This window comes from Cyanobacteria bacterium QS_8_64_29, assembly GCA_003022125.1.
GTDB lineage: Bacteria > Cyanobacteriota > Cyanobacteriia > Cyanobacteriales > Rubidibacteraceae > QS-8-64-29.
In genome coordinates, this window is the sequence record PXQH01000042.1 from 1 (window position 1) to 100752 (window position 100752).

A 100752-nucleotide genomic window follows, 5' to 3' on the forward strand; every position below is an offset into this window, starting at 1 on the left:
GGATGAGCGGCGTGCTGATATGCACCAAGCCTTTCTCAAGCTGGGCTGCGCGCTCATCCTGTTCAACCACCTGCAGAAGTTCTGTTAGGCGTTCTAAAGATCAGCGTTTGGCTGTCCTGGGCCGATAGCGGTTCCTCGCCCACGGGCTGGAGCTGGCCGCTGACGCGAAAGTAAACGGGCGCACCGGCCTGGATGTGCATATCGGAGCCGCCGCGCTCGACGAGCTGCGCCATCAAATCTTCAATCGCGTAATCCATGGGGGAGGTGCCTTCGATACAAGCGAGTCTACCCCGAGCATTCCCGGTGCAAGCGCAGCAGCTAACGCACCAGCCCGCTTCAGTTGTTGGGAAAGCGCGGGGTCAGGCAGTAGGGACAATCCAGCCACTCGGGTTGCAGCTCGGCCTGGCAAGTGGGGCAGCTTAGGGCGTGCCGGCGCTTGGCTTGGGCTTCTGACTCCAACCCCGCGTCGGTGAGGGTGACGCGCTCCACCTCTTCCAAGGTGGTATAGCCCTGGCGGACCAGATCCAAACTGTAAGCCAGCAGCGTGCGCATGCCCTCTTCGGCGGCCGCTTCCCGGAGGCGCTCGGCGGTAGCCCCCTCGGCAATCAGGGATTGGATCCGGCTGGAGTTAGGCATGACCTCGTAGACGCCCATGCGCCCTTTGTAACCGGCCCCCTTGCAATGCGAGCACAGGGTCCCCTGCCGCTTGGCCGTCTCGATGGCATCGGGCGGCAGGACGTTGGCGCGATAAAAGGTGACGTTGCTTTCTTCGTGGGCGCTGGAGAGGCCAAATCGGGCTAGCTCCTCAGCCGTTGGGATGTAGCACTGCGCGCATTGCGGACAAACCCGGCGCATCAGGTGTTGGGCCAGCACCCCCAGCAGCGAGCCCGAGATCATAAACGGCTCCACCCCCATCTCGTCCAGGCGCGCGATCGCGCCGGCTGCATCGTTGGTGTGGAGCGTGGTCAGCACCAAGTGGCCCGTCAGCGCCGCTTCGATGGCGGTTTTGGCTGTTTCACGATCATGAGTCTCGCCCACTAGCAGGACGTCGGGGTCTTGGCGCAGGAACGCCCGCAGCACCGAGGCAAAATCCATCCCTTTCTCGCGCAGCACCTGGACCTGGGTGATGCCGGGCAGCGAGTACTCGATGGGATCTTCCACCGTGCCGATGTTGACGCCCGGATCGTTGCGCTCGGCCAGCCCCGAATAGAGCGTGGTGGATTTGCCCGAGCCGGTGGGGCCCGTCACTAGAATGAGCCCGAACGGGCGCTTGACCATGCCCCGGACTTGCCCTAGCGTCCCCGGATCGGTAATGAGCTGATCCAAGCCCAGTTGCGTCGAGGAGTTGTCCAGAACCCGCAGGACGATTTTCTCGCCGTAGCGGCTGGGCAAGCTGCTGACGCGAAAGTCGATGTTGCAGCCGTTGAACTTGCGCCGGATTTTGCCATCTTGCGGCAAGCGCTTCTCGGCGATGTCGAGATCGGCCATGATCTTGAAGCGGGCCGCAATGGCGGGGGCGATGCGGATGGGCAGTGGCTCGAAGGCCTGATGCAGGACGCCATCCTTGCGAAAGCGAACGCGCAGGTACTCCTCTTGCGGCTCGAGGTGAATGTCGGAGGCCTCCTCTTTGAGCGCTTTGACCAGCATGCGGTTGACTAGGTTGATGATGGGGGCATCCTGCGCTTCGCCGATGGCCTCATCTAGGTTGAAATCTACCTGTTCGTCTGCATCTTCTAGCTCGTTGGCAATATTTTGCAGGTCCTGGGAGATATCGAAATTTTTCTGGGTATCCTGCTCCTGCTGGCGTTCCCGGCGCAGCGCCAGGTAGCGATCCAGCAGCTGCTGGTAGGCTTGGGCCGTAATGACACGGCGCTGCAAGCGCACGTTCTGGCCGCGCAGCCGGCGATTGAGCTCATCGCGCGCGCTCAGATCGTCCGGCTTTACCATGCCCACTACCAGCGTGGGGGGATCCCCGGATTGGAGTTGTAGGGGCAGCAGTCGGTATTGGCGGCACAGCTGGAGCGGAATGCCCAGCTCCAGCGCCTCTTCGATCGAGTGCGCGTTTGCGCCCGCTGCGTCGGGGTCGAGGGACTCGATGCCGTAGAGCACTTTGAGCTCGAACAGGCGGTAGGCCTGGTACTGCCGGACTAGCTCGGCAGGGGGCTCGCGCTCGGTCACCGAGGCCAGTGCCTGCATCAAGTCCGTATCGCGCTGCCGCGCGAGCGAGCGGGCCTGCTGCAGTTGCTCGCGCGTTGCGTAGCCGCCAGCCAGCACGTGCCGGCCGAACGGCGCAGGGTCGGGCGGCATTGGGGAAGCCCGCTTTTGGGTCGCAGAATCGGTCATGGGCAGCTGCTAGTTTCGGTCTGCCTGCAGCGGGCTAGCATGGAGTCAGCAAGTGCCGATTGGATCGAGCGCTTCACCATAGGACCGACCAGCTCTAGCCTATCGAAATGGGCAGCAATCGGCCCTGCATCCCCTGACGGGCAGAGCGCGTTCGCTGCCAGGCGGACCGGGCGAAGCCCCTGCCCCCTTGAGTGCTGCTTTGGGGACTGGCAGCCATCGCTTACGATCCATAAGGTTCTGATACCCCAACGAGCGCTATGACCAACGAGCAATCCCAACAGCCAGAGTCGCAATTTCAAGACGCCGAGCAGGAAAGCGCCGAGCCGCCACAAGCGGCAGCGAGCGAGGCGTCACAACAGCCGCCGGCGCAACCGTCAGAATCGGAGCAAGCGAGCGAACCGGGCGGCGAGTCCTCCCAAGATCCCGAGACCGCGATCGCCGAGCTGCGCCAGGAAATCGAGACGCTGCGGCAGCAGCTAGAGCAGAAAAACGAGCAGTACCAGCAACTCCAGAACCAGTCGGCCCGCGTGGCCGCCGACTTCGAAAACTTTCGCAAGCGCAGCGAGCGCGAAAAAGCGGAACTCGAGCAAAAAGTCAAGCAAGAAACGCTCGCCGAAATTTTGCCCATCGTCGATAACTTCGAGCGGGCGCGCACCCAAATTCAGCCCCAGACCGAGGGCGAGATGAGCGTGCACAAAAACTACCAGGGCCTGTACAAGCAGCTGGTCGACAGCCTCAAAAGCCTGGGCGTCTCGGCCATGCGACCGGAAGGCCAGCCCTTCGATCCCCAATATCACGAAGCGGTCCTGCGCGAGCCCAGCCAGGCGTACGAAGAAGGCCAAGTGATCGAGCAGCTCATCCGCGGCTACTGGCTCGGTGATCGCGTGCTGCGCCATGCCAGCGTCAAAGTTGCTGCCCCCTCAGAAACCGCCGAAGCCGGCGAGTCCGCTCAACCGGATGAGGCCGCCCAGCCAGGCGAAGCCACCGAGGGCGAATCGCAGCAGTCCGCTTCGGATGCAGCCTCCAACTCGGCCGAGTGCAGCGAGTAACGCTGGTTCCGGCCCCGTTGCTGCCAGGGGACGAGCGTGTTAGTAATGAGCACCGGACCCCCTTAAGGCAGAGCTGCCGCAGCAGCGCGCGGCTGGCGCTTCCCCCCTCCTCCATTGCAGCCCACCCGAGCGCAACCTCGCAACCACTCCTATGGCGGGCAACTACTACGAAATCCTGGGCGTCTCGCAGGATGCCAGCAAAGAAGACATCAAGCGGGCCTACCGGCGCTTGGCGCGCCAGTACCACCCGGATGTCAATAAAGAGGATGGCGCGGAGGAGCGCTTCAAAGAAATCAACCGCGCTTACGAAATCCTCTCCGATCCCGAGATGCGGGCCCGCTACGACCGCTTTGGCGAAGCCGGCATCTCGGCAGGCGCCGGTGGGGGCAGCGGTGCCGAGGACTTTGGCGATATGGGCGGCTTCGCCGATATCTTCGAGACCATCTTTGGCGGCATGGGCGGTATGGGGGGCGGCTCCGGCCGGCGCCGCTCGGGGCCCATGCGCGGCGACGACCTCCGCCTGGATCTCAAGCTCGAGTTCCGCGAAGCGGTCTTTGGCGGCGAGAAAGAAATCCGCATTCCCCACCTGGAAAACTGCGACACGTGCGAAGGCAGCGGTGCCAAGCCGGGCACGAGCGCCCAGACTTGCGCCACTTGCAGCGGAGCCGGCCAAATCCGGCGCACGACGCGCACGCCGTTTGGGAGCTTCGCGCAAGTGTCGGTGTGCCCGAGCTGCAACGGCGAAGGGCGCACTGTGGAGGAAAAATGCGAAGCCTGCGGTGGAGCCGGTCGCAAGCGAGAGCGCAAGCAGCTCAAAATTACCGTGCCGCCAGGGGTCGATAGCGGCACGCGCCTGCGCGTCTCGGGCGAGGGCGATGCCGGCTCGCGCGGCGGCCCACCAGGGGACCTCTACGTTTATCTGTTCGTGCAGGAGGATTCCGAGTTCTCGCGCGAGGGGATGAACGTCCGCTCCGAGATCGAGATCGACTACTTGCAAGCCATTTTGGGCTGCAAAGTCAGCGTCAAAACCATCGATGGCGAAGAAACCTTAACCGTGCCGGCCGGCACCCAGCCCGAGAGCGAGCTCAAACTCGAGAACTACGGCGTGCCCAAGCTGGGAAACCCGGTCAGCCGCGGCGACCAGCTCATTACCGTGCACGTTGGCATCCCCACCCGACTCAACTCGGAAGAGCGCGAATTGCTGGAGCAACTAGCCAAGGTCAAAGGCGAGAAGGTGGGTAAAGGCGGCCGCGAAGGGTTCCTGGGAGGCCTGTTTCGCGGATGAGCGATGCCGTCGCCGCCAGCGATGCGGTGCCCTTGCCCGACGCGCAGCTCGATCTGCGCGGGACGCCTTGCCCGCTCAACTTTGCCCGCACCAAGCTGTATCTGGAGCGCATGGCGGCCGGGTCGCTGCTAGAAGTGTGGCTCGATCCGGGCGAGCCCATCGAGCAGGTCCCCAACAGCTTGAAGGTGGAAGGCTACGAGCTGGTTGCCCTGGAGCAGCAGCAGGAGTTTTTCAAGCTGCAGGTCCGCTATCCGGCAACGGGCGATGGCCGCTAGCGATCGCTCGCCCAACGCAACGGTCGTGGCCCTGCAGGCCAATTTTTACCGCGTTCGTTTGGAGCGCCCGCAAGCCGGCGTGCCGCTCGGCGCGCGCCTGCTTTGCACCTGCCGGGGGCGCCTGCGCAAGATCGGGCAGTCAGTCGTGGTGGGCGATCGCGTGGCAGTCGCGGATCTGGATCCGCAGCAGCGGCGCGGCACCATTGCGGCCGTGGGCCCGCGCCAGACGCGACTGAGGCGCCCGCCGCTGGCCAATGCAGACCGCCTGCTGGCCGTCATGGCGCTGGCTGAGCCGCCGCCCGACCCGCTGCAGCTGAGCCGCTTTTTGGTCGCCGCCGAGGCCAGCGGCCTCACACCGTTGGTGGGCCTCAACAAAAGCGATCGCGTCTCGGCCGGCGAGCGGGAACGCTGGTGCCAGCGCCTGCGCGCCTGGGGCTACGATGCTGTCCCCATCAGCGCCACCGGGGGCTGGGGCCTGGATGCGCTCGAGCGGCGCCTGCGAGGCCATCTGACCGCGATGGCCGGTCCCTCCGGTGCGGGCAAATCCAGCACCATCGATGGGCTCATTCCGCACGCGCAGTTGCGCGTGGGCGCGATCTCGCGCAAAACGCGGCGGGGCCGCCAGACCACGCGCCATGTCGAGCTGTTTGAGCTTCCCCAGGGCGGGCTCCTGGCCGATACGCCCGGCTTCAAGCGCCCCCAGCTTGACTGCGAGCCGCAGGCACTGGCGCGGTACTTCCCCGAAGCGCGCGCGCGCCTGGCCGTTGGAGCGTGCCAGTTTGCCGATTGCCTGCACCAGGCCGAGCCCCAGTGCGCCGTGCGCGGTGACTGGGAGCGCTACCAGCACTACTTGCAGCTGCTGGAGGAAGCACGCGCGCGGGCGCAAGCGCGCCAGCAGCAGCGCGATCGCGAAGCCAGCACCAAGGTCAAAACCCGGCGGGAGGGGCGCCTGGAGCGCGAGCCCAAGCTCGATCCGCGCAAGTACCGCCGCCCCTCGCGGCGCCGGCAGAACCAGACGCTGCAGGGGCTGCTGGATGAGGCCGAGGCGGAATGACGCCTCGGATCACTGCGCTGGCGCGCTCAAATAGGCCAGGAACTGCTTGGGCACCACCTGCAACTCGCCCGAGAGGCAGTGATCGATGCTGACCCAGCGGGCCAGCTTTTGCCACTCGCCCTCGCTAAAGGCAATCTCGTCGCGCTCGTAGAACTCAGGATCGGCCAAGTTGCAGCGGTAGAGCTGGATGAGCTCGTGGCCGGGCTGGTTGTTAAACACGAAAATGCTCTCCAGGCAGCCCAGGTAGTGTCAGGTCAACCAGGCGCGCATCGAGCTCTTCTCGCAGCTCGCGCTGCAGGGCATCGGCGCTGGACTCGCCAAAGTTGATGCCGCCGCCCAGGGCGCGGTAGAACTCGGCTTGCTTGACCGGATCGTAGCCGCGCGAGAGCAAAACCCGATCCCCGTTGCGGATCAGGGCCAGCGCTAGCGTCCGGATTTGGCCGCTTTGATGCATGGGGAGAGCTTGGATGGCACTGTCAGTTACTGCTGCCTTCGATGGCGCTGGAGCGGCTGGCCTTATCGATGGGCCAGTCTTGGTTTTCGCCGCCGATCGCCAGCTGGGTGATTTTGATGTAGTCCTGGCTCAGCTGCCAGAGGGCGTTGATGAGCACATCGAGCGCCACCGGGTCGCTAGTGCCCAAATCGAACCAGCAGCGCGCCCAAACGCCGTTGTACTCAAAGTCGCCCATGTTGTGCATGGGCGCCATGAGTGCCCGACTGGCTGCCTCCGTGTCGTATTCCATGTAGCTGAGATCGACCCCGGTCTCGGTCACCTGGAAATTCTCGGCATTGAAGCCGCCCAGCTTGCCAATGTAGAACCACGAGTAGAACAGCTCCTCGACGTACTGCTTCTCCAGCTCCGAAGGGGCAGTCTCAAAGGCCAGCCAAATCCAGAGGTTGAACGGGTCGAACTCGCGGAACTGAACGTCCATGGCATCCGGGCGAACGCGCCCGGCCATTGTAGCGGCTGGTGCCGCCCGCAAGCGCTGCCCGCAGCGCCAGCCGCTAGGATGGAATGCAGTTTTTGGCCCCGCCCCCCATGCAGCTACAGCTCCAAACCTGGCAAGACGTCGAGACCTACCTGCAACGCTCCCAGGGCATCCTGGTCCCCATCGGCTCCACCGAGCAGCACGGGCCCACAGGGCCCATCGGTACGGACGCGCTGTGCGCCCAGGCCATTGCCGGTGGCGTGGGCGAGGCCACCCAGACCCTGGTGGGGCCGACCCTCCACATTGGCATGGCGCTGCACCACACCGCCTTTCCCGGCACGGTCAGCCTGCGGCCCACCACCCTAATTGGCGTGGTGCAGGATTATCTGGCCAGTTTGGCGTCAGCCGGGTTCCGGCGCTTTTTTTTCATCAACGGGCACGGCGGCAACATCGCCACCCTCAAAGCCGCCTTCGCCCAAAGTTACGAGCGCCTGGCCGAGATGGGCGTGCCGCACGCTGCCCAGGTGCGGGCGCAGCTGGGCAACTGGTTCCTCTGCCGCGGCGTGCGCGAGCTGGCCCAACAGTACTACGGCGATGCCGAAGGCTCGCACGCCACTGCCAGCGAGATCGCGCTCATGCAGTACCTCTACCCCGAAGCTGCCAAAGCCGCGCCCGCCATGGCCCAAGCGCCGGCCGGCCACCCCATCTACAGCGCTGCCGACTTCCGCCGCCACTACCCTGATGGCCGCATGGGCTCCAATCCCAGCCTGTCGCAGCCCGAGCACGGCGAGCGCTTTTACGCGACCGCAGTCGAGGAGCTCGCCCAGGACTATCGGGCTTTCGTGCAGGCCGAGTGAGGGGCGCTAGTCTTCGCCTTGCGGCTCGGTCGGCATGGCCGCAACCAGGGCATCGCGCACCCGCGCAACGGGCGCAACTTCGAGCCCCACTTCCGGAACCGTTTGCCCGCTGGGCACCAGGGCACGCTCAAAGCCCAGCTTGGCGGCTTCCTTGAGGCGCAGCTCGGTTTGGGTTACCGGGCGCACTTGCCCGCCCAAGCCCACCTCGCCAATGGCGATCACGCGCGGGTCAACGGCGCGATCGCGAAAGCTGGCCACCACGGCCAGGGCAATGCCCAGATCGGCGGCCGGTTCCACCACACCCAGGCCGCCGGCGGCCGCCACGTAGGCATCCAGCTTGGAGAGCGGAATGCCCACCCGCTTCTCTAGCACGGCCAGGATCTGTTGCAGGCGGTTGTAGTCGATGCCGGTCGCAGTGCGGCGTGGGGCCGCGTAGCTGGTTGGGCTGACCAGCGCTTGCAGCTCCACCAGCAGCGGTCGCGTTCCCTCGCAGGCCACTACGGTGGCCGTCCCCGGCACCTGCTGTTGGGCGTCGCCCAAAAACAGCGCCGAGGGGTTGGCCACCTCTTGCAGGCCCCGATCGCCCATATCGAAAATGCCCACTTCGTGGGTGGCGCCAAAGCGGTTTTTGACCGAGCGCAGCAGCCGGTGGGTGGCAAAGCGATCGCCTTCGAAGTACAGCACCGTGTCCACCAGGTGCTCCAGCACCCGCGGACCGGCCAGCGTCCCTTCCTTGGTGACGTGGCCCACGATGGCCAGGGTGATGCCGTCGCGCTTGGCCACCTGCATCAGCGCTGAGGTGCACTCGCGCACCTGGGCCACTGACCCCGGGGCCGAGCTCAGGGCGGCAAAGTAGAGCGTTTGAATGCTGTCGATGGCCGCCAAGCGCGGTTGCAGCGACTCGAGCTCCTGCAGGACTGCTTCCAGGTCGGTCTCGGCCAGGACGTAGAGCTCGCCATCGGCGCTGGCCTCGACCGCCGGATCGCTCTGCTCAGTTGGCGCAACCCCCAGGCCCAAACGGCGCGCGCGCAACTTGACCTGCTGGGCCGATTCTTCCGAGCAGACGTAGAGAGCCGGGCCATCGCGGGCAACGCGGGCGGCGACTTGCAGCAGCAAGGTAGATTTGCCAATGCCCGGATCGCCGCCAATCAGCACCAGCGAGCCCGGCACAATGCCGCTGCCCAACACCCGGTCCAGCTCGGCGTACCCGGAGGGCCAGCGCTCCTGGCGGTTGGGCTGAATTTGGGATACGAGCTGGGCCGAGCGCGGCCGGCCCGCCTGGGGGGTAGCGCGGCGCTGCCGCCCTACTTGCTGCCGGCTATCGGCGGGCGCTACAACCTCGGATTCGAGCGTCCCAAAGCTAGCGCAACTGGGACAGCGGCCGTACCACTGTAGGTGCTGCGCGCCGCAGGCCGTACAGTTGTAGACTGTTTTGGATTTGGGCATCCGGCAGGTTAGCTTGCTGGGCGTGAGTCACCGGTGGAGCCACCGGCAACCGGTACGATGCGATCGCAGCTCGGGCCGCTAGCGCAAAAGAGGCTATTGTAGTATCAGCTAGCTTTATTACCCAACAACCCGTAGCGTTGCAGCAAGAAGGAGCGTGGGGGAACTTGGAGAATCAAGAGCGCAAAGAGAAAGTCCTCGTTGTCGACGACGAAGCCAGCATCCGCCGGATTTTGGAAACCCGCCTCTCGATGATTGGCTACGAGGTGGTCACGGCAGCCGATGGCGAGGAAGCCCTACAGACCTTCGGCCAAGACGAGCCCGATCTGGTCGTGCTGGATGTCATGATGCCCAAGCTCGACGGCTACGGCGTCTGCCAGGAACTGCGCAAAGAATCCGAAATTCCCATCATCATGCTAACGGCGTTGGGCGATGTGGCTGATCGCATTACGGGCTTGGAGCTGGGGGCCGATGACTACGTGGTCAAGCCCTTCTCGCCCAAGGAACTGGAAGCGCGCATCCGCTCGGTGCTGCGGCGTGCCGACAAAGAGGCCACCCCCGGCATCCCCAGCTCGGGCATCATTCAAATCGGCTCGCTCAAAATCGACACCAACCGGCGCCAGGTCTATAAAGATGGCGAGCGCGTCCGGCTGACCGGGATGGAGTTTAGCTTGCTCGAGCTCATGGTCAGCCGCTCGGGGGAGGCGTTCTCCCGCTCCGAGATCCTGCAGGAGGTGTGGGGCTATACGCCCGAGCGCCACGTCGACACGCGCGTGGTGGACGTGCACATCTCGCGGCTGCGCGCCAAGCTGGAGGACGACCCCAGCAACCCCGAGCTCATCCTAACCGCGCGCGGCACCGGTTACATGTTCCGGCGCATTACCGACTCGGCCACCGAGGAGCAAAGCTGAGCGCGCATGGGCCGCCCCCGAGATCCCAATCGCGGGCTGCGGTGGCTGCCGCCGATCGCGGGCGGGCTGGGCGGAACGCTGCTCGCCGTCAACCGGCTGACGGCCACCTCGCTCAGTAGCGCCCAGGCGCGCTCGGATGTGGTGGGGGTATTGCTGAGCGCGCTGCTGGTGCTGGTGGGGCTGCTGTGGCAGCGCGTGCAACCCCGCCCGCCGGAGGCTGTCACCCTCACCGGCGAGGAGGGCTTTGAGCTGGCCCCGACCTTGCCCGAGCCGGTCCAAACCGAGCTGGCCTGGGCATCCCAGCTGCTGCTGACCAATACGGCCACGCGATCGCTGGTGGTCTATTACGGCGGCAACGTGCTGCTGCGCCGCGGCGTGTTGCCCCCCAAACGAACGGTGGAGCCCGGCCCCATCGTGCAGCGCGTTTTGAGCCGGCAGAAGCCGGTCTATTTGGTCAATCTCAAGGTCTATCCGGGGCGGGTGGAGTTCGACTACCTGCCGCCCAACGTGCAGGGCGCGATCTGCCAGCCCATTGGTGATCGTGGGGTGTTGATTTTGGGCGCCAACGCCCCGCGCAGCTATACGCGCCAGGATGAGACCTGGATTGCCGGCATTGCCGACAAACTAGCGGACACCCTCGAGCGCTACGCCGCTGATGGGGCGGCAGCCAGCATTTGAGCGGTGTGCTAGTCCAGCGTCCAGTTCTGGGCGCGCTCGCGGGCCTGGCACCAGCGCGCAAACGCCTGCCGGGCCGAGCTGCCCTCGCCGGGCTCAAAGGTGCGCGCGATCGCCCGCTGGCGGGCCAGCGCATCGTAGTCGTGCCAAAAGCCGCTGGCCAAACCAGCCGCAAACGCAGCCCCCTGGGCGGTGAGCTCCAGCACGGCGGGGCGCTCCACGGGTATGCCCAGCAAGTCAGCTTGGAACTGCATCAGCCAATCGTTTTGCGTCACGCCGCCGTCCGCGCGCAGCTGCGAGATGGGGGTAGCGCTATCGCGGTTCATGGCATCGATGCCCTCTTTGACCCGATAGGCGATCGCCTCCAAAACGGCGCGAACCAGGTGAGCCCGCTCGACGCCGCCCGTCAGGCCAATAAAGGCCCCGCGCGCGCGCATGTCCCAGTGCGGGGCGCCCAACCCGCTCAGGGCCGGGACGAAGTAAGCCCCCTGGGTATCGGGCACTTGCCGCGCCAGCTCCTCGGTCTCGGCGGCCGAGGCGATCAGCCCAAGCCCGTCCTGCAGCCACTGCAGGCAGGCCCCCGAGGTCAAGATCGAGCTCTCCAGCGCGTAGTGGGCGGCTTCCGCCCCCGCCTGGGTGGCATCAGTCCAGGCAACGGTCGATAGCAGCTGGTGCCGCGAGGGCACCGGGCGCGAGCCGGCGTAGGCAACCAGAAAACTCCCCGTGCCGTGGGTGCATTTGGCCTGCCCGGGCCGGTCGCAGCCGTGGGCGAATAGGGATGCTTGCTGGTCTCCTAAAACGGCCGTGATGGGGATCTCGGCACCGAACTGAGCCGGATCGGTGCGGCCGAAGTTGCCCAGGCTGGCCTGGATGGTGGGCAGGATGCGGCGCGGGATGCCGAACAGATCCAGCAGGGCATCATCCCAATCCCGCGCGCCCAGATCCATCAGCAGGGTGCGACTGGCATTGCTGGGGTCCGTGGCGTGGGTGCGCCCGCCCGTGAGCTTCCACAGCACCCAGGTATCGACCGTGCCGGCCAGCAGGCGATCGGCCCCAATATCGGGACGATGCTGCCCCACCCAAGCCAGCAGCCAGGCCAGCTTGCTAGCCGAGAAGTAGGCATCCAGCACCAGCCCAGTGCGCTCGCGCACGAGTTGGGCGTAGCCCTGCTGCGCCAGTTCGCGGCAGCGCTCGGCCGTGCGCCGGTCCTGCCAGACGATGGCCGGGTGCAGCGGCTCGCCGGTGATGCGGTCCCACAGCAGGCAGGTCTCGCGCTGCACCGTCAGCCCCAGGGTGGCGATGGCCGCCGGCGAGGCATCGAGCTGCTGCAGCAGCTGCTGGGTGAGGGCGCAGCTCGCCTGCCAAATCTCGTTGGGGTCATGTTCCATCCACCCGGGGTGTGGGTAGCTGGGGGTCAGCGCTCGGTAGGCTTGCCCGGCAATGGTGCCGTTGGCATCAAAGGCGATCGCGCGGTTGCCGGTGGTTCCCAGATCCAGCGCGAGGACGTATTGCGGTGCAGTCACGGCGGGCGAGCGGCCTCACAATGCGACGCATGCTGTTACGGTACCGCGACAGCCCGCCGCAAGCCTGCGCACCATGCCCGAAATTACCGGCCGAACCCAGCTGCTGGGCGTCATGGGCGACCCCGTCGAGCACTCGCTCTCGCCAGCCATGCACAACGCCGCGCTGGCCGAGCTGGGCCTCGATTGGGTTTACGTGCCGTTCCCAGTCCAAGCAGAGCGCCTGGAAGCCGCCCTTGCCGGCTTGGCCGCCATTGGGGTGGTGGGCTTTAATGTCACCCTGCCGCACAAGCAGCGCATCCTGCCGCAGCTGCAGGAGCTCTCCGACGCGGCGCGCCTGGTCGGGGCCGTCAACACGGTCTATCGCACTGAGGCCGGCTGGGGCGGCACCAACACCGACGTGGACGGTTTTGTGGCCCCCTTGTGGCGCCAGCGGCAAGATTGGTCGCAGGCCGCGCCGCTAATTTTGGGCAACGGCGGGGCAGCGCGCGCGGCAGTGGTGGGTTGCGCGCGCTTGGGCTGCCGCCGCATCCGCGTTGTCGGGCGCGATCGCGCCAAATTGGCGCAGTTCCAGCAAAGCTGGCAAGCGGCGCCGCTGGGGGCAACCCTCGAGACCCATCCCTGGGACGCGCTGCCGCAGCTCGTACCCCAGACCGGGCTGCTGGTCAACACAACCCCCATCGGCATGGCGCCCCATACCGATGGCGTGCCGCTCGAGCCCGCCACGCTCGCCCAGCTCCCGGCTGGGGCCATGGCCTACGACCTGATCTACACGCCGCGGCCGACGCGATTGCTAACCCTCGCCCAGCAACAGGGCGCGATCGCCCTCGACGGCGCGGAGATGCTGGTACAGCAGGGCGCCGCTGCCCTGAGCTACTGGCTGCAGCAACCCGTTCCCGATGGCACCATGCGCGAGGTTCTGTTGCAGCGCTTGGAGCGCTAGCGGCGCGCCCGAATCTGTTAGGGTTGCGCGCGAACTGCTATTGGACTGCTGGCCATGTTGCGAGCCACGATGGCGCTAGTCCTTGCCTGGGCATTGTGGGCGATTGCGCCCAGCGCTGTTGCCCTAACCCAAATTGAGCTCAGCGATCTGCGCTATGAGGCCTGCCCGCCCGAGCTGGCGCAGGGGGCGGTTACTAGCGGCGGCTACAGCCGGGAGGCCAACTGCTTCCTCGTCACCGGCACGGCCCGCAACGACACCGGGCAGCCAGTTTACGATGCCGACGTTTACGGCCGCATTTACGACGCCAATCGCAACCCGGTCATGCCCAACCGGACGCGGGTGGGAACGATCGAGCGAATCCCGCCCGGCACGAGCGAGTTCAGCATCCGCATCACCGTGCCGGCCGGGCAACCCACCCCGCTCCAGCTGGAACAGTTCAAAGCCTCTGGGTTCTCCGGCTCGGTCGAGTACCGCATCGACTAGAAGCCCGCATTTGGGGCGAGGCTCAAGCTGTTTGCAGGATGCTGGCGACGATCTGCAGCAGGATGATGCCCACAATGGGCGATAGGTCCAGCCCGCCCAGCGGCGGGATGAACGAGCGGAAAATGTTCAAGTACGGGTCGGTGACCGGGCTGAGGTAGGCCATGCCTTGCTGCGCCCAGCCGGCGGTCTGGAACCAGCTCAGCACGATGCGAACCAGGATCAGCAGCAGATAAATATTGAGGAAGTTCGCCAGGCTATCGGTTAGCAGGTTGCTTGCGCTCATGGGAAGTGCGGTTTCGCTATCGGGCAATGGGTGTAGGTTAGCAAGATTGGGTCGCCGGTGTAGGAGGCTGCCTCTGCCGATGGTTAGGCGTTAGCCCCATTGTTCTGGCCGCGATCGTCGGCGCGGTCAGTCCCATAAACCTCCAGCCGAACGGTCCCGCCAGCAGCCGCCGCCGCGGCGTGCAGCAAGGTCTCGATGGCTTGCACGTTGCGGCCGCCGCGTCCCAGGGCTCGCCCGCGATCGCTACCTTTGAGGGCCAAGCGGATCCAGGCTTGCTGGCCGCCTTTGGTCCGCTCGCAATCCAGCCGCAACGAATCGGGCGAATCCAGCAGCGGCTCCAGCAAAAACCGCAGCAACCCCGCATAGTCGGGCGCACCCGTGCCAGGCTGCGGCGCGTCGGCTCGAGCCTCAGGAGGCATGGAGCTGCTGATAGACCTGGGCCTTCTCTAGAATTTGCCGGACGGTTTGGGTGGGCTGGGCCCCGTTTTGGAGCCACTTGACAATCGCTGGCACGTTCAGCCGCGTTTCGTCGCTGCGCGGGTTGTAGTAGCCCAGCTCCTCCAGCGGACGCCCGTCGCGCGGGGCGCTGTGGTTGATGGCAATGATGCGGTAGCTGGCTTGGCGCTTTTTGCCAAAGCGCTTCAGTCGCAGTTTGACCATAGGGTCGATCTAGCTAGATAGCGCGAATGTGCCGTTCCAATTCTAAGCGATCGCCGCTGGCGGCGTTTACCACAGCTCGCCAAAGCCCTTTTTCTTTTTCTTCTTTTTCTTTTTGGGTTTGGCGCTAGGCTGCGGTGCTGCCCCTTGACCGCCGCCCAACAGGTTGCCCATATTGCCCATCCCGGGCAGGTTGGGCGCATTGCCCTGCCCCATTTGCTGCATCATCCCGCGCATTTTGGTGAAATCACCGATTAGCTTGCTGATGTCGGTTTCTTTCTGCCCCGAACCGTTGGCCACGCGGCGGCGGCGGCTGGGCGATTGCGCCAGCAGATCCGGATCCGAGCGCTCCTCGGGCGTCATGGAGTTAATGGCGGCTTCGGTGCGCTTGAGCTGTACCTTCCCCTTTTCCAGATCGTCGCCGCTGAGCTTGTTCATGCCCGGGATTAGCTTCATGATGCTGCCGAACGAGCCCATGTTTTTCAGCAGCCGCATTTGCTTGAGAAAGTCGTTGAAATCGAACCGGGCCTCGAGCATTTTGGCCTGCATCTGCTCGGCATCGGCCATGTCGATTTCTTCCTGGGCCCGCTCCACTAGCGAGACCACATCGCCCATGCCCAGGATGCGCGAGGCCATGCGGTCTGGGTGAAAGGGCTGCAAGGGCTCGACCTTCTCGCCGGTGCCGGCAAACTTGATCGGCTGCCCCGAAACGTGGCGCACCGACAGCGCCGCCCCGCCGCGGCTGTCGCCATCGAGCTTGGTCAGGATGTTGCCGGTGATGCCAACGTGCTCGTGAAACGTCCGGGCCAGATTGGCAGCTTCCTGGCCCGTCATGGCATCGACCACCAGCAGGACTTCGTGCGGCGAGACGGCCTCTTCAATGCGCGCCAGCTCGGCCATCATGTCGTCATCGATTTGCTGGCGCCCGGCCGTATCGATGATGGCGGTATCGATGCCCTGCTCGCGGGCCCGCTCGATCCCCTCGCGGGCGACCTCGACCGGATCGGCGTCCGTGCCCTTTTCAAAAACCGGAACCTCGGTCTGCTGCCCCAGCGTGACGAGCTGATCTACCGCAGCCGGCCGGTAGACGTCAGTTGCAATCATGAGGGCGCTGCGCTGCTCTTTGCGCAGGTGTAAGGCCAGCTTGGCCGAGGCCGTGGTCTTGCCGCTGCCTTGCAAGCCGGCCATCAGCACGATCATGGGCGAGGTCTCGGCCTGGGCCAGGGGGACGTGGGTCTCCCCCATAATGCGCGCCAGCTCGTCGTTGACGATTTTGATGAACTGTTGCTCGGGGCTAACGCCCGAAATTACCTCAGCGCCCTGCGCTTTCTGCTCGATGTCGCTGACGACCGCTTTGACTACCTCGTAGTTGACATCGGCTGCTAGCAGGGCGCGCCGCACCTCCCGCAGGGCATCCTGGATGTTGGAAGCAGAGATTTTGTCCTGGCCGCGAACTGTTTTCCAGGCTTGCTCCAACCGTTCGGAGAGGGCTTCAAACATAGAGCGGGCGCAGCTCCAGAACTACCGACAGGCTGTGTCTCAGTTCACGATAGCGCCTTGCCAGCTGCCCCCGCGATGGCAGCTAGCCCCCAACCGGCGATCGGCGGTTCGATTGCGGCCTTTGGGTGGCGCGCTTGCGCCAAATCGATCGTTTCGTGACAACAGATACAAAAAAATTTTGCTAATATAAGTAATACAAAGCCAGATAGGCTAGCTGGCGCAACGGTCGAATGATCGTCAAGGAGGTCGGTAACCATGGCTGCAGAACAGCAAGCACGCGCGCTCATGATGCGCCACCACCGCTGGATCAAAAACCGCCAGCAGGCCATGTTGGGACGGACGGCATCCGAAATTGGGATGGATGCAACCCGCTACTGGAACCACATCCAGGGCAAGCCCCATCCCACCTTCCGCAAGTCTTATGATCGCAGCGGCGCCGCCTCGAGCTAAGCAGCTCCCCTGTCGGTGTCGGCTAAAATCAATAGCGCTCCTGTCGCCGGGTATCCTTCAGCGAAGGATACCCGATTGTTTTGGGCGCCATGGCCGCAGCCCGCCAAGCCGCGCTTGCCGCGCTACGCCAGTTCTACCGGCAAGGGGCCTATGCCGACGTCGCCCTCGATCGCGCGCTGTCGCGGCAGGCCGAGCAGGACGGCCCCATGCCGCGCGCCGATAGTGGCTTTGCGGCCGAGCTGACCTACGGCACCATCCGCCGCAAGCGCACGCTCGATGCGCTCATCGATTGCCTGGGTCGCAAGCCAGCCCACCAGCAACCGCTGGCGCTGCGCATGGTCTTGCAGTTGGGGTTGTACCAGCTGCGCTACCTGCCCCACATCCCCGAGGCCGCTGCCGTCCATACCAGCGTCGAGCTGGCCAAGGCTAACCGCTTGCGCCGGCTGGCCTCGGTAGTCAACGGCATGCTGCGGCAGTACGCGCGCCAGGCTGCCAGCGGTACTGATCCGCTGCCGCTACCCAGCGACCCAACGCAGCGCTTGGGCATCGCTTACAGCTTGCCTGATTGGATCGTCGCCACCTGGCAGCAGCAGCTCGATGCAGCCGAAACCGAGCGCCTGTGTGCCTGGTGCAATCAGCCCCCGGTGGTTGACTTGCGGATCAACCCGCTGCAAACCAGCCGCGATCACGCGCTAGCTGCGGTTGCAGCCGGTTTGCCGGCTGGCAGCAATTGCGAGTACGTGAGTGCTCTCCCCCAGGCCCTGCGCTTGCAGGGTGGGGCCGGATCGCTGCAGGCCCTGCCCGGCTACCGCGAGGGCTGGTGGAGCGTCCAGGACAGCAGTGCCCAGTTGGTGGGTCACCTGCTGGCACCGCAACCGGGCGAGATGGTCGTTGATGCCTGCGCCGCCCCCGGCGGCAAAAGCACGCACATCGCCGAGCTCATGGGCGATTGCGGGACAGTCTGGGCCTGCGATCACGACCCCCGTCGGTTGCAGAAAGTGCGGCAGAACGCGCAGCGCCTGCGGCTGCAGGCGGTTCGCACGCAAGCAGGCGACGTGCGCGCGCTCTCGCAATTCCAAACCAGCGCCGATCGAGTGCTGCTCGATGCCCCCTGCTCGGGGCTAGGAACCCTCCACCGGCGCCCCGACCTACGCTGGCGGCAAACGCCAGCTCGGGCGGCCGAGCTAGCAGCGCTGCAGCGCGAGCTGCTCGCGCACGCGGCTGCCTGGGTCAAGCCCGGTGGCGTTTTGGTCTATGCTACCTGTACCCTTAACAGCAGCGAAAATGGGGAGGTCGTGCGCGCGTTTCTACAGGCCCATCCCGAGTGGCGGATCCAGCCGCCATCCGCGCACTCGCCGGCGGCCCCGTTTGCCGACCCCTGGGGGCCGATCGCCATTTGGCCCACGCGCCACCAGATGGACGGGTTTTTCATGGTCCGCTTGCAGCGCGCATCGCCGCCTAGCTAGGAGCAGCGCATGGCAAGACTGATTCTGCTCACGGGAGCCAGCCGGGGCCTGGGGCGGGCCATGGCCCAGGGCTTTGCCCAGGCCGGCCATACCGTGCTGGGCTGCGCGCGCGATCCCCAAGCTGTGGCGGCGCTCAACCGGCAGCTGGGGGAAGCGCACGATTTCGATGCGGTCGATGTGGCCGATGCTGCCCAGGTTGAGGCGTGGCGCGACCGGCTCCTGGCCGCCTACGGTTGCCCCGATTTGCTTGTCAACAATGCCGGGTTGGCTAACGATCTCAATCCACTGTGGGCCGTACCGCAGGCCGAGTTTGATCGCGTCATCGATGCCAATATCAAAGGCGTGGCGAACGTCATCCGGGCTTTTGTCCCCGCTGCGATCGCGCGCCAGCGCGGCATTATCGTCAACTTTAGCTCCGGCTGGGGGCGCTCCACCTCACCCCAGGTCGGCCCCTACTGCACGACCAAATGGGCCATCGAGGGCATGACGCGCTCGCTAGCGCAAGAATTGCCGGCCGGCATGGCGGCCATTCCGCTCAACCCCGGCATCATCCATACGGACATGCTGGAGACCTGCTTTGGCGAGCGCGCCGCGCAGTTCACGCCAATCGAGGATTGGGCGGCGCGCGCTGTCCCGTTTCTGCTAGGGCTTGACCCCAAGGACAACGGCAAGCCGTTGAGCGTGCCGGCTGGCTGAATGGCTCAGGCTGGATTTGAACCAGCGACACGAGGCTTATGAGTCCTCTGCTCTAACCCCTGAGCTACTGAGCCGCTCACACAGCGAGGTTAGCATACCCCGCCCTGCCGATTCCAGGCTCAAGGCGAGCCATTCCAATTGAAGTAGGCGCCGCGCACGCTCTCGGGCGCCCCGCTGCGCCAGGCCGCTCCGTCAACCGTTTGCCAGTCGCGGTTCGCCGGGATGCGCGCCGGGTTGGGGGCCCGGGCAAAACTGCCCCTAACCCCCTGGGTAGCCACCGGGATGACCTGGACTTGCCGGGGTTCTAGGGTGTCGCGATCGAGCAGAACGCGCCCGATAATGTTTTTGCGCTGGGCCGCCAGTGACGGGTGGAGAAAGTTGCCCAAACTCTCGAATAAAATGCCGCGCTCGCCCGAGCGGGACTCGATCGCGCGCACCTTGCGCCAAACGTGGGGACCGTGCCCAAAGACAATATCGCCGCCATAGCGGCGCAAAAAGGCCTCGCCTGTCTCCACCAGTTGCTGCTGCGTCGCGGCGTTCCAGCTGTGGATGGACAGGATGCGCAGGTCTGCATCTGCCGATTGCAGCGATTCCAACACCGTCGAGCGAGCGGCGGCGCAGGCTGCGTAGCGGCACTGGGGACCGCCCATGTAGAGGCCGGCAAACGCTACGCGCATCGAGCGATCGCCCACGGAGACACTCCGGACGCGAGCCGCTTTTTGCCGGCCCACGCCGTGCCACACCCAGTCGGCCGAGAGCGAGCGCTCCAACCGCACCATTTGGCGGGCCGACATCAGCGTCCCCCGAACGCCACCGGGCGCACTGGGGCAATCCTGGGTATGGTTGTTGGCCAGGCCGATGAGGTTGAAGCCGCGTTGGTGAGCAGCTTGGAGATTGGCCGGGTGGGAAACAAAGGCGTAGGAGCGGGGCCCCGGCGTGCCGCGAAAGCGATTGCAGCGCTCGCCCACCACGCTCTCCCAGTTCAGAAACGACAGATGGCCGCGATAGCTCCGCCCACTGGGATCGAGCGCATCCAGCCAGTGGCCGAAATCGGCCGGCCCGCCTTCTGGGAGGGTCTCGCCTGCGGGGAGCGTTCCCCCGAGCGAGCGCGGCTGCTTGTAAGTTAGGGCCATGCCCGAATCGCCCACGCCGCGCACGTCCACCAGTCCCCGCTCGCGGGCAGCTTGGGGATCCAGCGGCACCGGTTCTAGCGGCGAGGCGGCCTTGGCCGTCTTGGGGACCGCTCGCTCGGGGACGGCAGTCGTTTGAATGGGCGTTGCTTCGGGGGCACTGCCGGCCGCAGGCGGGGCTGTTGCAGCCGGCCGCCCAGAGACTGGGGCGGTTGTTAGATAGCCATGAGCCAATTTGAGCGTGCCGCCCGCCACGGCGAGCGCGGCTGCACTCAATCCAATGGCACCGACTTGCTGGCGTTTGCGCATGGCTAAACTCGTGAAGCTGGCAGGGCCGCTCGCTCAGCGGTTTGGGGAGCGGGAAGCGCTTCGAGTCTAGCAGCAAGCTAGTCCCGAGCGGGAGTGGCGGGACGCAGATCGAAGGGGCGAGCTCAGGCCAAGCGGCCCAACTGCCGTTGCGCTTCGAACAGGACAATGGCGACGCTCACCGAGAGGTTGAAGCTGCGCACCTGTGGCTGCTGGATGGGAATGTAGAGGGTGGTATCGCAGGCCGCCAGCACGGCATCGGGCAAGCCATCGGTTTCGCTGCCAAACAGCAGCCAGTCGTTGGGAGCAAACGCGTAGTGTGCGTAGTTTTGCGCGCCCCTAGAGGCCGATAGGCCAACGGCGCGCCCGCCTGCCTGCCGGCGGTGGGCCTGGAATTGGGCCCAATCGGGGTGGTAGTGCCAATCGACGTAGGGCCAGTAGTCCAAGCCAGCGCGCTTGAGATAGCGATCGCTAATCTCGAACCCGAGCTCGCCCACCAGGTGCAGCTCGGTGCGCGTGGCAGCACAGGTGCGCGCGACGCTGCCCGTGTTAGGCGGGATTTGCGGCTGAACCAGAACCACGTTGGGCATGGTGGTGGGGACTGCTTCCCCGCTAGGCTGCCAACAGCTGGCAGAGGCGCTCTTCCAGCTCGCGATCGCCGCGCTCGGTGCCTGCAATGGCAGCCTGCAGGATGGAGCGGATGGGGCGACCGCGTTCGTATTGCTGCAGCCACTGTTGCGCCGTATTGCCATCGCGCAACAGGGTCTGGATGGGTGAGAGAAAGCAGCTAAAGCCTTGCTGCTGCGCGATGGGCTGCACCTGCTGGTAGAGCTGCGCGATCCAGTCGCGAGCGCGAACGGGGCGGCCGTCCTGCCAGTGGCGCAGCTGGGCATCGAGGCTGCTGCGGGCGGCAGCCGTTTCGTTGGCATCGGTCAGATCCAGCAAGTCCTGGGCGCGCGTGCCTGCCGGTAGCGTACTGATCTCGAGCGGGTCCAAGCTGGGGTCGCGCAGCATCTGGGTCAGGCGGGCCTCCAGCAGCGCCGTTACCGCCAGCAGTATGACCGGATCGGCAATCAGATCGCAGATGCGCAGCTCCAGGCGGTTGAGGTTATAGGGCCGCCGGTCGCCGTTGGGTCGCACCGAGGCCCACAAGTGGCGCACGTTTTGGATCGTGCCGCTAGCGAGCTGCTCCTCCATCCAGCGAATGTGGTGCCAGTGGCTCTCAAACAGCGGCACCCGGGATGGGGTGCGCGGAAACATGCCCCAGCGCGTGGAGTGCTGGCCGCTCGCTTGCCCATCCAAAAAGGGCGAGGAGGCGCTCAAGGCCAAATAAAGCGGGGCCTCGACTTGAACCAACCGGCAGGCCTGCATGAGCGTTTCGGGATCGTCAAAGCCCACGTTGATATGCACGCTGGCGGTAACCACGCGCGTCCCGTAAGCGCGCTCGATAAAGTCGTGATAGGGATTGCCGGGATCGGTGCGGTAGAAGCGATCGCTACCACCCAATGCCAGGGCGCTGCCGGGCAGTAGCGTGTAGTCGCCCCACTGTTGCAGGTAGGAGCGCAGCTTCAGGCGCGGCCGCACTAGGGCGCAAAGCAAGCGGTCGTAGTCGTAGAGCGGGGCTGTAGTGTATTCAACGTTGCGGTTGTCCGGTTCGATAACAAACCCGTGCAGGTCGCGGACGATGCGATCGGCAAAGCCGACGACCTCGCCTTGGGGGGTGCCGGTGTAAATCTCGACCTCAAAGCCTTTCGGTAGCAGCACGGCACCTCCTCGGGCGGCAACGCTGAACCCGGAAGCTCTAGCCTAGCAAAGAGACTGACCCGCCAGAGGGGCGCAATGCGGGCTCTTGCGCTTTCTACAGGTGGTAGTAGCGAAACGCTTCGCTCGCGGCACGATGCAGCAGCGCGTGGCGCCGGGCCAGGCTGGCAAGGTCGTCGGCATAGCCGCCGCCAATGGCGCCCGCAACGGGATAGCCTGCCGCCAGGCACGCGCTCAGTACGTGCCAATCGCGCTGGTAGAGGCCAGCCTCCGAGAGGGCTAGCTTGCCCAAGCGATCATCAGCGTGCGGATCGACCCCCGCGTCGTAGAGCACCAGATCGGGGCGCACTTGGCTCAGCCAATCCGGGATGTAGCGTGCCAGGCATTGCAAGTAGCCGCGATCGTCTAGCCCTTGCGGCAGCGCGACGTCGCAGTCGCTGGCCTGCTTGCGGCTAGGAAAGTTGACCCCGCAGTGCATGGAGAAGGTGAACGTGTTGGGATCGCCGCGAAAAATGGCGGCCGTACCATCGCCTTGGTGCACGTCCAAATCCACGATCGCGATCCGGCGCGCCCATCCGCGTTGTTGCGCCACGCGCGCTGCGACGGCCAGATCGTTAAAAATGCAAAACCCCGAGCCGTAGTTGGGGTGGGCGTGGTGCGTCCCGCCCGCGGTATTGCAAGCCAAGCCGTAGCGCAGGGCCAGCCGAGCGGTGAGCACGCCACCGCCGATGGCAATTTGGGTCCGTTCGACCAGTGCCGGGCTCCAGGGCAGGCCGATCCGGCGCTGTGCCCGCTCCGAGAGCGTCCCGTTGCAGTAAGCCTCAACGTAGTCGCGATCGTGGGCTAGCTCCAGCCACGCTCGGGGCGGCTTTTGGGGCTGATGCACCCACTCGCGCCTCGCGATGCCCTGGGCCTGCAGCAGCGCGTAGAGCTGGCGGAACTTGGCCATGGGAAAGCGATGGCCCGCCGGCAGGGGGACGACGTAACTGGGATGGTAGACAATGGGCAGCGCCATGCCGGCCGCTAAGCCGCAATAGTCTCGCGCTGCAGGTAGGGCTGCAACGCAGCCGGTACCGTGACCGAGCCATCGGGCTGTTGGAAGTTCTCCAAAATGGCGGCCATGGTCCGCCCGATCGCCAGCCCCGAGCCATTGAGCGTGTGGGCGAACTGCGTGCCTTTTTGGCCGGGCACTTTGAACCGAATGCCGGCCCGGCGCGCTTGAAAGTCGCTAAAGTTAGAGCAGCTAGAAATTTCGCGGTAAGCCCGCGAGGAAGGCAGCCAGACCTCGAGGTCGTAGCACTTGGCAGCGCCAAAGCCCAAATCGCCCGTGCAAAGCTCCATGACGCGGTAGGGCAGCTCGAGCGCTTGCAGGATGGCTTCGGCATCGCGCACCAGCGACTCGTGCTCCTGCGGCGAGGTCTCGGGGTGGACGAGCTTGACCAACTCGACTTTATTGAACTGGTGCAGCCGGATCAGGCCGCGGGTGTCTTGGCCGTAGCTCCCCGCTTCGCGGCGGAAGCAGGGCGTATAAGCGCAGTGGTAGATGGGCAGCTGCGAGGCGTCTAGGACCTCCTCGCGGTACAGGTTGGTCACCGGCACTTCCGCCGTGGGGCTCAGCCACAGATCGTCGCGCTCGCAATTGAAGCTCTCCTCGCCAAATTTGGGAAGCTGGCCCGTTCCGGTCATGGTGTCGCGGTTGACCAGAACTGGGGGCATGACTTCCAAATAGCCCGCCGCAATTTGGCGGTCGAGCATGAAGGCGATCAGCGCGCGCTCCAGCGCTGCCCCGGTCCCTACCAAATTGACAAAGCGGCTCTGCGCCACCTTGACAGCGCGATCGGTTTGCAGGATGCCCAGCTGCTGGCCGATCGCCCAATGCGAGTGCAGATCGCTGCGCTGCGGGATGAGCTCGTCGCCCCAGCGCCGAATCTCGACGTTGTCTTCATCGCTTTGCCCTACAGGGGTGGACTCGCTGGGCAAATTGGGCATCCCGAGCAGCAGGTCGGTCTGCTGCTGCTTGAGCGCCCGCTCCTGGGGCTCCAGCTCGCTTAGTTGGCTTTTGAGCTGGTTGCCTTCTTGTTGCAGGGCTTCAATTTCGCCGCCATCGGCGCCGCTGCCTGCTTGCTTTTTGTGCCCGATGAGCTTGCCGATCTCGTTGCTGCGCGCCTGCAGCTGGCTTCGGGTTGCTTGGAGCTCGCGCAGCTGCTCGTCGAGCTTTAGGATGGGCTGGAGGTCCAGCTCGGGATCGCGCTGGTTGAGCCGCTGCTGGACGCGTTCGGGCTGCTCGCGGATTTGCTTGAGATCGAGCACAGATGCGCTTGGGGTGCCTGTCCGCCCTCGACTATACCGCCCGAGGGCGCGATCGCTTACTGCGTAATGCGATAGAGCAACCACAGCGAGGTTGCCAGGCCCGCTACGTGGGCCACCAGAATGTTGAGGCTCGACTGCACCACGACGATGTCGATGGCGCGGACGTACTGTGAGGCTTCTTTGACCGTTACGCCCGTCTGGGGAACATTGGTGGCCTTGGTCAGCAACACGCCTACAAACGTCTCGGTGGAGATGACGGTCAGGATGATGCCAACCAGGCTGACGAGCAACCCCAGACGGATGGTGCGTAGGGTGTTCGCCCGGCTGGGACGCTGCGCGGGCGGTTCAGTACGCAGGCGGCGGGCCAAGCGGCGACAGCGGAACGCCAGCAAAATGCTAATGCCGAGCGCCGCGAGGCCCAAAGTGGCAAACGCTAGAGCCGAATTCTCGACGCGGACGTATTCGGTTTCTTGGCGGGTAATCAAGCCAAACGTGCCGAACGCGAGCAGGCCTGCTGCGACTGCCCCTAGCACGAGTTGGACCCAAAAGCCCACGTTGCCCCACCAGCGCAAGCTTGACGACACGCGCCGGACGGCGGGCGGCAGATCAGCCTCAGTTGCGGATTGCTGGCTCATGCGCTGGCAAGCTCGAGCGCCTTGGCGGCGGCATGCTGCTCGCCGGTTAAACGTTTATCTATACTGCCCCATCCCCGGCGATTGCTGCAAACCCAACTTGAGCCTGGCTAGCATGGATTGCAGCAACGCTACCAACGCTGGCAGCGCCATCGAACAGTGGTAAACCCATCCGCCCTGGTTTTGCCGTCAACGCTACTGCTAACCCTGCTGATGGCAGTCGGGTTGATCTTTTTCATCCGCGCTGCCTCCAAAGATCGCACCCGCCAAGTGCAGCTGGTGGCGCCCGAGTCGGAAGCCGAGCTGCTGCCCAGGCTACAGGCCTACCTCGACCGCCGCGCTTACCGCATCGACAGCGTGGACGCCACGGGCAATGGGGCAACATTCTGGGGGTACGTCCGCCCGAGCTGGTTTCTGGCGGCGTTTCTAACCCTGCTGGCAGCCTGCGGTTGCCTCTGCCTGGCGCTGATTGGGACCTTACTCTGGCCCGAGCGCGGCGAGTGGTTTGCCGCTTCCCTCCTGCTCGCGCCAGCCGCGGGCGGCTACTACTGGCAAAAAGCCGGCCGCATCGAGCGCGTTTCGGTCCAGATTGAGCCGGCGCCCGAGGTCGGCAATGGCAGCCGCATCACCGTTACGGCGCACCGCGACGAGATCCGCCAGCTCCAGCAGCAGTTGGGGTGGGCGCGCGCGCCTGAGCCGCAGGCATGACCCAGTTGCAGCACTCGGGGCCTAGCTTTGGTGGCCCACTGAGGCTACATCGGCTTCGGCCCATTCCTCCTGCTCGCTATCGAACGGTTGCAAGCTAGGGAACAGAAAGTGGTTTTCTTCCACGTACTGCGCACCAAACAGCCCCTTCTCAGCCCAGAAGTAGCGATCGGTGGTGTGCTCGTTGCGCCGCACTAGCAACACGGCGGGGGGTGCGATGCCTTGCGCTGCCACATACTTGCGCGCTGCTGTGACGGGCTTATCGTCGCCGCTATCGAGGTCATATTGGGGAACAGCCTCTAAAATCTTGCGGCCTTCTTGGCGGCGATGGCTCTTGCGCTTGCGCTTTCTTGCCAAGGTGCGTACCTCCGATTCGAATCCTGCAACTGAACTGTAATAACGGCTACCAATCGCCGGCGGAATTTTATCGAGCGAGGGCAAGATGGGCAAACGTACTTAATAAACCGCAACGGCTGCTGCTTGCATGGGTCTCGCCAGCCAAGCTGCCCGCGCTCGGGGCTAAATTGAAAGTAAAGCCCTCGGCTCGTTCGCGTGGGGCGATCGCTACCTACTACCGTTTGTCGAATCTCATCTGGCCATGTCGGATCCCGCTCGCCCGGCTGTAGCGCCCAGCTCGGAATTTGTCAGCCTCTGCCAGTCGCAGCTGGGTTGGCTGCAGCAGGCGTTGGGCGCTACGCAAGGCGCCGTTTATTTAGCACAAGCGAGCGGCGAGACGCGCGAGCTGGTGCCGGTTGCCGTCCAGCACGCGCCCAGCAACACCCCCCATACCAACAGCGAGCAGCACTCGCCTACCACCGGCGCCGAGACAGAAGGCCCCAGCGAGCTGCCCTCCCATCCCGAACTGCCAGCCAGTGCCCGAGCGCTAGCGTTGCCGCAGCGCTCTAACGAAGGCCAGCTGATCGCCTGGCAGGATGAGTCGCTCTGGCAGGGCCAGCAGGTGGTGGTACCGCTAGTGCATCAAAACACCGCCATTGGCTTGTTGGTGGCGCAGCGCGGGGACCGCGAGTGGAACCAGCGCGAGTTCTTCCAGATCCAGCACTCGGCCCAAACGCTAGCGCTGGCCGGCGTTTTGGATTGGCGCCAACGGCGCTACCAGCAGCAGCTCAATCGGCAATGGCAGCGCCAGCAGCGCGATCGCGAGCGCTTGGACGAGCTACTGCACCAAATTCGCAATCCGGTCACGGCCCTGCGCACCTTTGGCAAGCTGCTAGCCCAACGCTTGCAGGGGGACGAGCGCAACCGCGGCATGGCTGACAGCGTCTTGCGCGAAGGCGAGCGCCTGCAATCGCTGCTGCAAGCCTTCGAGCGGCACGTCGATGCCATGGCTGAGTGCGAGACAGACTCGGTTGCGAGCGAGGCTGCGCCTGCCCTAGCGAGTCCTGCCGATGTGCCAAGTGCGAGTTCGCTGCTGCTGGAAGGCTCTACGCTCGAACCCCTCAGCGCTGTCGAGGTGCTGCAACCCCTGCTCGACTCAATAGCCCCCACGGCCCAGGAGAAGCACCTTACCCTCGAGACCGAGCTGCCCAAGGATCTGCCCCCCATTCGTGCCGATCGCGGCGCCCTGCGCGAGGCGATCGGCAACGTGCTCAACAATGCCGTTGCCTACACCCCCGCTGGCGGAACGGTGACGGTACGCGCCGCCCAGGCCCCGCAGCCAGGCTGGCAGGGGATAACCGTTCGCGATAGCGGGCCTGGGATTCCACCCGCCGAGCAGGCGCAGATTTTCGAGCGGCACTATCGCGGCACCCAGCACGCCAGCAGCACGCAAGGGAGCGGTCTGGGCCTACCCATTGCCCAGTCGCTGCTCGAGCGCATGGGCGGCACTATCGAGCTAACGAGCCCGCTCGATGAATCGGGCGGTACGGCATTCACCTTGTGGTTGCCCGAGGCCGAATAAGCCCCGATGCGCGGCAGCGCCACCGGATGGCGCACTACTCAAAATCGTTATGAGTATGGTATGCTCGCGGGTGGCTGCAACCCTCGACTGCGGGGGGATTGCGCGTTCGCCCACCTGTCGCATCCGTTGCTGCACTCGCCACCCCAAAGGAGGTTTCCAACCATGAACTATCCATCGGAATGCTTGCGCGTCGGGCAACAAGCACCGGACTTTAGCGCGACGGCCGTCGTCGACCAGGAATTCAAAACGATTAGCCTATCCGGCTATCGCGGCCAGTACGTCGTTCTGTTTTTCTACCCGCTCGACTTTACCTTCGTCTGCCCCACCGAGATCGCATCCTTTAGCGATCGCCACAACGAGTTCAAGGAACTGGGCGCCGAAGTGCTTGGCGTCTCGGTCGACAGCGAGTTCTCTCACCTAGCCTGGATTCAAACTGATCGCAAATCGGGCGGCATCGGCGATATCAACTACCCGCTCGTCTCCGATCTGAAAAAAGAGATTAGCACGGCCTACAACGTGCTCAAGCCCGATGAAGGCATTGCCCTACGGGGGCTGTTCATCATCGATCGGGACGGCATCATCCAGCACTCCACGGTCAACCACAAAGCCTTCGGCCGCAACGTTGACGAAGTGCTGCGCACGCTCAAGGCCATCCAGTACGTGGACAACCACCCGGACGAGGTTTGCCCCGAAGGCTGGCAGCCCGGCGAGAAAACCATGAACCCTGATCCCGAAAAATCCAAGGTCTATTTCTCCGCCGTTAACTAACGGTCCAGCCGCTCCGGGCAGTGCGGCTGCCCGGATGGCCTTGCTTGAGTCCCGCCAACCGGCGGGAGTCGCGTAGCTGGAGCGACGTTGAGCCTATCCTTGCCTGCCATGCTGACGTTGACCGAAGCGCGCAGCTTGTTCGACGCGCGCTTTCGCCGCAATTTTTGGCCCGCTCCGGCCAGGCCGCAATGGGCGCTGGGCCAGCTAACGCCGGATTTTGAGCTGCCCGATGCCACCTACGAGTGCCGGCGCCGGCTGGCCGACTACCGCGATCGCCAACCGGTCGTTCTGGCGTTCGCGCGCATTTTTACCGCCCGGACGTACTGTCCGCTCTGCTACCCTCACCTCATCGAGCTCAACCGGCACTACCCGCAGTTGCAGGCAGCTGGTGCCGAGCTGCTGCTGGTGGCCAGTACCAACGCGGAGCAGAGCCGCCAGGTCGTTCGCGATTTGGGGCTTGTCATGCCGCTGCTAAGCGATCCGCGCTGCACCAGCTTTCGCGCTTACGGCGTGGGGCAAGCGCTCGGGGCGCCCTTGCCGGCGCAATTTGTCCTCGATGCGCGCGGCCGGCTGCGCTACCGGCACTTGTTTTCGTTTCTATCCCCCAATGCGGGAGTGGAGCGACTGCGCCAGGCCCTAACGGACGGCGGCACTACAAGCTAGCTTGCTGCAGCTGGCTGCGCGGACTGTAGCTCCGCTGGGCCTGAAGCTTTTGGTAAAGCTCGCGCTCGGTGGCGCTGAGGCTCTTGGGCGCCACAATTTGGATGCGAGCGAACAGGTCGCCGCGCCGCCCTTGGGCATCGGTCCAGCCTTTGCCGCGCAACCGCAGCGACTGACCGGAGCGTACGCCAGCTGGGACTTTAACCGAGACTTGGCCGTCGGGGGTGGGCATGCTGACGGCGCTGCCAAGCGCCGCTTCATCCGGGGAAATGGGAACATCGCAGGTCAGATTGTCTCCCTCAAACCGAAAGACCGAGTGTGGCTGCAGCTCCACGTTCAAGTACAGATCGCCGCGCTGCTGGCTGAGCGGGTGGGCTTGCCCCTTGCCGGGCACGCGGATGCGGCTGCCTGGTTTGGCGCCGGGCGGGATCCGGACCGAGACTTCTTCATCTCCCACTTTGAGGCGCTTTTGGACGCCGCGGAAGGCCTCGGAGAAGGTCAGGCGGAGCGTGGCTTCGCGATCGGCAGGCGCGCTCGTAGTGCCGACGCCATCGCCAAAGCCCCCAAAACCGCCAAAATCGCTAAAGCCGCTCTGGCCGCGCGGCGAGCTGCGGTAGGTGTAGCTGCGACCTGTGCCGCCAAAGCGGCCGAGCAGCTCGTCGATGAATTCGTCAAAGCTGCCGTACTGGCTGAAATCAAAGCCTCCGACATCGACGCCGTAGCCCCCGCCAAAGGGCGAGCCGCCACCTTGTCCTTGGCCGGCTTGCGAGGCTCGCTTCCAGTACTGGCCGAAGCGATCGTACTGCTTGCGCTTCTGCGGGTTGGATAGGACTTCGTAGGCTTCGTTGATTTCTTTAAAGCGCGTTTCGGCGTCCTTGTCGCCCGGGTTCATATCCGGGTGGTACTTGCGAGCCAAGCGGCGAAACGCTTTTTTGATTTCGTCTTCGCTGGCGTTGCGATCGACGCCCAGCAGGGCGTAATAGTCCTTGAAATCAGTCGCGGCCATCGCTGCCCACCTCCTTGTCCGCTCTCGGCAGCCGCAGCTTGACCGGGGCTCGCACCCCGAAACTAGCAAGGCACGCAGGCGCACCGAGTTCGGGTTTCTCGCACGGGCCGACGGGAATTCCCGTACCCGCGGATGGCTCGCTCGGATCGCTAGCGTTTAGATGACGGTCCCGCTGGGAATGAGTGCGTTTTTGAGCACCACGACGATGCCATTGCGGATGTAGAATCCTTCGCTCTCGCGGTTGGCTTCCTCGACTCGGTCTTTGTTGACGATTTGCACGCTATCGCCAATGCGCGCGTTTTTGTCGATAATGGCACCGTGGATGAGCGTGTCTTTGCCGATGCCAAGCGGGATCTTGCCCCGATCGAGCTGTTGTTGGCGATCGCTGTGGGATTCGTAATAGTCGGCACCCATCAGCAAACTGTTATCGATGACGCTGTTGGCCTCGATGCGCGAGCAGATGCCCAGCACCGAATGGCGGATTTGGCACGCTTTGAGAATGCAACCTTCCCCCACAATGGACTCGGTAATTTCGCAGTTCCACATTTTGCTGGGCGGTAGGTAGCGAGCGCGCGTGTAGATGGGCGCGTCCTTGTCGTAGAAACTGAACGCGGGTTGCGGTTGCTGGGTCAGGGCTAAGTTAGCGTTGTAGAAGGCCTCGATCGTGCCGATGTCTTCCCAGTAACCATTGAACAGGTAGGCTTGAACGCGATAATCTTGCGCAGCGGCAGGAATCACTTCCTTGCCAAAGTCAGTTTGCTCGGGGAACTGCTGCAATAACGCCTCGAGGACCGATCTGTTAAAGACATAGATCCCCATCGAGGCGATATAGGGCTGGCGCTGGGCTTGGTTGGGGGGCAGGCCCAGCGTCGTGGTATCGACCTGCATCCGCTCGAGTTCCTCGCCTTGGGGTTTCTCACTGAACGCCACAATGCGCCCGGTACTGTCAATTTGCATCAAGCCAAAACTTGAGGCTTGCTGAGCCTCAACGGGGATGACCGAGAGCGTAATGTCGGCACCACTATCGCGGTGGTGCTGCAAGAACTGACTGTAGTCCATGCGGTAGAGATGGTCGCCTGAGAGGATCAGGTACTCATCCACATCCCACTCCTGCAGCAGCCAGAGGTACTTGCGGACCGCATCGGCCGTGCCCTGAAACCAGCTGGGGTTTTCGGGGGTTTGCTGCGCGGCAAGGACCTCGACAAAGCCCTCCGAGAACCCCGAGAACCGATACGTTCGGGTGATGTGGCGATTGAGCGAGGCCGAGTTGAACTGCGTCAGGACATAGATTTTGCCAATGTCGGAGTTCAGGCAATTGCTGACCGGAATGTCAATCAGGCGATACTTGCCCGCAAGCGGGACGGCTGGCTTGGCCCGCAGCTTGGTCAGCGGATAGAGGCGCGTTCCGGCACCGCCACCCAAAATGATGGCTAACACGCGTTTCACGGCAGGAACCTCTCGCGTACCTGTCGCCTCAAGTGTATCCCGCCAGGCGACCCGGTCGCTTGCCGCCCCTGGGTTGCAGCTGGCGCGATCGGCAGCTTGGAGTGGACGCGACTGGACTCGAACCAGTGACCTCTACGATGTCAACGTAGCGCTCTAACCAACTGAGCTACGCGTCCATGCTAGCGGTACGCTAACACAAGCGCCGAGCGCACTCCAACCGGCTTTGCAGCGGGGCAGGCATGGGGTTTGGGCGGCTGGAATCTGCTATGATAGCTGCGTCAGTCGCGCGGCCCGGTTGCCTTTGACTCGATCCACGGTTACGACCAGCATCCAAGACATTGATAGCGAGACGCTAACCCAAGAGCTGGCCGCCATCCAGCAGACGGGGTCCAAGCGAATCGCGCTTTTGGGCTCGCGCCACGTTCCCATTACCCACCAACAGCTCATCGAAATGATGAGCTATGCCTTGGTGCTAGGGCAAAACCGCCTCATTACCTCCGGCGCCACGGGCACCAATGCAGCCGCCATTGACGGCGCCATGCGCGCCGACCCCAACCTACTGACGGTCATCCTGCCGCAAAGCCTGGAGCGGCAACCGGAAGAGTCCAAAGCGCAGCTCCAAAAAGTCATCCACCTAGTCGAGAACCCAGAGCAGGACCGCCTGTCGCTAAGCGAAGCGAGCGCCCTCTGCAACAGCGAAATTATCTCGCGCTGTCAGCAGCTGATCTGCTTTGCGTTTCACGACAGCCACACCTTGCTCAAGACCTGCCAGGAAGCTGAGGAGAGGCGCAAGCTGGTCACCCTGTTTTATTTCGATTGAGCTGGCTTGCCAACGCTCGCCTGGGGCAGCAGGGATTGCGACGTTCGCTCGCGATCGCGCTGCCGGCTGCGCTGATTGGCGCCACCGCCTGGCAGGGTTGGCAGCGCGCCATGGCCCCAGCAGCCGCGCCTGAAGCGGCTCAGCCCTTGCGCGTCCACATTGCCGCAGGGACGCCGGCGCAACGCATCGGTCGCAAGCTCGAGGCCCTGGGCGTCATCCGCTCGCAGTGGGGATGGCGCGCGTGGCTGCTGTGGCAGCAGCTCACGCCCGGATCCGCTAGCTTGCAAGCTGGTACCTATCGGCTCTCGCCCGCTCAGCCGCTGCCCGCCGTTGCCGAGCGCATCCAAAGCGGGGACGTGCTGACAGTATCGATCGCCATCCCGCCGGGGGAATCCATCCGGCAAATGGCCGCTCGGTTGGAGGCCCAAGGCCATTTCTCGGCTCAGGCATTTCGGCAGGCTGCCCGCCAGGTGCCGTCCGAGCGCTATCCGTGGTTGCCGCCGGATTTGCCCCACCTGGAGGGGTTTTTGTTCCCCCAAACCTACCGCTTCCGCCTCGATGAGCTCACGCCGCAGCGGCTCGTGCGGGCCATGCTGGAGCGCTTTGAGCAAGAGGCCCTGCCGCTCTACCGGCAGCAGCGCGATCGCCACGGCCTCAGCCTGCGCGAATGGGTAACGCTGGCTAGCATCGTCGAGCGGGAAGCAGCGGTCGCGCGCGAGCGTCCCCGCATTGCCGGGGTTTTTCTCAATCGCTTGCGCCAGGGCATGCCGCTCCAGGCCGATCCCACCATCGAGTACGCGCTCGGGACGCGCCAAACGCCTGACAATCCCCTCACCGAGCGCCAAATCAGCACGCGATCGCCCTACAACACCTACCGCCAAACGGGGCTTCCCCCTACCCCCATTGCCAGTCCCGGCCTCGGAAGCCTCAAGGCGGTGCTGGCACCAGCCCAAACTGAGGACCTGTACTTTGTCGCCCGCTACGATGGGACCCACATCTTTAGCGAAACCCTGGCGGCGCATCGCGCTGCCAAACGTCGCGTTCGCCGCCGCCAAGATGCCCCCTAGCCGGCCCGGCGGCAAAACCGCGTCCACCCACTTGCCTGCAACCCACCATCGTGAACTGGACGGCCCTGCTACAGCCCGATGCAGTCCTTGACGGATCGGTCACCAGCTTGACCCCTGCGTTCCTGCAGCAGCACCGCTTGCAGGGCTTGATCTTGGATGTCGATCGCACCCTAGTGCCGCTCAACAGCCGCCGGGCCTCCGAGGAGCTCCAGCAATGGGTGGCCCAAGTGCGGCCCAACGTCCAGCTGTGGCTGGTGAGCAACAACCTGGGCGAAGCGCGCATTCGCAGCATTGCCAGCTCGCTGGAGCTGCCCTACCTGTCAGGGGCGGCCAAACCGTCGCGGCGCAAGCTGCGGCAGGCACTTGCGGGGATGGCCCTGCCGGCCGAGCGCGCGGCCATGGTCGGCGATCGCCTGTTTACGGACGTGCTGGCCGGCAACCGCTTGGGCCTGTTCACAATTTTGGTCGAGCCCGTGCGCGATCCGCACGCCGGCGACGCCCATCCCGTCCGGGACGCTGAAGTGTGGCTCTCGCAGCGTTTGGGCGTCTCGCTCGCCAGGGCCCGGTTGGAGTAACGCCGCCGCTGCGGCAGCGCCATGGCAGCAACAGTGGTTGTCAAAATTGGGACTTCCAGTGTGACACAAGCGGCCGGCGGCCAGCTCGCGCTCGCCACGCTTGCGGCGCTGGCCGAGCAGCTCACGCAGCTGCGGGCGAGCGGCTACCAGCCCATCCTGGTGTCCTCGGGGGCAGTGGGGATAGGCTGCGCCCGCTTGGGGATGGCCGAGCGGCCCCAGCGCATGCCGCTGCGGCAGGCAGTGGCCGCCGTGGGGCAGGGCCGCCTGATGCGCGTCTACGACGACTTTTTTACCAACCTGCAGCAGCCCATCGCCCAAGTCCTGCTGGCGCGCGGCGATCTGATCCGGCGCAACAGCTACCTCAACACCGACAACACTCTGCGAGAGCTGCTCGAGCTCGGCGTCATTCCCATCGTCAACGAAAACGACACCACGGCGGTAGAAGAGCTTAAATTCGGCGACAACGACACCCTCTCGGCCCTAGTAGCCAGCCTGGTGGAGGCCAAGTGGCTGCTGCTGCTTACCGATGTTGATGGCCTCTACTCGGCCGATCCGCGCCAGCACCCCGACGCGCAACCGCTGGCCCAGGTCGATCCCAAGCAGCTGGCTGCCCTGCAAGTTGAGGCCGGATCGGCCGGCTCGGTTTGGGGGACCGGGGGCATGGCAACCAAGCTCGCTGCCGCTCGCATTGCCACTGATGCCGGGGTTCGCACGGTCATTACCAACGGCCGCTCCCCCCAAAAACTCGCGCGCATCCTGGCCGGGGAGGCGATCGGCACGCAGTTTGAGCCCCTGCCGCGCACCGAGGCGCGCAAGCGCTGGATCGCCCATGGCCCCATTCCCCAGGGCACGCTGCATCTGGATTGCGGGGCTGTCACGGCCATTTGCGAGCGGGGCAAATCGCTGCTAGCAGCGGGAATCGCGGCCGTTGAAGGCGAGTTCGACGCTTCGGCGGTCGTACGCGCCTGCGACCCGCAAGGCAACGACATTGCGCGCGGCATTGCCAACTACAGCAGCCGCGAAATCTGCCAGATTGCCGGCCAGCGCTCGGCCGACATCCCGGCCATTTTGGGCTACACCCGCGCCGAGACGGTCATCCACCGGGACAATTTAGTGGTCACCGCCGCCGAGATGACCTGAGCGGGCGCTAGCGGGCCATGTTGCGAAACTGGGCCAGCTCGGGGTTGAACAGCAACTTGACGGTCCCCGTCGGACCGTTGCGGTGTTTGGTGACGATGGCTTCGGCGGTGTCGCGATCGGGAGAGTCGGGGTTGTAGTACTCGTCCCGATACAGCATTAGGACCACATCCGCATCCTGCTCGATGCTGCCCGACTCGCGCAGGTCCGATAGCATGGGGCGCTTGTTGGTGCGCTGCTCCACGCCCCGACTGAGCTGGGACAGGGCAATGACGGGCACGTTGAGCTCGCGCGCCAGGGTTTTGAGGCTGCGGGTGATGCGCGAGAGTTCCTGCACGCGGTTGTCGCTGCCCTGTCCCTCCATCAGCTGCAGGTAATCGAGCAGGACCAGGCCCAAATCGCCGCGCTCGGCCTGCAGGCGGCGGGCCTGCGATCGCATCTGGGTGACCGTCATGTTGGCGGTGTCCTCGATGTAGATCGGCAGCTCCGAGAGGTAGCCGATGGCCCGGACGATGGGCTCCGTATCGGTTTGCGCCAGGCGGCCCGAGCGCAAGCGGCTGCTATCGATCTCGGCTTCGCCGGCCAGCAGGCGCTGCGAGAGCTGCTCCTTCGACATCTCCAGGCTGAAGATCGCCACCGGCAGCTGCCGGTCGCTGGCGATGTTGCGCGCGATGTTGAGCCCAAAGGCCGTTTTGCCCATGGAGGGGCGACCGGCGCAGACGATCAAATCGGAGCGCTGCAGGCCGCTGGTCATGGCGTCCAAATCGTAAAAGCCGCAGTCGATCCCCGGCAGCTTGTTGGCGACCTGGCGGTTTTCGATGTTCTCGAAGGTTTGCGCCAGCGGCTCGGCGATGGGGACCAACCCCTGCTGGGACCGCGCTTGGGTCAGGGCAAACAGCTTTTGCTCGGCGCGATCGAGCACCGATTCCAGCGCTTGCGCCGTGTCGTAGCCCAGGGCGGCAATTTCGTTGCCGGCGCTAATGAGCCGCCGGCGCAGGTACTTGTCCTGGACCAGCGCCCCGTAGCCGTCAATGTTGACCGCCGAGACGGTGCGATCGACCAGTTGCGCTAGCTTGGCCGATCCGCCCGCTTGCTCCAGCTCGCCGCGATCCTGCAGCCAATTGGTAACCGAGATCAGGTCGGTGGGCTGGTTTTGCTGGTAGAGGCGTAGCGCTGCCCGATAGATTTGCTGGTGCGCCTGCAGGTAAAACGCCTCCGGGGCCAGAATTTCGGCCACGCGCCCCATGCCCTGCGGATCGAGCAGGATGCCGCCCAGGATGGACTCCTCCGCCTCGACGTTCTGGGGCGGCAGGGTATCGCCGGGCGGTTGAACGTGGGTGGCGTTCGCCATTGCTGCGCGCGGGTGGGGGCGCTTAACTGGGAACGACTTGAATCTGCACCTGCGCGGTCACCTCGGGGTGCAGCTTGACCTCGGCCTGATAGAATCCCGTCTGGTTGATGTCCTCGGGCAGGCTAATGCCGCGCCGGTCGATGGTATGGCCGGTGGTTTCGCTAATAGTATCGGCCACTTCCTGCGCCGTGACCGTGCCGAAAATGGCCTTGCCCTCGCCCACTTGCTTTTGAATGGGAAAGCGGCCCACCGTCTCGAGCGCCGTCTTGGCGGCCTCAGCTTCGCGCTTGGCCTCGAGCTGGCGCTGCCGCTCCTTGGCCTGGCGGTGCTCGCGCTGCTTGAGAGCGCTGTCGGTGGCGATGCTGGCTAGGCCCTGCGGGACCAGGTAGTTGCGCGCGTAGCCGGGCGTCACATCCACCAGATCGTCGGTTCGGCCGAGTTTGCGAACGTCCTGGTGCAGGACGACTTGCAAGCGCTTTGCCATGAGCTCTTCTCCGCATCGTGCTGCCCGCTTAGCGATCGCGGGTAAGCTATCTAGTTTAGAGGGCAAAGCGCCATTGCCGCAACCCAGCGGGGCCTCAAAAGCGGTCCTTTATCCGCCGGATTTGTGCGAAGGTTGCTACCGCATCCGCGCTGCCTGCCGCCGATTGCAAGGCAGGCGCATCCCAGCGCAGGAAGGGATTGGTGCGCTTTTCCACCGCGAGCTGCGACGGCACGGTGGCGCTATCCTGCTGGCGCTGCGCTTGCACCTCGCGCAAGCGCGCCTGCAGCTCGGGATTGTCGCCATCGACGGTGAGGGCGAACTGGAGGTTTTTGAGGGTGTATTCGTGCCCGCACCAGACGCGGGTGCAATCGGGGAACGCGCGCAGCTTGGCCAGCGAATCCACCATCTGCTCGGCGTTGCCCTCAAACAGGCGGCCGCAGCCGCCGGCAAACAGCGTATCGCCGCAGAACAGCTCGCCCGTTCCGCCCTCAGTCTCGGGCGGAAAGTAGTAGGCAATTTGGGCTCGCGTATGGCCGGGGGTAAAGACGATCTCGGCTTGGTGATCGCCCAAGGCGACCCGGTCGCCTTGTTCCAAAAAGCCATCCTGCTGCGGGATTCGGCCGCGATCGCCAGCACCGCCATAAACCCGAGCCTGGGGATGGCGCCGCTTGAGGGCCTCGTTGCCACCCACGTGGTCGAAGTGGTGGTGGGTGTTGAAAATGGCAACGAGCTCGGCCCCCAGCTGCGCCAGCAGCCGCTCGATGGGCTCAGATTCAGCCGGATCGACGGCGGCCGCTTCCTGGCGCTGCGGATCGTGCAGCAGGTACATGTAGTTGTCCGCTAGGGCAGGCACCCGATGGATGTCCATAGCCATGTTTCCCCAGGCGATTGGCGCTCGCGCACTCGCCTCCACCCTACCGCTGGCGCGGGAAGGTGACGAGGCCGCCGTTAGGATTGGGGCTGGCGCCCGTTTGTGGAGCTCCCGTGAGCGCATTCGCCCGCGAACGCCTGCTGTTTCAACCGGCCTCGCCGGACGTCCACGCCGTTCCCACCATCCTGGCCTATCCCAATACCTACAGCGTGGGCATCACCAGCCTGGGCTATCAGCTGGTGTGGGCCCATTTGGCAACGCGCACCGACGTCCGCGTCAGCCGCTCGTTTGGCGACGCCAGCGAGTCCCTGCCGCGCGAACCGGAGCTGGTGGGCTTTTCGGTGTCTTGGGAGCTGGACTACGGCAACATCCTGGATCGCCTCGAGGCACTGGAGCTGCCCGTGCGCACCGCCGATCGCGGTGATCGCCACCCGCTGGTCTTTGGCGGCGGCCCCGTGCTAAGCGCCAACCCCGAGCCCTTTGCTGATTTCTTTGACGCCATCTTGCTAGGGGACGGCGAGAATCTGCTCGACGGGCTGCTAGACGCTTACCAGGAAGTCCGCAACGCCGAGCGCGAGACGCAGCTGCACCGCCTGGCGCAGGTGCCGGGAATCTACGTCCCTAGCCGCTACGCGGTCACCTACCAAGCCCCAGACGAGCCCATCCAAGCCATCGAGCCCACTCACCCCGAGGTTCCGGCGCAGGTGCACAAGCAGACCTTTCGCGGCAACGGCCTGTCGCACTCGATGGTGGTGACCCCCGAGGCCGCTTGGGCGAGCATCTACATGGTGGAGGTGGTGCGCAGCTGCCCCGAGATGTGCCGCTTCTGCCTGGCCAGCTACTTGACGCTGCCCTTTCGCGCGGCCTCTGTGGAGCAATCCCTCATCCCCGCCATCGACCGGGGGTTGCAAGCCACCCAACGCATTGGCTTGCTAGGGGCCTCGGTGACCCAGCACCCAGAGTTTGAGGCCCTGCTCGATCGCTTGGCGCAACCGCAGTACGACGGCGTGCGGCTCAGCGTGGCCTCGGTGCGCGCCAATACGGTGACCGAGAAGCTGGCGCGTACCCTGGCCCGGCGCGAGACCCGCTCGGTCACCATCGCCGTCGAGAGCGGCTCGCCGCGGGTGCGCCAAATCGTCAACAAAAAGCTGGAGCAGGCCCAGATCGAGCGGGCTGCCATCAACGCTCGCGCCGGCGGCCTCAAGGGGCTCAAGCTTTACGGCATGGTGGGCGTGCCCGGCGAGGAACCGGCCGATTTGGACGACACAGTGGCCATGATGGCCTCGCTCAAGCAGGCAGCGCCGGGGTTGCGCCTGACCCTGGGCTGCAGCACCTTCGTGCCCAAAGCCCACACGCCCTTGCAGTGGTGCGGCCTGGATCCGGCCGGGAAAAAGCGGCAGCAGTACTTGCAGAAGCAGCTGCGCTCGCGCGGCATCGAGTTTCGGCCCGAGAGCTACAACTGGTCGGTGGTGCAGGCGCTGCTCTCGCGCGGCGATCGGCGGCTGTCGCAGTTGCTGGAGCTCGCGCGCGAGTACGGCGAGTCAGTGGGCAGCTACAAGCGGGCTTTCAAGGCCCTGCGCGGCCACATCCCGCCGCTAGAATTCTACGTTCACCAGCACTGGCCCCGCGATCGCGTCTTGCCCTGGCAGCACCTGCAAGGGCCGCTGCCGCCCCAAACGCTGCACCAGCATTACGAGGCTGCTGCCCGGCACTTCGATCGCACCCCGCAACCCACGGCTTAGATGCAGCTCCCAGCCGAGTTCCGCTGCGCTTTCTGCGGCGAGCGCAACCCCATTACCGTGGCGCTCGATGGCGGGTTGCAGCAGTCACCCATCGAGGACTGCCAGGTCTGCTGCAACCCCAACCTGCTGTTCATCCGCATCGACGAGGCCACCCTAGCCGTCGAAGTTGATGCGGACTGCAGCTCCTAGCAGCGCCTACTGCTGCGCGATGGGTGCCGGCGAAGGCAGCCGGTAGCGATCGCAGGCAGCTCGCTGCTCGGGGGTCATGTTGGCGCGGCGCTCCGGCTCGCTGGCCTCGGCCATCTCGATTTGCGCTGATAGCGGCGTGCTGCGGTGGAAGATCAGCGCCCGCAGGCAGCTCAAAACGCAATCCCGGATGGGGTAACCCTTGCGCTCGCCAGCCGTCACGTTGAGCGCGATCGACTCCAGCGACTGCACGTCGTAATCGAGCGGGGAGGCCTCCGTTACGCGCAAGTACTCGGCGTAAGCTGCCTGAATCTCGCTATCAGCGAGGATTTCCTTAACATCCATACCGTTACCTCGATAGAAGTTAAAACAAAAATTAACAAAATGCAATGCCGAGTGACTACTGCCCGCCGCTGGCGTCTCCCCTCGGGCTACCGCTGCCAGCGCCGGGCTTGCTAGCATGCTGGCCAGAGTGAATTGGATCGCGGACGCGCAGCGCAGCTTCCCCATGGAGCGCTATCGCGGTTTCGACATCCACATTCACGCCGACGAGGCCGGCTATCGCTTCACGCTGGAGAGCGAGTGGGGCGTGACGCCCGCGCCGCGGTTTTACCCTACGGCTGAGGCCGCCGCTGAGGCGGCTCGCACTAAAATCCAGCGCATGCTGGCCAAGCTGTCGCTAGCGCACGTGGTGGACGATTTCTACCAAACCGGCAAGATCGACCGCGACGAACACCGCCGCTTGAACGGTCTAGGCTGAGTTCTGCAGCGCGAACTCGTCGAATTTGATGGCAGCGGCCTCGGGCGTGCGCGTATCGAAGCGGTAGCTACTGACCGTGCCGCGCCCCGTATCCAGCAGGCTGAAAGCCGTCAGGGCATTGCTGGCGATGTAGGGCAGCGGTTGACCGTTCTCGCCGTACAGGGGCGCAATATTGGGCACGACCGGTTCCAAGCCGTAGGGATCGCCGCGCTCGGTGTAGGTCTCTCGGTGATTGGCAGGGACCGGGCGCCGCTGGGCGCGCCAGTAAGCGCCGTAGCTGTTGCCAACGTTGGAGGACTCCAGGTAGTGGGTGCCGCTGGCGCTGACAAAGCGGTTCCAGAGGTGGGAGTGGCCGTAAAAGACCAGCTGCGTCCCGGCAGCTTCCAATAGCGGCACGACATCGCGCGCCAGGTAGTCGCGCTCTTGCGGGTACTCGTAGCGTACGGCGCTGATGCGGCCGGCGCTATCCCGCTCGATGGACTGCACGGGATCCGTATAGGCCGGAACGACGTTGGCCCCCAGCGAGTGCGGCGGATGGTGGAGCATGACGATGCGGTAGGGGGCTTGCTGGAATGCTTCGCCAGCTAGCTCGGCCGCCAGCCAGCGGTACTGGGCGCTGCCGCGGTGGATGGGCTCAAAGATGTGCTGCCCGTAGCCCCAGTTGTGCGGATGGGGCAAATCGGCGTCCCGCTCGCGGTACTTGCTGCAAGCGTCAGGATCGAGGCTGGGGGTGCGCCAGACGCAGGTGGCATAGAGCACCACCAACCGGATGTCGCCCAAGGTCACCGCGTAGTAGCTCGAGTCGCCGCTCGGCCGCTGCGGTAGCGTCAAGATCTCGCGGTAGGTCTGGGCGTTAAAGGCGTGATCGCGAAACCAGGCTTCCCGCTCGCGAGCGCTAGCGGGGGCTGGGCCATCGAGCCGCTCGGCCGCCGAGCGCGGGATGGCGGCATCCATTTGATCCTCGAGCGGCTGCTCGCGCGAGAAGCGCCCCATGACCTCGTGATTGCCGATGGCGGCAAACAGCGGCGCTGACTGCAGCAGCGGCGCACCCCGGTAGGTGGCAGTGCGCCCGCCGCGCTCGAGCGCGACCCGAGCGTTGCCCTGCAAGCAGGGAAAAAACGCACCGCCGCGGGCGTCATCGAACCAGTCGGAGGCGCGATCAGGAATATCGGTCAGATCGCCGGCGAAGAAAATGCCATCCACCCGGTCTGCCACTGCCCCCACCTGCTGCAAGTTGGCGGCCGTCATGGGCTTGAGCTGGTGGTCCGAGGTCAGCAGGATCTGCAGCCGCTGGCCCGCTGGCGGCTTGGGGGCAAGCTCGAAGGTGGCGCTGCGCGCCACCGCGCCCGCTTCGTCCCAACTCGCCACGCAGTAGGGGACACGCTCGCCCGGCGTCAGATCCCGGACCTCAGCTTCGTGGCGCCAGATGGGACGTTCCTGGGGCGCCCTCTCAAGGGCGGCGACGCCCCCCGGCTGCCAGGAATCGGCATCTTCGCGGGTGCGGCTCAGCTGCGTCGTCGTCGCCTCGGTGCGCGCTGCCAGCCCAGGACCGCTCCAGACCGCATGCGCGCTGCCGCGAAACGCGGTAAACCACACCACGCGCACGCTGCGCTCGCTCGGGCACTGCAGCAGCGGATCCGTTAGCAGTTGCGGCGGGCCGGCCATAAGGCAGTCGATTCAACTCGGGTCGTAAAACTGGATTATGCCCCACTGACCGTCGGTGAGCCATTCCGGATCGCGCTGGCGGATCCATTCGATAGTGGCGGCGTCCAAGCCGGCGGCAACCTCGGATTTGAGCGTTCGCAGCAGCAGCAGTGGGGCCGGAAAGTCACCCGCGATATGGGCCCAGTCGCTGCTAAAGGCCCAGTGGCGATCGCCCAGCAGCCGCCGGTAGTTGGCATCGCCTTTTAGAATAACCAGCTCGGCGCGCGCCAGGTCGCGCGCCAGGGCTGCGGGCATTGTCCCAAGCGCTAAGGGCGCGCTCCAGAAAAAGTCGTCCTCCAGCCACAGCTGGCCCGTTCGTCGGTAGCCCTGCAGGCGCTGGCCCCAACGCTGCAGGGCCGGATCGGCAGCGGCTTCCAAAGCGGCAAGTGTATCGCGGGCGTCGGCCGCTGTGGCATCGGAGACCAAGAAAGGATGCGGCTTGAGGTGAAAGCGCACCTCGCCTGCTAGCTTGCGGGCCAGCAGCGCGTCCGCTAGGGCCAGATCACCCAGTAGCTCCGCACCGGCATTATCGGCCACAACCTCAATGCGGCCGCCCGCTCGCTGCGCCAGATGCGCGATCGCGGCTTCCCGCTGGTCTTGCAGCAGGCCGCCGCCGGCCTCGCCGGCCGAGCGCTTGCCCGGTTGCAGGCTCAGATCGGCCTGGTTGCCCCAAAGCGTTTGCTCGAGCAAGTCTTGCAGCGGACGCCCGTTGGCGCCATTGCACCCGGGCGGCCAGCGCTCGAGGGCGGCCTGCAACGCCGCTTGCTTGGGGGCGGCAAACGGATCGAGGCCTTGCGTCGCGCCGGGCAGAAAAAAGCCTGTGGCTTCCAGAATGCGGCGGTAAAAGTAGCACTCGGCTGGGTACCAGGGCAGCACCAGCCAGGGCTGGCCCAACCAGGGGGCCAGGTAGCCGTCCCAGTCTGCCGTATCGGGTGCCGCGCGATCGCAAAGCGCGCGCACGCTGCCGTTAGGCAGCGACTGCCGCAGCGCCTCGAGCGCCTCAACCGTTGCCGGCGACCAGGTGCGTTCCTGGGCCACCTGCTGCGCGATGGCCGGCCAGCGCTGGGTCAGCGTGTAGTAGGCGAACGAGCCCGGCTCAGAGAGCTCGAGCGGCGGCGGCAGCGGCTGTTGCGGTACGGACTGGGACACCTCGACGTTCTCCCAAGTGATCGTTGGCAGTAAGGATCAGCGTGACTCCAGCGCGGCTTGCAGGGAACGTGCTGGCGTCACGACCGGCCCGTGGAACGGCGGTGGCGCCTCGGCCTCGCTAGCCGCAAACCGGATCCGTTGGCTGCCTGTGGGGCCATCAGTCCCGGTGGCAGCGGGAGTCAGCCAAATGAGGGGACCCTGGGGCCAGCTAGCTTCGGCCAGTGCTTGGGGCTGCGCGGCCGCCAGGGCCGCCAGCACGCGCTGCTTGCCTCTCACGAGGCCGGTCTCTGGCAGCCACAGCCAAACGTCGAACTGCCGGCGGTGGGCGTAGCAATAGAGCGAAGCGGCGGCGCTCGCTGCCAGCTCGAACGTGCTGGCCGGCCAGCGCGCCGTCCCATCCAGGCTGATGGTAACCTCGCGCGTCTGGGGCGGTGTCTCAAGCTCGCGCACGCGCAGCTCGCCGTAGCGGGCGCTGGTGCGCCAGTGAATCAGGCGTACGGGATCCCCGCGCCGGTAGGGGCGAATGCCTTTAAACACCCCTTCCGGGTCGGTTCTGTACGCGCGATCGCGGCGGATGCGGGAACCAGCCGCCTGCCCCAGCGAATCGAGCAATGGGCAGCGCGCCAGGGGCAAGACCGGCGGGTGGACGATGGCCCGAACAGGCAAGGCCCAGTCGCGGCAGGCCCAAAACAGCCCGAGCGGCGTGGCGCTCCTGAGCCGGACCGCGTGCCAGCGATAGATGCCGCGCTGCTGGGGAACCAAGGTGTAGCGCCAGCAGTAAGTGCCGCGCGCGGGGACGCGCTCGATGGCAGCCTGGGCGGGTGGGCCCAGCGCGACCGGTACGCCATCGCGCGCTTGCAGCAGCTGCTTGGGGTGAGCGCTGGGGTTGGCGACGGTCAGCTCGAGCGTCAGGCGCTCGCCCACAGCAACCGGCTCGATGCCGCCGCGCTGCACTTGCAGCCCAGCCAGCGCCCGCCGCGGGGCCACAGCCGCGATCGCCAGCAGGCCCAGGATGGTACCGCTCAGGGCGTACAGCCAGCCCGCCATTGTGTTGGTGGCAGCGCCAAAAAAGCACAGGGCCAGCAGCAGCAAAACGCCACCCCCGTAGGTGGGGCGGCCAGCCCGCCGTTCCAACCCCTCGCTCAGGCGAGCTGCAATTGCCACGCGCTGCCTCCGCCGCTGGCTCAGAAGCGGTATCCGCGATTGCCGACCCAGAGCCGGACCGGCACCGCATATCCGCGGCGATCGACTTTAACCTGCAGCAGCATCCGCTCGGAAGGCGCCAGCTCGCGGATGCGCTCGTTAATGGCCTCGCGCTGGCCTTCTGGCAAGTAGTAGCGATCCAAGCCGTAGTCAATGCCGTAGCGCTTTTGCCTGCCACGCAAAGCGATGCGATCGGCGGGCAAGTCGCTAGGGCGTTGCGCTCGAACGGCCACCGGCATCCAGGCCTGCTGCTCCTGCTCGGAGGCCTCCAGAATGACGTAGAACGCGGTTCCCACCGCTAGTTGGTTTGGATCTTGCTCCGAGCGGGATTGGGCCAGCAACTGCTCCCAACCGGATAGATCCTGCAACTGCGAGCGGCGCGAGATGGCCAAGTTGAGGGTTTGGCTGTAGCCGCGCAACAGCTCGTAGGGGTCAACTGGCCCCACGCGCAGGAAGGCTGTCTGACCCGTTACGTAAGTATAAGCTGAGCGAGCCGGAACAGCCAGCACCAGAGCAACTTGCAAGGCAAGCGGCAGCCAGAAGTGCCAGTGGGGCAAGCGAGGGCTCGTGTCGTCCGGCATAAGCTATCAGCGAGGGCGGATCGCGCGGCGCTCGAACCACAGGCCTGCTGCCAGGATGGCGGCACCGCATAGCAGCAGTCCCCCGGCCTTCAGCAGCAAGCTGGTGTCGTACTCCAGCATGCGCGAGGTGAGCTGCAGCACGAGCAACAGCATGCCGCCCCAAAAACCGGACCGTCGGGCGGTTGTCAGGCCCCAATTCAACAGGCTGAGGGCTAGGGCCAGCAGCAATCCGTTAAACGCGACTGTCGCTGCAATACCGATGGAATGAGTGCTGTGGATGCCCGGGATCGCAGCGGCCGCCGCAATGGCCGCTCCCGTGGCAGCGCTCGCCCGATCAGGCCACCAAACGCGGCCGCTTTCTCCTGAACGGCCCAAGCGCCACCAGCCCCATAGCGCAACGCCGCCCAAAACGGCCGCGTTGAGACCGACCGGCAGCGGATCGGCGGTGGCACCCATCATCAAAAAGTTGCGATCGGGCAAGTCCGCCCAAACCCAGCGGAACGAAAAGGTATAGAACTGCCCTGCTAGCAAGATGATGGCAAGGCGCCGCACGATCGCGCCCGCCTCTAGTGATCGCGGCTCCCAACCAGCTCCCCCATAGCCCCACAGCAGTGCCGGCGGCAGCGCGAATGCCAACGCAGTCATTCCGGCACTCGCACTGGGTAGGGCGTTGGGATCGTTAGGAACGGCCGCCAGCAGCACCACCCCTAGCGAAAACACCACCAGCGCTGCCGCAAGACCGAAGGCCCAGCGGGAGCGGCACCAATGCGCGAGCGGAACGAGTCCGCCTGCTGCCAGCAGGGGGGTATATTGGACCCACCCGCGCTCGAATGATGGTAACGGTAGACCGATTGCCTCAGTTGAATTTGCCGTTCCGTAAGCGATCCAGACCAACAACGTTGTCGTGGCGGCCAGCAGGGCCGATCGCAAACCTAGGGCCATCACGGCAACGCCTAAAGCCCAAGCCGCGTATAGCTGGTAGAGCGGACCGCTTTGATGGAACAACTGCGATCCCAGCGCCAGGTTGGCGCCCAGGGCAAGCGCCCCCAGCAGCAACAAGCCCTGTCCCAAGCGGTACCGCCAGCCGCCCGCGGCTGATCGCCACAGATAAAACCCTGCTGCCTCAGCGGCGATCGTGGCGCCCAACAGCAGCCCCACCTTGAGGGCTTTGGGCATGGCCTGCCAGTTCGCGGCGACAAAGGTAATAACAGCAAGCCCAACGAGCAGGCCACCCAGTCCGAATAGCAGGGCGGCAAAGCGGTTGCGACTGGCTTCTTCTAGCGTTTCGAAGCGGTAGCGGCGCGCTAGCTCGCCATAGAGCGCCGCATCGATGGTGCCCTCGGCATACCACTGCTGGGCTTCTTGGCGTAGCTGGCGGCGGAACCGCTCCGACGGCATGGACTCGGCTGCGCGAGCGGGCTAAACGTTGAACTTGAACGTAATGACGTCGCCTTCTTGAACAATGTAATCTTTTCCCTCAGAGCGGAGCAACCCTTGCTCGCGGGCGGCGTTCAGGGAGCCGGCGGCCACCAGCGAGTCGTAGTCGATGGTCTCGGCCCGGATGAAGCCGCGTTGCATATCGGAGTGGATGGCACCGGCTGCCTCGGGGGCTTTCATACCAGCGCGAATGGTCCAAGCACGAGTCTCCTGCTCGCCGGTGGTCAAGTAGGTGCGCAGGCCCAGGCGCTCGTAGGTGGCTCGGATGAGCGATTGCAAGCCGCCCTCGCTAACCCCCAACGAAGCCAGATAGGCTTGCCGCTCGGCCGGTTCGAGCTCGATCAGCTCGGACTCCACCTGCGCCGAGACCACCACCGTCGAGGCGCCCTCTCGCTGGGCCACCTCGCGCACGCGCTCCACCCACCCATTGCCGGTGGCAATGTCGGGCTCGGCCACATTGGCTGCGTAGATGACAGGCTTGGCACTCAACAGGCCCAGGTGCTTGATGGCAGCCAGCTCCTGCGCGCTCAGCTCGAGCTGCCGCACGGCTTTGCCCTCGCTCAGGGCCGGCTCGAGCTTTTCCAAAACGGCCAGTTCGGTTTGGACGCTGGCGTCTTTTTTGGCTTCTTTGCGCGCGCGCTGCAGGCGCCGCTCGAGCTGCTCCAGATCGGAGAGGACGAGCTCGAGGTTGATGGTCTCGATGTCGCGCTCGGGGTCCACGCCACCGGCAACGTGGGCGATTTCGTCGCTCTCAAAGCAGCGCACAACGTGGACGATGGCATCGACCTCGCGGATGTTGGCCAGGAACTGATTGCCCAGGCCTTCCCCTCGGCTGGCCCCCTCGACCAACCCGGCAATATCGACGAACTCGATGCGGGTGGGCACGATGCGTGCCGAGTTGGACAGCTCGGCCAGGACGGCCAGGCGCTCGTCCGGAACGGCCACAACGCCCACGTTAGGCTCGATCGTGCAAAAGGGGAAGTTGGCGGCATCGGCCGCAGCGTTTTCGATCAGCGCGTTGAAGAGCGTGGATTTGCCCACATTGGGCAGCCCGACAATTCCGGCTCTCAGCATGGCTCCTTCGCTTGCGGCACGGCACCAACAGGCGCGATCGCCCATCCCATTGTAGGGAACGCCCATGCGCTCAGTTGGCGCTGCGCGCCCCATTGATGGCTGCCGAGACTAACAACGCCACCGCGCAAGCGCAGGCACCGCTGCTGCAAGCCCTGCAAGCCCAAGCCCAGCGCTCCGATGCCGCTTTTTATACACCTGGTCACAAGCGCGGCCAGGGGAGCCCGGCCGCGCTCGCCCGGTTGCTCGGGACGGCCGCCCTGCGCTCGGATTTGCCCGAGCTACCCGAGCTGGACGATCTGTTTGCGCCCTCAGGGCCCATCGCCGAGGCCCAAGCCCTGGCCGCTGCCGCCTTTGGCGCCGATCGCAGCTGGTTTTTGGTCAACGGCTCGAGCTGCGGCATTGCGGCCGCCATGCTGGCGGCTTGCGACCCGGGCGACAAAATCGTGCTGCCACGCAACAGCCACCAGTCCGCCATTTCGGGCGCGATCACCTCGGGGGCGATGCCAGTGTTTGTCGAGCCTGCGTGCGAGCCGAGTTCCGGGCTGGCCGCGGGCGTTGCGCCGGCCGCGATCGACGCCGCCCTGGCCCACCATCCCGATGCCCGCGCCGTGCTGGTCGTCCGGCCCACCTACCAGGGATTCTGTAACGATCTGGCGGCGATTGCAGACCGAGTGCACCGCGACGGCATCCCGTTGTTGGTGGATGAAGCGCACGGCGCGCACTTGGCCTTCCACCCCGAGCTGCCGCAATCGGCGCTGGCGGCAGGGGCCGATCTGGTCGTGCAGTCGAGCCACAAAACGCTGGGGGCCTTAACGCAAGCGGCCATGCTGCACTGCCAGGGCGCGCGCATTGATACCGAGCGCATCGCCAGTGCCTTGCAACTGCTGCAATCGAGCAGCCCCAACTACGCGTTGCTGGCCTCGCTGGATGCCGCCCGGCAGCAAATGGCGCTTGAGGGCAACGCCCGCATGGCCCAAACGCTGGCGTTGGCGAAGCGCGCGCGCGATCGCATCCCGCATCAGGCCGGATTGCCGGTACTGGGCCTGACGCCGTCCCATCGCTCGGGGGGCGCCTCGGCGCTCGATCCCACCCGCCTGACAGTCGATGTCTCGCCCGCGGGCCTCAGCGGCTTTGCCGCCGATGGCCTCCTGCGCGATTGGCTGGGCGTAACCGCCGAGTGCCCGCTGCCGCACCACCTCACCTTTGCCCTGAGCCTAGGGAATGCGGCTAGCGATACCGATTGCTTGATAAGATCGCTAGCTATCCTCAGCGAGCAGTTTGGCTGTGCCCGAGCATCAGCTGCTTTCGCTCTGGGCGAGCGTCCCCCAAGCGACCTGAGCCGTTCCCCGCGCGAAGCATTTTTTGCGCCCAGCCAATCGCTGCCGCTCGAGCGCGCGGCTGGCGAGGTTAGCGCGGAGTCGGTCTGCCCTTACCCACCCGGCATTCCCGTCCTGGTGCCGGGAGAGGCCATTGCCCCCGCCACGGTCGCCTACCTGCAACAGCTGCGCCGGTTGGGCGTTCGCATTACCGGATGCCGGGATCCACACTTACGGGCTCTGCGCGTCGTCCGTGCCCCGTGAGCCCTCTGGACGCGAGTGACCCCACGCCCATGCCTTCTGCAAGCTGGCCCTATACCACCCCTGGCATTCCCGATAGTTGGTTCGAGCAGCTACCCGGCATCCCCATGACGGAGCGGGAAGTTCGGCTGCTGCTGTTGGCCAGCTTGCGCCTGCCTGCGCAGGGCGTGTTGTGGGATATTGGCGCCGGCACGGGAACGATTGCAGTCGAAGCGGGGTTGCTGTCCCCGCAGGGCCAGGTGATCGCCATCGAGCGCGATGAGGAAGTCGTTAGCCTGATCCGCCGCAACTGCGAGCGCTTTGGGGTCAGTAACGTTGACGTTATTGCTGCACGTGCCCCAGACTGCCTGGCGCAGCTGCAGCCGCTGCCGAACCGCATTTGCATCGAGGGCGGTCGGCCGCTCGATCGGACCCTGCGCGACGCCTGGGAATACCTACAGAGCCCGGGGCGGGCGGTCATCACGGCCCGCAACCTCGATACCCTACATGTGCTCTCGCAGGGATTGGTGCAACTGCAAGCCAGCAACATCGAGATCGTTCAATCGGCTGTCAACCGTTTGGAGGCCCGCGGTGCCGAGCAGCACCTTGCTGCCGTCGACCCCATTTTTGTCATCAGCGGCGACAAAACTTAGCAGTGCCCGCGCCCTTCGGGCTCGGACGCTGGTATCGGGCATCCGTTAAATTTAGGTTAGGCTCCAACCTGTTGCTTGTCAGGCCCTCACTTCATGTCGCTACCCCGGCTTGCCAGCGCCATCCTGGCAATTGCGGTCTCGCTCGGCGCGATCGTGGCTGGCGGCTGGTACTTCACCCTGGCAATCGCGATTGCCGTGTTCGTCGGGCAGTGGGAGTACTTTCGCCTGGTCCGAACCAAAGGCAGCGTTCCGGCTGCCAAGACCACATTGGTCGTTTCGCAGCTGTTGCTGGTTGCGGCCGCCGTCTCGCCGCTGACGGCCGATGCTTTGTTTCCCATCGCCGGGATGCTCGTCTGTTTCTACTTGCTGCTGCAGCCTCGCCCTTCCACGATTGCCGATGTCTCCACCTCCATTCTGGGCTTGTTCTATGGGGGCTACCTTCCCAGCTACTGGATCCGGCTGCGCGTGGGCATGGCCCAACCGGCAAGCGATGGTGGTCCCATTCAAGCGGGGCTTGCGGGTAGCCGCAGCTTCCCACTGGACGGCCTCTGGCCCCATACCAGCGCGCTACCGGTGGGGCTAGCCATCGTCCTGCTGGCGTTTGGCTGCATCTGGGCGGCCGACATTGGCGCCTACACCATGGGTAAAGCCATCGGGCGGACGCAGCTTTCTCAAATCAGCCCCAAAAAAACGGTTGAGGGAGCTCTGTGCGGGCTGGTTGCGAGCGCGGCCGTTGCCGAGTTGGGGGCTTGGTCGCTCGGCTGGCCCGTTTGGCCCTTGAGCGGCCTGCTCTTGGGCGTCCTCATTGGTATTGCCAGCGCGATTGGCGACCTAACCGAGTCGCTGATCAAGCGGGATGCTGGCGTCAAAGACTCCAGCCAGCTCATTCCGGGGCACGGCGGCATTTTGGATCGCACCGATAGCTACGTCTTTACGGCACCGCTGGTGTACTATTTCATAACGCTGGTTCTGCCGCTTTTCCCGGGTGGCGCCGGTAGTTAAGGCCGGACGGTAAACTGCCCGCGCAACCAGAGCGCGCCTGCCTGCAAGCGCAACTCATCCAGCTGCAAGTCCGGGCCCAGTGCAATTTGAGCGCTTTCGCTGGCAGCAGCTAATGTCCGTCCGGCGCAGGTAATTTGCAACGGTTGCAGCTGCAGCCGATTGGGGGCGGCCAGCTGCAGCCCACCCTGCAGCATTAACGGCACAGCCGTACTGGCAGGGGGCACCAGCGATCCCCACAAGGCCAGGCCATTCAACTGCAAGCGGGCATCATGCCAGTGCAGCTCGCTGCCAGGCTCGACTAACTCGGGTCCCGCGGTGCGCGCTAGCAGATCCCGCAGCGCTGCGTGTAATAACGGTGATGCCAGCGATGCCTGCAAGCCGCGCTCGCTCAGGCAAAGCTGGCCGCTAACCGGGACGGGCGCTAGCAAGCGGAATGCCTGTCCCTGCCAGAGCTGGCCCACATTGGCTTGGATTCCGCGGCCGGTAAGCTCGATCGCCTCCAAATGCAGCCCGGTGTAGCTGGCATGGCGGCATGCAAGGCGAACTGACTCAATGCAGCCGCGCAGGAGTTGCGCGTTGCGGCTGTCGATGGCAAGCTGCAACCCATCCGCACGCTCGAGCTGTGATCGCAGCCACAACCGCAAGGCCACCTCCAGCAGCGAGCCGAGCGAGTGACGGGACGCTAAGGCTGCCACGGCGGTTCTGCTCCTGGGGCAGTGTCGCTTGCGGCCAGATAGCCCTCGACTAAATAATCCGGCGCGATCGCGCGCCAGCTCACATCCGTCAGCATTTGGGCTTGCTGGAGGGTCGCAATGCCCAAATCTCCCACAGGCGAGGGCGCCCCGCCATCGCCGATCAGCTTGGGGGCAATAAAGGCCATCAGTTTTTGCACGCCCCCTTGGGCGATGGCGCGAGCGGCTAAGCGACCGCCGCACTCCCACAGCACGCGGTTCAGCTGCCGTTGGTACAGCTCGGCCATGGCTGCCGCTGGCGTTAGCGCAGGCAGCGCGATCGCCTCAACGCCGCGATCGCGCAGTTGCCGGATCCGAGCGGGATCGGCGCCGCGCTCGGTCAGCACCAGCGTTGGGGCTTGGGTCACTTGCCACAAACGGGCGTCTGCCGGCAGATCCAGCGTGCGGCTCATGACCACGCGCAGCGGCTCCCGCCTGCCAGTGCCGTGCGAGGTCAGCTGGGGATCGTCCTGCCGGACCGTATCGCCTCCAACGATAACTGCATCGCAGGCAGCGCGCTCGCGGTGGACGGCATGGCGCGCATTCGAGCCAGTTACCCACTGGCTGTGACCGGTAGCTGTGGCAATTTTGCCATCGAGGGTCATGGCGTATTTGAGCACGCCGAACGGGCGCTGGTGGCGAACCCGATGGGTGAAGGCTTCGTTCAAGCGCTGGCAGGCCGCCGCCTCGATCCCGATTGAGACCTCAATGCCCGCTGCTTGCAGGCGCTCGATCCCGCCGGTGGCCTCGGGGTTGGGATCGCGCATGCCAATGGCAACGCGCGCGATGCCGGCCGCGATTAGGGCCTCCGAACAAGGCGGGGTCCGGCTGTGGCGGTTGCAGGGCTCCAAATTGACATAGAGGGTGGCACCGCGAGCGCGCTCGCCCGCGGCTTGCAGCGCGTTGGCCTCAGCATGCGGCCGGCCGGCGCCGGCGTGGAACCCTTCGCCGACAATGGTTCCCTCGCGCACCACGACGGCTCCTACCAGTGGGTTGGGGGCCGTTTGCTCCAGCGCGCGGCGCGCCAGTTCCAAGCACCGGCGCATCATGGCGCGATCGAAGGCCGTGCCGAAGGCCTCGCTAGCAGCAGGCTCGCTCATGCCAGAATCGACAGAATCGCTGCAGCCCAAGGGGGCGATTGCAGCCAACCAGAGCCATACTAAATTGCTGCGAGTTGGGTTGCAGCTGACTCCTCAGCGCTCCCTCCCTTCGGCCCGATCGCCCTCGGGCATTGCGAGCGGGAGTAGTGCAGGAACCCGCTCGGCCAAATCGGGCAGGGCTAGCGTAGCGCTTGCCAGGCTCGGAAGCGCCCAATCGGGCGGATAGCCGTCTCCGCCATCCCAGCGGGATGCCTCGCGCGGCAGGCGCGCCGCGATCGCGCGTGCCACATCGGCGCGGGTCAGCGGCCCCACTACCTCGCCTGTTGCCAACACGACAGTGATGTCGTGATCGCTGCTTTGCTCGAGCTGCTCAACCGCCACCGCCAGCGGGGCCTCGGCCCGCACGGTGGGCACCTGGGCCAGCGGCCGCGCAATGTTGCCCACCGTGCGGCGATCCCAGGCGCTGCGTTCGATGGCGTGCAAGTCGGTGGCGTAAGCCTTGCCGATGCAGTCACTGCCTGCGAGCGCGTAATAGGGCTCGCTCGGGCCTGCATGGCGAATGCCCGCCTGGGCCAGCGCGCGCAACGGCGAGTGGGCAGCAATCCAGCGCACCTCGCGGTGGAGTGCGTCAGCCGCCTTGAGCTCGACCAGCGTCGCTTGCAGGGCCAGGCTGCGCCCGCTAGCCTGAGCGCTACGCCAAAGGATGCCGCCAATCAAGGCAAGCCAGAGCGCATGGGCAGCGTCAGCGAGCAGCGCGCCGGCAAGACCGCCGGCTGCGACCAGTACGCCCATCCCCTGCCCGGCGCGAGCTGCCCAGTGTCCGGCTGCCAGTCGGTCGCTGCTGCGTTGCCACAGGGCAGCTTGGAGCAGGTGGCCGCCATCCAGCGGCAAGCCGGGGAGCAGGTTGAATCCGGCTAGGGTGAGGTTGAGTGCGGCAGCCGCCCAGGCGCCGTCGCGTCCTGGGGGCGGCAACGCTAGCGCAAGCACGCCCAGGCTAGTGCCCAACGCCAGGCTGGCTGCCGGTCCGGCAGCCGCCACCCAAGCCATTTGCGCCGGGTGCCAGGGGGCTCGCTCAAGGCTGGCAACACCGCCAAAGCAAAACAGCACGATGCGACCGACTGGCAACCCCTGCGCGCGGGCAGCCAGGGCATGACCGAGTTCGTGCAGCCAAGCTGAGGCCAGCAGCGTTAGCGCGATGGCTGCCCTGGCCATCCAACCTGGGGACTCAAACGTGGCACCGGCTGCCACCCATATCGCAACGGCCAGCCAGGTGGCATCCAGATAAAGCGGTATCCCCAGGGGCGCCCCCAGGCGCCGGCTGGCTTGCATGGCTCCACAGGCGCGCGGCCCTTCCAACCTAGACCAGGGCGCTTATGGGTCGCTGCCGCGCCCAGTCAACGGCGCTCGGCTTCCAGGGCGGCCCCTGCTGCGCCATCCAGCAACCACCAAAGCTCGCCGCTGGGCTGAATGGCGCGCGCCGGATAAGCCATCTCGTCGCCGTCGGGGGCAAAAACGTGCTGCAGGGCCTCGGTTTTGGCCTCGCCTGCCACCAAAAACACCACGCAGCGCGCCTGGTTGAGCGCTGGCACTGTCAGCGTCAGGCGCGGGTTGCCATCCTTGCGACCGACGGTGACCCAGCGATCGCGGACCTGCACCGCCTCGCTTTGGGGGGATAGCGAGGCGGTGTGCCCGTCATCACCCATCCCCAGCAACACGAGGTCAAAGCGTGGGCCCTCGCCAGGTGCGGGTTGGAAACATTCCTGCAGCGTGGCTTCGTAGGCTCGGGCATCGGCTTCGGGGTCGTTGGCCTCGGTGGGCATGGGATGGATGTTGCCTGGCGGAACCCCAACGCGATCGAGCCATGCCTCGCGGGCCATGCGCTGGTTGCTGTCGGGGCTGTCGGCTGGGACGTAGCGCTCGTCCCCCCAAAAGGCATGGATTTGGTGCCAAGGGAGCGATTCTTGCGCCAGTGCTTGGTAGAGCGGTTGGGGCGTTCCGCCGCCCGCCAGCGTGATCGCGCACCAGTCCCGCTGCCGGATCGCGGCCATTATTTTGTCGCGCACCAGGGCAAGCGCGCGCGCGATCAGCGCGTCCCGATCCGCTAAGACCTCAATATTTTGAGCCATGCCGGTTTCTCCAATCCTCCCCTTGATCGAGCGGCATCATGCCGGCAGTGTCAATCCCGCAGGCGCAACCGAGCCGCCCCAACCCCCGACGCGCCGCGATGCTAGAATCAGCCAGAGCATCTCGGGCGGGCGAACTTCGATCCAGCGCCCGATGGCGCAATGACCCTAGATTGCGCCAGGTCGACTGTGCTCGTACCGCTGCCCGCTTGCCGTTGGAAATTGTAATGCCTATGCGCCGACAGCCTCGCCGCATTGCGCGGGAACTCGCGCTCTTGAGCCAGAGCCAACTCAGCCGCAACCCGGACAAGCTGGCCCAACAACAGCTCAACGATCTGGTGGTTGCGGCCATCCGTGCGCTCACCGGCGAAGCCAACGACAGCCTAGAAACCGCAGCTGCCGAGCTTCAGCGCGGCAACGAGCGCCTGTTGAACAGCGAAACCAACGCCACCACGCTCCAGGGCGCGCGTACCATGGCCGGCGAGGCAATCGAGCTAACGCAAACGGCCATCAATCGGGTGGGGACATCGCTCGAGCTGCCCGAGTTCGTCTGCGTTGCTGACCAGCAGGCCGTGCGGGACTACGCGGTAACGCTATTGCAGACCATCGGCGAGCATCGCGCTGCCATCGATCGCGACCTAAGCGCGGTCATGCGGGATTGGCAGCTGCATCGGCTGCCCCAAATCGAGCGCGATCTACTGCGCTTGGCTGCTGCCGAGATGCAGTTTCTGCAGCTACCAGCCCAGGTAGCGATCGACGAAGCCATCGAGCTAGCCAAGCGCTATGCTGATGAGGAAGGAGCGCGGTTTCTCAACGGCGTCTTGCGGCGCGTCAGCGATCGGGCCCAGGCCCCTTCAAGCGGGTAATTTAACCTTGCCGCCATCCAGCGACTGAGGTGCCTGCCGTGTTCAACTGGTTTCGCCGCCAATTCCAAAAACGCGAACCAGCGCCGGAAGCAACGGAAGCGCAATCCCAAACGTCCCCGCCAGCCCAGGCCGAAGCGGCCGAAACCGAGACCGCAGCCAGCGAGAGTGCGCCGGCAAGCAGCGCCAGTTCGCAAGATTATTTGGCTTGGGCCAAAGCGGCCTATCAAAACATCCAAAGCGCGCAAGCCGCCGCCAGCGAGACGGCCGAAAGCGGCGAAACTGCCGCAGCGGCCGAGACCAGTGACGATACTGATGCGGCCGGGGCCGATGCTGGCACCACCGCAACGGAAGCGCCTGCTGGCGACGGCCAGGCCGCTGCGGATGCCGCCAGCGGACCGGCGTGGCTGCAGCAATCGGACGGGTTGGAACGGCTGAGGGCCACCGCCATGGAGGCCCCGCCAGTTGAAGGAAGCACCGAGACGGCAGCACCGAGCACCGCCGATCGCGAGGCCGGCGGGGTCGCCTTCGACGACGAATTCATTTGGGCGGCCCAGGTCCTGGCCGATCGCGGGCAATCGCCCGACCAAATTTCGGCCGAAGAGATCGACTGGCTCAAAAAGCTGCGGCGCGGGCTGGGCAAGACCCAGCGCGGTTTTGTCAATCAGCTCAAGGCCATTGTCGGTCAGGGACCGCTCAACCGCGAGGCTATCGACGAAATCGAAGCCTTGCTGCTGCAGGCCGACGTCGGCATTGAGGCAACCGATGCCATCATCGAAACCCTCCAGGAGCAGGTGCGCCAAGCGTCGCTGCCCCCCGAGCAAGCGCTCGAGACCCTCAAGCAGATCCTGTGCGAGGTGCTGGATCGCCCCCTCAACGAACAGCCCCGCAGCACCCTCGTCCCGGACTCCAGCAGCCTGGATATCTGGCTCATCGCCGGCGTTAACGGTTCGGGCAAAACGACCACCATCGGCAAGCTCGCCCACATGGCGCGCCAGTCGGGCTATCGCTGCACCATCGCCGCCGCCGATACCTTCCGTGCCGCCGCCGTCGAGCAGGTGCGGGCTTGGGGCGAGCGCAGCGGCGCTCATGTTGTAGCCAACCCCAGCCAGAATGCCGATCCGGGGGCCGTGGTCTTTGATGCCATCAGTGCAGCCCAGTCCCGCCAGAGCGACCTGCTGCTGGTGGATACGGCCGGGCGCCTGCAAAACAAGAAAAACCTCATGGACGAGCTGGGCAAAATTCGCGGCGTCATCGACAAGCAGGCGCCTGAGGCCAACGTCGAATCCTTGCTGGTCATCGATGCCACCCTGGGTCAAAACGGGTTGCGCCAGGCTGAGGTGTTTGCCGAGGTGGCCCGCTTGAGTGGTGTCGCGCTGACCAAGCTCGACGGCAGCGCCAAAGGCGGCGTGGCGCTGGCGATTGCCCAACAGCTGAATCTGCCCATCCGGTTTGTGGGCGCTGGGGAGGGCATTGAAGATCTGCGGCCGTTCTCTAGCTACGAGTTCGTCGAAGCCCTGTTGAGCGATTAGCGCCGGTCCTGGGCGCGCGCTCGGATTGGCATGCTGGGCAATGAGCGCTATGATTGGCTGGCATTCGCGCCGCGGTGCTGCCCCGGTCCCGTCTGAGTCGTACTGATGCCATGACAGCCGTACCCAGATCCCAAGCATCGGGGTCCCAGAATGGCACCCAAGCAGGCCGGGACGCCCGCACCACACCCGTCAAAACGCTCAAAGCGCTGGTTGCCGAGCTCTATACCGAGCAGCACAAAACCCAGAACTTATTGAGTTCGCTGAGCTTTGCGCTGCGCAGCTTCAATAACCTCAACCAGTTTCTGGAGCTCATCCCGCTAATGGCAGCGCGAGTGGCGGATGCCGAGGGCAGCGCGCTGCTGCTCTACCACCAAGATGGGCAGCTGCACCTGGAGCAGATGCACTGCCAGGGCAAGGGCAATCGCAGCTGCCAGGACGTCCGGCAAGCCCTAGTGAGTGCCACCCGCCAGATCGCCATGCCCGTGCTGCAGGACGGGACGGCGGCAACACTGGAGGCGGATGGCAATACCGCTGCTGCTGGCAGTGAGACAAACGCAGCGCCGTTCGAGACTCAGGTGCGGCACTACTTGGGCACTGATGTGGCCCTATTTAGTACGCCGGTGCTGGTTCAGGGCGTCGAGCGCGGGCGCTTGTACGTTTTTAGCCGCGATGCTGATTACCAGTGGACGGCAGCCCGGCAGCAGCTCGTCCAGCTCGTGGCCGATCAAGCAGCCGTGGCGATCACCAACAACGATCTCACCGCCGAGGTCAGCCGCAAGGAGCGCCTGGATCGCGAGCTAGAGCTAGCTTCCGACATTCAATCCCACCTACTGCCGCGCGAACATCCGCCCATTGCGGGCGCGGACATCGCAGCCACTTGCGAAACGGCCGATCGCGTGGGGGGAGACTACTACGATTTTATTCCGGCTCACTACGACGGGCAGCACGCCTGTAGCCGCAACGAGCAGGGCGCCTCAGCCAGCACGCAACCGTGGGGCATCGTCATTGGCGATGTCATGGGCAAGGGCGTCCCAGCCGGGCTGATTGCCACCATGATGCGCGGCATGCTGCGGGTTGAGATTCCCAACCGCCACTCCCCGGCGCAAATTCTCGAGCATCTCAATTGCGCCATGTACGAGGACTTGGATAGCTCTTCCCGCTTTGTGACGCTGTTTTACTCCGAATACGACCCGCAGACCCAGACCCTGTCCTACAGCAATGCCGCTCACAATCCGCCGCTGCTGTGGCGCGCCGCAACCGGCGAGATTCAGACGCTCGATAGCGAGGGCGCCCTCATTGGCTTGGATGCCAGCTCACGCTACGAAGACGGCCAGGTCCAGCTTGCCCAGGGCGATACGGTCGTCTACTACACGGATGGCCTCACCGATGCGGTCGATCCCCAGGGCGAGCGCTTTGACGATACCAACCTGCAGTCGGCCGTCCGCCTAGCCTGCCAGCAGCACGCGAGCGCCCAAGCCATTTTGGATGCGATTTTCGAGCGCGTGTGGCGCTTCATTGGCAGCGGCAACCGCAACAGCGACGATATGACGGCCGTGGTCTTTAAAGTAGGACCGACCCCTTCCTAACGGCCGCGTCCGTGCCCGATCCGCTGGCTGGTTGCAGCCCTCCCGTTTGGCAACCTGAGGTTGGAGGAGCAGCAGTGGCAGCCGATCGCCCCTGGAGCGAGCGTTTTGAAGCCGCCCTCAATCCGGCCATCGCGCGCTTCAATGCCAGCATCGGCTTTGACCTTGAGCTGCTGCCCTACGACGTTGAAGCCTCCATCGCCCACGCGCGGATGCTGGCCCGCACCGGCATCGTGACCGAGGGCGAGGGCGAGCAGCTCGTTGCCGGCTTGCAGCAAATTCGCACCGAGTACGAGCGCGGCACCTTCCAGCCCAGCCCGGAAGCCGAGGACGTGCACTTTGCCATCGAGCGGCGGCTGATCGAGATCGCCGGCGAGGTGGGCAAAAAGCTCCACACCGCGCGATCGCGCAACGATCAAATCGCCACCGACCTGCGGCTGTACCTGCGCGATCGCATCGATCGCTTGCGCGAGCGGTTGCGCGAGTTCCAACAGGTACTGCTCGATCGCGCCGAGGCGCACGTCGAGACGCTCGTTCCGGGCTACACGCACCTGCAGCGGGCGCAGCCGCTGAGCCTGGCCCACCACTTGCTGGCCTACCTCCAGATGGCCCAGCGGGATCGGGAGCGCCTAAGCGAGGTGCGCCGGCGCACCAACCGCTCGCCGCTGGGCTCGGGCGCACTGGCCGGCACGACCTTCCCCATCGACCGCCATGATGCGGCCGAGCAGCTGGGGTTCGAGGGCATCTGCACCAACAGCTTGGATGGCGTCAGCGATCGCGACTTTGCCATCGAGTTCCTGCACGCCGCCAGCCTGATTGGCCTCCACCTGAGCCGCCTGAGCGAAGAGATCGTGCTCTGGGCATCGCAGGAGTTTGGCTTTGTGACCCTGACCGGGCGCTGCGCCACAGGCTCCAGCATCATGCCCCAAAAGAAAAACCCGGACGTGCCGGAGCTAGTGCGCGGCAAGAGCGGGCGCGTCTTCGGGCACCTGCAAGGCTTGCTGACGGTGATGAAAGGGCTCCCGCTGGCCTACAACAAGGACCTGCAAGAAGACAAAGAGCCCCTGTTCGATAGCGCCCGCACCGTCGAGGCTTGCCTGGAGGCCATGACCATCCTGCTGCGCGAGGGCATCGAATTTTGTCCCCAGCACTTGAGCGAGGCCGTGGCAGCCGATTTTGCCAATGCCACCGATGTGGCCGACTACCTTGCTGCGCGGGGCGTGCCCTTTCGCGAGGCCTACGCGCTGGTGGGTCAGCTGGTGCGGCAGTGCTTGAGCGAGGGCAAGCGGCTGCCGGATCTAACCCTGGCCGAGTGGCAGGCGCTGCACCCAGCTTTTGAGGCCGACATTTACGCGGCGATCGCGCCCGAGCAAGGCGTGGCCGCGCGCAACAGCGAGGGCGGTACTGGCTTCGAGCAGGTGCGGCAAGCGCTGGCCCAAGCGCGCGCGCAGCTGCAAAGCGAGTGATCCCTACTTTTGCCCGCAAAAACGGCAGTCGCGATCGGGTCGGCAGCGCGTTCGCTCTTGAGACGCTCTACAGCAGTCTAGACAACTGCATAACGGCGGGCGGCTGCGGCTATGGCAAAAGCGAGGCAGCAATCCCGCTATAGGAGGGAATAACCATGGCACTTAACAAGCCGCTAAAAGCACTGCTACTGGGCTCGGTCGCCGTCAGCTTGGCTGGGGCAGGTGCCGCACACGCAGGTCCGAATGCGCCTGATACTCAGTTCCCGAGCGAGACCTACACGCCAGGCTCGGGGAGCAGCATCAACACTGACTCCACTCGGGGCTCTGGCGAGCAATTCCCGAGCGATACTTACACGCCGGAGTCGGGAAGCAATGGTAACGGTGAGGGCAACTTCGGTGAGGACCGCCTCACGCCGGGATCGGGGGGCAACAACAACGCCGACTTCGAGAACCCCCACGACGTGGAGCGGCAAAACCAGGGGAGTCGTTCCTCTTCTGGGCCCTCTGATACCAATTTGAGCGGCGGATGCACGCTTGCCAAACAACATGACTCCCATATTAAGGTAGTTCCGGAGATCGGAATCTAGTGCACAAGCCACGAGAATTGGTATGACAACGCGGTCAATAACGGTGCACTTCCAATCGATGCATCCAATAACGCGGATCTCGGTTACAGGTTCTAATCTGGCCTGACGGACCGACGCGCTAAAGGGGCCTCCCAATAGCTGGCGATCTGCTGCCACTCGCGCTCGGTTAGCGGCTGCGTTGCCAGTGCAATGCCAAAGCAGTCGCGGGCAGCCGCCGCGAGCGCCGCGATCGCCGCCTCGACCGATGGCAGGGTCAGTCCTGGGGGCGGCTGATCGCGCTCGCCAAACAGGCGCTCGGCCAAGGCAGGATTGGGGGCCAAGCGCATGGCGCCGTGCTGCAGTAGGGCCTGCCCCTGGCGCAACTGGGCGCTGCCGATGAGCTTGTAGCCCTCGCGCGTAACCAAATCCGCCCCGGTAGCCGTCCCGAAGCAGTGGGAATCGCGCGCGTAGCGCCGCCCGGCCGTGCCGTAATGCAGCGGGATGCCCAGCGATCGCCACCCCGCAATTAAAAACTGGCAGAGCGCGGTATAGGCCTGCTGGCGCTGCGGCGGTAGGCCTGAGGTCACCACGGCATAGGTGAGATCGCCTTGGTGCAACACAGCGCGCCCGCCCGTGGGGCGGCGGACGATTTCCAACCCTGCCGTACGGGCCAGCTGGTGCCAGTGCTGGGGCCAGCGGCGCTGGTGGTAGCCTAGCGAGATGGCTGGCGGGCGCCAGGTATAGAAACGCAAGCTGGGGGGCTGCCAGCCCTGCTGGTGCTGCGCCAGCAGCCAGCGGTCGATCGCCATCTGGGTGGCCCCATCCGAGCTCAGCGGCGGAATCCAGCGCCAGACGGCTCCCCGGGCGCGCTCGATCGCCACTCAGGCTGTCCCAAACTCGGCCTGCAAGCACTCGTCGTTGTCGTCGGCCACTGTGGCAACCAGCGTAATGGCGCGCGAGATCTCGCCCGGCGTCAGCCCCGCATTGGTGCGGTTGACGGCCACGACCGCTTGCTGGTTGAAAATGCTAAAGCACGCTTCAAAGGTATCGCTCCAGTTGAGCTCGAGCAGCTGGCGCATCAGGCGGGCTTCGTCGCGAGCCGGTAGCGACAGCACTGGCGACCAGACTGTCAGCGTGTCATCATCACTCTCGCCGGTCAGCCGCACCAAGACCTCAACGCTGCCGTAGCGAAACTTCCAAAGGTAGGCTTCGCTGCCGTGATTGACCATGGCGCTGTTGTCTTGCTCTAGCGCCGCAATCACGGTCTCGATCTGCTCGCGATGGGAGGTTTGGGCCTCGGCTGAGGCCAGCTCCGCCGAGACCGAGGCCGCAGCGGGATCGTCGTCCTGGGCGGCGGGATCCGCGTTTGAGGCTGGGGCGCTCATGGCACGCTCCTATTTGGCCGAGTCGCTAGCGCCTCAAAGCCTAACATCGGCCCGATGCCGCGGCTGGCGCGGAGGGATACAAAAAAGCGCCACAACGCATTGTGGCGCTGCGATCGCCTGCCGGCCTGCGCGCCGCTAGACGTCGTAGTAGAGGGCGAACTCGTAGGGGTGGGGGCGCAGGCGCAGGGGATTGACTTCGTTGTCGAGCTTGTACTCGATCCAGTTGTCGATGAAGTCGTCAGTGAAGACGCCCGAGCGCGTCAAAAAGCCGCGATCCTGGCTCAGGCTCTCGAGGGCTGATTCCAATGAGGCGGGGGTGGAGGGAATCTTGTTGAGTTCCTCAGGACTGAGGTCGTAGATATCCACATCGAGCGGATCGCCGGGCTCGATTTCGTTTTTGATGCCGTCAATGCCAGCACACAGCATGGCAGCAAATGCTAGGTAAGGGTTGCAGGTGGCATCGGGGCAGCGGAACTCGAGCCGCTTGGCTTTGGGCTTGTCCCCGGTAATGGGAATGCGGATGGCCGCCGAGCGGTTCCCTTGCGAGTAAGCCAAGTTGACCGGCGCCTCAAAGCCTGGGACCAGCCGCTTGTAGGAGTTGGTCGTTGGGTTGGCAAAGGCCAGCAGCGCCGGCGCATGCTGCAGGATGCCGCCAATGTAGTGGCGGGCCGTTTTGCTGAGATTGGCATAGCCCCCTTCGCCCCAGAACAGCGGTTCGCCGTTTTTCCAGATGGACTGGTGGGTGTGCATGCCAGAGCCGTTGTCATTAAAGATGGGCTTGGGCATGAAAGTGGCCGTTTTGCCGTAACGCTTGGCGACGTTTTTGATGATGTATTTGTAGGTCATCAAATTGTCGGCCGTCTCCACCAGCGGGGCAAACTTAAAGCCCAGCTCGCCCTGGCCGCCGCTGGCGACTTCGTGGTGGTGCTTTTCCACAGGCACGCCGCACTCGGCCATGGTCAGCAGCATTTCGGTGCGGATGTCGTGCAGGCTGTCGGTAGGGGAGGTGGGGAAATAGCCTTCCTTGTAGCGCGGCTTGTAGCCCAGGTTGCCGCCTGCTTCTTCGCGCCCGGAGTTCCAGCGCCCTTCAATGCTGTCGACGCTGTAGAAGCATTCGTTTTCGCGCTGATCGAAGCGAACGTCATCGAAGATGAAAAACTCTGGCTCGGGGCCAAAGAAAGCGGCATCGCCAACGCCACTGTTTTGGAGGAACTCGACGGCTTGCTGGGCGATGGCACGCGGGTCGCGATCGTAATATTGGCCGGTGCGCGGCTCTTTAATGCTGCAGATCATGCTGAGCGTTTTCTCTTGCATGAACGGATCGATCCAAGCCGTTTTGGGATCGGGCACCATGGCCATATCCGATTCGTTGATATCTTTCCAGCCCCGAATGCTGGACCCATCGAATAGGATGCCGTCGGTAAACGAATCTTCCTCGAGCTGATCGTGATAGATCGTAAAGTGCTGCCAAATACCGGGCAGATCGATGAATTTGAGATCGATAATCTTGATACCTTCGTCCCGAATCATTTTCAGGACGTCTTGCGGCGTTTCGGGCATGGGTGGCTCCTTGCAGTCAGCTCGCTTGTACTGCGCCACATCCTATGGATAGGGCAATTCCACGTTTGTATCGCTTGTTACAGAACTATACATTCGGCAACCTGCGCCGCGCGAGTGCCATCAGGCGGCGCCGCTCGGCGGCACAGGGCCTCACTTGAAGGGCAAAGTTCGCGCCCGCCCAAGCGCCACGCGCAGCGGCTTTCCCTATAGGATCGGTGGCAGCAGTCGCAATACCAACGACATCCTGTAGCGAGGACCGACCCATGCGGGACGCAGTTACGAGCCTCATTTGGGACTACGACGTCACCGGCCGTTACTTCGATCAGGCTGCCATCGAGCGCCTCCAGGCTTACTTTCAATCCGGCACGGATCGCATTACGGCGGCATCGGCCATCAACGTGAATGCAGCCGAAATTGTCAAATCGGCTGCTTCCCAGCTGTTCGATGAGGTGCCCGAGCTCATCCGCCCCGGCGGCAACGCCTATACCACCCGCCGTTACTCGGCGTGCCTGCGGGATATGGACTACTACTTGCGCTATGCCAGCTACGCGCTAGTGGCCGGCGATCCCGACGTCCTCGACGAGCGCGTCCTCGAGGGGTTGCGCGAGACCTATAACTCGCTGGGCGTTCCCATTGCGCCCACCATCCAAGGCATCGACATCATGCGGCGTTCGGTCAAAGAGCGCGCCCAACAAGCCGGCGTGGAAAACACCTCCGTGGTGGACATGCCCTTCCAGCACCTGATCCGCACCCTGAGCGAAGAAGACGTCTGAGCGGGTCAGTCTCCAACCCTGGCGCAGGCACTCGCACCAGCCGGGAGCGAGAGCATGGCGAGCGTTCGGGTCCAGGGGCTGAGCTGCCGCTTTGAAGGAGCGGCCGCCGTCGAGGACATCACCTTCGAGGTGCCCGATGGCGAGCTGTGGGTGTTAGTAGGCCCCTCCGGTTGTGGCAAATCGACGATCCTACGCGCGATCGCGGGGCTGACGCCGATCGCTGCCGGCACGCTCGCCATCGGCGGCGAAGCGGTTAACGGCGTTCCGGCGCGGGCGCGCGATGTGGCCATGGTGTTCCAGAACTACGCGCTCTACCCGCACATGACAGTTGCCCAGAACCTGGGATTCGGCCTGCGCATGCGCGGCTGCGATCGCGCCACCCGGAACCGCCAGATCGATTGGGTCGCCCAGACGCTGGGCATCGGCCACCTGCTCCGGCGCAAGCCCGGCCAACTCTCGGGCGGCCAGCAGCAGCGCGTGGCGCTAGGCCGCGCGATCGCGCGGCGGCCGCGCGCCTTTTTGCTCGACGAGCCGCTCTCCAATCTGGACGCGCAGCTGCGCGATGAAACCCGCGCGGAACTCAAAACGCTGCACCGCCAGCTCGGTATTACCACCCTCTACGTCACCCACGACCAGCTTGAGGCCATGACGCTGGCGGATCGGCTGGTGGTCCTCGAGCGCGGTCGGATCCAGCAGCTCGGCACGCCCGAGGCCGTCTACGCGCGACCGGCCAATCGCACGGTGGCTGCCTTTTTGGGCAGCCCGCCCATGAATTTGCTGGCGGCCACCTACAGTCAGGGCAGCTTGCAGATCGGTGATCGCGGCATCCCGGTGCCGCCGGCTCTACAGCGGGCGCTAGCATCCTACGCCGGCCAGCGCCTGACCGTCGGCATTCGCCCCGAGCGCTTGCGACTGGCCGACGAAGCCGATCCGGCTGGCGATGGGGGCTTGGCAGGCTGGATTGAGGTTATCGAGCCGCTGGGTCGGGAGGTGCGGCTGCGCGTCCGACTGCCAGCCGAAGCGGGCGCGCTCGATCTGTTTGCGCCGGCCGGGTGGCAAGGTTACCCCGGCGATCACGTAAACCTCAGTTTCGATCCGGGGGAGCTGTTTGCCTTTGATGGCGCCACTGGCGCCCGCTGCTACCCGCCCGATCTTGGCTAGGCGCTCGCCCCATGCCCGCTGGCGCGCTATCGTTCCAGATACCCCCCCAATGAACGAATAACCATGAGCGAAACGGACTTCCACGAGACGCTGCATTGGACCCCCCAAGCCCGGGCTAAGCTCAAAAACGTCCCCTTTTTCGCTCGCGCGCAGGCTCGCAAGCGCATCGAGCAGCTAGCTCGGGCTAGCGAAGACGGAACAGTGACGGTCGAGCTGGTCGAGCGCGCTCGGGCCGAATCCGGTCAATAGTGGGGCTGCGCGCGCCATAATGGGAGGCGTTGAGCCAGCAGACCGCTGCTGAGGCGGCCTTGGAGCGGGCAAGCCACCCGGATGCTGAGTGCGATGTCGCCATCGTCGGCGGTGGCGTTGTTGGAGCAACGCTGGCAGCCGCGCTCGCCAATGCGGGCTTTGAGGTCGCCATTATTGAGGCGCGATCGCTGGCCCAGGCCCTGGCAGGGGCCCAAGCTTACGTCCTGTCGTATCTCTCCAGCTGCATCCTGCAAAACATCGGCATTTGGGAGCGGCTGCATCCCCAGATTGCCGCCTTTCGGTGCATTCACCTCAGCGACGCCCACCGCGCCAACAGCGTTCGCTTCCGGCCGCAGGATTTAGGGCGGCCCGCCGAGGCACTGGGGTACGTGGCCGAACACCGCCCCCTATTGGGCGAGCTGCAGGCAGCCCTCAAAGCCTCGCCGCGCGTGCAGTGGTGGGCGCCGGCGCGCGCCACTGCCATCTCGCGCGGGCAAGGCTCTGTCGGGTTGGAGCTAGCATGCGAGCGTGATCGCTACCGCTTGCGGGCGCGCTTGCTGGTTGGGGCGGATGGGGCGCGCTCGCGCATCCGCCAGCAAGCTGGCATCGGGACGTGGGGCTGGGCCTACTGGCAATCCTGCGTTGCCGCCATCGTGCAGCCCGAGCGCCCCCCGCACGGGACAGCCTTTGAGAGCTTTTGGCCCAGCGGCCCCATGGGAATGCTGCCGCTGCCGGGCAACCGCTACCAAGTCATCTGGACGGCGCCGCACCCCCAGGCCCGCGCCCTGCACGCGGCCAGCGCTCGCGCGTTTGCAGCAACGCTGGAGCAGCGAGCCGGCCGGACCCTGGGCCGTGTCTCGCTGGCGGGCGAGCGCGGGCTGTTTCCGCTGCAGCTGATGCAGAGCGAGCGTTACGCCGGCGATCGCGTGGCCCTGGTGGGCGACGCCGCGCACCGCTGCCATCCGGTCGGCGGCCAGGGCCTGAATCTGGGCATCCGCGATGCAGCGGCGCTGGCACAAGTCCTGCAGGGCGCCCGCCAAGCGGGGGATGACATCGGCGATCGCTCGGTGCTGGCGCGCTACGAGCGCTGGCGCCAGCGCGAGAACCGCACCATCCTGGGCGCCACCGACCTGCTCGATCGACTGTTTTCCAACGAGTGGCTGCCGGCTGTCGCTACGCGGCAACTGGGCCTGCAGGCGCTGCACCAGCTGGCCCCGGTCCGAGCGCAGGCGCTGCAGCTCATGGCCGGGCTCAACGGCGAGCTGCCGCAATTGGCCCGCTCACCCCATCCCTAGCTGTTGGGCTTGCTGGTAGACTTTGCCTTCGGTGAGCAAGGCGTGGGCAATGGCAACCTCCACCTGCTGCATGTCGCGCAAGTCTTTGGCCCCCAGGGTGCCCATGCTCGTCGCGATCGCGCCGTGCAGGTTGTGCGTGCCGTCATCGAGCTGCGCCGGCCCCACCAGAATGTGCGCTAGCGAGCCCGTGGTGCCCACGCGCACGCGCGTCCCGCGCGGCAAGACCGGGCTGGGCGTGGCCATGCCCCAGTGAAAGCCTTGACCGGGGGCCTCGGCGGCCCGCGCCAAGGGCGAGCCGATCATGACCGCGTCCGCGCCGCAGGCAAGGCACTTGGCGATGTCGCCGCCAGTCACCAACCCGCCATCGGCCAGCACAGTGACCTGATTGCCCGTTTCGCGGTAGTGGTCTTCGCGGGCGGCCGCGCAGTCGGCGATCGCGGTTGCTTGCGGCACGCCCACCCCCAACACGCCGCGCGAAGTGCAAGCGGCACCCGGCCCGATGCCCACCGCAATGCCGGCAGCACCGGCTTGCATGAGCTCACGCGCGACCTCGTAGGTGACGCAGTTGCCCACTACCACCGGCATGGGCATTTGCTGGCAAAAGGCGGCCAGATCGAGCGGCTCCACCGCTTCCGCCGCCAAGTGGGCGGTCGAGACTACCGTTGCTTGGACGAAGGTCAGATCGGCGCCGGCCCGCGCAATGGTCTCACCGAACCGGATTGCCCCAGCGGGAGTTACGCTCACGGCAGCTAAACCGCCTGCCGCTTTAATCTCGGCAATGCGGCGCTCGATCAGCTCGGGCATCACAGGCTGCGCGTACAGCTCCTGCATGAGCCCGACGAACTCTGAGTTATCGACCGAGGCGATGCGCGCCAGGACTGCCTCAGGTTGCTCGTAGCGCGTTTGGACGCCCTCTAGGTTGAGCACGCCCAGGGCCCCATGCTGCGACAGCAGAGTCGCCATGCGCCCATCAACTACGCTATCCATTGCGCTGGCAACAATGGGAATTTGGCGCTCGAGCTCGCCAACCTGCCAGCGCGTGTCGGCCAGGCTGGCATCGAGCGTGCGCCTGCCCGGCACCAGCGCGATCTCATCGATGCCGTAGGCGCGGCGCGCCTGCTTGCCGCGACCGATTGCAATGCCCTCGCCTGCGTTCATAGCAATGCCCTGCCGCGGCCCATGTCCGTCAAACCGTGCGCTCGGCCCTCAAGCGGCTATCCCTGCCCGTCGGGCCAGCCGGCAGCTGCAGGCAGGAGACGCACGCTCGCAGCGTTCGATTAGCATACCAAACGGCCGAGGTTACTAGCCAGGCCGTTGCGCTCCTGGAACCGGGAACCTCAGGCGGGATAGATGCGCAAGCGCCGGTGGGGATCGTCGCCGTAGCTATCGGAGGAGAGCCGGTAGTGCTCGGCAAGCTCGTGCTGCATGCGGCGGATCTTGGCCGAGCGCGGCAGCAACTCCACCGGCTGTCCCTTGGGCAGGACGATCTGCTCCACTGCCAAGCGGGCTTCTTCTAGGGCTTCGATCTCATCGTCACTGCCGCTTTGCGAAAATAAGCGCAAATCGGTGGACTCGGGCACTTGGGCGTCATCGGCATGGGTCAATCGCCGCAGCGCCCGCGCAATCTGCGAGCTGGAGTTGGATTTGACCGTATAGATGGGCAAATCCCGATTTTTGGCAATTTGGCGGATCTTGGCGTGGTTTTTGACCTGCGATCGCAGCGCCAAGATGGCATCGGCACTGCCGGCATCTTTAGTTAGCACCACCGGCAGCTCCAGCACCTCCAGCACGCGCTCGATTTGATTGCGGCTGATGCTGTAGGGATAAACGCAAACCGACGTATCTTCCCCGTTGGGACCGGCAGCGGGCTCCCGCTCGCCAACGGCAGCAGGGTCCGATTGGGCCAGCAGCTGTTCGAAATCGGGGCGGCTGGGCGTGCCTGCCTGGGGCACCGGTTGCATGCGACCTGTCGCCCGCAGGCCCGTGGGCCGCTCGGGGACGGGGTCGCTTTTGGGATCGCCCCCGAACGGGGTCTGGGATTGTTGCGGCAGCTCGCGCGTAATGACGGGGTGGCCGCGCTCGTTGAGGGCTCGCACTTGCGGCTCGGGGTCCCGGCCGCGCAGCAGCCGATCAACGGTGTCAGCAACGTCTTGGTGGACGACCCAACGCTGCCGCTCTAGCATCTCGATGGCGATCTCGAAGGTCGGGGGCGCTTTGCGCTCGAGGACGGCTTTTTGCGAGCCGCGCCGCTTGGACTCCTCATCGCTGAGCGTGACGGATTCGATCCCGCCGATCAAATCCGAGAGCGTGGGGTTTTTGATCAGGTTCTCCAGGTGGTTGCCGTGGGCGGTGCCCACCAGCTGGACGCCGCGCTCGGCGATGGTTCGGGCCGCTAGCGCTTCCGGCTCGGTCCCGATCTCGTCGATGACGATGACCTCAGGCATGTGATTTTCCACCGCCTCGATCATGACCTGGTGCTGCTGCTCGGGGCGCGGGACCTGCATCCGCCGGGCGCGGCCGATGGCGGGATGGGGGATGTCGCCATCGCCGGCGATTTCGTTGGAGGTGTCGATGATGACCACGCGCTTGCCCAGATCGTCGGCCAAAACGCGCGCGATCTCGCGCAAGGCGGTGGTTTTGCCCACGCCCGGGCGCCCCAGCATCAGCAGCGAGCGGCCCGTCTCGACCAGATCGCGGATGGTGGCGATGGTGCCGAACACCGCCCGACCGATCCGGCACGTTAGCCCCACAATCTCCCCCGAACGATTGCGAATGGCGCTGATGCGGTGGAGCGTGCGCTCGATGCCGGCCCGGTTGTCGCCGGTGAACATGCCCACGCGATCGCTGCAGTACTGCAAGTCGGCCTGCGAGACGGGGGCCTCGCTCAAAGCCTCGACCTCGCCGCCCTCAAAGCGAGCCTCGGGCGGGCGCCCCAGATCCATGACCACCTCGATTAGGCGATCACGGGCACTGTGCTGCCGCAGCTGAGCTTGCAGCTGCGGCGGCAGGCTATCGAGCAAGGCATCGAGATCGTCGGTAACCTCGACCTCCCGAGCCTCCTCGCTCCCCGATGGACGCGATTCGCTAGCGGCAGCGTTGCGCTCGTTGGACTCAACCATAACTAGTAGCCAGCAGCGGGACTCGCCATGGGCCGAGCGCGCGCCCGGAGCGCTCAGCCCGCCGAAGCGGCTGCCAGCTCAGCCGGCAGGCGCTCGGGGGGCAAAACGGCTGCTTTGAGCTGCGACACCAATGCTTGGGCCTGCGCGACGGCTCGCTCGCACAGTTGCGGGCACTGCTCGAGCTGCACATAAGGGCGGTTGGCATCAAGGTTGCGCTGGTTGAGGGCCTCGAGTTCTGCCAGCACGGGCGATAGAAGCGAGCGCGCGTAACTGCCGTAGGCAATGCCAGCAGCTGGCGGTAGCGAGTTCCCCTGGGATCCGCTCAACAACCCTGCTTCGGCTAATTTGGTAACGGTGTGCTGGTTCGTTCCGCCTGCCAGCTGAACGTAGCCAGGCAGCGAGCCGGCCAGCACCTTGCGGGCTAGCTTGAGCGAGGCACGCGCCGTTCCCACCCCAATATCGCCACTCATGGGGCGCCCGTCTGTTTGCCAAATTAGCGCATGCGGCGCCGGCAGCACCATCCGGGCCAGCGATCGCAGATAGTCAAGCAGCTGCGGGCCATCGGGGCAGCTGATGGCGAGCAGCTTGAGGCAGTGGCGGTAGGGCTCGAGGGCCGACAGCAGCGCTCGAAACTCGCGCTCTCGGCCCACCTGGGTATGGATTTCGATCGCGTCGATCTCGCCGCTGGCCAGCTGCGGGCTCAGCGCTTGCGGCGTTACTTGATACGAGCGCGTTTGGATGAGCTGGCTCGGACAGACGGGCAGGCAGCGACCGCAGCCGTAGCAGCGCTGCGCGATGACGCCGGCGCTGCCATGGGCTTGTGCCTGGAAGGTGATGGCCTCGGCCGGGCAGGCCGCAATGCAGGGCTGCGGGCAGGCAGGTGGGCAAGCCGTGACATCGAACTCGGCTTTGCGAAAGTGGGGATCGTCGCCGTCGTTGAGGCTGACCATGAGCCAAGGTCGCGGCTGACCGGTTGGTGCTAGCCGCTGGGCGGCTTGCACCCCTTCGCGGGCTGCCGCAATCGCCGCCGGATCGGCGGCGACATCGATGCAGTCAGCACCGGCCAGCGCGTACGCCAGGCTCAAGCTGCGAACGGCCGGCTGGTGCTGGTAGCTGGCGCCGCAGATGAGCTTGAACCAGTGTCCTTGTTGCAGAGCCTGCAGCGGTTGGGGTCGTTCGGTCACGCCTAGAGGAGCGGAACAGCGCCGCTGGCAGGAGAGGGTTGCTTTTAGTCTGCCAAACGTCGGGGGCGGTGTCAGGGATGGGGCTAGCTCGCCGGGGCAGCGAGCTGCTCGCGCAGCGGCACCCAGCGAAAAGCGCGATCGCCGCCAATTTCGACCACAACTCGAACGCGGGGCTCCCGTTGCGGCAGCTTGCAGAGGTAGTCCCATTCCAGCCGCGACAGAATGAAACCCTCGATCAGCCACAGCAGCAGTCCTTTGCTGTTAGCGGGCAGGGCATCCAGCTGCGTTTGCACGATGGGCGGAACGTAGTAAATATCGCCCACTGCAGCCTCGCGGCCGATGTTCTTTTTGCCCAGAAAGGGCGGACGGACGCCGTGGGTGTCGGTTAAGTAGCTGGGTAAATCGCCCAAGCTCTTAGCGCTCAGGTGCAGGCTGTGGTAGCCGGCGGCGCGCAGGCGCCGCTGGTAGCGTCCCTCATAACCGCCCTCGAGGGGCGTATAAACCCCCAAGGTTCCTTCGCGCTCGAGGTCCCGCAGGAACGCTTTCCCCGCTGTCAGTAGTGGCATGGCCTTACAAACCGCTAAACCGCTTGCGGCCCGATTGTAATTGGGCGCCGGTATCGTCCAACAGCCATTGCACCGAACGGGGGCGAGCGCTATAATGGCTTCTCGCCGTTCAGAGCCGAGAGGGCTTTGAGCCCGGGTTGCGCTAGCGGCCTTCCCGTCGCAACCGGGGCAGTAGCGGCCGCCGTTGCTTGAGTGCTGCGGGCTGCCCGAGCGAAACGCAGTCTTGATGGCTGGAGCGCCGGGGACCCCAGGCATGAGGGCCCACCCCAGCCAGCTCCGGTCGGGCAATCGCATCGGCCACTGCCGCCGGCCTCGGGCCGGCAAGCGCCAGCGACGGTTGACAGCAGTCGGTAAGGCGGCTGCAGCGGCTCGGGCAGGCCGCATTAGCCAGGCCCGTTCCCTATCAGGTGATCGGGTTCGTATCGAGCGAGAGGATTGCCGCATGTCTGTGGGGCTTTTGGGCGAAAAACTCGGCATGACCCAAATTTTCGAATCAGAGCAGGGAACGGCCATCCCCGTAACCGCCATTCAGGCCGGGCCCTGTACGGTGACCCAAATCAAAACCGAGGCCAGCGATGGCTACAACGCCATTCAGCTGGGCTACGGCGAGACCAAGCCCAAGGCATTGACCCGGCCCGAGAGCGGTCACCTGCAAAAGTCGGGGGCACCGCCGCTGCGCCATCTGAAAGAGTATCGGACTGCGCAGGCCGAGGGGTTTGAGCTGGGCCAGCAGCTCACGGCCGAGCGCTTCGAGGCGGGCCAAACCGTTGATGTTAAAGGCATCAGTATCGGGCGCGGCTTTGCCGGTTACCAGAAGCGGCACAATTTCAGCCGCGGCTCCAAAACCCACGGCTCCAAAAACTACCGGCATCCGGGCGCCATCGGACCGGGGTCTACTCCCGGACGCGTTTATCCGGGCTCGCGCATGGCGGGCCGCATGGGGGGCAAACCCGTCACCGTGCGCAAGCTCAAAATCGTGCGCGTGGACCCGGAGCGCAACCTGCTGTTAGTCAAAGGCGCGGTACCGGGCAAGCTCGGGGGCGTGCTCAGCATTGCGCCCAGCAACATTGTCGGCGGCGTTAGCGCCGACGCATAGCTAAGGCAACGGTGCAGTCATGGTCGATTGTGCGGTCAAAAATTGGGAGGGAGAAGCCGTCGGGACAGCCTCGCTCGAGCTGAAGGTGGCTCCAGCCGGAACGGCTTCGCACATCGTCCACCGGGCGCTGGTCCGGCAGCGCACCAACGCTCGCCAGGGCACGGCCTCGGCCAAAACCCGCTCTGAAGTCCGGGGCGGCGGCCGCAAGCCCTGGCGGCAGAAAGGAACGGGGCGTGCGCGCGCCGGCTCGATGCGATCGCCGCTGCGCAAAGGTGGCGGGGTCATCTTTCCGCCCAAGCCGCGGAATTTTGCGCTCAAAATGAATCGCAAGGAGCTGCGGCTGGCGCTGCGGACGGCCCTGCAGAGCCGCAGCGACGAGCTGACGGTCGTCCAAGACTTTAGCGAGCAGCTGCCGCAACCCAAGACCCAAACCTTGGTTGCGGCCCTCCAGCGCTGGGGCCTGGATCCCCAGGCCAAAATCTTGATGCTGCTGCCCCAGATCCCGCAGCCGCTTTATCTATCGGCGCGCAACGTCCCCAACCTCAAACTGCTGCGGGCCGATGCCCTCAATGTCTACGACCTGCTCGATGCCGACAGCCTCGTGGCCACCCCCGAAGCGCTGGCAACGATTCAGGAGGTCTATCAATGACCGAATCCGATGCCCGCAACCTCATCGACCTGGTGCGGCAGCCCATCGTGACCGAAAAAGCGATGCTGCAGCTCGAGGACAACAAGTACGTCTTCGATGTCGCTCGCTCGGCAACCAAGCCCCAGATTCGGGCAGCGATCGAGCGCTTGTTCGCTGTCTCGGTCATTAAGGTCAATACGCAGCGCCCGCCGCGCAAAAAACGCCGGGTGGGTCGCTACGCCGGCTACAAGCCGCAGTACAAGCGCGCAATCGTCACCTTGGCTGCCGGCGACGCCATCCAGCTCTTTCCCGAGGTTTGACCCCGCTTGCCGCCGTTTGTTGGAAGCACCGTTATGGGTACTCGCTCCTATCGCCCCCACACCCCCGGCACCCGCCACGCGGTCGTCCCCGACTTTGCCGAGATCGAGCGCAAAAAGCCGGAGAAATCGCTCACCAAGTACAAGCACCGCCGCCAGGGGCGCAACAACCGCGGCGTCATCACCAGCCGCCGCCGCGGCAGCGGCCACAAGCGCCGCTACCGCTACATCGACTTTCGGCGCGACAAGCACGACATCCCCGGCACCATCCAAGCGATCGAGTACGACCCCAACCGCAACGCCCGCATTGCGCTGGTGGTGTATCGGGATGGCGACAAGCGCTACATCTTGGCGCCGGCCGGGGTCCAGGTGGGCCGCACCATCATGGCCGGCCCCCAAGCACCGCTCGAGGATGGCAACGCCCTGCCGCTGAGCCAAATCCCCATGGGGACCGACGTTCACAACGTCGAGCTCTACCCTGGTCGGGGCGGACAGATGGTGCGCGCCGCTGGGGCGGCAGCGCGCGTCGTTGCCAAAGAGGGCGACTACGTTACCCTCGATCTGCCCTCGCGCGAGATGCGCATGGTGCGCCAGGAGTGCTGCGCCACGCTCGGGCGCGTGGGCAACATCGAGCACCGCAACCTCAACCGCGGCCAAGCCGGGCGATCGCGGCATCTGGGGCGGCGTCCGGTCGTGCGCGGTAGCGTCATGAATCCGGTCGACCACCCCCACGGTGGTGGGGAAGGTCGGGCCCCCATCGGGCGCGAACATCCGGTTACCCCTTGGGGCAAGCCCACTGTGGGCTCCAAAACCCGCAAAAAGAAACCCAGCGATGCGCTCATCGTGCGCCGCCGGCGCGGGCGGCGGCGCGGCTAGCGCCCAAACGCTTGCGCCCTTGCAGTTACTGCGCGATTTGCCATGCCTCGTTCGCTCAAAAAAGGACCCTTCGTTGACGACGGCCTGCTGACCAAAATCGAGCGGCTCAACGCCAACGAACAGCAGCAAGTCATCAAGACCTGGTCGCGGGCCTCGACCGTGCTGCCGCAGATGGTGGGGCATACCATCGCGGTTCACAACGGCCGCCAGCACGTCCCCATCTTCATCACCGATCAGATGGTGGGGCACAAGCTGGGCGAGTTCGCCCCCACCCGCACGTTCCGCGGCCACGCCAAAGACGATCGCAAAGGGCGCCGCTAGGGCGACCCCACTTAGGAGACAGCCATGGCGGCAGAGACGGCAACGGAAGTCAAAGCGACCGCACGCTACATCCGCATGTCCCCCCACAAGGTCAGGCGCGTTCTGGACCAGATCCGCGGTCGCTCCTACCGCGAGTCGCTGATCGTGTTGGAGTTCATGCCCTATCGGGCCTGCGATCCGGTGCTGAAAGTGCTGCGCTCGGCAGCGGCCAATGCCGAGCACAATGCGGGCTGGGATCGGGCCCAGCTGACCGTCACCCAGGCTTACGCCAACGAAGGGCCCATCCTCAAGCGCTATCGCCCCCGGGCGCAGGGGCGCGCCTACCAAATCAAAAAGCCCACCTGCCACATCACAGTGGCACTCGCCCAACCTGAAGGCAGCACCTGAAGCGGCATCCCGGACGACGCGCAAGGGAGACTCTCGTGGGACAAAAAATCCACCCCAACGGCTTTCGCCTCGGCTACACCAAAGATCACCTCTCGCGCTGGTACGCCGATGCCCGGCGCTATCCCGAGCTGGTACGCGAGGATAACGCCATTCGCGAATACATCAACAACCAGCTCAGCAACGCTGGCATCTCGGCAACGCGGATCGAGCGCAAGGCCGAGCAGATCGATCTCGAGATCCGCACGGCCCGGCCCGGGGTGGTCGTCGGCCGCGGCGGCAGCGGCATCGAGAACTTGCGCGTTGGCCTGCAGGGGCTGCTGGGCAGCGATCGCCAGATCCGCATCAACGTCGTTGAGGTGCCGCGCGTGGATGCCGATGCCGTGCTGGTCGCCGAGTACGTGGCGCAGCAGCTGGAGCGGCGCGTATCGTTTCGGCGGGTGATCCGCCAAGCCATCCAGCGCGCTCAGCGCGCCGAGGTGCAAGGCATCAAGCTGCAGATTGCCGGCCGCCTCAATGGCTCCGAGATCGCGCGTACCGAGTGGAGCCGCGAGGGGCGCGTGCCGCTGCATACCCTGCGGGCCGATGTCGACTACGCCTACCGCGCCGCCCGAACCGCCTACGGGATCATCGGCGTCAAGGTCTGGCTGTTCAAAGGCGAGATTCTGCCCGATACCGAACCCCAAGCCCCCGAAGAAGCTGGGGCCCTCCCGCGCCGCTAGTTACCTCGTTCAGCGAACTACCATGCTCAGTCCCCGACGCGTTCGATACCGCAAAAAGCAGCGCGGCCGCCTCAAGGGCATGGCCCAGCGCGGCAACCGCGTCAACTTTGGCGACTACGGGCTCCAGGCCACCGAGCCGGCCTGGATTACGGCCCGCCAGCTCGAGGCGGCCCGCCGCGCGATGAACCGCTACTTCCGGCGCGGTGGCAAGATCTGGATCCGGGTATTTCCGGACAAGCCCGTCACCATGCGGCCGGCCGAGACGCGCATGGGGGCTGGCAAGGGCAACCCCGAGTACTGGGTGGCGGTGGTCAAACCCGGCCGCATCCTGTTCGAAATTGCCGGCATCCAGCACGATACGGCCCAAGAGGCCATGCGCTTGGCAGCCCAGAAGCTGCCCATCAAAACCAAAGCCATCTCGCGCGAGCAGGAGCAGATCTAGCCATGGCACTCCCCCGAGTTGAAGACGCCCGACAAATGGACGATGGCGAGCTAGCCGAAGCGATTGTGGCCGCCAAGCAGAAGCTGTTCGACCTGCGCCTGCAGCAGGCCACGCAAAACCTGGAAAAAACGCACGAGTTCAAGCACACCAAGCACTGGCTGGCCCAGCTGATGACTGTCGAGCGCGAACGTCAGCTGGCTGCCGGCAGTGCTGCAAGCCGCCGCTAGTCGAGGTTAAGCACGACGCACTATGGCAGCCAAACAACGGGTCGGACGGGTGGTCAGCAACAAAATGGACAAAACGGTGGTGGTCGTCACCGAGAATCGGGCGCCCAGCCGCAAGTACGGCAAAACCATGGCCTTGACCAAGCGCTTCAAAGCGCACGACGAAAGCAACCAGTGCCAGGAAGGCGATCACGTGCGCATCCGCGAGACGCGACCGCTCAGCCGGACCAAGCGCTGGGTTGTCGAGTCCGTGCTGGCTAGCAGCTCCTCCGCTTAGCACCCCCACAGAATCGAGCGAACCGTGATCCAGCAAGAATCCCAACTCAAAGTGGCCGATAACAGCGGCGCCCGCCGGTTGCAGTGCCTGCGCGTTTTGGCTGGCGGCAACTGTCCCTACGCTGGCATCGGGGACGAGGTCATCGCCGTGGTCAAGGAGGCGCTGCCCAACGCCACCATCCGCAAATCCGACATCGTGCGGGCCGTAATCGTGCGCACCCAGAACAACCTCAGGCGCCCCAGCGGCATGAGCATCCGCTTCGATGACAATGCCGCCGTTTTGGTCAACACCGATGGCAGCCCCCGCGGCACTCGCGTCTTTGGCCCCATCGCCCGCGAGCTGCGCGAGCGCAGCTTTACCCGCATCGTTTCGCTGGCACCGGAGGTGATCTGATGGCAGCTCGCAAAGCGCACAAACTGCACGTCAAGCAAGGCGACAGCGTCCAGGTAATTGCCGGCCAGGACAAGGGCAAGGTGGGCCAAGTTCAGCGCGCCCTGCCCCAAGAGCGCAAAGTGGTCGTTGAGGGCGTCAACGTTAAAACCAAGCACCGCAAGCCCCAGCAGCAGGGCGAGAGCGGGCAGATCCAAACCTTTGAGGCCCCCATCGATAGCTCCAACGTCATGCTCTACTCCAACCAGTACGCCTGCGCCAGCCGCATTGCCCACACCTACGCCGAGGACGGCCGCAAGGTGCGCATGCTCAAAAAGACAGGAGAGATCCTCGACTAGCCGCGGCCATTGCCATGACCCAACGATTGAAAGCGCAATACCAGCAAACCATCATCCCCAAGCTGCGGGACGAGTTTGGCTATCGCAACCTCCATCAGGTGCCGAAAGTGCAAAAGGTGACCGTCAACCGCGGTCTGGGCGAGGCAGCGCGCAATGCCAAAGCGCTTGAGGCCTCCATGAACGAGCTCGCCACCATTACCGGTCAAAAGCCGGTGGTGACGCGCGCCCGCAAGGCCATTGCCGGGTTCAAAATCCGCGAGGGCATGTCCATTGGATTGATGGTGACGCTGCGGCGGGAGCGCATGTACGCCTTTCTCGACCGGCTGATGAACCTGGCACTGCCGCGGATCCGAGACTTTCGCGGCGTCAGCCCCAAAAGCTTTGACGGCCGAGGCAACTACACCCTAGGCATCCGCGAGCAAATCATTTTCCCCGAGATCGAGTACGACAGTATCGATCGCATCCGCGGCATGGACGTTGCCATCGTGACCACCGCTTCCAGCGATGAAGAAGGGCGCGCGCTGCTGCGCGAGCTGGGCATGCCCTTTCGCACGAGCTAACCAGGCAAGGTCGCAGGAAATCGAGCGAGATCGCCTATGGCACCGACAGACACGATCGCGGACATGCTGACCCGCATTCGCAATGCCTGCATGGTCCGGCACGAGAGCACCGTCGTTCCCGCCACCAAAATGAACCGCCGCATCGCCGATGTGCTCAAGGCGGAAGGGTTCATTAGCGACTGCGAAGAGATTGGCGAGGGGGTGCGGCGCGAGATCGCCATCGCGCTCAAATACAAAGGGCGCAACCGCCAGCCCGCGATCGCCAACCTCCAGCGCGTCAGCCGCCCCGGGTTGCGGGTGTACTACAACCGCAAGGAGCTGCCCCGGGTACTGGGCGGCATCGGCATTGCCATCATCTCCACCTCCAGCGGGGTGATGACAGCACGCGAAGCCCGCAACCGCGGCATTGGCGGCGAAGTTCTCTGTTACGTTTGGTAGTCCCGTAAGCGCAAGGAGCTCGCGCGATGTCACGCATTGGCAAGCGTCCCATCCCCCTTCCGGAGGGCGTCAGCGTCGAAATTGAGGGGCGGCAGGTGACCGTCAAAGGCCCCAAGGGCGAGCGGACGCGCCAGCTCCCGGCCAAAGCGAGCTTGGAGCAGGCCGATGGCACGCTCCACGTCCGGCGGCAGGACGACTCGCGGACGGCGCGCGAGCGCCACGGCCTAACGCGCACGCTGGTGGCCAACATGGTGCATGGCGTCTCGCAGGGCTTTACCCAGCGCCTGCAGTTGCAGGGCGTGGGCTATCGCGCCCAAGTCCAGGGGCGGACGCTCGTGCTCAACGTGGGCTTTAGCCAACCGGTCCAGATCGAGCCCCCTGAGGGGATTGATTTGGCTGTCGAGGGCAACGCCACCATCGCCGTTAGCGGCATCGATAAAGAAACCGTCGGCAACCTAGCGGCCAAGATCCGCGACGTTCGCCCCCCAGAGCCCTACAAGGGCAAAGGCATTCGCTACCAGGACGAGCGCATCCGACGCAAAGCCGGCAAAGCAGGAAAATAAACCGCCATGAGCCTCACGCGCCGAAACGCCACTCGCAGGCAGCTGCTGGCCCGCCGCCACCAGCGGGTTCGCCAGCGCATCAGCGGCACGGCCCAGCGACCGCGCCTGTCCGTCTTTCGCTCCGGGCAGCACATTTACGCCCAAGCGATCGACGACACGCGCCACCACACCCTGGCAGCCGCCTCCACCCTGGACCGGCAGCTGCGCGAGCAGTATCCGGCCAAAGCCACCTGCGAAACCGCGGCCGTGGTGGGCCAGCTCCTTGCCGAGCGGGCCCGCCAGCAAGGAATCCAGCAGGTGGTGTTCGATCGCGGCGGCCATCGCTACCACGGCCGGGTCAAGGCCTTGGCGGATGCGGCGCGCGAGGGCGGGCTGCAGTTCTAGTCCCCAATCCGAGCGAGGAACGCCGTATGGCAAAGCGCAACAGCCGAACCAAGGAAAAAGAGACGGACTTTCAGGAGCGCGTCGTCCAGATCCGCCGCGTGAGCAAGGTCGTCCAGGGCGGCAAAAAGCTCAGCTTTCGGGCGATCGTGGTCGTGGGAGACGGCAAAGGCCAGGTGGGCGTGGGCGTTGGCAAGGCCAGCGACGTCATCGGCGCCGTCCGCAAAGGGATCGCCGAAGGCAAAAAGCAAGCCATCGAGGTACCGCTGACCCAAAGTAACTCCATTCCCCACCGCGGCTACGGCACCGCCGGGGGCGCCCAGGTCATGATGCGGCCCGCTGCGCCCGGAACCGGCGTCATTGCCGGTGGTGCCGTCCGGGCCGTGTTGGAGCTCTCAGGGGTGCAGAACATCCTGGCCAAGCAGCTGGGCTCCAACAACCCGCTCAACAACGCCCGGGCTGCCATCAACGGCCTGTCCGAGCTGCGCACCCCCAGCGAGGCCGCCCGCCAGCGCGATGTCTCGGTGGAGCACCTGTACTGGAAGGGCTAGGCCACCCCGTTGCTATCCCGCATTGTCGCTATCCCGCATTGAGGAGGATCCCGTGAGACTGCACGACCTCAACCCCCAACAAGGCGCCCGCAAGCGCGCCCAACGCCTCGGCCGCGGCGATTCCAGCAACCGCGGCGCTACCTGCGGTCGGGGCATGCGGGGGCAAAAAGCCCGCGCCGGCTCGGGGCCCATTGCCGGGTTCGAGGGCGGCCAAATGCCGCTCTACCGGCGCGTGCCCAAGCTCAAGCACTTTACGGTCATTGCGCCCACGCGCTATACCACGGTCAATGTGGGGGCGCTGAGCGCGCTCGAAGCCAATGCGGAAGTAACCCGCGATCGCTTAGTCCAGGCAGGCATCGTCACCGACAAGCGCGGGCCGCTCAAGATCTTGGGCGGTGGCGAGCTCAACGTAGCGCTGCAGGTCAAAGCAGCGGCCTTTTCCGCCAGCGCACGCCGCAAGATCGAGGCGGCTGGCGGCCGCTGCGAAACTGTTGCCTAACCAGCGCAACTCATCCGTTTTGCCGCACGCGAGGTAGCTGGCCGATGGTGGCCAATCAAAGCCGGACCCCCTCCGCTCAGGAAACGTTCATGCAGATGGCGCGAGCTGCGGGCTTGCGCAACAAGCTACTGGTAACCGTCGGGCTGATCGTGCTCGTGCGCTTTGGCAAGGTGGCGGTGCCGGTGCCCGGCATTGATCGCGAAAGCTTTGCGAACGCGCTCGAGGGCAACGCCGTCACCGGCTTTTTTAATTTCATCTCGGGGGGCGGCTTCTCGGCGCTGGGCGTACTAGCGCTAGGCATCATCCCCTTTATCAATGCCTCCATCATCATGCAGCTGCTAACCGCAGCCATCCCCTACCTGGAGAACCTGCAAAAAAACGAAGGGGAGGCTGGCCGCCGCAAGATCTCGCAGATCACGCGCTACGTTGCCCTGGGCTCGGCCGCCATCAACAGCTTGGGGCTGGCGTTTTTTGCCCGCCCCCATGCTTACCAGGGCGGCCCTATCTTCATTGCCGAGACCGTGCTGGCGCTCACCGCCGGCTCCATGTTCGTGATTTGGCTCTCGGAGCTCATCAGCGAGCGCGGTTTGGGCAATGGGGCATCGCTGCTGATTTTTGCCAACATTGCCGCCGTGTTGCCCCAAACCCTGGGCAACACCATCGAGTTCGCCCAGACAGGCGGCCGTCAGGCGGTGGCCCAGGTGGTGATGCTGTTGCTGGTGTTTTTGGCCACCATCGTGGGCATTGTCTTCGTGCAAGAGGGCAACCGCCGCATCCCCATCGTTTCGGCCCGGCGCCAGGTGGGCAAGCGCCTCTACCGCGAGCGCACCAGCTACCTGCCGCTGCGGCTCAACCAAGGTGGGGTGCTGCCCATCATCTTTGCCACCATCCTGCTGACGCTGCCAGCCCAACTCGCCCGACTAACCAGCGGCCAGCTGGGCGCGGGCGCGCAGGCCGCCCCCGAGGCCCAGGGCAGTGGCTGGGCGGCCCAGCTCAACCAAGTTCTGGTAACCGCCTCAACCTATTTGAGCCCCACCGGGCCGGCACCGTGGCTCTACTTTACGGTCTATCTGCTGTTGATCCTGTTCTTTAGCTACTTCTACGCCTCGCTCATTGTCAATCCGGACGACATGTCTAAAAACCTCAAAAAAATGGGGGCCAGCATTCCCGGCATCCGGCCCGGGCAGGCAACCAGCGAGTACCTGCAGCGGGTGATCAACCGCCTAACGTTTTTAGGGGCGCTATTTCTGGGTGCTGTCGCCATCATCCCTACGGTCATCGAGAACCTGACCGGGGTGACGACCTTTCGCGGCTTTGGGGCCACCTCGCTGCTGATTCTGGTCGGGGTGGCCATCGAGACAGCCAAGCGCATCCAGAGCAATGTCGTCTCCCAGCGCTACGAGGGCATGGTCAAATAGCGCCGGCGCCCCCATTACCGAACCATTAGGAAACGCAAGCATGAGCGCGCGATTGATTTTTTTGGGCCCACCAGGGGCCGGCAAGGGCACGCAGGCCCAGTTGCTCGCCCAGCAGCTGGGCGTCCCGCACATCGCCACCGGCGATATCCTGCGCGAGGCGATCACGGCCGGGAGCGAGCTGGGGCAAAAGGCGCAGGCCTACGTCGAGCGGGGCGAGTTGGTCCCCGACACCCTGCTCGCCGACCTCATTCGGGAGCGGCTCAACCAGCCGGATGCCCAGCAGGGCTGGATTCTGGATGGTTTCCCCCGCAACGTCAACCAGGCCCAATTCCTGGAGCAGTTGCTGGGCGAGCTCGGCCAGCAATATGACCGCGTGCTCAACTTGGATGTCCCGGACGAGGTGCTAGTCGAACGCCTGCTCGCGCGCGGGCGCAAGGACGATACGGAAGCCACCATCCAGCGGCGCCTGGATGTCTATCGCGAGCAGACCGCTGCGCTCATCGACTACTATCGCCAGCGCGATAGCTTCTGCACCATCGACGGCAACCGCGATTGCGAGCGCGTTACCGAAGCGCTCAAGCAGGCCGTTCGCGGCTAGCCCTTGCTACAATCGGGCGGCTGTCGCTGTTCCCCGCACCCCCCAATTCGCCCATGGCCAAACAGGACCTGATCGAGATGGAAGGGACGGTCACAGAGTCCCTGCCCAACGCGATGTTCCGCGTCGATCTGGAGAATGGCTTCAATATCTTGGCGCACATCTCGGGCAAGATCCGCCGCAACTACATCAAGATCCTGCCCGGCGACCGGGTCAAGGTGGAGCTAACGCCCTACGATTTGAGCAAAGGGCGCATTACCTACCGGCTGCGCAAAAAATAGGGCGGCCTTGGCATTGCTGCAGCGGCGCTAGCGCAGTATAATAGAGCGTCTACCGAATTTTTAAGCCCCATGAAAGTCCGACCGTCGGTCCGCAAAATTTGCGATCGCTGCCGCGTCATCCGGCGGCGCGGTCGCGTCATGGTGATTTGTTCCAACCCCAAACACAAGCAGCGGCAGGGCTAGCGCACGCAACCGGGCATCGATTTAGGAGGGACAAGCAAACGTGGCACGCATTGCTGGTGTTGATCTTCCGCGCGAGAAGCCCATCGAGGCAGGGCTGACCTACGTCTACGGCATTGGATTCACGCGCTCGTCGCAAATCCTAGCAGCCACCGGTATTGATCGCGCCACGCGCGTCAAGGATCTCAGCGACGACCAAGCCATGACCCTGCGCTCGCACATCGAGCAGCACTATCGCGTCGAGGGCGATCTGCGGCGCTGGGAGAACATGAACATCAAGCGCTTGATGGACATTGGGACCTACCGCGGCCGCCGCCACCGCCAGGGGCTGCCCGTGCGCGGCCAGCGCACGCGTACCAACTCCAAAACCCGCCGTGGCCGCCGCACCGGCACTCCCGGCAGCAAGAAAAAGAAATAAAGCACGCGCTCGCGACGGCGCAACCCAGCCGACATCCCGACTGCAAGCAGGTTTATGGCACGACAGACGCGCAGGAGCAGCGCCAAAAAACGCAATGTCCCCAACGGCGTGGCCCACATCCGCTCGAATTTCAACAACACCCTAGTGACCATCTCCGATACCAAAGGCGATGTCATCTCCTGGGGGTCAGCCGGCTCGAGCGGTTTTAAAGGGGCCAAAAAGGGAACGCCCTACGCCGCCCAGCGGGCTGCCGATGGGGCCGCCCGTCGGGCGATGGATCAAGGCATGCGCCAAATCGAGGTTATGGTCAGCGGCCCAGGGGGCGGCCGCGAGACCGCCATCCGGGCGCTGCAGGGCGCTGGCCTAGAGATCACCCTGATCCGCGATGTGACCCCCATTCCCCACAACGGTTGCCGCCCGCCCAAACGCCGCCGCGTCTGAGCCAGAGCCCTGTGGGGAGAGCCAGCAACAGCGAATGAGGGAGGTCACCTGTGGCGCAGTTTCAGATCGAGTGCATCGAGTCCAAAACCAACGCCGATCGCAGCCAGTACAGCCAGTTCGTGCTCGAGCCGCTCGAGCGGGGACAGGGCATTACGGTGGGCAACGCGCTGCGGCGGGTCCTGCTCGCCAACCTGTCAGGGGCAGCGGTAACGGCGGTCCGCATCGCCGGGGTCAACCACGAATTCGCCACCCTCGAGGGCGTTCGCGAGGACGTGCTCGAGATCCTGCTCAACATGAAAGAAATCGCGGTTCGGGCGCACTCGGAGGGTCCCCACCTGGGGCGCATGGTCGCGCACGGTCCCGGAACCGCGACGGCAGCGCAGTTCGAGCTTCCCTCCGAGGTTGAGGTTGTCAACCCTGATCGGCCCGTGGCGACCCTCAGCGAGGGGGCCAAGTTGGAGATGGAGTTTCAAATCGAGCGCGGGAGCGGCTACCGCACCGTCGAGCGCACCCAGGATGAAGGCAGCGCCCTCGATTTTCTGCAGATCGATGCGGCTTTTATGCCCATCCGCAAGGCCAACTACAGCGTTGAAGACACCCGCGCTCGGGATCCCAATACCGACGGCTCAGTAACCAAGGATCGCCTGCTGCTCGATATCACCACCGACGGCAGCATCTCGCCGGAAGAAGCCCTCTCGCAAGCAGCTGGCATTGCGGTGGGCTTGTTCGAGCCGCTGCGGGACCTGAGGCTCGAGTCGCTGCAGCAGGAGGCTTCGGGTAGCGCCGACTCCACCGGCCAGATCCCCATCGAGGAGCTGCAGCTATCGGTGCGCGCCTACAACTGCCTCAAGCGCGCCCAAATCAACTCGGTCGCCGACTTGCTCGACTACAGCCACGAGGACTTGCTCGAGATCAAAAACTTCGGTCAAAAATCGGCCGAGGAAGTCCTAGAGGCCCTGCAGCAACGATTGGGCATTACCCTGCCGCAGGAGAAATCGGCCAGCCAATAGCGCTGGCCGTGCCGCAAGGAGCTACCCCACCATGCGCCACAAACGCCGCGTTCCCCAACTGGGCCTGCCCGCCGATCAGCGCCGCGCGCTGCTGCGATCGCAAGCGACGCAGCTGCTGCGCCACGGCCAGATCAAAACGACCAAAGCGCGCGCGCGCGCGCTACGCCGAGAGGTCGAGCGCGTCATCTCGCTCGCCAAGGAAGGCTCGCTGGCTTCCCGGCGGCGCGCGCTGGGCTATCTCTACGACAAGCAGCTCGTCCACGCCCTATTCGAGCAGGTCAACGAGCGCTACGGCGATCGCCAAGGCGGCTATACGCGCATTGCGCGCACGGTCCGCCGCCGCGGCGATGGAGCCGAGATGGCCATCATCGAGCTGGTGTGAGCGCCGCCGGCTCGAGCGGTACCAGCGCTCGGGTGGCCCTGCTGGTCCAGTACTGGGGCACGCACTTCCACGGCTGGCAGCGGCAGCCGCAACAGCGGACGGTCCAAGCCGTGCTGGAGGAGACCATTGGCGCGGCCCTGGCCGCCCTGTTGCCCGAGCCCGAATGGCGCCAGCAGCGCGTGACAGTGGTTGGAGCTGGCCGGACGGATGCCGGCGTTCACGCTGCAGCGCAGGTTGCCCACTTCGACGTGCGAGGCCCCATTCCGGCTGCCAAGTGGGCGGCCATTCTCAACGCGCGCCTGCCCCAGGACCTGTTAGTGCGCGACTCGGCTGCCGTTCCGCCCCACTGGCACGCGCGCTTCTCGGCCATCTGGCGCCGCTATCGCTACCTGCTCTACACGGCGGCCTTGCCCGATGTGTTCCTGCGACCCCTGAGCTGGCACTACTATGCCGCGCCGCTGCGGGCCGATCGCATGCAAGCAGCCTTGAGGCCGCTGGTCGGCCGGCGCTGCCTGCGGGCCTTCCATCGCGCCGGTTCGGCCCGCCCGCACTCCTGGGTGGAGGTCCAGGCCGCCGAATGCCACCGCTACGGCGCCGTGGTGGCGCTGGAGTTGCAAGCTAGCGGGTTTCTCTACGGTATGGTACGATTGCTGGTTGGCATGCTGGTGGAGGTCGGGAGCGGCCAGCGCTCGCCCGAGAGCTTTACCGAGCTCTGGATTCACCGCCAGCGGGGGTACATCCGGTACGCTGCCCCAGCGCAGGGCCTGTGCCTGCTGCGCGTGGGCTATCCCGAGTGGCCTTTTTCCCCGCAAGCTTGGCTCGATGCCCAGCCTGCCCTGGGTTGGGCAACGGGATCGCCCAGCCTGCACTAGCCTCAATTGCAAGCAGAGACGATGAACCAAACGCCGCTACCAACGCAAGCGCAAGCAGAGCGCCAATGGTACGTGGTCGATGCGGCCAACCAGCGAGTGGGCCGGTTAGCCACTCAAGTCGCCGCGCTGCTGCGCGGCAAGCACGATCCCCACTTCACCCCCCATCTGGATGCCGGGGAGTTTGTCATTGTCGTCAATGCCAATAAGGTGGTGGTGACCGGCAAAAAGGCGCATCAAAAGCACTACTACCGGCATTCGCACCGGCCGGGGGGCATGAAAACCGAAACCTTCGCGCAGCTGCAGCGGCGCATCCCCGAGCGGATCGTCGAGCAAGCCGTTAAAGGCATGCTGCCCAAAAACAAATTGGGCCGCCAGCTGGCGCGCAAGCTGTACGTTTACCCTGGCCCCCACCACCCCCATCAGGCGCAAAAGCCGCAGCCGCTATCGCTCGAGACCGACCCGGGAGGCAACTAATGCCGGAGCCATCCAACCGCGTTGTTTATTGGGGCACCGGGCGTCGCAAGACCTCGGTCGCCCGCGTTCGCCTAGTGCCGGGAAGCGGCCGCGCGAGCATCAACGATACGACGGCCGAGCAGTACTTCGATCGCGATCCGGGCCATCTGGGTGCCATCAAAGCCCCGCTCGAGACCTTGGGCCTAGAGGGCGATTACGACATCCGTGCCCGCGCCCACGGCGGTGGCAAAACCGGCCAGGCCGAAGCCGTCAAGCTGGGGGTAGCGCGAGCGCTCTGCAAGCTCGCCCCCGAAAACCGCGATCCGCTCAAGGTGGAGGGACACTTGACCCGGGATCCGCGCTCGAAAGAGCGCAAAAAGTACGGCCTGCGCAAGGCGCGCAAGTCGCCGCAGTACTCCAAGCGCTAGGCTGTTCGTGCAAGCGAGTCGCGCAGACGTTAGCCATGGCCAAATCCGACATTCATCCCCAGTGGTATCCCGACGCCAAGGTGATCTGTAACGGCGAAGAAGTCATGCGCGTGGGCTCCACCCAGCCCGAGATCCACGTCGATATCTGGGCGGGCAACCACCCCTTCTACACCGGGCAGCAGCGCATCATCGACACCGAAGGCCGCGTGGAGCGCTTTCGGCGCAAGTACGGCATGCTGGACGACCGGGCCGAGAGCGGCGGTGGCGACGCCAGCAACGGACAGTAGGCCCCCCAGGCACCGCGCGCCTTGCCATGACCGAATCCTATTTGCTGGAGAAGCTGCAATCGGTCGAGGAAACCTACGACGACCTGACGCGCCGCTTGGGCGATCCCGATATTGCCACCGATCCCCAAGAGCTACAGCGGCTCACCAAAGCGCGCTCGGCCATTGAGGAGACCGTTACCACCTACCGGCACTGGAAGCAGCTCCAGCAGGAGCTAGAGCAGGCGCGGCAAGTGTTCCAAGAAGCCAACGGCGATGCCGAGCTGCGCGAGGAAGCGCGGCGCGAGATTGGCGAGCTGGAGCAGCGCCAGAGCGAGCTGGAGCAGCAGCTCAAAATCCTGTTGCTGCCGCGCGATCCCAACGACGATAAAAACATCATGCTCGAGATCCGGGCCGGGACGGGGGGCGACGAAGCCAGCCTGTGGGTGGGCGATTTGGTGCGCATGTATGCCAGCTACGCCGAATCGCAGGGCTGGAAGGCCGAGATGGCCAGCGAGTCGCCGGGCGAGTTCGGCGGTTACAAAGAAGCGGTCTTGCAGATTCAGGGCGAGCGAGTCTATAGCAAGCTCAAGTTCGAGGCGGGGGTACATCGGGTCCAGCGCGTTCCCGCCACCGAGACGGGCGGGCGCGTGCACACCTCCACGGCAACCGTGGCGATCATGCCGGAGGCGGACGAGATTGAGGTCAACATCGACCCCAAAGACATCGAGATGACCACCGCGCGCTCGGGCGGCGCCGGCGGCCAGAACGTCAACAAAGTCGAAACGGCAGTGGACCTGCAGCACAAGCCTACCGGCATTCGCATCTTTTGCACCCAGGAGCGCACCCAGCTGCAGAACCGCCAGCGGGCCATGCAAATCCTTCGGGCCAAGCTCTACGAGCGCAAGCTCCAAGCGCAGCAGGAAGCCATCACCTCCATGCGGCGATCGCAGGTGGGGACGGGCGAGCGCTCGGAGAAAATCCGCACCTACAACTACAAAGAAAACCGCGTTACGGACCACCGCTTGGGGAAAAACTTCAACCTCGATGCCGTGCTGAAAGGCGAGCTGGAAGGCCCTATCGAAGCGTGCATTGCCCAAGACCAGCAGGAACGCCTGGCCGAGCTGGCAACCGCCCAACCCAGCGAGGCTGGGTAACGAGCGCCGCGCCTGCCGTCGACGGCCGCCGGCGTTCGTGCTAGTGTGGCCGCCATTGGCAGCTGCAGCCGGGAACGCAGCGAGCCCGCCGGCGGTCTTGCGCTAGAGCAGGCCCCCAACCGAACCGAACGACGCGCGAGGACGGTCATGACGCAAGCGCCAGCAGCTCCAGTCGTACTGATCGTGCTGGATGGCTGGGGGAGTCGCGCCGAAACGGCGGGCAACGCCATTGCCGCTGCCCGCACCCCCATCATGGACAGCTTGCAAGCGGCCTACCCGCACACCGAGATTCAAGCAGCCGGGCAAGATGTGGGCTTACCCAAGGGGCAGATGGGCAACTCCGAGGTGGGGCACCTCAACCTGGGCGCAGGGCGGATCGTGCCTCAGGAGCTGGTCCGCATCAGCCAAGCCGTTGCCGATCGCTCGCTGGAGCGCAACGCCGAACTCGTCCAGGTCTGCCAGGAGGTGCGCCGCAGCGGCGGCAAGCTGCACCTGCTGGGCTTGTGCTCGGAAGGGGGGGTTCACGCGCACCTGCAACACCTCTACGGCCTGCTGGCGCTCGCCCGCGCCCAAGGGGTGCCGCAAACCTGCATCCACGCCTTCACCGACGGCCGCGATGCCGAGCCCACCCGGGGTATTGAAGATATTGCAGCCATTCAAGCCCAAACCGAGCGCCTGGGCGTAGGCCGTTTGGTCACGCTGAGCGGCCGCTACTACGCCATGGACCGCGACCGCCGCTGGGACCGGATCCGCCAGGCGTACGAGGTCTTAACGCAAGACGAGCCCAACGCCCACCGCTCGGCGAGCGCGACCCTACAGGCGTGCTACGAGCGCGGCATCACTGACGAGTTCATTCCGCCCACCCGCCTGGCGCCGGGCGCCATCGAGCCTGGGGAGGGCGCAATCGCCTTCAACTTTCGGCCCGATCGGGCCCGCCAATTGGTCTCGGCCCTGATCGATCCCGGTTTTGACGGGTTTGCGCGCGAGCCCATCCAGCCGCTGAGCTTTGCCACCCTGACCCAATACGACCCCGAGCTGCCCGCTCGGGTGGCGTTCAAACCTCAAACTTTGGACGATCTGCTGGGGGAGGCGATCACCCGGCAAGGATGGCGCCAGTTTCGGGCCGCCGAGACCGAAAAGTATCCCCACGTTACCTACTTTTTTAACGGCGGTACCGAACCGCCGCTAGCGGGCGAGGATCGCGAGCTCGTGGCCAGCCCGGCGGTGGCAACCTACGACGGTGCGCCTGCCATGTCGGCCCAGGCCGTCACCAATAGGGCCAACGCCGCGATCGCAAGCGGCCGCTATGCCTTTGCTGCCATCAACTACGCCAATCCCGACATGGTCGCCCATACGGGCGACATGGAAGCCACGGTTGCAGCGGTGGAGACCGTTGATCGCTGCTTGGGCCAGCTCCTGGAGGGCATCGGCCGCGTCGGCGGCACGGCCATTGTCACTGCCGATCACGGCAATGCCGAATGCCTGTGGGACGAGCGCGGGAACTCGCGGACCGCTCATACCAGCAATCCCGTACCGCTAATTGTGGTCGAGGGCGAGCGGGCCAAGGTGCCCGGGTACGGTACCGCGCTCAAGCTGCGCTCGGACGGGCGGCTGGCCGACGTTGCGCCCACCATTCTAGACATCCTACAATTGCCGCAACCGTCGGCCATGACGGGCCACTCCCTGCTGGAAGCGGCCGACTACGAAGTCCGCAGCAACCGGACGCCGGTCCGGGTTACCTGAGCGGCTGCAACGGCCGGCGAATTGCCCTAGAGAGAACCCGCGCGATGACTGTTGCCCAGATTGCCGAGATCGCTTGGGTCGCGTTGGCTGCCTTGCTAATTGCCATTGTGCTGCTGCACAGCCCTAAAGGGGACGGCCTGGGCGGCATTGGCGGCCAGGGCCAGCTGTTTACCAGCACCAAGAGCGCTGAGAAGGGCCTGAACCGCATCACTTGGGGCATTGCCATCGCGTTTTTGGGGCTAACCATTGCCCAGAGCGCCGGCTGGTTGGGCTGATGCCGGCGGCCCCACCCGGTGGGGGACAGCCACTGGCTGGCTTGTTGGGGAGTGCCCTCATCGCAGCGGCCGCGCCGCTGGCCCCTACCCTGGCAGCGCCGCCCGAGCCGCCGGCTGCCCTGCCCCAGCCCCGAGCGCATCCCGTGCCGCAGCAGCTGAAGCGGCAGTTTGCCCCCCAAGCCGCGGGGAACTATTTGGACCGCATCGAGCCCACGCGCGTGGGCTATCTCGTGTGGTCCCAGCTTCCGGTTCGCATCAGCCTTGCCCATCCCCCCGAAGCTCGAGCGAGTTCGGCCCGCCAGCGCCGCTTCCAGCGTTGGCAGGCTGCGGTGCGCCAAGCCATTGCCGACTGGGACCAGTACTTGCCGCTCTCGGTGGTAGCCTCGCCCGAGCGCGCCGACATCCGCATTGCGCGATCGCAACCGCCGCGTCAAAGCAGCGGCCAGAGGGCCCGCGCGCGGGCTGGCCGGACGCGCTACACCATTGAGGTCTGCTGCCGCGCGCAAGGCCCGCCGCGACTGCACCCCCAAGGGCAAATCGCGCTAGCGCCCGGCCAAAGCCGGCGCAATACGCTGTCATCGGCCCGCCACGAACTGGGCCACGCGCTCGGCCTCTGGGGGCACAGCCGCCAGTCCGGCGATGTCATGTACGGCGCGCACACGGGCAGCCCCACCTCCATCTCGCAACGGGATGCCAACACGCTCTACCGCCTCTACCGGCAACCGACGCGCTTGGGATGGCCGCTCCAACTCCAGCGCGCTCGGCACTAGCCCCGCCGAGGCAGAACGCCTCAAACGCGGCTCTCCAGCCGGGCTCGCTTCGCCTCCACGACTTGGGTGTAGAGCCGCTCCAGCTGGGTAATGTTTTGGCTGAGCGTGTAGCGCTCCAAAACGCGCTGCCGGCCTTTGTCGCCCAGCAAGTTGGTCAGCTCGGGATGCTCGCGGCAGGCTGGCAGCAGGGCCTTGAGCTGGGCCATGACGCGCTGGGTGCTGAGGATGATGCCGGCGCCTTCTTCCAGGACTTCGCCATCAGCCCCCGCATCGGTGGCCAGGCAGGCGACCCCGCAGGACATGGCCTCCAGCAGCGACAGCGACAGGCCCTCAACCAGCGAGGGCAAAACGAAGGCATCGGCCGCCTGCAGGATCTCGATGCGGCGCTGCTCCTCCGCGATCGAGCCCAGCCAAATCACGCCTTGCTCGGGGCCGTAAAAGGACTGCAACGAGGAGGCCAGCGGGCCGTCCCCCACTAGGGCCAGCTTGCTGCCCTCTGCAGCCATCTCGCACTGCTTCCAGGCGCGCAGCAGGGCCTCAACGTTTTTCTCGGCTGAGATGCGCCCCTGATAGACGAACAACCGCTGCGCCTGCAGCTCCGTTTTGGCCCCGGAGCGACCGGGACAGTACTTATCAACTTCAACGCCATTGGGAATGACGGCTAGTTTCCCAGCGGGCACGCCCAAGCGCTCCAGCAGGTCCCGCTGCAGGCGCGAGAACACGATCACCCCATCGTAATGGGCCAAAAACGGGGCATAGAGTTGGTAGGTCAGCAGTTGCGTGCTGGATTTGAGGTTGCGGATCTTGTTGTCAAAGGGCGAGTGGAAGGTCGCGACCAGCGGAATGTTGAGCGACTGGCAGATCTCGGGCAGGCGAAAGTCGAGCGGCGAGAGCGTTAGCGAGGCATGAACCAAGTCGGGCTGCAAGCGCTGCAGCGCTTGCGCCAGGATTTTGCTCGATCGCGGGGTGGGGATGGTAAACGCCTGCGATTTGTAAAGAAACGGCAGCGCAACTTCCGGGCAGTCGGGCCAGTGCTCCGAGCGCGAGGCTTGTTGGGCAAAGTGCAGGAAGCTGACGCGGTAGCCGCGCTCGAGCAATGCATTGGTGATCTTGCGGTTGTAGGTGACATTGCCGCAAAAGGGCGACTTTTTTCCCAGCCAAGCAACATGCATGCGACGGCGCTGACGCAACGGTCAGGGTAACGCGCTACAGCGCAGGACCAGACGCTAGCCCTGGCTGGCTAGCTGGCTGGTAGCTTATCAGTTCGCTCGGTCCCTACCGTTAGGTTCCGCGGCAGTCGCTGCTTCTGCAACAGAACTATACCAACTCAAGCCCCCGCCTGCGATGGCAATGGCTGCCAAGCTCAGCAAGACGGCCTGCAAGCCCCAGACGGCTTCCGCAACGCCGGCCACGGCCAGGGGCAAGCTGAGGGCAATGTTAACGGCGTTGTTTTGCAGGCCGAAGACTTTGCCGCGCATGGCTTCTGGCGTTTCGGCCTGAATGGTGGTTTGCATGGGAATGCCCACAAAGGCCGCAAACAAGCCCAGCAAGGTGGTTGCGGCCAGGGCGGCCTCAAGCTGCTGGGTGGCAGCCGCCAGCCCCAGTAGCGAGCCGGCAACGCCCACCGAGCCCACGGCGCTGAGCGCGTGGCGCGGGAAGCGCTGCCCCCACCGGCCGACAATGACGGCACCTCCTGCCATTCCCAGGCCGCCGGCTGCCAGCACAAAGCCAAACTGCGATGCCTTCAACTGCGGGAGCTGCTCGGCCAGACTGACGGCCAAAACTGCCAAAGCGGCAAAAATGCAAAACAGCACCACCAGCTGAATCATGGCGTTGCGCACCCGGGCATTGCTGCCCAGGTAGCGGACGCCTTCCCAGATATCGCTCAACACCTGCGAGTGCGCTCCAACCGTTGCTGCCGCGCGCTCCTCGGTTTTGAGCAACAGCAACAGCACCCCCGCCAGCGCGTAGGCGCCGCCCACGACGAGCTCTTTGACGAACTCCCAGTTCAGGCCCAACAGGGTCGCCAAGCGCTCGGTTAGGGCCAGCAACGGCTCGCCCACGGCAAAGCCCACGATCAGCGAGGCCATCATGGTGGTGGTGTAGAGCGAGTTCGCCGGTAGCAAGTGCTGGCGCTCTACCAACAGCGGGATGGCGGTCTGCTCGGCAGGCGCAAAGAATTGCGTCAGGGTCGACACGGCAAAGGTCACCGCCAGCAGCAGCCAGAACCCAGCGGGCCAACCCAACCACGGCGCCCCATCTTGCAGCAGCCACAGCCCCAGCGGAATGGCCATGACCAATCCACCGCGCAGCAGGTTGGTGGCGACCAAAACCCCCTTTTTCGACCAGCGATCGACGTAGACGCCCGCCAGCGACCCGAACAAAACCGCCGGAATGGTAAAGGCGATCATGACCGCCGAAACCCAGCTGCCAATCCTGTCTTCCGGTTGCTGAAAGTGGCTGGTAATGAGGGCGACAGCCAAAACCAAATAGACCTTGTCGGCGAGCTGGGAAAAGACTTGACCCAGCCACAGGATCAAAAAGCGCGTGTTTTTCAGTACCGGCAGGAAGCCACCGCCGGCGGTCGGCAGGGTAGGCGTTGTCTCCTCAGCCAGCGTGTTGGCCGGATCGCCAACGCCCTCGGTCTCGGCTAGCGAGTTGGCTGCCGTATTGGGATCGGTTTGCTGGGTGGGGGAAGTAGCCATGATTGAGCTGCGTCCGACGCTAAGCCTGCGGTTGGGGCGAGCGCGCTGCGGGGGTTGCCAGCAGCGTCTCCAGGAGAGTCGCCGAGCGGATGGAACGGCCCAGGTGGGTTTGGGTATAGGCGCGCAGCAATCGCTCCAACTGCGACCAGCTCGCTTCGCGATCACCAGCCGTTAGCGATGCCCCCGCCAAGCGCTGCAACCGTGCCACCTCTTCGGCCCCTAGGTAAGCATCAACCTGGGGAACAGGGGGCGCAGCCACCCCGGACTGGGGTTCGGCGGCTGTACCGGACCCGTCCGCTGCCAGGCAGACCAATCCCCCCGCATCAATGCTGAACCCGACCTGCCAATCAGCATCGCCCGGATCGACCGTAATGGGAACCTGGCGCCAACAGCATGCCTGCACCTGCGGAGCAACGCCAGCCGCAGCCAGCAAGTGAAACGTTCCTTGGACCAAATGCGGCAGCAGTGCGGTACTCAAAGCAGCCTCCGCCATCGAGAGGCGCTCGATGCGGCGCAAGTGCTCGTTGAGCAGTTCGTAGAGCTCGCTTTGGGGCTGCTCGCTCAACCCCAGCTGGAGCACGATTTCGGCTAAGTACTGACCGGCCGCCAGCTTGCCCAAACTGCCGCTCAGGCCGGGATATGTTGCCATCGTCTCGGCTTGGGCGATTTTATCCAGCGATCGCCCGCGCACGAGCAAAAGTCGGTTAACGGCAAACGCTTCGCTGCGCCCGCTCAGGCTGGCGTTGTGCTTGCGCGCTCCCGGGGCAACGGCCCGGACCAGGCCGTACTCGGGCGTCAGCACGGTCACCAAGCGATCCGCCTCAGCCAGCGGCATGCTTTTGAGGTTGATGCCGGTGGCTTTATAAGTCCGGGTCATGACAGGGGCTCAGTGCTAGCGGACCGACTCCAAGGTATCGCGCTGCTGCAGCAGCTTGGGGCCGCGCGAGGTCCCCAATCGCGTCGCGCCTGCTTCAATCAAGGCTTCCGCTTGGGCAGTGGTCCGAATGCCGCCCGCTGCTTTAATGCCCAAATGCTCCCGCGTGGCTTCGCGCAGCGCCTTGACATCGGCGACGGTAGCCCCGCCGAACCAACCCGTATTGGTTTTGACAAAGGCCGCCCCGGCATCCATGGCGATCTCGGCAGCAAGCCGCTTCTCCTCGTCGGTTAGCAAGCCGGCCTCCACGATCGCTTTGAGGGGTTGGCCGGTTTCGTGGACGAGCTGGGCAACTTCGTTATAGACAGCGTCCGTATTGCCGGCTCGAATAGCGCTGAAGTTGAGGGCAACATCCAGCTCGCTTGCGCCGTGCTCCACTGCCTGTTGTGCTTCGTACAGCTTGGTGGCAGTGGGAGTGGTCCCGGTGGGAAAGCCAATGACCGTGCAGATGCGAATGGCTTTGCCCTGCAGCAGCTCCCGAGCGCGCGCCACGGCAGCCGGATAAATGCAAACGGCAGGAAAGTGGAAGCGGTCGGCTTCGCGGCAGCACTGCGCCAGTTGCTCGTCGGTGCCGACCGGATCGAGCATGGTGTGGTCGATGTAGGGCGCTAGGTCAATGCCGGCACTGGTGGCAGCCATGGGGCGCTCTGATGGGGACTGCCCTAGTTATATCAAAATGTTAAGGGGGTGCCGGCCCTTGCTGGTGCCCGGGGCGCTTGCCCACCGCGCGATCGCGCTAGCCTGCTGGCTGGCCCCACAAGGCAACAAGCGGCCATGGCAGCACCTTCCCGGCGCCGTTGCTGGCTGGATGAATACGGCCTCGTTCCCTACCAGCAAGCGCGGGCGTGGCAGCACTCGCTGGTGGCGCACCGTGTCCGCAACCCCGAACTTGCCGATCGCTTGCTGCTGCTGGAGCACCCGCCGGTCTACACCTTGGGCAAAAATGCCAGCTTGGCCTTTTGCCGCTTTGACCCGGCAACGAGCGATGTTCCGCTCTACCGCGTCGAGCGCGGCGGCGAGATCACCTATCACTGCCCGGGGCAGATTGTGGGCTATCCCATCCTCAATTTGCGCTACCACCAGCCGGATTTGCACTGGTACCTGCGGCAGCTAGAACAAGCCCTCATCCAGACCCTGCAAGCTTGGGGCTTGCGTGGCGAGCGGCGCCCAGGCTTGACTGGCGTTTGGCTCCATGGCGTCAAGGTGGCCTCAGTAGGCATAAAAGTCCGCCACTGGATCGCCATGCACGGCTTTGCGCTCAATGTCTGCCCTCAGCTACAAGGCTTCGAGCGCATCGTGCCCTGCGGCATTGCCGACTGCCCGGTGGGGAGCCTGGCGCAATTTGTGCCCAGCATTAACTGCCGGCAGGTGCGCCGCGAGCTGGCAGCCGCCTTTGCGCAAACGTTTGTCCTGGAGCTGGTTCCGGCCGAGCGGCAGGGAGAGGCTATCCCGGCAAGCGTGCCCAGCCAATCGAGCGCGTAGCGCGGCGCGGCGGACTATCGACGGCCTAGAAGGACGCTACTGGGATCGCTTTAACACGCACTTTTGGTGCCAACCCAGCTAAGACTATGGCTCGAGCTCGCGTGCTTGCTGGAGAATGCCGACCGCCCGTTCGCGAGCGCTAGGGCGATCTTTGGGGGCGTGCGGGCTGCGCTCTAGGATGCGCATGGCTTCGTCGTGATCGCAGCCGTCCTGTAGGGCTCGTTGGGCAACGAGGCGATCGAGCCGCTCGTCGTCCTCGACGGCAGCCACTTGCTGGGCATAGTCCTGGTAAAGCTGCCGGTAGTGTGGGTCGGCGATGTGCTCCAGTGCTAACTCCAGCATCCGCTCGGCCCCTCGAAGCGACTCGCGCGCATCCTCTGCCGAGATCGAGCTAGTTGGCTCGTAGTCGCTCCTAGCTCGGCGTTGCTGTGCCTCATTGAAGGCGCGCCCCAGATCCGGGGGAGCTTCGCCGGTTTGAATCCAGTACTGGCCAAACCGAGAAACGACTCCTCCGTGCGTTGAGGTGTGAACGCCGCGAGCTTCCAAGAGTGCTGATGCGGCGTGGAACATGCTGTAGTAGGCGCGCGAGCTTGCGACCTCGTAATACCCGTGCTGTAGCAAGTGCTCGGCCGCCGCAAGCCGCTCGCTTGCTTTCAGCAGCCGCTGCTTCTGCGCCAGCTCCATCAGCTAGATCGCGATCCCCTCTTTTGAGACGACTCGCCGGAGCGCCAGCTCCCCATTCAGCCAATCGCGTTTATCGAACAGCAGGAGGCTAATCAAGTCGAACGTCCTCGCTGCGGCCTCCACCTGGAAATCGCTTGGTAGTTTCTCGTCGCGCCTTCGATTCAGGTCCTTGAGGACGGCCAGTACGTCCACATCCGAGGTGGGATGAAAGTCGCCTCGGGCTAATGACCCGAACAGCACCAGCTCGACCAACCGATCCCCATAGCAGTCCTGGCAGTGGCGCTTGAACTCGGCCAGCAGGTTCCAGACGCGCTCCTGCCGGATCGCTTTGTACCGTGCCAAGGCCTGTGCTTTGGGATGGGAGGGGGGCAGGGCCTCGGCTCGATACGCCACCTCGTCGATCGCTACATCGCTCAGGCCGCTGGCATCCATAATCTGCCCAAGGTGCCAGCCGTCAGCGAGCCGCTCCAGCACCCAGAGATCGCGATCAAAGTCGGTTGTTGTCTGCATGGCTGGCTAGGGCTGGGGCCAGAAGTCCTCGTCGAGGATCTGCTCAAGGTTGAAGGGTGCCTCGGCTGGGAACTGTCCGAGCGGCAATCCCGTTTCCTGGGCTGCCAACTTGCGCGCTTTAGTGTATTCGCTGGACAGCAGCCGCTCTAGTTCGGGTTTAAGGCTAGGACTATCCGCCAGCAGGTCCCGAACTCGCATTCGGTGCTCGGTGATGGTTGCCTGCCAACTGTTCGTGCGCCGTTCGGGCTGGTAGGCCCACTTGAGCAGATATTGCAGCAAAACTCGCAGGTTGCTAGCGAGAGCCTGCTTTTGGCTGCGGCCCATATCGGCCAGTTCCTCAATCAAGTCGGGTAGATCCAGCGCGTCGAACTCGCGCGCCTTGAGCTGCTCGATGGTCTCATCCAACCAGCGGGCGTAGTCCGTTTCGTAGAGCTGGGCCAGGTTGGAAAACTGGGCTTATTGGTCGTGCATGGGCTCGAACCAGCAGTTGCTGAGATCCTAACGCCAGGGACTCTAGGCATTAGCGCCGCGTCGCCGCAACTAGGCGCGGTTGTGGTCCAGGTCTGCCCTAGATCAAGAGCAGCTTATGTTGTCTAACTAGCTAAGAGCGGCCAAAGAGCTGTTGTCCTTTAGCCTAGCTAAGGATTGTTCTTTTGTTACTCTGGTGGCAACCACTCGAAAGCGAGTGTCTGATCAAGGTTGAATGGTGGCCGCCTTGGAAAAGTCGAGAGCTGGATCCCGGTTTCTTGAGCAGCTTTGCGACGGGCCTTGGTGTATTCCCATTCGAACCGTGCTCTGAGGGCTTCAAATAATCTTGGGCTTCTCTTGAGGGCTTGGTATAGCCGACGCCGATGCTCAGTGATCGAGTCGATCCAGCTTTTGGTACGCCTTTGAGGCTGGTACTGCCATTTTAGGAGATGAATCAGCACCTGCTTTAGACTACTGGGTGCAGCCTTAGGCTTCTGGCTGCTGTTGCCCTTCTTTTGGCCTTTACTCATGGAGACGTTGCACTAGAAACAACGTCTCTTAGGTACAATACTCACCCAATCACAAAGTGGCCAGATTATGCCGAATCCACTGCTGCTTTCTTTCAGGCCATGATCTATGCAACGGCAGCCTACCTGAAGTGCGCACCTGGTATGCCTGAGTACTGGCACATCTCTCTCCATGCTGGAGTTGGTTTTCCTAGGGGCGGGCGGTCTCAGGTCAATAAGACTCGGGTAAAAAGAGGGGGTTGTCCCGTTGACCGAGCCTGAAGTGCAACATTTGCTGCTAGCTGTCGTACTGCCCAGGTTGCAGAGTGCCGAGCAAGCATTGCCTTGGTTACCCTGGCGTCGCCATTACTAGGCTGTCGCGCGACGCTGTCACTACCGACCCAAATCCACGGCTGTAGTATTAGGTTAAACAGTGATACAGCATGGCCTTGTTTCCACCCGGATGGCGCCGCAGCTAGTTATGAGGGTGCCGTTGAGGTCATGTTCACTATCGATTTTGTTGGGCCAGTACTGGCGTAAGTAAACACGCTTCTTCTGGACAGTTTGTTGCCGTATATGTTAACCTCTTGGAGAGTATGTTAACCTCTTGGAGAGATCGTCACTGCAAGGAGATTGGAATGCCAAAAACTGGAACTACTGCTCAGACATCTGGAATTTACAGGGGAGGATGCTCTTGCAGTCAGGAGATTGCTCTAAGCCAAGGGGAAACTTTTCCGCCGTGCAGAACATGCAATCAAACAGTTAATTGGACTCTTGTTCGCCAAACGAAGTAATGGCGCACAGGGATTCGCAATTCTTCTATTCCAATACTGCTAATTGTCGAAGTCTGCTTACATTGAGACGGTACTATTGCATAACAGTAGGCTGCTAGCACTGTTGCAGTCACTGCAAGGAAGATTGCCGATCCTAGCAGTATAGCTTTTCCCCATATTTGTTTATCTAGTTGATGAGCTGCCTTGACCCACTGGCGTGCTATGTACAACTTTAGATCTTCTTCTTTCAATTTGCTATGTGGGTAATTCATGTAAAGGAGCTTTTCGGGGTCGACTGTTCTATAAGTTGGAAAAGGCAAAAGCCTGATCGTGCATGCTACTAGGGCAAGTCCTAGGAGTGAGTAGACCCACGTTCCCTGGCAAGGCAGGTTTCCTCCTAAGTTGAGCGCCACCCCACTAAAAGCAAGTATTGTTGTTAGCTTATTATTGAGGCTGTCCAAATTGAGGAACATTTGGATCCAGGAGACTATCCGGATCCTGGCGAATCGTCGACTCCTGAACGAGTGAATTTAGATGAGAATCCACATAAGGGTGATATTCACACTCATCAAGATTCCCAATCGCAGGAAGAAGACACTGATTAGTAGCCTTTTCCGATTTCCCCTAACTTACTTCCGATCAATGAGCGTAGCTTTAGAGTCAGCACAACATGTAAGAGTTGCTGCTGCTTTTACTGGTTCTATCTTTGTCCAAGCAAAGGTTCTAGCTTAGCCAGAACGTCTTCTATAGCAATCACAACTTACACGTGAACGAACCCGTACTGGCGTAGCATCGAAAATTTAAAGATGTCATGCTCGATAAGTAGCCAGAATAGCGCCTTGACGCGCTCAAAGGAAGGACATAGGCCAGCTAGCTTTCTCATGGTCTCTTTGCCTCGCAGCCAGACTTTCTCAATCGGGTTCTGTTC

The 100752-nt window shown here is 64.6% G+C and carries 117 protein-coding genes, 2 tRNA genes and 2 pseudogenes; 70 read left to right on the plus strand and 51 right to left on the minus strand.

Going from position 1 to position 100752, the window contains the following annotated elements; all coding sequences use genetic code 11:
- Positions 1 to 95 precede the first annotated feature (95 nt).
- Both BRC58_06755 and BRC58_06760 read right to left on the minus strand, forming a co-directional pair.
- Positions 96 to 257: pseudogene (locus BRC58_06755) on the minus strand (twitching motility protein PilT).
- 79 nt (positions 258 to 336) lie between these two features.
- Positions 337 to 2343 (minus strand): general secretion pathway protein GspE, encoded by a 2007-nt coding sequence (locus BRC58_06760; GenBank protein PSP17116.1) that lies wholly within the window; start codon positions 2341 to 2343, stop codon positions 337 to 339.
- Between the two features lie 257 nt (positions 2344 to 2600).
- Here BRC58_06760 and BRC58_06765 point away from each other — a divergent pair, with 257 nt between their 5' ends.
- From BRC58_06765 to rsgA, 4 genes are all read left to right on the plus strand, one after another.
- Complete coding sequence (locus BRC58_06765; protein PSP17117.1) at positions 2601 to 3392, plus strand: nucleotide exchange factor GrpE; 792 nt, start codon at positions 2601 to 2603, stop codon at positions 3390 to 3392.
- Positions 3393 to 3543: 151 nt separating this feature from the next.
- Entirely contained in the window at positions 3544 to 4677 is a 1134-nt protein-coding gene (gene dnaJ, locus BRC58_06770) for a molecular chaperone DnaJ (GenBank protein ID PSP17118.1), read from the plus strand.
- A complete protein-coding gene (locus tag BRC58_06775; GenBank protein PSP17119.1) occupies positions 4674 to 4952 on the plus strand; it encodes a sulfurtransferase TusA family protein in 279 nt (92 codons plus the stop codon). Before dnaJ ends, BRC58_06775 begins: the two co-directional genes overlap by 4 nt.
- On the plus strand, positions 4942 to 6006 hold the full coding sequence (rsgA, locus tag BRC58_06780) for a ribosome small subunit-dependent GTPase A (protein PSP17120.1): 1065 nt from the start codon (positions 4942 to 4944) through the stop codon (positions 6004 to 6006). The genes BRC58_06775 and rsgA overlap by 11 nt, the downstream gene beginning before the upstream one ends.
- Before the next feature lie 9 nt (positions 6007 to 6015).
- Here rsgA and BRC58_06785 read toward each other — a convergent pair.
- Both BRC58_06785 and BRC58_06790 read right to left on the minus strand, forming a co-directional pair.
- A pseudogene (locus BRC58_06785) lies at positions 6016 to 6460 on the minus strand (NUDIX hydrolase).
- Positions 6461 to 6482: 22 nt separating this feature from the next.
- A complete protein-coding gene (locus BRC58_06790) occupies positions 6483 to 6938 on the minus strand; it encodes a DUF3531 domain-containing protein (GenBank protein PSP17221.1) in 456 nt (151 codons plus the stop codon).
- 107 nt (positions 6939 to 7045) lie between these two features.
- Between BRC58_06790 and BRC58_06795 the strand changes: the two genes are divergently transcribed.
- Positions 7046 to 7792: an amidase gene (locus BRC58_06795; protein ID PSP17222.1), complete on the plus strand. Its 747-nt coding sequence runs from the start codon at positions 7046 to 7048 to the stop codon at positions 7790 to 7792.
- 6 nt (positions 7793 to 7798) lie between these two features.
- On the opposite strand, the gene BRC58_06800 is transcribed toward BRC58_06795, so the two are convergent.
- Complete coding sequence (locus tag BRC58_06800; protein ID PSP17121.1) at positions 7799 to 9238, minus strand: DNA repair protein RadA; 1440 nt, start codon at positions 9236 to 9238, stop codon at positions 7799 to 7801.
- Between the two features lie 164 nt (positions 9239 to 9402).
- Between BRC58_06800 and BRC58_06805 the strand changes: the two genes are divergently transcribed.
- Positions 9403 to 10146, plus strand: coding sequence for a DNA-binding response regulator (locus BRC58_06805; protein PSP17223.1), 744 nt, complete (start codon positions 9403 to 9405; stop codon positions 10144 to 10146).
- A gap of 6 nt (positions 10147 to 10152) precedes the next feature.
- Positions 10153 to 10824, plus strand: a complete 672-nt coding sequence (locus BRC58_06810) for a cofactor assembly of complex C subunit B (protein PSP17122.1) — start codon at positions 10153 to 10155, stop codon at positions 10822 to 10824.
- Positions 10825 to 10832: 8 nt separating this feature from the next.
- Here BRC58_06810 and glpK read toward each other — a convergent pair whose 3' ends face one another.
- Complete coding sequence (gene glpK / locus BRC58_06815; protein PSP17123.1) at positions 10833 to 12344, minus strand: glycerol kinase; 1512 nt, start codon at positions 12342 to 12344, stop codon at positions 10833 to 10835.
- A 73-nt stretch (positions 12345 to 12417) separates the two neighbouring features.
- On the opposite strand from glpK, the gene BRC58_06820 reads away from it, so the two are divergent.
- Entirely contained in the window at positions 12418 to 13284 is an 867-nt protein-coding gene (locus tag BRC58_06820) for a shikimate dehydrogenase (protein PSP17124.1), read from the plus strand.
- Positions 13285 to 13338: 54 nt separating this feature from the next.
- Positions 13339 to 13767 (plus strand): hypothetical protein, encoded by a 429-nt coding sequence (locus BRC58_06825; protein PSP17125.1) that lies wholly within the window; start codon positions 13339 to 13341, stop codon positions 13765 to 13767.
- 22 nt (positions 13768 to 13789) lie between these two features.
- Here the strand turns inward: BRC58_06825 and BRC58_06830 are convergent, their stop codons facing one another.
- The 4 genes from BRC58_06830 to BRC58_06845 all read right to left on the minus strand — a co-directional run bounded on the left by BRC58_06830 (position 13790) and on the right by BRC58_06845 (position 16207).
- Entirely contained in the window at positions 13790 to 14050 is a 261-nt protein-coding gene (locus BRC58_06830) for a hypothetical protein (protein PSP17126.1), read from the minus strand.
- Positions 14051 to 14133: 83 nt separating this feature from the next.
- Positions 14134 to 14469, minus strand: a complete 336-nt coding sequence (locus BRC58_06835; protein PSP17127.1) for an RNA-binding protein — start codon at positions 14467 to 14469, stop codon at positions 14134 to 14136.
- Complete coding sequence (gene rpsP / locus BRC58_06840) at positions 14459 to 14710, minus strand: 30S ribosomal protein S16 (protein PSP17128.1); 252 nt, start codon at positions 14708 to 14710, stop codon at positions 14459 to 14461. Before rpsP ends, BRC58_06835 begins: the two co-directional genes overlap by 11 nt.
- A gap of 66 nt (positions 14711 to 14776) precedes the next feature.
- The gene (locus BRC58_06845) at positions 14777 to 16207 is read right to left on the minus strand and encodes a signal recognition particle protein (GenBank protein ID PSP17129.1); all 1431 of its coding nucleotides are present in this window, start codon (positions 16205 to 16207) and stop codon (positions 14777 to 14779) included.
- A gap of 255 nt (positions 16208 to 16462) precedes the next feature.
- Between BRC58_06845 and BRC58_06850 the strand changes: the two genes are divergently transcribed.
- The 3 genes from BRC58_06850 to BRC58_06860 all read left to right on the plus strand — a co-directional run bounded on the left by BRC58_06850 (position 16463) and on the right by BRC58_06860 (position 18819).
- Positions 16463 to 16657 carry a hypothetical protein gene (locus BRC58_06850; GenBank protein PSP17130.1) on the plus strand — a complete coding sequence of 65 codons (195 nt, stop codon included), beginning with the start codon at positions 16463 to 16465 and terminating at the stop codon, positions 16655 to 16657.
- An 89-nt stretch (positions 16658 to 16746) separates the two neighbouring features.
- Entirely contained in the window at positions 16747 to 18123 is a 1377-nt protein-coding gene (locus tag BRC58_06855; GenBank protein ID PSP17131.1) for a 16S rRNA (cytosine(967)-C(5))-methyltransferase, read from the plus strand.
- A gap of 9 nt (positions 18124 to 18132) precedes the next feature.
- Positions 18133 to 18819, plus strand: coding sequence for an oxidoreductase (locus BRC58_06860; GenBank protein PSP17132.1), 687 nt, complete (start codon positions 18133 to 18135; stop codon positions 18817 to 18819).
- A 1-nt stretch (position 18820) separates the two neighbouring features.
- On the opposite strand, the gene BRC58_06865 is transcribed toward BRC58_06860, so the two are convergent.
- From BRC58_06865 to BRC58_06895, 7 genes are all read right to left on the minus strand, one after another.
- Positions 18821 to 18893 (minus strand) — tRNA-Met (locus BRC58_06865).
- Between the two features lie 45 nt (positions 18894 to 18938).
- The gene (locus BRC58_06870; GenBank protein ID PSP17133.1) at positions 18939 to 20258 is read right to left on the minus strand and encodes a hypothetical protein; all 1320 of its coding nucleotides are present in this window, start codon (positions 20256 to 20258) and stop codon (positions 18939 to 18941) included.
- 122 nt (positions 20259 to 20380) lie between these two features.
- A complete protein-coding gene (locus BRC58_06875; protein ID PSP17134.1) occupies positions 20381 to 20845 on the minus strand; it encodes a tRNA (uridine(34)/cytosine(34)/5-carboxymethylaminomethyluridine(34)-2'-O)-methyltransferase TrmL in 465 nt (154 codons plus the stop codon).
- A 22-nt stretch (positions 20846 to 20867) separates the two neighbouring features.
- A complete protein-coding gene (gene gshA, locus BRC58_06880; protein ID PSP17135.1) occupies positions 20868 to 22019 on the minus strand; it encodes a putative glutamate--cysteine ligase in 1152 nt (383 codons plus the stop codon).
- 94 nt (positions 22020 to 22113) lie between these two features.
- On the minus strand, positions 22114 to 23031 hold the full coding sequence (locus BRC58_06885) for a histone deacetylase (protein ID PSP17136.1): 918 nt from the start codon (positions 23029 to 23031) through the stop codon (positions 22114 to 22116).
- 8 nt (positions 23032 to 23039) lie between these two features.
- The gene (locus BRC58_06890) at positions 23040 to 24326 is read right to left on the minus strand and encodes a serine--tRNA ligase (protein ID PSP17137.1); all 1287 of its coding nucleotides are present in this window, start codon (positions 24324 to 24326) and stop codon (positions 23040 to 23042) included.
- A 56-nt stretch (positions 24327 to 24382) separates the two neighbouring features.
- Positions 24383 to 24961: a hypothetical protein gene (locus BRC58_06895; GenBank protein ID PSP17138.1), complete on the minus strand. Its 579-nt coding sequence runs from the start codon at positions 24959 to 24961 to the stop codon at positions 24383 to 24385.
- A 210-nt stretch (positions 24962 to 25171) separates the two neighbouring features.
- Here BRC58_06895 and BRC58_06900 point away from each other — a divergent pair, with 210 nt between their 5' ends.
- Complete coding sequence (locus BRC58_06900; GenBank protein PSP17224.1) at positions 25172 to 25666, plus strand: cofactor assembly of complex C subunit B; 495 nt, start codon at positions 25172 to 25174, stop codon at positions 25664 to 25666.
- Positions 25667 to 25687: 21 nt separating this feature from the next.
- Here BRC58_06900 and BRC58_06905 read toward each other — a convergent pair whose 3' ends face one another.
- A complete protein-coding gene (locus BRC58_06905; protein ID PSP17225.1) occupies positions 25688 to 26020 on the minus strand; it encodes a DUF3155 domain-containing protein in 333 nt (110 codons plus the stop codon).
- Positions 26021 to 26261: 241 nt separating this feature from the next.
- Between BRC58_06905 and BRC58_06910 the strand changes: the two genes are divergently transcribed.
- The 3 genes from BRC58_06910 to BRC58_06920 all read left to right on the plus strand — a co-directional run bounded on the left by BRC58_06910 (position 26262) and on the right by BRC58_06920 (position 29012).
- Complete coding sequence (locus BRC58_06910; protein ID PSP17139.1) at positions 26262 to 27581, plus strand: sensor histidine kinase; 1320 nt, start codon at positions 26262 to 26264, stop codon at positions 27579 to 27581.
- A 162-nt stretch (positions 27582 to 27743) separates the two neighbouring features.
- Positions 27744 to 28349, plus strand: a complete 606-nt coding sequence (locus BRC58_06915) for a peroxiredoxin (GenBank protein ID PSP17140.1) — start codon at positions 27744 to 27746, stop codon at positions 28347 to 28349.
- Between the two features lie 108 nt (positions 28350 to 28457).
- Entirely contained in the window at positions 28458 to 29012 is a 555-nt protein-coding gene (locus BRC58_06920; protein PSP17141.1) for an alkyl hydroperoxide reductase, read from the plus strand.
- Here BRC58_06920 and BRC58_06925 read toward each other — a convergent pair.
- From BRC58_06925 to BRC58_06935, 3 genes are all read right to left on the minus strand, one after another.
- Positions 29002 to 30015 (minus strand): molecular chaperone DnaJ, encoded by a 1014-nt coding sequence (locus tag BRC58_06925; GenBank protein ID PSP17142.1) that lies wholly within the window; start codon positions 30013 to 30015, stop codon positions 29002 to 29004. The two genes, BRC58_06920 and BRC58_06925, sit on opposite strands and share 11 nt — an antisense overlap.
- Positions 30016 to 30171: 156 nt before the next feature.
- On the minus strand, positions 30172 to 31461 hold the full coding sequence (locus tag BRC58_06930) for a glucose-1-phosphate adenylyltransferase (protein ID PSP17143.1): 1290 nt from the start codon (positions 31459 to 31461) through the stop codon (positions 30172 to 30174).
- Between the two features lie 102 nt (positions 31462 to 31563).
- Positions 31564 to 31637: transfer RNA gene (locus BRC58_06935), tRNA-Val, on the minus strand.
- 152 nt (positions 31638 to 31789) lie between these two features.
- Here BRC58_06935 and BRC58_06940 point away from each other — a divergent pair.
- From BRC58_06940 to proB, 4 genes are all read left to right on the plus strand, one after another.
- The gene (locus BRC58_06940; GenBank protein PSP17227.1) at positions 31790 to 32281 is read left to right on the plus strand and encodes a DNA recombination-mediator protein A; all 492 of its coding nucleotides are present in this window, start codon (positions 31790 to 31792) and stop codon (positions 32279 to 32281) included.
- Positions 32282 to 32391: 110 nt separating this feature from the next.
- Positions 32392 to 33348, plus strand: a complete 957-nt coding sequence (gene mltG / locus BRC58_06945) for an endolytic transglycosylase MltG (protein PSP17226.1) — start codon at positions 32392 to 32394, stop codon at positions 33346 to 33348.
- A 50-nt stretch (positions 33349 to 33398) separates the two neighbouring features.
- Complete coding sequence (locus BRC58_06950) at positions 33399 to 33923, plus strand: YqeG family HAD IIIA-type phosphatase (GenBank protein PSP17144.1); 525 nt, start codon at positions 33399 to 33401, stop codon at positions 33921 to 33923.
- A 21-nt stretch (positions 33924 to 33944) separates the two neighbouring features.
- Positions 33945 to 35063 carry a glutamate 5-kinase gene (gene proB, locus BRC58_06955; GenBank protein PSP17145.1) on the plus strand — a complete coding sequence of 373 codons (1119 nt, stop codon included), beginning with the start codon at positions 33945 to 33947 and terminating at the stop codon, positions 35061 to 35063.
- A 7-nt stretch (positions 35064 to 35070) separates the two neighbouring features.
- On the opposite strand, the gene dnaB is transcribed toward proB, so the two are convergent.
- The 3 genes from dnaB to gloB form a co-directional block, all read right to left on the minus strand.
- A complete protein-coding gene (gene dnaB / locus BRC58_06960) occupies positions 35071 to 36411 on the minus strand; it encodes a replicative DNA helicase (GenBank protein ID PSP17146.1) in 1341 nt (446 codons plus the stop codon).
- Positions 36412 to 36433: 22 nt separating this feature from the next.
- Positions 36434 to 36895: a 50S ribosomal protein L9 gene (locus BRC58_06965; protein ID PSP17147.1), complete on the minus strand. Its 462-nt coding sequence runs from the start codon at positions 36893 to 36895 to the stop codon at positions 36434 to 36436.
- A gap of 94 nt (positions 36896 to 36989) precedes the next feature.
- The gene (gloB, locus tag BRC58_06970) at positions 36990 to 37763 is read right to left on the minus strand and encodes a hydroxyacylglutathione hydrolase (GenBank protein PSP17148.1); all 774 of its coding nucleotides are present in this window, start codon (positions 37761 to 37763) and stop codon (positions 36990 to 36992) included.
- 116 nt (positions 37764 to 37879) lie between these two features.
- Between gloB and BRC58_06975 the strand changes: the two genes are divergently transcribed.
- Together BRC58_06975 and BRC58_06980 are read left to right on the plus strand one after the other, a co-directional pair.
- Positions 37880 to 39508 carry a radical SAM protein gene (locus tag BRC58_06975; protein ID PSP17149.1) on the plus strand — a complete coding sequence of 543 codons (1629 nt, stop codon included), beginning with the start codon at positions 37880 to 37882 and terminating at the stop codon, positions 39506 to 39508.
- Positions 39509 to 39697, plus strand: coding sequence for a CPXCG motif-containing cysteine-rich protein (locus BRC58_06980; protein ID PSP17150.1), 189 nt, complete (start codon positions 39509 to 39511; stop codon positions 39695 to 39697).
- Positions 39698 to 39703: 6 nt separating this feature from the next.
- On the opposite strand, the gene BRC58_06985 is transcribed toward BRC58_06980, so the two are convergent.
- Complete coding sequence (locus tag BRC58_06985) at positions 39704 to 40039, minus strand: hypothetical protein (GenBank protein PSP17151.1); 336 nt, start codon at positions 40037 to 40039, stop codon at positions 39704 to 39706.
- A gap of 115 nt (positions 40040 to 40154) precedes the next feature.
- On the opposite strand from BRC58_06985, the gene BRC58_06990 reads away from it, so the two are divergent.
- Positions 40155 to 40454, plus strand: a complete 300-nt coding sequence (locus BRC58_06990) for a hypothetical protein (protein PSP17152.1) — start codon at positions 40155 to 40157, stop codon at positions 40452 to 40454.
- Here BRC58_06990 and BRC58_06995 read toward each other — a convergent pair.
- Genes BRC58_06995 through BRC58_07020 form a run of 6 tightly spaced genes read right to left on the minus strand, consistent with a single transcriptional unit; the run spans position 40446 to position 47602 of the window.
- Entirely contained in the window at positions 40446 to 42119 is a 1674-nt protein-coding gene (locus tag BRC58_06995; GenBank protein ID PSP17153.1) for a metallophosphoesterase, read from the minus strand. The genes BRC58_06990 and BRC58_06995 overlap by 9 nt on opposite strands.
- 12 nt (positions 42120 to 42131) lie before the next feature.
- Positions 42132 to 43307, minus strand: coding sequence for a hypothetical protein (locus BRC58_07000; protein ID PSP17154.1), 1176 nt, complete (start codon positions 43305 to 43307; stop codon positions 42132 to 42134).
- 36 nt (positions 43308 to 43343) lie between these two features.
- A complete protein-coding gene (locus BRC58_07005; GenBank protein PSP17155.1) occupies positions 43344 to 44471 on the minus strand; it encodes a DUF58 domain-containing protein in 1128 nt (375 codons plus the stop codon).
- 20 nt (positions 44472 to 44491) lie between these two features.
- Positions 44492 to 45091 carry a membrane-anchored protein gene (locus BRC58_07010; protein PSP17156.1) on the minus strand — a complete coding sequence of 200 codons (600 nt, stop codon included), beginning with the start codon at positions 45089 to 45091 and terminating at the stop codon, positions 44492 to 44494.
- A 6-nt stretch (positions 45092 to 45097) separates the two neighbouring features.
- Positions 45098 to 46489, minus strand: coding sequence for a DUF2157 domain-containing protein (locus BRC58_07015; protein PSP17157.1), 1392 nt, complete (start codon positions 46487 to 46489; stop codon positions 45098 to 45100).
- Between the two features lie 21 nt (positions 46490 to 46510).
- Positions 46511 to 47602, minus strand: coding sequence for a redox-regulated ATPase YchF (locus tag BRC58_07020; GenBank protein ID PSP17228.1), 1092 nt, complete (start codon positions 47600 to 47602; stop codon positions 46511 to 46513).
- 95 nt (positions 47603 to 47697) lie between these two features.
- Here BRC58_07020 and BRC58_07025 point away from each other — a divergent pair, with 95 nt between their 5' ends.
- From BRC58_07025 to BRC58_07035, 3 genes are all read left to right on the plus strand, one after another.
- Complete coding sequence (locus BRC58_07025; protein ID PSP17158.1) at positions 47698 to 49182, plus strand: lysine decarboxylase; 1485 nt, start codon at positions 47698 to 47700, stop codon at positions 49180 to 49182.
- A 29-nt stretch (positions 49183 to 49211) separates the two neighbouring features.
- On the plus strand, positions 49212 to 49811 hold the full coding sequence (gene cbiT, locus BRC58_07030; GenBank protein PSP17159.1) for a precorrin-6Y C5,15-methyltransferase (decarboxylating) subunit CbiT: 600 nt from the start codon (positions 49212 to 49214) through the stop codon (positions 49809 to 49811).
- 93 nt (positions 49812 to 49904) lie between these two features.
- Complete coding sequence (locus BRC58_07035) at positions 49905 to 50813, plus strand: phosphatidate cytidylyltransferase (protein PSP17160.1); 909 nt, start codon at positions 49905 to 49907, stop codon at positions 50811 to 50813.
- On the opposite strand, the gene BRC58_07040 is transcribed toward BRC58_07035, so the two are convergent.
- The 4 genes from BRC58_07040 to pgl all read right to left on the minus strand — a co-directional run bounded on the left by BRC58_07040 (position 50810) and on the right by pgl (position 54770).
- Entirely contained in the window at positions 50810 to 51748 is a 939-nt protein-coding gene (locus BRC58_07040; GenBank protein ID PSP17161.1) for a DUF2993 domain-containing protein, read from the minus strand. The two genes, BRC58_07035 and BRC58_07040, sit on opposite strands and share 4 nt — an antisense overlap.
- A complete protein-coding gene (ribD, locus tag BRC58_07045; GenBank protein PSP17229.1) occupies positions 51496 to 52644 on the minus strand; it encodes a bifunctional diaminohydroxyphosphoribosylaminopyrimidine deaminase/5-amino-6-(5-phosphoribosylamino)uracil reductase RibD in 1149 nt (382 codons plus the stop codon). The genes BRC58_07040 and ribD overlap by 253 nt, the downstream gene beginning before the upstream one ends.
- Before the next feature lie 93 nt (positions 52645 to 52737).
- A complete protein-coding gene (locus tag BRC58_07050) occupies positions 52738 to 53973 on the minus strand; it encodes a hypothetical protein (protein ID PSP17162.1) in 1236 nt (411 codons plus the stop codon).
- A gap of 65 nt (positions 53974 to 54038) precedes the next feature.
- Complete coding sequence (gene pgl, locus BRC58_07055) at positions 54039 to 54770, minus strand: 6-phosphogluconolactonase (GenBank protein ID PSP17163.1); 732 nt, start codon at positions 54768 to 54770, stop codon at positions 54039 to 54041.
- Between the two features lie 224 nt (positions 54771 to 54994).
- Here pgl and nusB point away from each other — a divergent pair, with 224 nt between their 5' ends.
- The 5 genes from nusB to BRC58_07080 all read left to right on the plus strand — a co-directional run bounded on the left by nusB (position 54995) and on the right by BRC58_07080 (position 60798).
- Positions 54995 to 55633, plus strand: a complete 639-nt coding sequence (gene nusB / locus BRC58_07060) for a transcription antitermination factor NusB (protein ID PSP17164.1) — start codon at positions 54995 to 54997, stop codon at positions 55631 to 55633.
- Between the two features lie 38 nt (positions 55634 to 55671).
- The gene (locus BRC58_07065; protein PSP17165.1) at positions 55672 to 57162 is read left to right on the plus strand and encodes a signal recognition particle-docking protein FtsY; all 1491 of its coding nucleotides are present in this window, start codon (positions 55672 to 55674) and stop codon (positions 57160 to 57162) included.
- A gap of 110 nt (positions 57163 to 57272) precedes the next feature.
- Positions 57273 to 58748 carry a guanylate cyclase gene (locus BRC58_07070; GenBank protein PSP17166.1) on the plus strand — a complete coding sequence of 492 codons (1476 nt, stop codon included), beginning with the start codon at positions 57273 to 57275 and terminating at the stop codon, positions 58746 to 58748.
- A 74-nt stretch (positions 58749 to 58822) separates the two neighbouring features.
- Positions 58823 to 60211, plus strand: a complete 1389-nt coding sequence (argH, locus tag BRC58_07075) for an argininosuccinate lyase (GenBank protein PSP17167.1) — start codon at positions 58823 to 58825, stop codon at positions 60209 to 60211.
- A gap of 155 nt (positions 60212 to 60366) precedes the next feature.
- Positions 60367 to 60798 carry a hypothetical protein gene (locus BRC58_07080; protein ID PSP17168.1) on the plus strand — a complete coding sequence of 144 codons (432 nt, stop codon included), beginning with the start codon at positions 60367 to 60369 and terminating at the stop codon, positions 60796 to 60798.
- Between the two features lie 92 nt (positions 60799 to 60890).
- Here BRC58_07080 and BRC58_07085 read toward each other — a convergent pair whose 3' ends face one another.
- From BRC58_07085 to glnA, 3 genes are all read right to left on the minus strand, one after another.
- A complete protein-coding gene (locus BRC58_07085; protein PSP17230.1) occupies positions 60891 to 61586 on the minus strand; it encodes a biotin--protein ligase in 696 nt (231 codons plus the stop codon).
- A 72-nt stretch (positions 61587 to 61658) separates the two neighbouring features.
- The gene (locus BRC58_07090; protein PSP17169.1) at positions 61659 to 62162 is read right to left on the minus strand and encodes a YbjN domain-containing protein; all 504 of its coding nucleotides are present in this window, start codon (positions 62160 to 62162) and stop codon (positions 61659 to 61661) included.
- 135 nt (positions 62163 to 62297) lie between these two features.
- A complete protein-coding gene (gene glnA, locus BRC58_07095) occupies positions 62298 to 63722 on the minus strand; it encodes a type I glutamate--ammonia ligase (protein PSP17170.1) in 1425 nt (474 codons plus the stop codon).
- Positions 63723 to 63985: 263 nt separating this feature from the next.
- On the opposite strand from glnA, the gene apcB reads away from it, so the two are divergent.
- The 4 genes from apcB to BRC58_07115 all read left to right on the plus strand — a co-directional run bounded on the left by apcB (position 63986) and on the right by BRC58_07115 (position 67200).
- Complete coding sequence (apcB, locus tag BRC58_07100; protein ID PSP17171.1) at positions 63986 to 64495, plus strand: allophycocyanin subunit beta; 510 nt, start codon at positions 63986 to 63988, stop codon at positions 64493 to 64495.
- 54 nt (positions 64496 to 64549) lie between these two features.
- The gene (locus BRC58_07105; GenBank protein ID PSP17172.1) at positions 64550 to 65656 is read left to right on the plus strand and encodes a sugar ABC transporter ATP-binding protein; all 1107 of its coding nucleotides are present in this window, start codon (positions 64550 to 64552) and stop codon (positions 65654 to 65656) included.
- A 63-nt stretch (positions 65657 to 65719) separates the two neighbouring features.
- On the plus strand, positions 65720 to 65905 hold the full coding sequence (locus BRC58_07110) for a protochlorophyllide oxidoreductase (protein PSP17173.1): 186 nt from the start codon (positions 65720 to 65722) through the stop codon (positions 65903 to 65905).
- A 29-nt stretch (positions 65906 to 65934) separates the two neighbouring features.
- Complete coding sequence (locus BRC58_07115; protein ID PSP17174.1) at positions 65935 to 67200, plus strand: 2-octaprenyl-6-methoxyphenyl hydroxylase; 1266 nt, start codon at positions 65935 to 65937, stop codon at positions 67198 to 67200.
- On the opposite strand, the gene BRC58_07120 is transcribed toward BRC58_07115, so the two are convergent.
- The 4 genes from BRC58_07120 to BRC58_07135 form a co-directional block, all read right to left on the minus strand.
- Positions 67186 to 68358: a GuaB3 family IMP dehydrogenase-related protein gene (locus tag BRC58_07120; GenBank protein PSP17175.1), complete on the minus strand. Its 1173-nt coding sequence runs from the start codon at positions 68356 to 68358 to the stop codon at positions 67186 to 67188. The genes BRC58_07115 and BRC58_07120 overlap by 15 nt on opposite strands.
- Positions 68359 to 68537: 179 nt before the next feature.
- Complete coding sequence (locus tag BRC58_07125; protein ID PSP17176.1) at positions 68538 to 70319, minus strand: single-stranded DNA-binding protein; 1782 nt, start codon at positions 70317 to 70319, stop codon at positions 68538 to 68540.
- Positions 70320 to 70372: 53 nt separating this feature from the next.
- The gene (locus BRC58_07130; protein PSP17177.1) at positions 70373 to 71503 is read right to left on the minus strand and encodes a 4Fe-4S ferredoxin; all 1131 of its coding nucleotides are present in this window, start codon (positions 71501 to 71503) and stop codon (positions 70373 to 70375) included.
- Between the two features lie 83 nt (positions 71504 to 71586).
- Complete coding sequence (locus tag BRC58_07135; GenBank protein ID PSP17178.1) at positions 71587 to 72069, minus strand: NAD(P)H-quinone oxidoreductase; 483 nt, start codon at positions 72067 to 72069, stop codon at positions 71587 to 71589.
- A gap of 442 nt (positions 72070 to 72511) precedes the next feature.
- Here BRC58_07135 and BRC58_07140 point away from each other — a divergent pair, with 442 nt between their 5' ends.
- The 34 genes from BRC58_07140 (at position 72512) to BRC58_07305 (ending at position 91762) form a co-directional block, all read left to right on the plus strand.
- Complete coding sequence (locus BRC58_07140; GenBank protein PSP17179.1) at positions 72512 to 73165, plus strand: 50S ribosomal protein L3; 654 nt, start codon at positions 72512 to 72514, stop codon at positions 73163 to 73165.
- Between the two features lie 19 nt (positions 73166 to 73184).
- Positions 73185 to 73814: a 50S ribosomal protein L4 gene (locus tag BRC58_07145; GenBank protein ID PSP17180.1), complete on the plus strand. Its 630-nt coding sequence runs from the start codon at positions 73185 to 73187 to the stop codon at positions 73812 to 73814.
- The gene (locus BRC58_07150) at positions 73811 to 74113 is read left to right on the plus strand and encodes a 50S ribosomal protein L23 (protein ID PSP17181.1); all 303 of its coding nucleotides are present in this window, start codon (positions 73811 to 73813) and stop codon (positions 74111 to 74113) included. Before BRC58_07145 ends, BRC58_07150 begins: the two co-directional genes overlap by 4 nt.
- A 33-nt stretch (positions 74114 to 74146) precedes the next feature.
- Complete coding sequence (gene rplB / locus BRC58_07155; GenBank protein PSP17182.1) at positions 74147 to 74986, plus strand: 50S ribosomal protein L2; 840 nt, start codon at positions 74147 to 74149, stop codon at positions 74984 to 74986.
- Between the two features lie 42 nt (positions 74987 to 75028).
- Positions 75029 to 75307 (plus strand): 30S ribosomal protein S19, encoded by a 279-nt coding sequence (locus BRC58_07160; protein PSP17183.1) that lies wholly within the window; start codon positions 75029 to 75031, stop codon positions 75305 to 75307.
- A gap of 24 nt (positions 75308 to 75331) precedes the next feature.
- On the plus strand, positions 75332 to 75694 hold the full coding sequence (locus BRC58_07165) for a 50S ribosomal protein L22 (protein ID PSP17184.1): 363 nt from the start codon (positions 75332 to 75334) through the stop codon (positions 75692 to 75694).
- Between the two features lie 35 nt (positions 75695 to 75729).
- Complete coding sequence (locus BRC58_07170) at positions 75730 to 76413, plus strand: 30S ribosomal protein S3 (protein ID PSP17185.1); 684 nt, start codon at positions 75730 to 75732, stop codon at positions 76411 to 76413.
- Positions 76414 to 76435: 22 nt separating this feature from the next.
- The gene (locus BRC58_07175) at positions 76436 to 76855 is read left to right on the plus strand and encodes a 50S ribosomal protein L16 (GenBank protein PSP17186.1); all 420 of its coding nucleotides are present in this window, start codon (positions 76436 to 76438) and stop codon (positions 76853 to 76855) included.
- Between the two features lie 2 nt (positions 76856 to 76857).
- Positions 76858 to 77082, plus strand: a complete 225-nt coding sequence (locus BRC58_07180) for a 50S ribosomal protein L29 (protein ID PSP17187.1) — start codon at positions 76858 to 76860, stop codon at positions 77080 to 77082.
- A 22-nt stretch (positions 77083 to 77104) separates the two neighbouring features.
- Positions 77105 to 77356, plus strand: a complete 252-nt coding sequence (locus BRC58_07185; protein ID PSP17188.1) for a 30S ribosomal protein S17 — start codon at positions 77105 to 77107, stop codon at positions 77354 to 77356.
- A 24-nt stretch (positions 77357 to 77380) separates the two neighbouring features.
- A complete protein-coding gene (locus BRC58_07190) occupies positions 77381 to 77749 on the plus strand; it encodes a 50S ribosomal protein L14 (protein ID PSP17189.1) in 369 nt (122 codons plus the stop codon).
- The gene (locus BRC58_07195) at positions 77749 to 78084 is read left to right on the plus strand and encodes a 50S ribosomal protein L24 (protein ID PSP17190.1); all 336 of its coding nucleotides are present in this window, start codon (positions 77749 to 77751) and stop codon (positions 78082 to 78084) included. Before BRC58_07190 ends, BRC58_07195 begins: the two co-directional genes overlap by 1 nt.
- Positions 78085 to 78098: 14 nt before the next feature.
- Positions 78099 to 78644 carry a 50S ribosomal protein L5 gene (locus tag BRC58_07200; GenBank protein PSP17191.1) on the plus strand — a complete coding sequence of 182 codons (546 nt, stop codon included), beginning with the start codon at positions 78099 to 78101 and terminating at the stop codon, positions 78642 to 78644.
- 36 nt (positions 78645 to 78680) lie between these two features.
- Positions 78681 to 79082: a 30S ribosomal protein S8 gene (locus BRC58_07205; protein ID PSP17192.1), complete on the plus strand. Its 402-nt coding sequence runs from the start codon at positions 78681 to 78683 to the stop codon at positions 79080 to 79082.
- A 26-nt stretch (positions 79083 to 79108) separates the two neighbouring features.
- On the plus strand, positions 79109 to 79645 hold the full coding sequence (locus tag BRC58_07210; GenBank protein ID PSP17193.1) for a 50S ribosomal protein L6: 537 nt from the start codon (positions 79109 to 79111) through the stop codon (positions 79643 to 79645).
- 6 nt (positions 79646 to 79651) lie between these two features.
- A complete protein-coding gene (locus tag BRC58_07215; protein ID PSP17194.1) occupies positions 79652 to 80029 on the plus strand; it encodes a 50S ribosomal protein L18 in 378 nt (125 codons plus the stop codon).
- Positions 80030 to 80055: 26 nt separating this feature from the next.
- A complete protein-coding gene (gene rpsE / locus BRC58_07220) occupies positions 80056 to 80577 on the plus strand; it encodes a 30S ribosomal protein S5 (GenBank protein ID PSP17195.1) in 522 nt (173 codons plus the stop codon).
- Between the two features lie 52 nt (positions 80578 to 80629).
- Positions 80630 to 81076: a 50S ribosomal protein L15 gene (locus tag BRC58_07225; GenBank protein PSP17231.1), complete on the plus strand. Its 447-nt coding sequence runs from the start codon at positions 80630 to 80632 to the stop codon at positions 81074 to 81076.
- Positions 81077 to 81120: 44 nt separating this feature from the next.
- Positions 81121 to 82494 (plus strand): preprotein translocase subunit SecY, encoded by a 1374-nt coding sequence (locus tag BRC58_07230; protein ID PSP17196.1) that lies wholly within the window; start codon positions 81121 to 81123, stop codon positions 82492 to 82494.
- Positions 82495 to 82534: 40 nt separating this feature from the next.
- A complete protein-coding gene (locus BRC58_07235) occupies positions 82535 to 83092 on the plus strand; it encodes an adenylate kinase (GenBank protein PSP17197.1) in 558 nt (185 codons plus the stop codon).
- Between the two features lie 53 nt (positions 83093 to 83145).
- Complete coding sequence (infA, locus tag BRC58_07240; GenBank protein ID PSP17198.1) at positions 83146 to 83370, plus strand: translation initiation factor IF-1; 225 nt, start codon at positions 83146 to 83148, stop codon at positions 83368 to 83370.
- Positions 83371 to 83439: 69 nt separating this feature from the next.
- On the plus strand, positions 83440 to 83553 hold the full coding sequence (locus BRC58_07245) for a 50S ribosomal protein L36 (protein PSP17199.1): 114 nt from the start codon (positions 83440 to 83442) through the stop codon (positions 83551 to 83553).
- Positions 83554 to 83593: 40 nt separating this feature from the next.
- Positions 83594 to 83968, plus strand: coding sequence for a 30S ribosomal protein S13 (locus BRC58_07250; GenBank protein ID PSP17200.1), 375 nt, complete (start codon positions 83594 to 83596; stop codon positions 83966 to 83968).
- 54 nt (positions 83969 to 84022) lie between these two features.
- Positions 84023 to 84409: a 30S ribosomal protein S11 gene (locus BRC58_07255; protein PSP17201.1), complete on the plus strand. Its 387-nt coding sequence runs from the start codon at positions 84023 to 84025 to the stop codon at positions 84407 to 84409.
- A gap of 50 nt (positions 84410 to 84459) precedes the next feature.
- Positions 84460 to 85419, plus strand: coding sequence for a DNA-directed RNA polymerase subunit alpha (locus BRC58_07260; GenBank protein PSP17202.1), 960 nt, complete (start codon positions 84460 to 84462; stop codon positions 85417 to 85419).
- Positions 85420 to 85450: 31 nt separating this feature from the next.
- Positions 85451 to 85801 carry a 50S ribosomal protein L17 gene (locus tag BRC58_07265; protein ID PSP17203.1) on the plus strand — a complete coding sequence of 117 codons (351 nt, stop codon included), beginning with the start codon at positions 85451 to 85453 and terminating at the stop codon, positions 85799 to 85801.
- The gene (locus BRC58_07270) at positions 85798 to 86673 is read left to right on the plus strand and encodes a tRNA pseudouridine(38-40) synthase TruA (GenBank protein ID PSP17204.1); all 876 of its coding nucleotides are present in this window, start codon (positions 85798 to 85800) and stop codon (positions 86671 to 86673) included. Before BRC58_07265 ends, BRC58_07270 begins: the two co-directional genes overlap by 4 nt.
- 21 nt (positions 86674 to 86694) lie before the next feature.
- On the plus strand, positions 86695 to 87147 hold the full coding sequence (locus BRC58_07275; protein ID PSP17205.1) for a 50S ribosomal protein L13: 453 nt from the start codon (positions 86695 to 86697) through the stop codon (positions 87145 to 87147).
- Positions 87147 to 87554: a 30S ribosomal protein S9 gene (locus BRC58_07280; protein PSP17206.1), complete on the plus strand. Its 408-nt coding sequence runs from the start codon at positions 87147 to 87149 to the stop codon at positions 87552 to 87554. The genes BRC58_07275 and BRC58_07280 overlap by 1 nt, the downstream gene beginning before the upstream one ends.
- Positions 87555 to 87589: 35 nt before the next feature.
- On the plus strand, positions 87590 to 87841 hold the full coding sequence (locus tag BRC58_07285; protein PSP17207.1) for a 50S ribosomal protein L31: 252 nt from the start codon (positions 87590 to 87592) through the stop codon (positions 87839 to 87841).
- Between the two features lie 26 nt (positions 87842 to 87867).
- Positions 87868 to 88974 carry a peptide chain release factor 1 gene (prfA, locus tag BRC58_07290; protein PSP17208.1) on the plus strand — a complete coding sequence of 369 codons (1107 nt, stop codon included), beginning with the start codon at positions 87868 to 87870 and terminating at the stop codon, positions 88972 to 88974.
- 147 nt (positions 88975 to 89121) lie between these two features.
- On the plus strand, positions 89122 to 90717 hold the full coding sequence (locus BRC58_07295) for a 2,3-bisphosphoglycerate-independent phosphoglycerate mutase (GenBank protein ID PSP17209.1): 1596 nt from the start codon (positions 89122 to 89124) through the stop codon (positions 90715 to 90717).
- 44 nt (positions 90718 to 90761) lie between these two features.
- Positions 90762 to 90992, plus strand: a complete 231-nt coding sequence (locus BRC58_07300; GenBank protein ID PSP17210.1) for a preprotein translocase subunit SecG — start codon at positions 90762 to 90764, stop codon at positions 90990 to 90992.
- Positions 90992 to 91762: a peptidase gene (locus BRC58_07305; protein PSP17211.1), complete on the plus strand. Its 771-nt coding sequence runs from the start codon at positions 90992 to 90994 to the stop codon at positions 91760 to 91762. Before BRC58_07300 ends, BRC58_07305 begins: the two co-directional genes overlap by 1 nt.
- A gap of 20 nt (positions 91763 to 91782) precedes the next feature.
- Here BRC58_07305 and BRC58_07310 read toward each other — a convergent pair whose 3' ends face one another.
- The 4 genes from BRC58_07310 to deoC all read right to left on the minus strand — a co-directional run bounded on the left by BRC58_07310 (position 91783) and on the right by deoC (position 96040).
- A complete protein-coding gene (locus BRC58_07310) occupies positions 91783 to 92934 on the minus strand; it encodes a glycosyltransferase (protein ID PSP17212.1) in 1152 nt (383 codons plus the stop codon).
- Between the two features lie 87 nt (positions 92935 to 93021).
- A complete protein-coding gene (locus tag BRC58_07315; GenBank protein ID PSP17213.1) occupies positions 93022 to 94467 on the minus strand; it encodes an arabinose efflux permease in 1446 nt (481 codons plus the stop codon).
- 19 nt (positions 94468 to 94486) lie between these two features.
- A complete protein-coding gene (locus BRC58_07320) occupies positions 94487 to 95344 on the minus strand; it encodes a DNA repair protein RecO (GenBank protein ID PSP17214.1) in 858 nt (285 codons plus the stop codon).
- A 15-nt stretch (positions 95345 to 95359) separates the two neighbouring features.
- The gene (gene deoC, locus BRC58_07325; protein PSP17215.1) at positions 95360 to 96040 is read right to left on the minus strand and encodes a deoxyribose-phosphate aldolase; all 681 of its coding nucleotides are present in this window, start codon (positions 96038 to 96040) and stop codon (positions 95360 to 95362) included.
- 135 nt (positions 96041 to 96175) lie between these two features.
- Between deoC and BRC58_07330 the strand changes: the two genes are divergently transcribed.
- A complete protein-coding gene (locus BRC58_07330; GenBank protein PSP17216.1) occupies positions 96176 to 96883 on the plus strand; it encodes a lipoyl(octanoyl) transferase in 708 nt (235 codons plus the stop codon).
- Between the two features lie 84 nt (positions 96884 to 96967).
- Here BRC58_07330 and BRC58_07335 read toward each other — a convergent pair whose 3' ends face one another.
- The 5 genes from BRC58_07335 to BRC58_07355 form a co-directional block, all read right to left on the minus strand.
- Positions 96968 to 97567, minus strand: a complete 600-nt coding sequence (locus tag BRC58_07335) for a hypothetical protein (protein PSP17217.1) — start codon at positions 97565 to 97567, stop codon at positions 96968 to 96970.
- Positions 97568 to 97570: 3 nt separating this feature from the next.
- Positions 97571 to 97999 (minus strand): hypothetical protein, encoded by a 429-nt coding sequence (locus BRC58_07340; GenBank protein PSP17232.1) that lies wholly within the window; start codon positions 97997 to 97999, stop codon positions 97571 to 97573.
- Positions 98000 to 98083: 84 nt separating this feature from the next.
- Positions 98084 to 98518 carry a DUF29 domain-containing protein gene (locus tag BRC58_07345; GenBank protein PSP17218.1) on the minus strand — a complete coding sequence of 145 codons (435 nt, stop codon included), beginning with the start codon at positions 98516 to 98518 and terminating at the stop codon, positions 98084 to 98086.
- Positions 98519 to 98733: 215 nt separating this feature from the next.
- On the minus strand, positions 98734 to 99075 hold the full coding sequence (locus tag BRC58_07350; GenBank protein ID PSP17219.1) for a DUF29 domain-containing protein: 342 nt from the start codon (positions 99073 to 99075) through the stop codon (positions 98734 to 98736).
- 1509 nt (positions 99076 to 100584) lie between these two features.
- The coding region (locus tag BRC58_07355; GenBank protein PSP17220.1) for an IS630 family transposase at positions 100585 to 100752 on the minus strand (168 nt) is incomplete at its 5' end.

Excerpts from the sequence above, each read along its gene's own strand:
- BRC58_06760 (PSP17116.1), bottom strand. The coding sequence starts at position 2,343 with ATGACCGATTCTGCGACCCAAAAGCGGGCTTCCCCAATGCCGCCCGAC.
- BRC58_06765 (PSP17117.1), top strand. The coding sequence starts at position 2,601 with ATGACCAACGAGCAATCCCAACAGCCAGAGTCGCAATTTCAAGACGCC.
- dnaJ (PSP17118.1), top strand. The coding sequence starts at position 3,544 with ATGGCGGGCAACTACTACGAAATCCTGGGCGTCTCGCAGGATGCCAGC.
- BRC58_06775 (PSP17119.1), top strand. The coding sequence starts at position 4,674 with ATGAGCGATGCCGTCGCCGCCAGCGATGCGGTGCCCTTGCCCGACGCG.
- rsgA (PSP17120.1), top strand. The coding sequence starts at position 4,942 with ATGGCCGCTAGCGATCGCTCGCCCAACGCAACGGTCGTGGCCCTGCAG.
- BRC58_06790 (PSP17221.1), bottom strand. The coding sequence starts at position 6,938 with ATGGACGTTCAGTTCCGCGAGTTCGACCCGTTCAACCTCTGGATTTGG.
- BRC58_06795 (PSP17222.1), top strand. The coding sequence starts at position 7,046 with ATGCAGCTACAGCTCCAAACCTGGCAAGACGTCGAGACCTACCTGCAA.
- BRC58_06800 (PSP17121.1), bottom strand. The coding sequence starts at position 9,238 with ATGCCCAAATCCAAAACAGTCTACAACTGTACGGCCTGCGGCGCGCAG.
- BRC58_06810 (PSP17122.1), top strand. The coding sequence starts at position 10,153 with ATGGGCCGCCCCCGAGATCCCAATCGCGGGCTGCGGTGGCTGCCGCCG.
- BRC58_06820 (PSP17124.1), top strand. The coding sequence starts at position 12,418 with ATGCCCGAAATTACCGGCCGAACCCAGCTGCTGGGCGTCATGGGCGAC.
- BRC58_06825 (PSP17125.1), top strand. The coding sequence starts at position 13,339 with ATGTTGCGAGCCACGATGGCGCTAGTCCTTGCCTGGGCATTGTGGGCG.
- BRC58_06830 (PSP17126.1), bottom strand. The coding sequence starts at position 14,050 with ATGAGCGCAAGCAACCTGCTAACCGATAGCCTGGCGAACTTCCTCAAT.
- BRC58_06835 (PSP17127.1), bottom strand. The coding sequence starts at position 14,469 with ATGCCTCCTGAGGCTCGAGCCGACGCGCCGCAGCCTGGCACGGGTGCG.
- rpsP (PSP17128.1), bottom strand. The coding sequence starts at position 14,710 with ATGGTCAAACTGCGACTGAAGCGCTTTGGCAAAAAGCGCCAAGCCAGC.
- BRC58_06845 (PSP17129.1), bottom strand. The coding sequence starts at position 16,207 with ATGTTTGAAGCCCTCTCCGAACGGTTGGAGCAAGCCTGGAAAACAGTT.
- BRC58_06850 (PSP17130.1), top strand. The coding sequence starts at position 16,463 with ATGGCTGCAGAACAGCAAGCACGCGCGCTCATGATGCGCCACCACCGC.
- BRC58_06855 (PSP17131.1), top strand. The coding sequence starts at position 16,747 with ATGGCCGCAGCCCGCCAAGCCGCGCTTGCCGCGCTACGCCAGTTCTAC.
- BRC58_06860 (PSP17132.1), top strand. The coding sequence starts at position 18,133 with ATGGCAAGACTGATTCTGCTCACGGGAGCCAGCCGGGGCCTGGGGCGG.
- BRC58_06870 (PSP17133.1), bottom strand. The coding sequence starts at position 20,258 with ATGCGCAAACGCCAGCAAGTCGGTGCCATTGGATTGAGTGCAGCCGCG.
- BRC58_06875 (PSP17134.1), bottom strand. The coding sequence starts at position 20,845 with ATGCCCAACGTGGTTCTGGTTCAGCCGCAAATCCCGCCTAACACGGGC.
- BRC58_06885 (PSP17136.1), bottom strand. The coding sequence starts at position 23,031 with ATGGCGCTGCCCATTGTCTACCATCCCAGTTACGTCGTCCCCCTGCCG.
- BRC58_06895 (PSP17138.1), bottom strand. The coding sequence starts at position 24,961 with ATGAGCCAGCAATCCGCAACTGAGGCTGATCTGCCGCCCGCCGTCCGG.
- BRC58_06900 (PSP17224.1), top strand. The coding sequence starts at position 25,172 with ATGGCAGTCGGGTTGATCTTTTTCATCCGCGCTGCCTCCAAAGATCGC.
- BRC58_06910 (PSP17139.1), top strand. The coding sequence starts at position 26,262 with ATGTCGGATCCCGCTCGCCCGGCTGTAGCGCCCAGCTCGGAATTTGTC.
- BRC58_06915 (PSP17140.1), top strand. The coding sequence starts at position 27,744 with ATGAACTATCCATCGGAATGCTTGCGCGTCGGGCAACAAGCACCGGAC.
- BRC58_06920 (PSP17141.1), top strand. The coding sequence starts at position 28,458 with ATGCTGACGTTGACCGAAGCGCGCAGCTTGTTCGACGCGCGCTTTCGC.
- BRC58_06925 (PSP17142.1), bottom strand. The coding sequence starts at position 30,015 with ATGGCCGCGACTGATTTCAAGGACTATTACGCCCTGCTGGGCGTCGAT.
- mltG (PSP17226.1), top strand. The coding sequence starts at position 32,392 with ATGGCCCCAGCAGCCGCGCCTGAAGCGGCTCAGCCCTTGCGCGTCCAC.
- proB (PSP17145.1), top strand. The coding sequence starts at position 33,945 with ATGGCAGCAACAGTGGTTGTCAAAATTGGGACTTCCAGTGTGACACAA.
- dnaB (PSP17146.1), bottom strand. The coding sequence starts at position 36,411 with ATGGCGAACGCCACCCACGTTCAACCGCCCGGCGATACCCTGCCGCCC.
- BRC58_06965 (PSP17147.1), bottom strand. The coding sequence starts at position 36,895 with ATGGCAAAGCGCTTGCAAGTCGTCCTGCACCAGGACGTTCGCAAACTC.
- gloB (PSP17148.1), bottom strand. The coding sequence starts at position 37,763 with ATGGACATCCATCGGGTGCCTGCCCTAGCGGACAACTACATGTACCTG.
- BRC58_06980 (PSP17150.1), top strand. The coding sequence starts at position 39,509 with ATGCAGCTCCCAGCCGAGTTCCGCTGCGCTTTCTGCGGCGAGCGCAAC.
- BRC58_06985 (PSP17151.1), bottom strand. The coding sequence starts at position 40,039 with ATGGATGTTAAGGAAATCCTCGCTGATAGCGAGATTCAGGCAGCTTAC.
- BRC58_06990 (PSP17152.1), top strand. The coding sequence starts at position 40,155 with ATGCTGGCCAGAGTGAATTGGATCGCGGACGCGCAGCGCAGCTTCCCC.
- BRC58_06995 (PSP17153.1), bottom strand. The coding sequence starts at position 42,119 with ATGGCCGGCCCGCCGCAACTGCTAACGGATCCGCTGCTGCAGTGCCCG.
- BRC58_07010 (PSP17156.1), bottom strand. The coding sequence starts at position 45,091 with ATGCCGGACGACACGAGCCCTCGCTTGCCCCACTGGCACTTCTGGCTG.
- BRC58_07015 (PSP17157.1), bottom strand. The coding sequence starts at position 46,489 with ATGCCGTCGGAGCGGTTCCGCCGCCAGCTACGCCAAGAAGCCCAGCAG.
- BRC58_07020 (PSP17228.1), bottom strand. The coding sequence starts at position 47,602 with ATGCTGAGAGCCGGAATTGTCGGGCTGCCCAATGTGGGCAAATCCACG.
- BRC58_07025 (PSP17158.1), top strand. The coding sequence starts at position 47,698 with ATGGCTGCCGAGACTAACAACGCCACCGCGCAAGCGCAGGCACCGCTG.
- cbiT (PSP17159.1), top strand. The coding sequence starts at position 49,212 with ATGCCTTCTGCAAGCTGGCCCTATACCACCCCTGGCATTCCCGATAGT.
- BRC58_07035 (PSP17160.1), top strand. The coding sequence starts at position 49,905 with ATGTCGCTACCCCGGCTTGCCAGCGCCATCCTGGCAATTGCGGTCTCG.
- ribD (PSP17229.1), bottom strand. The coding sequence starts at position 52,644 with ATGAGCGAGCCTGCTGCTAGCGAGGCCTTCGGCACGGCCTTCGATCGC.
- BRC58_07050 (PSP17162.1), bottom strand. The coding sequence starts at position 53,973 with ATGCAAGCCAGCCGGCGCCTGGGGGCGCCCCTGGGGATACCGCTTTAT.
- pgl (PSP17163.1), bottom strand. The coding sequence starts at position 54,770 with ATGGCTCAAAATATTGAGGTCTTAGCGGATCGGGACGCGCTGATCGCG.
- nusB (PSP17164.1), top strand. The coding sequence starts at position 54,995 with ATGCCTATGCGCCGACAGCCTCGCCGCATTGCGCGGGAACTCGCGCTC.
- BRC58_07070 (PSP17166.1), top strand. The coding sequence starts at position 57,273 with ATGACAGCCGTACCCAGATCCCAAGCATCGGGGTCCCAGAATGGCACC.
- BRC58_07080 (PSP17168.1), top strand. The coding sequence starts at position 60,367 with ATGGCACTTAACAAGCCGCTAAAAGCACTGCTACTGGGCTCGGTCGCC.
- BRC58_07085 (PSP17230.1), bottom strand. The coding sequence starts at position 61,586 with ATGGCGATCGACCGCTGGCTGCTGGCGCAGCACCAGCAGGGCTGGCAG.
- BRC58_07090 (PSP17169.1), bottom strand. The coding sequence starts at position 62,162 with ATGAGCGCCCCAGCCTCAAACGCGGATCCCGCCGCCCAGGACGACGAT.
- glnA (PSP17170.1), bottom strand. The coding sequence starts at position 63,722 with ATGCCCGAAACGCCGCAAGACGTCCTGAAAATGATTCGGGACGAAGGT.
- apcB (PSP17171.1), top strand. The coding sequence starts at position 63,986 with ATGCGGGACGCAGTTACGAGCCTCATTTGGGACTACGACGTCACCGGC.
- BRC58_07105 (PSP17172.1), top strand. The coding sequence starts at position 64,550 with ATGGCGAGCGTTCGGGTCCAGGGGCTGAGCTGCCGCTTTGAAGGAGCG.
- BRC58_07110 (PSP17173.1), top strand. The coding sequence starts at position 65,720 with ATGAGCGAAACGGACTTCCACGAGACGCTGCATTGGACCCCCCAAGCC.
- BRC58_07120 (PSP17175.1), bottom strand. The coding sequence starts at position 68,358 with ATGAACGCAGGCGAGGGCATTGCAATCGGTCGCGGCAAGCAGGCGCGC.
- BRC58_07125 (PSP17176.1), bottom strand. The coding sequence starts at position 70,319 with ATGGTTGAGTCCAACGAGCGCAACGCTGCCGCTAGCGAATCGCGTCCA.
- BRC58_07135 (PSP17178.1), bottom strand. The coding sequence starts at position 72,069 with ATGCCACTACTGACAGCGGGGAAAGCGTTCCTGCGGGACCTCGAGCGC.
- BRC58_07140 (PSP17179.1), top strand. The coding sequence starts at position 72,512 with ATGTCTGTGGGGCTTTTGGGCGAAAAACTCGGCATGACCCAAATTTTC.
- BRC58_07145 (PSP17180.1), top strand. The coding sequence starts at position 73,185 with ATGGTCGATTGTGCGGTCAAAAATTGGGAGGGAGAAGCCGTCGGGACA.
- BRC58_07150 (PSP17181.1), top strand. The coding sequence starts at position 73,811 with ATGACCGAATCCGATGCCCGCAACCTCATCGACCTGGTGCGGCAGCCC.
- rplB (PSP17182.1), top strand. The coding sequence starts at position 74,147 with ATGGGTACTCGCTCCTATCGCCCCCACACCCCCGGCACCCGCCACGCG.
- BRC58_07160 (PSP17183.1), top strand. The coding sequence starts at position 75,029 with ATGCCTCGTTCGCTCAAAAAAGGACCCTTCGTTGACGACGGCCTGCTG.
- BRC58_07165 (PSP17184.1), top strand. The coding sequence starts at position 75,332 with ATGGCGGCAGAGACGGCAACGGAAGTCAAAGCGACCGCACGCTACATC.
- BRC58_07175 (PSP17186.1), top strand. The coding sequence starts at position 76,436 with ATGCTCAGTCCCCGACGCGTTCGATACCGCAAAAAGCAGCGCGGCCGC.
- BRC58_07180 (PSP17187.1), top strand. The coding sequence starts at position 76,858 with ATGGCACTCCCCCGAGTTGAAGACGCCCGACAAATGGACGATGGCGAG.
- BRC58_07185 (PSP17188.1), top strand. The coding sequence starts at position 77,105 with ATGGCAGCCAAACAACGGGTCGGACGGGTGGTCAGCAACAAAATGGAC.
- BRC58_07195 (PSP17190.1), top strand. The coding sequence starts at position 77,749 with ATGGCAGCTCGCAAAGCGCACAAACTGCACGTCAAGCAAGGCGACAGC.
- BRC58_07200 (PSP17191.1), top strand. The coding sequence starts at position 78,099 with ATGACCCAACGATTGAAAGCGCAATACCAGCAAACCATCATCCCCAAG.
- BRC58_07205 (PSP17192.1), top strand. The coding sequence starts at position 78,681 with ATGGCACCGACAGACACGATCGCGGACATGCTGACCCGCATTCGCAAT.
- BRC58_07210 (PSP17193.1), top strand. The coding sequence starts at position 79,109 with ATGTCACGCATTGGCAAGCGTCCCATCCCCCTTCCGGAGGGCGTCAGC.
- BRC58_07215 (PSP17194.1), top strand. The coding sequence starts at position 79,652 with ATGAGCCTCACGCGCCGAAACGCCACTCGCAGGCAGCTGCTGGCCCGC.
- rpsE (PSP17195.1), top strand. The coding sequence starts at position 80,056 with ATGGCAAAGCGCAACAGCCGAACCAAGGAAAAAGAGACGGACTTTCAG.
- BRC58_07230 (PSP17196.1), top strand. The coding sequence starts at position 81,121 with ATGGTGGCCAATCAAAGCCGGACCCCCTCCGCTCAGGAAACGTTCATG.
- BRC58_07235 (PSP17197.1), top strand. The coding sequence starts at position 82,535 with ATGAGCGCGCGATTGATTTTTTTGGGCCCACCAGGGGCCGGCAAGGGC.
- infA (PSP17198.1), top strand. The coding sequence starts at position 83,146 with ATGGCCAAACAGGACCTGATCGAGATGGAAGGGACGGTCACAGAGTCC.
- BRC58_07245 (PSP17199.1), top strand. The coding sequence starts at position 83,440 with ATGAAAGTCCGACCGTCGGTCCGCAAAATTTGCGATCGCTGCCGCGTC.
- BRC58_07255 (PSP17201.1), top strand. The coding sequence starts at position 84,023 with ATGGCACGACAGACGCGCAGGAGCAGCGCCAAAAAACGCAATGTCCCC.
- BRC58_07265 (PSP17203.1), top strand. The coding sequence starts at position 85,451 with ATGCGCCACAAACGCCGCGTTCCCCAACTGGGCCTGCCCGCCGATCAG.
- BRC58_07275 (PSP17205.1), top strand. The coding sequence starts at position 86,695 with ATGAACCAAACGCCGCTACCAACGCAAGCGCAAGCAGAGCGCCAATGG.
- BRC58_07280 (PSP17206.1), top strand. The coding sequence starts at position 87,147 with ATGCCGGAGCCATCCAACCGCGTTGTTTATTGGGGCACCGGGCGTCGC.
- BRC58_07285 (PSP17207.1), top strand. The coding sequence starts at position 87,590 with ATGGCCAAATCCGACATTCATCCCCAGTGGTATCCCGACGCCAAGGTG.
- prfA (PSP17208.1), top strand. The coding sequence starts at position 87,868 with ATGACCGAATCCTATTTGCTGGAGAAGCTGCAATCGGTCGAGGAAACC.
- BRC58_07295 (PSP17209.1), top strand. The coding sequence starts at position 89,122 with ATGACGCAAGCGCCAGCAGCTCCAGTCGTACTGATCGTGCTGGATGGC.
- BRC58_07300 (PSP17210.1), top strand. The coding sequence starts at position 90,762 with ATGACTGTTGCCCAGATTGCCGAGATCGCTTGGGTCGCGTTGGCTGCC.
- BRC58_07305 (PSP17211.1), top strand. The coding sequence starts at position 90,992 with ATGCCGGCGGCCCCACCCGGTGGGGGACAGCCACTGGCTGGCTTGTTG.
- BRC58_07310 (PSP17212.1), bottom strand. The coding sequence starts at position 92,934 with ATGCATGTTGCTTGGCTGGGAAAAAAGTCGCCCTTTTGCGGCAATGTC.
- BRC58_07315 (PSP17213.1), bottom strand. The coding sequence starts at position 94,467 with ATGGCTACTTCCCCCACCCAGCAAACCGATCCCAATACGGCAGCCAAC.
- BRC58_07320 (PSP17214.1), bottom strand. The coding sequence starts at position 95,344 with ATGACCCGGACTTATAAAGCCACCGGCATCAACCTCAAAAGCATGCCG.
- deoC (PSP17215.1), bottom strand. The coding sequence starts at position 96,040 with ATGGCTGCCACCAGTGCCGGCATTGACCTAGCGCCCTACATCGACCAC.
- BRC58_07330 (PSP17216.1), top strand. The coding sequence starts at position 96,176 with ATGGCAGCACCTTCCCGGCGCCGTTGCTGGCTGGATGAATACGGCCTC.
- BRC58_07335 (PSP17217.1), bottom strand. The coding sequence starts at position 97,567 with ATGGAGCTGGCGCAGAAGCAGCGGCTGCTGAAAGCAAGCGAGCGGCTT.
- BRC58_07340 (PSP17232.1), bottom strand. The coding sequence starts at position 97,999 with ATGGATGCCAGCGGCCTGAGCGATGTAGCGATCGACGAGGTGGCGTAT.
- BRC58_07350 (PSP17219.1), bottom strand. The coding sequence starts at position 99,075 with ATGAGTAAAGGCCAAAAGAAGGGCAACAGCAGCCAGAAGCCTAAGGCT.